Here is a 112,623-nt window from a genome sequence, read left to right as displayed (position 1 = left end):
TTGGACGCGGGCGGTGTTGTCACGGTCGGACCGGTAGCAGCTGACCATTTGTTGTCGGTAGCGGGTTTCAGTTGTGCATCAGGTCCATCAATCGCAAGGCATCGCTCGTCGCGGCGGCGCTGGCGGTGTTGTCGAAGATGCACCAGGTCGGCGTGTCGGGGTCAGCTTTCAATGCTCGGGCGAGGCGCTCCAGCCAGACGTCTTCGTAAGCTGAGTAGTAAATCCGTGGAGAACCGTGCAAGCGGTAGTAGCGAATGCCAGGCCAGCCAGCGGGTTGATCGCCGCCGGGCAAGGGGGACGGATCGGCGGCGACACGGCCGATGCATTCGTCTTGCAGCATCGCTGCGGCCTGGGGCTCGAGCCAGCTCGGGTGTCGCGGCTCAAGCACCGCGTAACCCTGATAACGGTCTCGCACGGCCTTGAAGAACGCCCCAGCCGCCGCGGCATCGAACGCCAGCGACGGGGGCAACTGAATCAAGAGGCAGCCAAGCTGATCTCCCAGTTGCGAGCATTGCCCGAGGAATTCATCCACAGGCCCTTCGCAGTCGATCAGTCGCCGTTCATGGGTGATCTGCTTGGGCACTTTGACCGAGAAACGAAAATCCCGGGCCACGCTGGCTGCCCACTTTGCATACGTGGCGGGACGGTGAGGGCGGTAGAACGAGCTGTTGATTTCCACGGCCGGGAATCGGCTGCTATAGCGTTGCAAATGAGTCCCGTCGACAGCAAAGGCCGGCCAGTGCTCCCGGGGCAGCGACCAGCCGGCGCAGCCCAGGTAAAGGCGTGGGAAGGAGGGGGATCGAATCGGCAAGGGTGAAAGCCTGATTGCTAGGGATACAGCCTATGACCGTTGCCAGCGCCTCATATCTGCATTCTTTTTTACCTTCGGGCCTGGGCCCGGTTCATTCACAAATCACATTCTTGCCCGACATCTTGGAGCGATACAGCGCCTGATCCGCCCGGTGCAGCAACGTCGCGTGCTGTTCATTCTCGAGTCGCTGCACCACGCCAAAACTCATGGTGATCTGGAAGTCGCCCACCGGCAGCAGGTCGGACAGACCCCGGCGAATGCTTTCCGCCAGCAGGCGGGCGTCGGCCAGGGTGGTATTGGGCAAGATCATGATGAATTCGTCACCGCCCCAGCGCACCAGCAAATCGCCGTCGCGCTGGCAACGCTTGACGCTCTGCACCACTTGCACCAGCGCTGCGTCGCCAAAGGCGTGGCCGTAGCGGTCGTTGATGTCCTTGAAATCATCCACGTCCATGGCGATCAGCGACAACGGCTCGCGGAAACGCTGTGCGCGCTCACAGGCCAGCGGCAGTGCCTGGTCCAGGCGATAACGGTTGGCGACCCGCGTCAGCGCATCGGTTTCGGCAAGCCGGCGATTCTCGTCGAGCTGGATCTGCAACTGATGGTTGACCCGGGACAGTTCGCGGGTGCGTTCTTCAATGATGACTTCCAGGGATTGGTTACGCTGTTCCAGTTGTTCGAACAGACGCTTTTTGTCGTCGATACTGCGATGGGCGCCGATCATGCGCGCCACCGTGCCGTCCGGATTACGGGCGATCACGTAGCCGCGATCCTCGATCCAGATGTAGGCCCCATCGCGCTTGCGGCAGCGGTATTCGGCCTGGTAACCGTGGGAGCGTTGTTCCAGGTAGTCGTCGAACAACGCCATGACCCGTGGATAGTCATCCGGGTGGATCACGCTCTCCCAGGTCAGCACGTTGTTGTCCAGTGAATGAGGCAGGTAGCCTAGCATCGTGTACCAGCCGGGGTTGCGGTAGACGAAGCCGGTGTTGGCATTCCAGTCCCAGATGCCATCGCTGACCAGTTCCAGGATGGTGTGCAGTACGCCTTCGTCCAGATCGGACAGGTCGAACCGCAGCATATCGATGTTCGAGGCATCTCCCATCATCGTTTCCTCATCAACCTTGATATCAAAATGCTCGTCCAAGGAGGAAGAGTAGCTGATGGGGGGAGTGGGGAACTAGCGGCGGATGTTCAGACGGGGTTTGCTTTGGTGGCGAGGGGATTTATCCCCGCAGGGGCGCGTAGCGGCCCCCCAAAAATCATCAAACCCGACATCACCTGCGATGTGAACCGACAGTCTTGGGGTTGCTGCGCAACCCAGCGGGGATAAATTCCCTCGCCACAGCATCATTGGGTTGGGGTTTGCCCCATTTCTCCAGTGCGAACTCGACAAAACTGCGCAGTTTCGGCAAACGGTAGCGGTCCTGCGCGTACATCAGGCTCATTGGGCGATGGGGCAACTGATAGTCCTGCAACAACGCCACCAGGTGACCATCCTTCAGGTCCTGGGCCACCAGCGCATCGGGCAGCATCACCACGCCCATCCCGGCCAAGGCGGCGCGATGCAGGCCCGAGGAGCTGTTGATCAGCATCGGTCCGTTTACCGGGACCTTGATCTCGCCGTCCGGGCCGTTGATGGGCCAGTGTTCCTGGGCGAAGCGCCATTCGTCTGCTGCCGAATAGGCGAACGACAGGCAGTCGTGTCGTTGCAGGTCCGCCGGTTGTTCCGGTGTGCCGCGCCGGGCCAGGTAGGCAGGGGAGGCGCAGATGGTCAGGGTGTAGTCCACCAACGGACGGGCAATCAGTTTCGGGTCGGGATGGCCGAGGCGAATGGCGACATCGAATCCATGTTCGAGCAGGTCCAGCCGCTGATTGGTCAGCATCACGTCGAGCTTGACCTGGGGGAAGCGCTGGCTGAATTCGGCCAGCGCCGGCGATAGGCGTTCGGTACCAAAGGTCAGCGGCGCGGTGATGCGCAGGGTGCCGCTGGGCTCGCCTTGGGTCTGTTCGGCCAGGCGCTCGGAATCGGCCACCAGCCCCAGCACTTCCAGGCAACGTTGGTAGTAGGTCGAGCCAAACTCAGTCAGGCGCTGGCGCCGCGTCGTACGGTTGATCAGGCGTACGCCGAGACGTTGCTCCAGTGCACGAAGATGATTACCCACCATGGTGGTGGACATTTCGCACGCCTGGGCCGCCGCCGTCAGGCTTCCGGTTTCTACTACCTTCACGTAAACGGTCATTGCTTGGAACAAGTCCATTATCAAGCTCGGCTTTTAAATGATTGAAGTAAAGCAGCGTTTATCCAGTCTTGGTGGCTAACCATACTGGAAAAAACCAACCCAATGGAGCTTGATGCCATGACCGCTGCCTGCCTGATGACCACTTACCAACCCCTGGCGCTGAGTTTCACCCATGGTTTGGGTACGCGCCTGTGGGACCAGGATGGCCGCGAGTACCTCGATGCGGTGGCGGGCGTGGCGGTGACCAATGTCGGCCATTCCCACCCACGGTTGGTGGCCGCCATCAGCGAGCAGGCCGGCCTGCTGTTGCACACGTCGAACCTGTACAGCATCGATTGGCAACAACGCCTGGCGCAAAAGCTCACCCAGCTGTCTGGGCTGGAGCGGGCGTTTTTCAACAACTCAGGCGCCGAGGCCAACGAAACCGCATTGAAACTGGCGCGCCTCTATGGTTGGCATAAAGGCATTGAGCAGCCGTTGGTAGTGGTCATGGACAATGCGTTCCATGGGCGCACCTTGGGCACGATGTGCGCCAGTGACGGCCCCTCCGTGCGGCTGGGTTTCAATCGGTTGCCGGGGGATTTCATCAAGGTGCCGTTCGGCGATCTGGCGGCGTTTGAAGCGATCCAGCAAGCTCATGCCGAGCGCATCGTCGCAGTACTGGTAGAACCGATCCAGGGCGAAAGCGGTGTGCAACTCGCACCGCCGGGCTATCTCAAGGCCTTGCGTGAACTGTGCAGCCGGCGCGCCTGGTTGTTGATGCTCGACGAGATCCAGACCGGCATCGGTCGCACTGGCCAATGGTTCGCGTTCCAGCACGAGGGCATCGTGCCGGACGTCATGACCCTCGCCAAAGGCCTGGGCAATGGCGTACCCATTGGTGCCTGCCTGGCGCGGGGCAAGGCGGCCGAGCTGTTTACCCCTGGCAGCCATGGCAGCACCTTTGGCGGTAATCCGCTGGCCTGTCGGGTCGGCTGCACGGTGCTGGAGATCATTGAGCAACAAGCGCTGGTGGACAACGCCAGGCACCAGGGCGACCTATTGCTGAGCCGGTTGCGCATCGAGTTGGCGGACACCCCGAATGTATTGGCGATCCGCGGCCAGGGGTTGATGATCGGCATCGAACTCAAGCAACCGGTCCGCGACCTGGCCCTTCGCGCCGCCCGGGACCACGGCCTGCTGATCAATATCACGCGGGGCCAGACCATCCGCCTGCTGCCGCCGTTGACGATCGATGGGCGAGAAGTGGAGATGATTGTCAGGGGGGTGAGCCGCTGCCTGGCGCAGGGGTGAGGGGCATTCGCCCGGACGCCGGTTTTTTATCGGTCAGCCGGGCGAAGCGCAACGCAGCGCGACGGAATTTTTAACGATTGCCGCGTTCCAACGCCTGCCAGAGTCGATTGCCTACACTTTGGCATTCAGACTGAAAACCCAGGAGCATCTTCATGTTCACCTCGCGTCGCTTGATCGTTGTCGCTACTGCTGTGGCCTTGTTGTCCGGCTGTGCGTCGCCTAACCCCTATGACAATCAGGGCCAGGCCTCTACCGAATCTTCGGGCATGAGCAAAACCGCCAAGTATGGCGGCCTCGGTGCATTGGCGGGGGCGTTGGCCGGTGCGGCCATCGGTCACGATAACCGTGGCAAGGGCGCGTTGATCGGTGCAGCGGTGGTGGGGGCTTCTGCGGCCGGTTACGGCTACTACGCCGACCAGCAGGAAAAGAAGCTGCGCGCCAGCATGGCCAATACCGGCGTTGAAGTGCAGCGCCAGGGCGACCAGATCAAGCTGATCATGCCGGGCAACATCACCTTCGCCACCGACTCGGCGAACATCGCGTCCAGTTTCTACCAGCCGCTGAATAACCTGGCCAACTCCCTCAAGGAGTTCAACCAGAACCAGATCGAAATCGTCGGCTACACCGACAGCACCGGCAGCCGCCAGCACAACATGGACCTGTCCCAGCGTCGTGCGCAGAGCGTGGCGACCTACCTGACGTCCCAGGGCGTGAGCGGTGCCAACCTGTCGGCCCGTGGCGCCGGCCCGGACAACCCGGTAGCCAGCAACGCCGACGTCAATGGCCGTGCGCAGAACCGTCGTGTCGAGGTCAACCTCAAGGCGATTCCGGGCCAGCAGTATCAGACTCCGCCGGCACAGCAGGGGCAGACTTACCAGCAATACCCTTGATCGCTGGAAGGTAAATGAAACGGGGGCCATGCAGACATGGTCCCCGTTTTTTTATGGCTGCCATTTCCCTTCAGGCTGATACCAAACCCTGTGGCGAGGGGATTTATCCCCGCTGGGCTGCGAAGCAGCCCCCAAACTGTCCGCTCAATCGGACTGACACACCGAGGTGTTTGAGCTCAGGACTGCTTCGCAGCCCAACGGGGATAAATCCCCTCGCCACAATAAGGTGTACTCAGCTCATTTGATGGGATCAATTGGCCTCTTTCACCGCACTCAAAAACGCGCACGTCCGTTCTTGTTGCGGATGTTCGAAGATCTGCGCCGGAGTGCCCTGTTCGTGAATCTGCCCTTTATAGAAAAAGCACACCCGGTCGGCGAACTCCCGGGCGAAGCCCATCTGGTGGGTCACCATCAGCATCGTCAGGTTATGTTCGGCCCCCAGTTTGCGGATCACATTCAGCACTTCGCCGCACAACTCCGGGTCAAGCGCCGAGGTCACTTCGTCGAACAGCATCACCTTGGGCCGCATTGCCAGCGCCCGGGCAATCGCCACCCGCTGTTGCTGGCCGCCGGACAACTGCGACGGATAATGGTCGAGCTTGTTGCCCAGCCCCACCAGTTTCAACAGGTCGGCGGCGCGCTCCCGGGCTTCTTTCGGGTTCATGCCCAGCACCTGCACCGGCGCCTCGATCACGTTTTGCAGCGCCGTCATGTGGGGGAACAGGTTGAAACTCTGGAACACCATGCCGATCTTGCCGCGCACCCGGCGGATGTGTCGGTCGTTGGCCGGCACCAGCACGCCGTTGCGGTTGGGCATGTGGGTCAGGGAGTCATCCTCTACGCGGATCTGGCCCTGATTGATGCCTTCCAGGGTCATCAACACCCGCAGCAGCGTGGACTTGCCCGAGCCGCTGGGGCCGATGATCGCGACCTTTTCACCGGGGGCGACATCCAGGTTCAGATGGTCGAGCACGGTGAAGCTGCCATAGCTTTTGGTCACGTCCTGGAAACTCACGATCGGCCGGGACGGTGTGGGATCTTGCATGGCCGGGGCCTCCTGCTGCGACGCCAGCGTGCTGCGCCGGGACAAATCGGTGGGCGTGGACAGAGGTAAAGTCATTAGCGTAGCTCCATGCGCGTTTCAAGGCGCCGTACCAGATAGGCCAAGGCAAGGCTCAGGGCGAGGAAGAACAGGCCTACCATGGTGATCGGTTCCAGGTAACGGAAATTCTCGGAACCGATATTCTTGGCCTGCTGCATGATTTCCACCACGGTGATCGCCGACAGCACCGGCGTGTCCTTGAGCATCGCCACCAGGTAGTTGCCCAGCGGCGGCACGATCGGTCGCAGCGCCTGGGGCAGGATGATGTTGCGGTAGGCGTCGTACGGCGCGATGTTCAATGCCGTCACCGCCTCCCACTGCGCCCGTGGCACCGCGTCGAGACCACTGCGATAGACCTCGGCGATGTAGCAGGCGTAGTGCAGGCCGATGCCGAGGATGCCGACCTGCATGGCCGTCAGGCTCAAGCCGTAGTTGGGCAGTACGTAGTAGAGGAAATACACCTGGATCAACAGCGGTGTGCTGCGGATGAACTCGATCACCGCAGTGGCCGGCCACGACAACCAGAATGTGCGACTGCGCCGGCCAATCGCCAGGAACAGCCCCAGGACAATCGCGATCAGGAAACCGACCAGGGTGATACCCACGGTGTTGAGAGAGGCGCGCAGCAGGTCCGGCAGGATTTGTGCGGCGTAGGACCAATCGAACAGCGTCATGACAGACCTCCACGCATCCGGCCCCGGCTCAGTCGCCGTTCGACGTGGCGCATGCCGAAATTGATGGCCTGGGCGAGGATGAAATACATCACCAAGGCCAGGCTGAAGATCTCCAGGGTCTGGAAGGTCGCCTGGTCCAGTTGCCGGGCACGGAAGCTCAGGTCGGACAAGGTGATCAGCGACACCAGCGAGGTGTTTTTCAGCAGCTCGATGAGCAGGTTGGTGCCCGGCGGAATCGCTGCCAACAAGGCCTGGGGCAAGATGATCCGTTTGAAGCGCGTGAAACTACTGAAATTCAGCGCCGTGCAAGCTTCGTATTGCCCCTTGGCCACCGAGCTGATGGCACCGCGCATGACCTCGGCCCCATAAGCGCCGATGTGCAGGCCCAGGCCGACGATCGCCACCGCGTAGGGGCTCAGTTCGACGTTGAACGGCGGCAGCGGCAACACGAAGAACAGCCAGAACAGCTGGACCAACAGCGAGGTGCCACGGAAGACTTCGATGTAGGTGATGCTGAACCAGCGCAGCGCGCGCCACGGCGACAGCCGCCCGAGGGCCGCCAAGACCGCGGCGACAATCGCCAGCAGCGAGCCGAAGAAGGTCACCTGCAGCGTGACCCAGGCCCCTTGAATCAATAACGGAAGTAATTCGCCCATGGTTCGACCCGATATCCGATGAAGCAGGGGAACAGGCATCACGCAGCGTGCGTCACGCCTGTTTCGGCACGTCAGTTTCGACTATGGCTGAGCGCAGAGCTCGGCCGCGGTTTTGCTGGTCACGTTGGATTTGTCGAAACCGAACGGCGCAACCGTCTTGAGGTGTTCTTCGGAGCCCAGCCATTTCTTCAGCTCGGCGTTGACCGCGTCGCGCAGGTCTTTGTCTTCGGGGCGGAAGGCGAGGGCGCCGTAACCGATGTGGGACGGATCGTCCTTGAATTCGGTCATCGCCTCGACCTTCTCGCCGCCTTTGCCGGCGAGGCCTTTCATGGTCAGTTGCGTGCCGACGGCGGCGTCCGCGCGACCGGCGCGCACCGCTTGCAACTGTGCGGTGGTGTCGGGAACCTGGAGGATCTGCTCGTCCTTGACCCCGGAATCTCGAGCGTACGCCAGGTTCACCGTGCCGGCCATGATCGCCAGCTTCACGTCCGGTTGCTTGGCGATGTCTTCATAACTGTGGAGGTTTTTCGGGTTGCCCTTGGCCACGAGCAAGGCATCGGGCAACTGGTATTGCGGGTCGGTGAACAACACCTGCTTGCAACGCGCCGGGGTGATGTACATGCCGGCGGCAATCACGTCGAAACGGCCGGCGCGCAAGCCGGGAATCAGCGAGCCCCATTCAGTCAGCACGCCGTTGACCTGCTTGATGCCCATCTTGGCAAAGATGATCTTGGCGATTTCCGGCGATTCACCGGTCACGGTGCCGTCGGTTTCGGTGAAGGCGAACGGGGTTTCGTTGGCGTAGCCGATCCGGATGCTGCTGTTGCTTTTGACGGTATCCAAGGTCGCCGCCTGGACGCCGCCGGCCAGGCCAAGCACGGCACAGGTCAGCAAAAGCCGACGCAAGGGCGCGCCTGTGCGGGGAAGAAAATTGCTCATCGATAAAATCTCCTGTTTCTTGTGGATCCGTCGTTTGACGGCTCTGTGGTAGGAGGCAGTGTTACAAGAGCAAAGCGTACTGCGGCTGATCCAGGCTGGGCCATGGATCGGGAGCGGCGCCGGTACAGGTCGATCCGGCTTTTTGTCAGGGTGATGAACCCGCCTGGATGACGACCTTGGACCGAGCATACAAAAGCCCCGGCATCGATTGTATTGCACTAGGACAATTGCTTTGCCGCGATGGCCGCGCAATGCTGTGCGCACCCCTAAACACGCCGGTTGCAGCTGTCATGGATAAGTGGAAGTCAGCCTTGGACCTCGCCCGCAGCGGTGAATCCAAATACAAGATTCTGGTGCAGGCCATTGCCGACGATATCGAACAGGGCACCCTGGCCAATGACCAGCGCCTGCCGCCGCAACGGCAGGTGGCCGACGCCATGGGCATCAGCGTGCAGACCGTCACCAACGCCTACAAGGAACTGGAGCGCCAGGGCCTGGTGCGCTGTGAAGTCGGGCGTGGCAGCTTCGTCTCGCGGCGCATGAGCGACCGGGTGGCGACGTACATTCTCGACAGTCCCGAGCGAGCGCTGGTGGATTTTTCCATCACCCGCATCCTGCACACCCGCGAGCATGACCAGGCCTGGCGTGATACCTGCGCGGCGCTGAGTACTGAAGAGGATCAGCCGTGGATTCATGCGTTTCGCCCCATCGCCGGTTTCGAATCCCATCGCGAAGCGGCGGCGCAGTGGATCGGTCGGCAAGGGCTGAAAGTCGACCGTAACGATGTGCTGATCACCAATGGTGCGGCCCACGGGATTTTCCTGGCTCTCGCTTCGCTGGCGGGCCCTGATGATGTGGTGCTTTGCGAAGGCTTGACCGACCACGGCGTGATCGGCAACTCCCAGGTGCTGGGTTTCACCCTCAAGGGCCTGGAGATGGACCGCTATGGCATCGACCCCGAGCATTTCGAAGACATGTGCAGCAACGAGCGCATCACCGCGCTGGTGTGCACGCCAAACCTGAACAACCCCACCACCAGCCTGATGCCCGACGCCCGCCGCCGGGAAATCGCCGAGATTGCCCGGCGCTTCGGTGTGCACATTATCGAAGACGATGTGTACGGCCCGCTGCTGGACGAACGCCGGGCGCCGCCCATCAGCCATTACCTGCCGGAGCTGTCGTTCTATTGCACGAGCATGACCAAGTCGGTGCTCACGGGGCTGCGCATCGGCTACCTGGTGGTGCCCAAGCGCCTGGCGTTGCGCACCGAGAGCATCCTGCGGGTCAACAGTTGGATGGCCACGCCCATGGTCTCGGAGATCGCCACCCGCTGGATTCGCGATGGACGCGCCGAATCGTTGGTGCATCTGCAGCGCCGCTTGCTGTCCGGGCGCCAGGCGATGGTCACCGAGTACATGGGCGAGCACGTGTTGGGCCAGCACCCGCATGCCTTGAATGCGTGGGTTGGCATCCCGTCCCATTGGGAAGTGGACAGCTTGGTGCGGGCCCTGCGGCACAAGCACATCGCTGTGACTTCCCCCGATCCGTTCACCGTCCGCGGCACCCCCAGGCCCCGCGCGGTGCGGGTCTGCGTCGGTGCCGAATGCAGCGATGAAGAAATGCGCCATGCGCTGATCGGCATGCGGCAGATCTTCAACCAGTACCCGCAGATTCATGATTTCTGATGCCCCACATCGCCCGCTGCACAAGCGAATGTGTGAGCGCTTTTGTGGCGAGGGAGCTTGCTCCCGCTGGGCTGCGCAGCAGCCCCTTCTCAACGGTCACTCAGTTGACATGGTCCACCATGTCGCCGGTTATAGGGCCGCTGCGCGCCCCAGCGGGAGCAAGCTCCCTCGCCACAGGGGTAGGGGGCGCCTGATGGATTTTGTTCATCGCTTCTGGTGGCAATGAATGCAAATTAAATTGCCCTAGTACATTCATCACCACAATCCAGCCCTCTTAGACTGCGCGCAACACATCAGCTCGGGACGCGGTCATGGCAGTGTTGCAGCTTCAGGATATCTACCGTGCTCGCCAGCGCATCGAGTCGCTGGTGCGGCGTACACCCATGGAGCATTCCCCGAGTTTGTCGCGGTTGATGGGCGTAGCGGTGTATCTCAAGCTTGAGGCCCTGCAAATCACCGGCAGCTTCAAGCTGCGCGGGGCGAGCAATGCAGTGGCGCAGCTCAGCGCCGAGCAAAAGGCCCAAGGCGTGGTCACGGCTTCGACCGGCAATCATGGGCGGGCACTGGCCCATGCCGCTTCGCAACAAGGCGTCAAGGCGATTGTCTGCCTGTCGAACCTGGTGCCGGCCAACAAGGTGCAGGCGATTCGCGACCTGGGCGCCGAGGTGTGCATCGTCGGCCAGTCCCAGGACGATGCCCAGCGCGACGCCGAGCGCATCGCCCGGGAGCAGGGCGCGACCTTTTTGCCGCCCTTCGATCATCCGGCGATCATCGCCGGGCAGGGCACCCTCGGCCTGGAGATCCTCGAGCAGCAACCGGAGGTGGCCCAGGTCCTGGTGCCGTTGTCCGGTGGCGGCTTGTTCGCCGGTGTTGCCCTGGCCCTCAAAAGTGCGAACCCAGCGATTCAAGTCCACGGCATCAGCATGGCCCGTGGCGCCGCGATGCACGCCAGCCTCGCCGCGGGGCAGCCCGTGGACATCGAAGAACTGCCGACGCTGGCCGACTCCCTCGGTGGCGGCATCGGCCTGGACAACCGCTACACCTTCGCCATGACCCGGCAACTGAGCGATGACGTACACCTGCTCTCGGAAGCCTCTATCGCCAATGCCATCCGCCACGCCTATCACCACGAACGCCTGGTGCTCGAAGGGGCTGCCGTGGTGGGCATCGCGGCGCTGCTCGACGGCCTGGTCGAGCCGCGCGGCCCCATTGTCCTGGTGGTCAGCGGGCGCAACGTCGACACCGAACACCATGCCCGCGTGATCGCTGGCGCCAACGCCTGATAACCCCTAACGGAGCCTGTCATGAGTGAAGTCACCCTATTGAGCGAAGCCGACCTGCGCAGCTGCGTGGCCCTCGACCTGGCCAGCATCGACGCCATCGAACAGGCCTTCGTGCTGTTGGCGACGGCGGCTGTGGCGATGCCGCCGATCCTGCGGCTGGACATCCCCGAACATAACGGTGAAGTGGACGTGAAGACTGCTTACCTGCCGGGCCTGGAACGCTTCGCCATCAAGGTCAGTCCGGGTTTTTTCGATAACCCCAAGCTCGGCCTGCCCAGCCTCAACGGCATGATGATGTTGCTGTCGGCGCGCACTGGTCTGCTGGAGGCGCTGTTGCTGGATAACGGTTATCTCACTGCCGTACGCACGGCGGCGGCGGGTGCGGTGGCGGCGCGCTGCCTGTCTCGCGAGGAGAGCCGCAGCGTCGCGCTGATCGGTGCCGGCGAGCAGGCGGCGTTGCAACTTCAGGCGCTGCGCCTGGTGCGGCCCGTCGAAGAAGTGCGGGTCTGGGCGCGCGATGCGCAAAAGGCCCGGGCGTTCAGCGCCGAACTGGCCCGCGACACAGGGCTGGCGGTCACGCCATGCGCCAGTGTCGACGCCGCGCTGGAAGGCGTGGACATCGCCATCACCTGCACCCCCAGCCGCGAGCCGCTGATCGAAGCTCGGCACCTGCACCCGGGCCTGCACATCACCGCGATGGGCTCGGACGCGGAACACAAGAACGAGATTTCCCCGCAAGCCCTGGCGGCTGTCGATTGTTATGTCGCCGATCGCCTGAGCCAGACCCGCGTGCTCGGCGAACTGCATCACGCCCTGTTGGCCGGCACAGTTGGCGATGAGGTCGCGTTGCACGAGCTGGGCCAGGTGCTGACAGGGCAGCGGGCCGGGCGTACCGACGAGGCGCAGGTCACCCTGTGCGACCTCACTGGCACCGGTGCCCAGGACACCTCCATCGCCAACCTGGCGTTCGAGCGGGCACGGGCGGCGGGCAAGGGTTTCCCATTCGGTCGCTAACCATTTTCCATTCGTGCGTCATTGATCAGAGGGCAGAGGGATGTCAGAGAGAGTCGTCAATCTTCCGTTCCAACGGGAGGAATACACCCAACGCCTGGCGAAGGTTCGCGCGGCCATGCAGGCCCAGGGCCTGGAGCTGCTGTTGGTCACCGATCCGTCGAACATGGCGTGGCTCACCGGCTATGACGGTTGGTCGTTCTATGTGCACCAGTGCGTGCTGGTGGCACTGGAGGGCGAGCCTGTGTGGTTCGGTCGTGGCCAGGATGCCAACGGTGCAAAACGCACGGTGTTCATGCAGGCCGATAACATCGTCGGCTACCCGGACATCTATGTGCAGTCCCGCGAGCGCCACCCCATGGACTACCTGTCCCGCGAGGTGATCATCGCCCGTGGCTGGGGCGCGCTGAGCATCGGCGTGGAGATGGACAACTATTACTTCAGCGCCGCCGCGTACCTGTCGCTGCAAAAGCATTTGCCCCAGGCAAAACTGGTGGATGCGGTGGGCCTGGTGAACTGGCAGCGGGCCGTCAAGTCGCCCCAGGAAATCGCCTACATGCGCATCGCCGCACGCATCGTCGAAAACATGCACAGCCGGATCCTGGAACGCATCGAACCGGGTATGCGCAAGAACGAATTGGTGGCCGAGATCTACAGCAGCGGCATCCTCGGCGCCGACGGTCATGGCGGCGACTACCCGGCCATCGTGCCGCTGTTGCCTACCGGGGCCGACGCCAGTGCGCCGCACCTGACCTGGGACGATTCACCCTTCGAAAAGGGCGCCGGCACCTTCTTTGAAATCGCCGGTTGCTACAAGCGTTACCACTGCCCGCTGTCGCGCACCATTTACCTGGGCAAGCCGCCGCAACATTTCCTCGACGGCGAAAAAGCCGTGGTCGAGGGCATCGCCGCCGGCCTGGACGCGGCCAAGCCAGGGAACACCACGGGCGACATCGCCGTGGCGTTTTTCAAGGTGCTGGAGAAATTCGGCATCCACAAGGACAGTCGTTGCGGCTACCCCATCGGGATCAGTTATCCGCCGGATTGGGGCGAGCGCACCATGAGCCTGCGCCCCGGCGACAACAGCGTGTTGCAGCCGGGCATGACCTTCCATTTCATGCCGGGGCTGTGGATGGACGATTGGGGCCTGGAAATCACCGAAAGCATCCTGATCACCGAGACTGGCGTCGAGACGCTGTGCAACGTGCCCCGTCAATTGTTCGTGAAGGATTGAGCCATGCCCGATCAGCCTAATAATCCCATCAGCGCCACGATCGACTTCACCCGCGAAGGCGTGCAGCACGGCTTTCTCAAGCTGCCGTATTCACGGGACGATTCGGCCTGGGGCGCGGTGATGATTCCCATCACGGTCATCCAGCGCGGCAGCGGTCCGACGGCGCTGCTCAGCGGTGGCAACCATGGCGATGAATACGAAGGCCCGGTGGCCCTGAGCAAGCTGGCGCAGCAACTGACGGCTGAAGACGTGTGTGGGCGGGTGATCATCGTGCCGTTCATGAACACCCCGGCCTTCCACGCCGGACGCCGGACTTCGCCCATCGACAAGGGCAACCTGAACCGCAGTTTTCCCGGTAGGCCGGACGGCACCGTCACCGAGAAAATCGCCGACTATTTCAATCGCACGCTGCTGCCCTTGGCCGACATTGTCCTGGACATTCACTCCGGCGGGCGGACCTTGGATTTCCTGCCATTTGCCGCCTGCCACGTCTTGCCGGACAAACAGCAGCAAGCGCGCTGCGAGGCCGGGATGCTGGCGTTCAACGCGCCGTATTGCATGCGCATGCTGGAGCTGGACGCCGGGGCGATGTACGACACGGCGGCCGAGTCCCAGGGCAAGGTGTTCGTCACCACTGAGCTGGGCGGCGGCGGTTCGTCGACGGCCCGCAGCGTGGCGATTGCCGAGCGTGGGGTGCGCAACCTGTTGATTCACGCCGGCATCCTGCGGGGTACGATCGAGTTGCAGCCGTCGCTGGTGCTCGACATGCCGGATGCCAGCTGTTTCATCGCCAGCGAGCACGATGGTTTGCTGGAAATGTGCCGCGACCTGGGGGACCACGTGACCCTGGGCGAGGTGGTGGCGCGCATCTACGACGCCACCCGCAGCGGCATCCCCCCAGTCGAATACCGCGCCGCCCGCAGCGGCCTGCTGGCGGCCCGGCATTTTCCGGGGCTGGTGCAGTGTGGCGATACGTTGGTGGTGATTGCCGATGTGTTGGCTTGATACACCTCAACTGACACACCCCCTGTGGCGAGGGAGCTTGCTCCCGCTCGGCTGCGAAGCAGTCGTCGCTTTTCGGCCTGGGGCAGACGGAACCGAGATCGGGGCCGCTGCGCGCCCCAGCGGGAGCAAGCTCCCTCGCCACAGTAATCGGTGTGATGCCTGAACTGACTGGAGAGCCCCGCCCATGCACAAACTCGATCGCTACGACCTCAAGATCCTGCAGATCCTCGCCGAAGATGGACGGATCACCAAGTCGAGCCTGGCCGAAGCCATCAACCTGTCGGTGACGCCGGCCTGGGAACGGGTGCGCAAGCTGGAGGTGGCCGGGTTGATCAACGGCTACCGGGCGCAGATCGACTGGGGCGCGGTGTTCAAGCGCCAACAGGTGCTGGTGGAGATCACCCTGGCCCGCCACACCGCCCAGGACATGCGCCGGTTCGAGCAACGCATGATCGCCGCGCCAGAAGTGGCGTTCTGTTACGCCACCGGGGGCGGGGTCGATTACCTGGCGATGATCCAGGCACCGGACGTCGACTATTACCAGCGTTTCGTCGATCAACTGCTGCTGGAAGACCTCGGCATCGAACGCTACTTCACCTACATCGTCACCAAGACCATCAAGACCAGCGGCGCCTTGCCGGCGGAGTTGGCCGAGCCGTCCTGAGCACCGCAGAAAACCTGTTTTTGCCGCCCTCGATTCAGAAAAAAACCAGGGTTTGCCCCACGGCAAACAGCCGATTACCCAAGCGCCGCTGCCCTAGCATGGCTTCACGCACACGCTCTGGAGTGAACGTCATGACTTACCAACATCCGCTACTGTTCAAGGCGCTTTGCTACATCGACGGCCATTGGGTCCACAGCGACAGCGGCCACAGTATCGCTGTGCACAACCCCGCCACCCGCACGGTCATCGGCCATGTGCCGATGCTCGATCAGCCGCAGATTGTCGCGGCGGTGGACGCGGCGCATCGCGCATTCCCGGCGTGGCGTGAGCAGAGCCTGGAGAGCCGGGGCGCACTGCTGCGGCGCTGGGCGGCATTGATCGTCGAACACAGCGAAGACCTCGCGCACATTCTCAGCCTGGAGCAGGGCAAGCCATTGGCCGAGTCCCGTGGCGAAATCGCCTACGCTGCCAGCTTCATCCCGTGGTTCGCCGAGGAAGCCCGGCGCCTGTACGGGCAGAACATCCCCAGCCATATCCCGAGTGCGCACCTGGGTACGATCAAGGAGCCAGTAGGCGTCTGTGCGCTGCTGACGCCGTGGAATTTTCCGTCGGCGATGATCACCCGCAAGGCCGCCGCCGCCCTGGCCGCCGGTTGCACCGTGGTGATCAAGCCGGCCCACGAAACCCCTTACTCGGCACTGGCCCTGGCGCAACTGGCCGAGGAGGCAGGCTTTCCTGCCGGGGTTTTCAACGTGGTATTGGGCGAGCCGCAAATGGCCATGGAAACCCTGGTCAAGGATCGTCGCGTACGCTCGGTGAGCTTCACCGGCTCGACCCGGGTGGGCAAGCTGGTGTTGCAGGCGGCAGCCCATGACGTGAAGAAAGTCGCGCTGGAACTGGGCGGCAACGCGCCATTTATCGTCTGCGCCGATGCCGACCTGGCCTTGGCGGTGAAAGTCGCCGTGGAGGCGAAATTCCAGACCTCCGGCCAGGACTGCTGTGCGGCTAACCGGATCATGGTGCAGCGCCCGGTATACCAGGCATTCCTCAGTCGTTTCGCCGCAGCGGTGCGCGCCTTGCGCGTCGGGCCGGCCATGGTCGATCAACAGGAGCAGGACGTGGAGGTCGGGCCGTTGATGCACCAGGCGGCGCTCGATGCGACCGCTGACCGCGTCGCCGATGCGCTGGCCCTTGGCGCTCAACGCCTGGTGGGCGGTGAGGCCCATGCCTTGGGCGGGTTGTTCTACCAACCGACTGTGCTGGCCGATGTCACGCCACAGATGCGCATCTACCGTGAAGAAAACTTCGCGCCCATTGCCGGGGTGATGCCGTTCGACACCCTGGACGAAGCCATCGAAATGGCCAACGACACCGAGTACGGGCTGGCGGCCTATATTTGTTCCAACCGCCTGGACGTCATTTATCCGCTGATCCGCCGTCTCGACCATGCCATGGTCGCGGTCAACGGCGTCAAGTTCACCGGCCACCCGATTCCCTTCGGTGGCATGAAAGCCTCGGGCCTCGGCCGCGAGGGTGGCAGCGAGGGCTTCGAGCCCTTTGTCGAAACCAAATATTTCTGCCTGCACCATCAAGGCCAGTTCCCAGGAGAGCCCGCATGAGCCAAGAACTCAATACGCTGTTCGAACAAGACCGTGCGCATTTCATGCACCCCTCGACCCACGCTCACGACCACGCCAGCGGCGCGCTCAAGGGGCGGATCATCAAGAGTGCGTCAGGCGTTCGCATTCGCGACCATGAAGGCCGGGAGTTCATCGACGCCTTTGCCGGCCTCTACTGCGTGAACATCGGCTATGGCCGCACCGAGGTGGCCGACGCCATCTATAAGCAGGCCAAGGAACTGGCCTACTACCACACCTACGTCGGCCATTCGAGCGAGGCGATCATCGAGCTGTCCAGCCGCATCATGGACTGGGCGCCGGAGGGCATGAAGAAGGTCTATTACGGCTTGTCCGGCTCCGATGCCAATGAAACCCAGGTCAAGCTGGTGCGCTACTACAACAACGTGCTGGGCCGACCGCAGAAGAAGAAAATCATCTCCCGCGACCGTGGCTACCATGGCTCGGGCATCATGACCGGCAGCCTGACCGGCCTGGCGACCTTCCACCAACATTTCGACCTGCCGGTGGAAGGGGTCAAGCACACCGTGTGCCCCCACTGGTATCGCAAGGCCCCGGCGGGCATGGACGAAGCGACGTTCGTGCGTTACTGCGCCGATGAGCTGGAAAAAATGATCCTCGCCGAAGGCCCGGACACCGTGGCGGCGTTCATCGGCGAACCGCTGATGGGCACCGGCGGCATCATCGTTCCCCCGGCCGGTTATTGGGATGCGATCCAGGCCGTGCTGAAAAAATATGACGTGCTGTTGATCGCCGATGAAGTGGTCTGCGCCTTCGGCCGCCTCGGTTCGAAGATGGGCAGCCAGCGTTACGGCATGAAGCCGGACCTGATCACCACCGCCAAAGGCCTGACCAGTGCCTATGCGCCCTTGTCGGCGGTGATCATCGGGGAAAAGGTCTGGAGCGTGATTGAAAAAGCCTCCCAGGCCGAAGGGGCCATGGGCCATGGCTGGACCTATTCCGGGCACCCGATTTGCGCGGCGGCGGCACTGGCGAACCTCGACATTCTTGAACGGGAAAACCTCACGGCCAACGCCGAGGATGTTGGCGGCTACCTGAATCGTCGCCTGCGTGAAACCCTTGAAGGTCATCCGCTGGTGGGCGAGGTGCGTGGTGACGGCATGCTGGCGGCGGTGGAATTCATGGCCGACCGTGAACAGCGCACGGCGTTCGACCCGGCACTCAAGGTCGGCCCGAAAGTCTCGGCGGCTTGCCTGGAACGCGGCATGATCGCCCGCGCCATGCCCCACGGTGACATCCTGGGCTTCGCCCCGCCACTGATCCTGACCCGCGAGGATGCAGACCTGATCGTCGACATCACCAAAGGTGCTGTCGATCAAGTGGCGGGTGAGGTGTTGGCTTAAGCTGAGAAAAATACTTCAGGCAAAAACACCCCGTGGCGAGGGAGCTTGCTCCCGCTGGGCCGCGAAGCGGTCCCTTTTTTGCGATTGCTGTGCAATCGAGCGGGAGCAAGCTCCCTCGCCACAACGGATCTGAAACCCATAAAAAAGCCCGCCCGATCATGTGATCGGGCGGGCTTTTGGTTGTTGCGTGGCGATTACTTCTTCAAACCGTAATGCTCATCGAGCATGCCGGGCGAATTCGGGGCCTTGGGGGCGTAGTCCCGGGGCGGTTCCTGATCCTTTGGCGGGGTCAGGCGTTCCCGTGGAGCCTGCGCCGAATCGGCGTGCAGGGCAGCCAGCAGGCGTTGGCGAGTCTGCTCGTCCAGGGCCAGGCGATTGGCACCCTCGGACAAGTGATCCTGGACTTCCTGGTAGCTCTGGGTGAGTTTTTTCACCAGGGACGCGGTGCTGTTGAAGTGAGTGACCACTTCATTCTGATAACTGTCGAAGCGTTCCTGGATGTCGTCCAGCTGACGTTGCGTGCTGTTGGGCACCGCGTTGGGCAGCAGTCGGGCAAGCAGGAATCCAATGGCGACACCGGCAACCAGGGCAAGAGTCGGCAACAACCAAACTAAGAGCGAGTGTTCCACGAGTCCTTCCTCTATAAACGGCTTTGCTTTACGTTAACGGCTCGGACCTGCGCTGTATACCGCGAAGAACATCGCAATCATGCCAGGCACAGACTTTAGCTAGACGAGTCGATCCTATTCGAGGTCACGGAGTTCTTTCCCTTGCTTATGCGCGAAACCCCTGTAGTCATCGATGGCCCGGTGGGCCAACTGGAAGCCTTGTACCTGGACAGCGAGGCTCCCCGTGGCCTGGCGCTGATCTGCCACCCGAACCCGGTGCAGGGTGGGACCATGCTCAACAAAGTGGTCTCGACCCTGCAACGCACTGCCCGCGATGCTGGCCTGGTTACGTTGCGTTTCAATTATCGTGGCGTAGGTGCCAGTGCCGGCAATCATGACATGGGCACCGGAGAAGTGGACGACGCCCAGGCTGTCGCGCAATGGCTGCGGGAGAAATACCCGCAATTGCCCCTGACACTGTTCGGCTTTTCCTTCGGTGGCTTCGTCGCCGCCAGCCTGGGCGGGCGCCTGGAAGCCCAGGGGCAGCCGGTCAAGCACCTGTTCATGGTGGCCCCGGCGGTGATGCGCCTGGACGAGCAGTCGCCCTTGCCGATGAGCGGCCAGTTGACCGTGATCCAGCCGGAAACCGACGAAGTGGTCGATCCGCAATTGGTTTACGAATGGTCCGACACGCTCCAACGTCCCCATGAGCTGCTGAAAGTGGCAGAATGCGGACACTTTTTTCATGGCAAGCTGACCGATCTCAAGGATCTGATCCTGCCGCGCCTCTCGAATTGACAGCAGTCTGACAAGCGATAACCCATGACGACGCGTACCCGTATCCTGACCGGCATCACCACCACCGGCACCCCGCACCTGGGCAACTATGCCGGCGCCATCCGTCCGGCGATCCTCGCCAGCCGCGACAGCAACGCCGATTCGTTCTACTTCCTGGCTGACTACCACGCCCTGATCAAGTGCGATGATCCGCTGCGTATCCAGCGTTCGCGCCTGGAAATCGCCGCTACGTGGCTGGCCGGTGGCCTGGATGTGGACCGCGTGACGTTCTATCGCCAGTCCGATATTCCCGAGATCCCGGAGCTGACCTGGCTGCTGACCTGCGTCGCCGCCAAGGGCCTGCTCAACCGTGCCCACGCCTACAAGGCGTCGGTGGACAAGAACGTCGAGGCCGGCGAAGACCCGGACGCTGGCATCACCATGGGGCTGTACAGCTACCCGGTGTTGATGGCCGCCGACATCCTGATGTTCAACGCCCACAAGGTGCCGGTCGGTCGCGACCAGATCCAGCACGTGGAAATGGCCCGCGACATCGGCCAGCGCTTCAACCACCTGTTCGGCCAGGGCAAGGAGTTCTTCACCATGCCCGAGGCGCTGATCGAAGAAAGCGTCGCCACGCTGCCGGGCCTCGATGGCCGCAAGATGTCCAAGAGCTACGACAACACCATCCCGTTGTTCAGCAGCGCCAAGGACATGAAGGACGCGATCTCGCGGATCGTCACCGACTCGCGTGCCCCGGGCGAAGCCAAGGATCCGGACAATTCGCATCTGTTCACCCTGTTCCAGGCCTTCGCCACTGCCGAACAGTCTGCCGAGTTCCGCAACGAACTGCTGCAGGGCCTTGGTTGGGGCGAAGCCAAGAACCGCCTGTTCCAGTTGCTCGACAGTGAGCTGGGTGAAGCGCGCGAGCGCTATCACCAGTTCATCGAGCGTCCATCGGACCTTGAAGACATCCTGCAACTGGGCGCGAAAAAAGCCCGGGCCGTGGCAACGCCGTTCCTCAACGAACTGCGCGAGGCTGTTGGCCTGCGTTCGTTTGTCAGCCAGGTCCAGGTGGCCGCCAGCACCAAGAAGAAAGCCGCCAAGACAGCACGCTTCGTCAGTTTTCGCGAAGACGACGGCAGTTTCCGCTTCCGACTGCTGTCCGCCGACGGCGAGCAACTGTTGCTGTCGAACCATTTTGCCGACGGCAAGACCGCGGGGCAGGTGACCAAGCAATTGCAGTCCGGCCAGCCCTTGGATGTACGCAGCGACGACCTGGGTTTCAGCGTCTGGCTCGACGGCGAGTGCGTGGCGAATAGCCCGGCTTTTGCTGACAGCGCCGCGCGGGATGCCGCCGTCGATGCGCTGCGTGTTGCCTTGACGCCTGCCCAGGACTGATCCGGCACGTCATCCGACCATCGGCCCGAGTAAGGGCCGATTGCCATTCCTCTGGGCCGTCGCTACAGTGACGGCCCGTTTTTGTTGCCTTGCTAACGAATATGACGCCCCTAGAACGATATCAAGCTGATCTGAAACGCCCGGAGTTCTTCCACGACGCAGCCCAGGAAACGGCGGTGCGGCATTTGCAGCGCCTGTACGACGACCTGGTCGCGGCCTCGAACAACAAGCCGGGTCTGTTGGGCAAACTGTTCGGCAAAAAAGACCAGGCACCGGTCAAGGGCCTGTATTTCTGGGGCGGCGTGGGCCGTGGCAAGACCTACCTGGTGGACACCTTCTTCGAAGCGTTGCCATTCAAGGAGAAAACGCGGACGCACTTCCACCGCTTCATGAAGCGCGTGCACGAGGAAATGAAGACCCTGGGCGGCGAGAAGAACCCGCTGACCATCATCGCCAGGCGTTTTGCCAACGAGACCCGGGTGATCTGCTTCGATGAGTTCTTCGTGTCCGACATCACCGACGCCATGATCCTGGGCACCTTGATGGAAGAGCTGTTCAAGAACGGCGTGACCCTGGTCGCCACCTCGAACATCGTGCCGGACGGCCTGTACAAGGACGGCCTGCAGCGGGCGCGCTTCCTGCCGGCCATCGCGCTGATCAAGGAACACACTGAAATCGTCAACGTCGACAGCGGCGTCGACTACCGCCTGCGTCACCTCGAACAAGCGGAGCTGTTCCACTTTCCGCTGGATGCCGCTGCCCAAGAGAGCCTGCGCAAGAGCTTCCGCGCCCTGACGCCGGAATGCACCCAGGCCGTGGAAAATGATGTATTGGTCATCGAAAATCGCGAAATCCGTGCCGTGCGTACGTGCGATGACGTGGCCTGGTTCGACTTCCGCGAACTGTGCGACGGGCCCCGCAGCCAGAACGATTACATCGAACTGGGCAAGATCTTCCATGCCGTGCTGCTGAGCAATGTCGAGCAGATGAGCGTCACCACCGACGACATCGCCCGCCGTTTCATCAACATGGTCGACGAGTTCTACGACCGTAACGTGAAGCTGATCATTTCGGCCGAAGTCGAACTCAAGGACCTCTACACCGGCGGCCGCTTGACCTTCGAATTCCAGCGGACCCTGAGTCGCCTGCTGGAAATGCAGTCCCACGAATTCCTGGCGCGGGCGCATAAGCCGTAGGGCAATTCGGAAAAAAGAAGGGCCTGCGATTGCAGGCCTTTTTTGTGCCCGTGGAATCAGCCGTTCACGGCATAACCCTGTGGGAGGGAGCTTGCCAGCCCTCGGGCTACGCCGCCTGCTGAAACTGCTGCCGATACTGGTTCGGCGATAGGTCGGTATGTTGCCGGAACAGCCGGGCGAAAAAGCTCGCGTCGTCATAGCCAACTTCATAGCTGATGGTCTTGATGCTCTTGCGGCTGCCGGAGAGCAGGCCCTTGGCGGTTTCGATCCGCAGCCGTTGCAGGTAATGCAGCGGTTTGTCGCCCGTGGCGGTCTGGAAGCGGCGCATGAAATTGCGGATGCTCATGCCATGTTCCCGGGCAACATCCTCGAAGCGGAATTTATCGGCGAAGTGCTCTTCGAGCCATTGCTGGATCTGGAGGATGATCACGTCCTGGTGCAGTTTCTGCCCGCCGAAGCCGATCCGTCCTGGCGAATAGCTGCGTTGCACCTCATACAAGATGTCCCGCGCCACGGCCTGGGCGACGTTGGCGCCACAGAAGCGTTCAATGAGGTAAATGTAGAGGTCGCAGGCTGAGGTCGTGCCGCCGGCGCAGAACAGGTTGTCGGCGTCGGTCAGGTGCTTGTCCTGGTTCAGGTGTACCTGGGGGAAGCGTTCCTTGAAGGCATTGAAGAAGCGCCAGTAGGTGGTGGCTTCCTTGCCGTCGAGCAACCCGGCCTCCGCCAGCCAGAACACCCCGGTGGCTTCGCCGCAGAGTACCGCGCCGCGCGCGTGTTGTTCTCGCAGCCAAGGCAGGACCTGGGGATAACGTTGGCAGAGGGTGGCGAAATCATCCCAGAAGGCCGGCAGGATGATGACATCGGTGTTTTCCAGGCCACCGTCCACCGGCATGATTACATCGCTGAAGCTGTTCACCGGTTTGCCATCGGGGCTGACCAGTCGGGTTTCAAAAGCCGGCGTCAGGCCGTGGCCCAGTTGTTTGCCATAGCGCAGGCTGGCCAGGTGGAAAAAATCCTTGGCTTGCATGAGGGTCGAGGCGAAGACCCGGTCGATTGCCAGGATGCTGACGCGCCGCAAGGGCGTGGAGGCGTGCATAGACATAATTCATCTTTATTTTTATAGGGGAAAGTGGTCACCAGACGGCTGGATCGTCTTATTTTTTGTCGGATGTGTCCAGTGTCCTGTCGTACCCCGCAGGCTTAGGCTCTGTCGGATAACCACGCCCAACAAAAACCAAAGGTGCGCCATGATCCCCAGAACACTGTTCAGTCCCGAACACGAATTGTTTCGCGAAAGCGTACGAACCTTCCTCGAAAAAGAAGCCGTGCCGTACCACAGCCAGTGGGAAAAACAGGGACATGTCGATCGCCAGCTCTGGAACAAGGCAGGGGAGGCGGGCATGTTGTGCTCGCACCTTCCTGAAGCCTATGGGGGGCTGGACGCCGATTTTCTCTACAGCACGGTGGTGATCGAGGAAATCGGCCGCCTGGGGCTGACGGGGATCGGGTTCTCGCTGCATTCCGACATCGTCGCGCCGTACATTCTGCATTACGGCAGTGAGGCGCTGAAACACAAGTACCTGCCGAAACTGGTGTCTGGCGAAATGGTCACGGCCATCGCCATGACCGAGCCGGGCGCCGGTTCCGACCTGCAAGGGGTGAAGACCACGGCGGTGCTGGACGGCGACGAATACGTCATCAACGGCTCGAAGACGTTCATCACCAATGGTTTCCTGGCGGACCTGGTGATCGTGGTCGCCAAGACCGATCCGAAGGCCGGCGCCAAGGGCACCAGCCTGTTCCTGGTGGAGGCGGGCACGCTGGGTTTTGAAAAGGGCAAACGCCTGGAAAAAGTCGGCATGAAGGCCCAGGACACGTCGGAATTGTTCTTCCAGGATGTCCGCGTGCCGAAGGAGAACCTGCTGGGGCAGGCCGGCATGGGCTTCGCCTACTTGATGCAGGAGCTACCCCAGGAGCGCCTGACCGTCGCCATTGGCGGCCTGGCATCGGCTGAAGCGGCGCTGCAATGGACTCTGGACTACACCCGCGAGCGCAAGGCATTCGGCAAATCCATCGCGGACTTCCAGAACACCCGTTTCAAGCTCGCGGAAATGGCCACCGAAATCCAGATCGGCCGGGTCTTCGTCGACCGCTGCCTGGAGTTGCACCTGCAAGGCAAGCTGGACGTGCCGACGGCGGCGATGGCCAAGTACTGGGGCACCGACCTGCAATGCAAGGTGCTCGACGAGTGCGTGCAGTTGCATGGCGGCTACGGCTTCATGTGGGAATACCCGATTGCCCGGGCGTGGGCGGATGCGCGGGTGCAGCGGATCTATGCCGGGACCAATGAGATCATGAAGGAGATCATTGCGCGGTCGCTTTGATGCGGTGGTGAACTTGGGGCCGCTATCGCGAGCAAGCTCGCACACAGGCGATTTGTGTCTGATCACTGTGTTGTAACCAGCACAGAACCCTTGTGGGAGCGAGCTTGCTCGCGATGGGGCCTATGAATCGATCAAGGGGCCGGGTTGGGCTGATCCTTGTGGATCGCCTCGATCCCCGCCAGCACTGCGTCCGACAGCTTCAGGTCGAAGCTGGCAATGTTGCTGTCCAGTTGCTCCAGCGTGGTGGCGCCAATGATGTTGCTCGTCACGAACGGCTGCCGGGTGACGAACGCCAGGGCCATCTGCGCCGGGTCCAGGCCATGTTCGCGGGCCAGGGCCACATAACGGCTGCACGCCGCTTCCGATTGCGGGTTGAAGTAACGCATGAAGCGGCTGTACAGCGTCAGGCGGCCCTTGGCTGGCCGTGCGCCGTTTTCGTATTTGCCCGACAGGAAGCCGAACGCCAGTGGCGAATAAGCCAGCAAGCCGCATTGCTCGCGAATGGCGATTTCCGACAGGCCGATCTCGAAGCTGCGGTTGAGCAGGTTGTACGGGTTCTGGATCGACACCGCTCGCGGCCAGCCACGGGCCTCGGCCAGGGCAAGGAACTTCATGGTGCCCCACGGCGTTTCGTTGGACAGGCCGATATGGCGGATCTTGCCGGCGCGAACCTGTTCGTCCAGGGCTTCGAGGGTTTCCTCCAGCGGGGTGAACGTTTCGTCGGCCTTGTGCTGGTAGCCCAGTTGACCGAAGAAGTTGGTGCTGCGCTCCGGCCAGTGCAACTGATAGAGGTCGATGTAGTCGGTTTGCAGGCGCTTGAGGCTGGCGTCCACGGCTTCGACGATGTGGCGGCGGTTGTGCTTGAGGTTCTTGTCGCGGATGTAGTCGATAGTGTTGCCGGGGCCGGCGATCTTGCTCGCCAGGATCCAGTCGGCACGATCGCCGCGACTCTTGAAGTAATTGCCGATGTAGCGCTCGGTGGTGGCGTAGGTTTCGGCCTTGGGCGGCACCGGGTACATCTCGGCGGTGTCGATGAAATTGATGCCGGCACCCTTGGCGCGTTCGATCTGGGCGAAGGCCTCGGCCTCGCTGTTCTGCTCACCCCAGGTCATGGTTCCGAGGCACAGGGCACTCACGTTCAGATCGGTACGGCCTAGCGGGCGATAGTCCATCGGGAACTCCTTGGGCAAAACAATCATAAAAGCAGGTTGAAATATTTTTCGCAATCTGCATAATTGCGCACCTCTTTCTGCAGTGGAAGTGATGCGCCGCCGCCGAAGAATCTTGCCGTTGAACGGACGCGCCGACCCGAGCCCCCGAAAGCGTCTGTATCCGGCTGCCTTTGACTTGTCAAAGTACGCACTATTCAGTAAGATCCGCCGTCTAATTTACAGGGCGGCCCCTGAGGCTATAAAGAATGAAAACTTTTACTGCTAAACCGGAAACAGTAAAGCGCGACTGGTTTGTCGTCGACGCTGCTGGTCAGACCCTGGGTCGTCTGGCCACCGAAATCGCGAGCCGTCTGCGTGGCAAGCACAAGCCTGAGTACACCCCTCACGTTGACACCGGTGACTACATCGTCGTGATCAACGCTGAGCAAGTACGTGTTACTGGCGCTAAAACCACTGACAAAATGTACTACTCCCACTCCGGTTTTCCTGGCGGCATCAAGTCGATCAACTTTGAAAAGCTGATCGCCAAAGCCCCTGAGCGCGTGATCGAGACCGCGGTTAAAGGCATGCTGCCTAAAAACCCACTGGGTCGCGACATGTATCGTAAGCTGAAGGTTTATGCGGGCGCTGCTCACCCTCATACTGCTCAGCAGCCCCAAGAACTGAAGTTTTAACGGAATAGTTCATTATGTCGGCGACTCAAAATTACGGCACTGGCCGTCGCAAGACTGCAACCGCACGCGTTTTCCTGCGTCCGGGCACTGGTAATATCTCCATCAACAACCGCTCCCTGGATAACTTCTTCGGCCGCGAAACTGCCCGCATGGTAGTTCGTCAGCCGCTGGAACTGACCGAGACCGTCGAAAAATTCGACATCTACGTCACCGTTATCGGTGGTGGTGTAAGTGGTCAAGCTGGCGCAATCCGCCACGGCATCACTCGCGCCCTGATGGATTACGACGAGACTCTGCGTGGTGCTCTGCGCAAAGCCGGCTTCGTAACTCGCGATGCTCGCGAAGTTGAACGTAAGAAAGTCGGTCTGCGTAAAGCGCGTAAGCGTCCGCAGTACTCGAAGCGTTAATTTCGCTTCCGCTTTCAAAAGGCGCCCAGTTCCTCACGGAGCTGGGCGTTTTTTTATGGGCAAAAGAATTGCTCTGTGACAACTTGCCACATTCGTAGAGCCCCTATACTACAAGGCTTGGCGGTTTGGCCGCTTGGTAATTACCTTGTCAGAATTGGGGCTTTTCATTACCATTCGGCAAAATTTTTATAAGTTCAGATTTTTACTTAGTAGACGCCTGATCTAACAGGCCACAAAGCTGATGGGAGAGGACTGAATGAGCAATGACGGCGTGAATGCAGGCCGGCGTCGCTTCCTGGTAGCAGCCACATCCGTGGTGGGTGCTGCAGGAGCGGTGGGGGCTGCGGTCCCGTTCGTGGGGTCATGGTTTCCCAGTGCCAAGGCGAAAGCCGCAGGTGCACCGGTGAAAGTGAATGTCAGCAAGATCGAGCCAGGCCAGCAGATGATTGCTGAGTGGCGCGGCCAGCCGGTATTCATCGTCCGCCGTACAGAGGAAATCCTGGGGAATCTGAAAAAGATCGAGGGTCAGTTGTCCGACCCGTCCTCCAAGAACTCTACGCAACCGACCTATGTCGACCCGCAGACGCGTTCGATCAAGCCAGAGGTCCTGCTGCTGATCGGGATCTGTACGCACCTGGGTTGCTCGCCAACGTTCCGCCCTGAAGTGGCGCCTGCCGACCTGGGCAAGGACTGGGTCGGTGGTTATTTCTGCCCTTGCCACGGCTCCCACTACGACCTGGCCGGTCGCGTCTACAAGTCGCAGCCTGCACCTCTGAACCTGCCAGTTCCCCCGCATTCCTATGAGACCGATGACATCATTGTCGTTGGCGTCGATACGGAGAAAGCGTGATGAGCAAATTCATGGATTGGGTTGATGCGCGCTTTCCCGCGACCAAAATGTGGGAAGACCATCTCAGCAAGTATTACGCTCCGAAGAACTTCAACTTCTTCTACTTCTTTGGCTCCCTGGCGCTGCTCGTTCTGGTCAACCAGATCGTCACCGGTGTCTGGCTGACCATGAGCTACACCCCGTCGGCGGAAGAAGCGTTTGCCTCCGTCGAATACATCATGCGCGACGTCGAGTACGGCTCGATCCTGCGTCTGCTGCACTCCACCGGCGCTTCGGCGTTCTTCATCGTGGTCTACCTGCACATGTTCCGTGGCTTGCTCTACGGTTCGTACCAGAAGCCTCGCGAGCTGGTGTGGGTCTTCGGCATGCTGATCTACCTGGCGCTGATGGCCGAGGCCTTCATGGGCTACCTGCTGCCGTGGGGCCAGATGTCCTACTGGGGTGCCCAGGTGATCATCTCGCTGTTCGGTGCGATCCCGGTCATCGGTGACGACCTGACCCAGTGGATTCGCGGTGACTACCTGATCTCGGGCATTACCCTGAACCGCTTCTTTGCCCTGCACGTGGTCGCCCTGCCGATCGTGATCCTTGGCCTGGTGGTTCTGCACATCCTGGCCTTGCACGAAGTCGGCTCGAACAACCCCGATGGCGTGGACATCAAGAAGCACAAGGACGAGAACGGCGTACCGCTGGATGGCATCGCCTTCCACCCGTACTACACCGTGAAAGATATCGTCGGCGTGGTGGTCTTCCTGTTCATCTTCTGTTCCATCGTGTTCTTCTTCCCGGAAATGGGTGGTTACTTCCTCGAGAAGCCGAACTTCGAGCAGGCGAACGCGTTCAAGACCCCTGAGCACATTGCCCCGGTCTGGTACTTCACGCCGTTCTACGCGATTTTGCGGGCGATCCCGGACAAGCTGATGGGCGTTATCGCCATGGGCGCGGCCATCGCAGTGCTGTTCGTCCTGCCGTGGCTGGACCGCAGCCCCGTCAAGTCGATGCGCTACAAAGGCTGGCTGAGCAAGATCTGGCTCGTGGTGTTCTGCATCTCGTTCGTGATCCTGGGTGTGTTGGGTGTGCTGGCGCCAACGCCGGGTCGGACGCTGCTGTCGCAGGTCTGCACCTTCCTGTACTTCGCCTACTTCATTCTGATGCCGTTCTACACAAGGCTCGAGAAGACCAAACCGGTTCCGGAAAGGGTGACTGGCTGATGAAAAAGCTATTTGCTGTACTGATTCTTGCTGCCATGCCTGTATTGTCCTTCGCGGCTGAACACGGTGGTCCAGAGCTGGAAAAGGTCGACATCGACGTTTCCGACAAAGCTGCCATGCAGGACGGCGCACGTACGTTCGCCAACTACTGCATGGGTTGCCACAGTGCCAAGTTCCAGCGCTACGAGCGTGTTGCCGATGACCTGGGCATTCCTCATGAAGTGATGCTCGAGAAACTGGTGTTCACCGGTGCCAAGCTGGGCGATCACATGACCATCGGCATGCAGCCTACGGATGCCAAGACCTGGTTCGGTGCCGCGCCGCCGGACCTGACCCTTGTCGCCCGTGTACGTGGGACTGACTGGCTTTATGGTTACCTGCGTTCGTTCTACGAAGATCCTGCGCGTCCATGGGGCGTGAACAACAAGGTCTTCCCGAACGTCGGCATGCCTAACGTACTGGTCGGCCTCCAGGGGCGCCAGGTGGTAGGCTGCAAACAGGTTCAGATCGTTGAGGGCGGTAAAAAGCAATTCGACCCGCTGACCGGCACTGCTTTGACTCATGAAGCCTGCGACCAGCTGACTGTATTGCCGAACACCGGCAGCCTGACGCCGGAGCAGTTCGACGAGAAGGTCAAGAACCTGGTGACCTTCCTGGCCTACTCGGCCAATCCGGTGAAGCTGGAGCATCAGCGCATCGGTACCTATGTATTGCTGTACCTGGCGTTCTTCTTCGTATTCGCGTACCTGCTCAAGCGTGAGTACTGGAAAGACGTGCATTGATAAAGCTGTAAGCCGTTGCTGTTAATCGTGCGCGCCCAAGGGCGTCTCTAATGTAACGAGCCTGGCCAGCCAGGTGTTACGGGAGACGCCCTCTGGGCGCGCTCGTTTTTCCGTTTTTCGATAATTTCAACAAGCGAGGAGGATCGCCATGGGCGTGACCAATCGGTTGGCCTGTTACTCCGACCCCGCCGACCACTATTCCCACCGGGTACGCATCGTACTGGCAGAGAAGGGTGTCAGCGCCGAGATCATTTACGTCGAAGCGGGCCGTCAGCCGCCGAAGCTGATCGAGGTGAACCCTTACGGCAGCCTGCCTACGCTGGTCGATCGTGACCTGGCATTGTGGGAGTCGACCGTGGTGATGGAATATCTGGATGAGCGTTATCCGCATCCGCCTTTGCTGCCGGTGTACCCTGTCGCGCGTGCCAATAGCCGTTTGCTGATCCATCGCATCCAGCGTGACTGGTGCGGGTTGGTGGATCTGATCCTGGATTCCCGGACCAAGGAGCCGGCGCGGGTCGTGGCACGCAAGGAATTGCGTGAAAGCCTGACGGGCGTATCGCCGCTATTCGTCGATAAGCCGTTTTTCCTCAGTGAGGAACAAAGTCTGGTGGATTGCTGCCTATTGCCCATACTCTGGCGTTTGCCGATTCTGGGTATCGAACTGCCGCGGCCTGCCAAGCCGCTGCTTGATTATATGGAGCGCCAATTCGCGCGTGAGGCTTTCCAGGCGAGTCTGTCTGGTGTCGAACGTGACATGCGCTAAGGCTTAGGGAGCCGCTATGAACTCCAGTCGACCTTATCTGGTCCGCGCGCTCTACGAGTGGATTGTGGACAATGATTGCACCCCGCACATGTTGGTCAATGCCGAATTTCCGTCGGTGCAGGTGCCGCAGGGTTTTGCCAATGATGGGCAGATTGTCCTGAACGTGTCGCCAGCCGCTGTGCGTCACCTGCACATGGATAATGACGCCGTCAGCTTTGAAGGGCGCTTCGGTGGTGTGCCGCACACCCTGTACGTGCCAGTTGCTGCGATTCTAGGGATTTATGCCCGGGAGAATGGCCAGGGCATGGTGTTTGAGCTGGAAGCGCCGTTGGACGGTGAAGAAGAGTTCGAGCCGGATGATGACCTGCCACCACCGGATGACGAGCCGCCGCGGCCTAGCGGTAGGCCTAGTCTTAAGGTGGTGAAGTAGCGGAGCGGGTGATCTGTTCGCTGTTCGCTGAGGAAAATGCCTGTGTCGTGAGATGTGGGCATTTTTTTTGGCTGCATTTATTGGTGGATTGGTGTGAATATCCGTTGCTGCGGTAACGGCTACTTATGGTTCCGCTCTTACAGCGGCTCACTTTTGAAAAGCGCAAAAGTAACCCGCCGTCAGGGCGGAACCCTAAGTGGCCGTTACCGCAGCAACGGATATACACCCAAAACCCGAAAATCCCGCCCATAAAAAAACGGCGCCTTCCCACCCTGGAAGAAGCGCCGTTTTCTTAAATGATCAACATGACCAACAAGCTGCGTCTCACAAAGCCCGCAACCGAACCACCCCTTAGTCGATGTATTCAAACAACTTGACGATCTTCTGCACCCCGGACACACCCTGCACCAGGTTGGTCGCCTGGGCGGCCTCTTTCTTGGTCAGCAAACCCAGCAGATAAACGATGCCATTCTCGGTCACAACCTTGATGCGCGAGCCAGGAATGCTGGCGTCGGTGAGCATCTGGGTCTTGATCTTGGTGGTCAGCCACGCATCGTTCTGGCGCGCCAGCAGCGAGGAGGGCTGCAGGACTTGCAACTCGTTATGCACGGTCTTGACCCGCTGTACGGCGCTGGCTTCCTGTTCGGCCTTGGCCTTGAGGTCGGCGCGCGGGGTTTGGCCGGCGAGTAGCACGACACCGTTGAAGCTGGTGACGACGATGTGCGAGTTGTTGTCCAGGTCCGGGTCGGCCTTGGCGATGTTCACTCCCACTTTGGTTTCGATCAGGGAGTCGTCGATCTTGCTGCCGAAGGTGCGGGTGCCGCGGTCATCTTCAATCGGCTTTTCCCGGCTGGCGTTAACTACCGATGTGCAGCCGCTGATGCCGAGGCACAGGGTCAGGGCCAGAAGGCCTAGGCGATTAGGGGTCATTCTTCACTCCCGAACAGTTGGCTGTCGATCAAGTCGCAAAGGCAGTGGATCGCCAGCAGGTGGACTTCCTGGATACGTGCGGTGACATTGGCCGGTACGCGGATCTCGACGTCTTCTGGCAATAGCAGGGACGCCATGCCGCCGCCGTCACGACCGGTCAATGCTACGACAATCATTTCGCGATCATGTGCGGCCTGGATCGCTTGAATAATATTGGCCGAGTTGCCGCTGGTGGAAATCGCCAGCAGCACATCGCCGGGTTGGCCCAGGGCGCGGATCTGTTTGGAGAATACCTCGTTGTAGCTGTAGTCGTTGGCGATCGAGGTGATCGTCGAGCTGTCGGTGGTCAGGGCGATCGCCGGCAGGCTCGGGCGTTCGCGTTCGAAGCGGTTGAGCAGTTCCGAAGAGAAGTGCTGGGCGTCGCCGGCCGAGCCGCCATTGCCGCACGAAAGCATCTTGCCCTCGTTGAGCAGGGCGTTGACCATCACTTGGCTGGCTTGCTCGATGTGCGGTGCAAGTACGTCCATCGCCTGTTGCTTGGTGTCGATACTGGCCTGAAAAAGCTGGCGAATTCGCGATTGCATGTCCATCTGTGTGACCTTAAGTAGCGCGGCTTATCGGCACAAACATGTGCGGCGCGCAAAGCAAAGAGCAAAAAAGTTAGGTGAAGGTGTCCGGCTCGGCATGGGCGCTCAACTGTCGAAGGCGTTCTGCAGCCAGTTCAGCTGGGCGGCGTTGCTGTCGATGGCAACCACGTCGAAGCGGCAGGGATGATCGGCCCAGCGAGGCTCGCTTTGCAGAAAATACTGTGCGGCCAAAACCAGCTTCTGGCGCTTGCGCTCGTCAATGCTGTCGAGCGCGCCACCCCATTGAGTATTTTTTCTGTAGCGGACTTCGACGAATACTACTGTATCGCCGTCAAGCATGACCAGATCAAGCTCGCCGCGTTTGCACAACCAGTTCTGCGCCACCAGCCGCAGGCCGTGTTGCTGGAGATGCGCGAGGGCCTGGCCCTCGGCATCCCGTCCGCTTTGCTGGCGTGATCGGTCGGGCATCAGCGCTGGGTATCCGGCAGGCGCTGCACCTGGCCGTTGAGGAACTCGGCCCAAGGCAGTTGACGCTGTACGCGCTGGGTTGGAGACACTGCCAGGCTGCCCGACAGGCCTTCGATGCGGCTGTCCGGCAGCGTCTTGAGCTGGCCCAGGCGCGGTGCCAGGCGATAGGCATCCGCGCCCATCGCGTACAGCCGCCCCAGGCTGCCGCCTGCCTGGGGCCACTGGGCGGTGACCTGCTTGCGCAGCGGGTCATTGGCGTCGAGCAGCCACGGGGTTTCGCAGAAGCGGATGCCGCTCATGTCGTTGTACTGGTTCTGGTCGCCGCTGGCGCTGAACACTGAAGAAGTGGCGTAGACCGGCACATCACCTGCGTACTGGAAGTTCAGGGTGGGCTTGATCTGCTGGGCCTGTTGCGGCGTCGAGGCCAGGAAGATGAACTCGATGTCCTGGCGACGGGACGGCTGGGCTGCGACCGTGGTGCCAACGGTGCTTTGCAGGCTCTTGGCGCGACCTTCGCTCTGGCGCAGCTGGAACATGTCGGCGATCTGCTGGGCCAGTTGGACCGGCTGGTCGACCCGTTCGATTGCGATGATGGTGCCGCCATTGGCCTGCCAGTCCTGGCTGAAGGCTTTCAGGACGCGATCGCCCCATTCACCCTTCGGTACCATGGCGGCGGCACGATGCAGGCCGTCGGCGCGGGCGCGACGGGAGACTTCGCGGGCTTCATCCTCGGGTGCCAGGCCGAACTGGAACAGTTGCGGCGGCCCTTGTTCTCCTTCGCTGTAGTTCAGCGCCAGGGTGGTGATCGGCAGTTGCGGGCGGGTGCTGATCTGCTTGACCAGTGGTTTTTCCAGCGGTCCGACTACCAGTTGCACGCCGTCGGCCTGGGCCTTGCGATAGAACTCGTCCATGGAGGTCAGGCTGGAACTGTCATAGAACTGGATGCTTGGCGGCTTCTGGCCGGCCTGTTGGGCCTGGTAGTGCGCGGCCATGAAGCCCTCACGCAAGGCCTTGGCAACCGCAGCCAGCGGGCCATTTTGTGGCAGCAGCAGGGCAATCTTGCTCAACGGCTGGCTCGCCAGTTCCTTGAGCTTGACCAGTGGTGTCGGCAGTTGCAGGGCGGCGGGGTGTTTCGGGTTCTGTTCGCGCCAGTGGTCGATCGCCGCCTGCTGTTGTTCCAGGGTGCCGGCGGTCTTGACGGCCTGGGCCAGGCTCAGCCAGCCGCCAAGGTCGTCGTTGGAGCTTGGCTGCAACTGGTCGGTGGGCAGCGAGGCGATCAACGACCAGATGGATTCGTGGTTTTTTGCCGCAGCGTCGTTTTCCAGCAGGGGTGCGATGAAAATGCGCTCCTTGGCGGCGGCCAGGGTCTGGCCATCGGCCTCCAGGGCACGGGCGCGGACGGTACCGGTACGGACCTGCTGCTCCACCGGCATTTCGCTCAGGTGTTGCAGGCTTGGGTGGGCCAGGGCGGTCAGTGCCGCCTTGGGCTGGTTGCGGGTCATCGCCAGTTCAGCCGACAGCGTGCTGGCGAAAATCTGCTGGCCGGGCTTGAGTTGTTCCATCGGCACTTGTTGCAGGATCTGTGCGGACTGGCCGGCATTGCCCTGGCGGTAGGCCAGGTCGGCAGCGCTCAGGCGCAGCAGGGCGGCTTTTTCCGGATTTTTGCTTTGGGTGGCCTGTTCGAGCAACTGCTCGATACTGGCATCCGGGGTGCGTGGAAGTTCGCCAAGGCTGGACGAGGGCGAGCTGGCGCAGGCCGCCAGGAGGGCAGCGAGGCAGAGGGCGGAGAGCAGCCGCAGGCAAGCGATCATGTAAGTGTTCCTGATACGAGATCAAATTAGCGTCGAATTGTACCCAAGCGCTGGCCGGGGCGCGATGTTAGTGGTGTGAATCGATCAATTTAGGTATTGCAGAGAGTGCGGCACAGCACAAAGGCACTGCCCTCCGTGGCGAGGGAGCTTGCTCCCGCTGGGCTGCGCAGCAGCCCCAAACCCATTCAACACGGTATATCCGGGGGGGCGGCTGGCAGATTTTACGGCTGCTGCGCAGCCGAGCGGGAGCAAGCTCCCTCGCCACAATGGCTGATGTGAACAGCCGAGACGGCCTGCACACGCTACAATGGCGGTTTTTACCGATCATGAGGTGTGTGTCTTGACTGCTCCAGGTGCTTTGAATTCCGCTGCCGGCGCGCTTTATGTGGTGGCGACGCCCATCGGCAACCTGGACGATATCAGTGCCCGTGCGCTGAAAATCCTGCAAGAGGTTGCCCTTATCGCAGCCGAAGACACCCGTCATTCCCAGCGCCTGCTGCAGCATTTCGGCATTTCCACGCCGTTGGCGGCCTGTCATGAACACAATGAGCGGGATGAGGGCAGTCGTTTCATTACCCGGCTGTTGGCGGGCGATAACGTCGCGCTGATTTCCGATGCCGGTACGCCGCTGATTTCCGACCCCGGCTATCATCTGGTGCGTCAGGCTCGGGCGGCGGGCATCCGCGTGGTGCCGGTGCCGGGCGCTTGTGCATTGATCGCGGCGCTGTCGGCGGCGGGCCTGCCCTCGGACCGTTTCATCTTCGAAGGTTTCCTGCCGGCCAAGGCGGTGGGGCGTCGGGCGCGCCTGGAGGCTATAAAGGAAGAACCGCGCACGCTGATCTTTTATGAGGCGCCGCACCGCATTCTGGAATGCCTGCAAGACATGGAACTGGTGTTCGGCGCCGAGCGCCCGGCGCTGCTGGCTCGCGAGTTGACCAAGACCTTCGAAACCCTCAAGGGGTTGCCGTTGGCGCAGTTGCGAGCCTTCGTCGAAAGCGACAGCAACCAGCAGCGCGGCGAGTGTGTCGTGCTGGTGGCCGGGTGGACAGCCCCGGAAAGTGAAGACGCTGTCAGCAGCGAAGCGATGCGCGTCCTGAACCTGCTACTCGAGGAAATGCCGCTCAAGCGTGCCGCGGCCCTTGCGGCGCAAATCACTGGCGAGCGCAAGAATGTGCTGTACCAGGTCGCACTGGAAAAACAGAAAGGCCAGTGAAACCAAGGCGTGGGTCTGGCCCAAGGCTTTTAGCGCTTGTTCTTCAAGCGCTCTACCGTTAACCTTCGCGGCGGAGAGTCGATCGGACAGTCGCTGCCCTCTATGAGAATTAGGGGGGGGAGGAAAGTCCGGGCTCCATAGGGCGAAGTGCCAGGTAATGCCTGGGAGGCGTGAGCCTACGGAAAGTGCCACAGAAAATAACCGCCTAAGCGCTTCGGCGCCGGTAAGGGTGAAAAGGTGCGGTAAGAGCGCACCGCACGGCTGGCAACAGTTCGTGGCTAGGTAAACCCCACTTGGAGCAAGACCAAATAGGGTCCCAAGGCGTGGCCCGCGCTGGGACCGGGTAGGTTGCTAAAGATGTCCAGTGATGGCCATCGTAGACGAATGACTGTTCAAGACAGAACCCGGCTTACAGATCGACTCTCCACCTTTTCCCTTCCTGCTGGAATCACTGGCAGACGCAGTTCCTAATACCAAAAAAATCTTACTCTTAACAAATCACTTTAACTTGTGCGCGCAGCCTCCTGTGCTTCCTCGGGTTGAGGTGAAATTTCCTACGTCAGATTCTTGTTACCCCTCCTGAAACGCTCCTAAATCTCCGATCTATAAGGCTTTTCCTTCAATCCGCGCCTTGACGGTGCGGTGGGCGCATTCCTATAGTGTGCGCAAGTGGCGGAAAGTGGCATGAAGTGGGTTTTTCTGAAGGTAAAACGCCAAAAAGTGGAGAAACGCAGACGTGTTTCGCGGAGCTAACGCTATCAGTCTCGATGCAAAAGGCCGTCTCGCCATGCCGAGCCGGTATCGTGACGAGCTCGTTTCGCGAAGTTCGGGGCAGTTAATCGTCACGATCGACGCCGTTGATCCATGTTTGTGTGTTTACCCTCTTGATGAGTGGGAAATCATCGAAACCAAACTGCGCGCACTGCCTTCGTTGCGTGAAGAAAACCGCCGTTTGCAACGTTTGCTGATCGGCAATGCCGTCGACCTCGAACTCGATGGCAGCGGTCGTTTCCTGGTTCCGCCGCGCCTGCGCGAATACGCCAAGCTGGACAAGCGCGCGATGCTGGTAGGCCAACTGAACAAGTTCCAGCTGTGGGACGAAGATGCCTGGAATGCGGTTTCTGCCGCCGACCTCGCTGCTATTCAACAACCGGGCGCCATGCCTGATGAACTGCGTGATTTGATCCTGTGACTATTGATAGCGGCTTTAACCACATCACCGTACTGCTTGACGAAGCCGTCGAGGCTCTCGCCGTACGTCCTGATGGCTGCTATCTGGACGGCACATTCGGGCGTGGCGGACACAGCCGGTTGATTCTCAGCAAGCTCGGTCCGGGTGGCCGGTTGCTGGGGTTCGACAAGGATCCTCAAGCGATTGCCACCGGGCAAGCGCTGGCGGCCGAAGACGGCCGCTTTGTCATTGTGCAACGCAGTTTTGCCGAGCTGGCTTCGGAAGTCGCCGAGCGTGGCCTGGCCGGCAAGGTCAGTGGCGTGCTGCTCGACCTGGGCGTGTCTTCGCCCCAACTGGACGACCCGGAGCGCGGTTTCAGTTTCCTCAATGACGGCCCGCTGGACATGCGCATGGATCCGTCCCGTGGCATCAGTGCCGCCGAATTCGTCAATACCGCCCCGGTGGAAGAAATCGCCCGTGTCTTCAAGGAATACGGCGAAGAGCGTTTCTCCGGCCGCATGGCCCGCGCCGTGGTCGAACGCCGCGACATCAAGCCATTCGAGCGCACCGGCGACCTGGCCGAGGTGCTGAAAGTGGCCAATCCGGCCTGGGAAAAGGGCAAGAACCCGGCGACTCGTGCGTTCCAGGGCTTGCGCATCCACGTCAATAACGAGTTGGGCGATCTGGAAGTCGGTCTCGAAGCGGCGCTTGAAGCGCTGGAGATCGGCGGTCGGCTGGTGGTGATCAGCTTCCATTCCCTGGAAGACCGTATCGTCAAGCTGTTCATGCGCAAACTCACCAAGGGTGAAGCCGATAACCTGCCGCGCAACCTGCCGGTGCGTTTCGAAGCCTTCGTGCCAAAAATCAAGATCCATGGCAAAGCGCAGTTCGCCTCCGAGGCTGAACTCAAGGCCAACCCACGTGCCCGTAGCGCCGTCATGCGCGTCGCGGAGAAGTTGCGGTGAGCAAGCTCTTCGCCAAGCCCCTGCCCGGCGGCAGCTTTTTCATGCTGCTGCTGTTTATCGGCGTGCTCGTGTCGGCCATCGCCGTGTCCTATAGTGCGCACTGGAACCGCCAGCTTCTCAATTCCCTTTACAACGAGCTGAGCGTGCGTGACAAGGCGCAGGCCGAGTGGGGCCGGTTGATCCTGGAGCAGAGCACCTGGACTGCCCATAGCCGTATCGAAGTGTTGGCCACCGAACAGCTGAAAATGCGCATTCCCGGCGCTGCCGAAGTGCAGATGGTGGCGCCATGATGAAACTCGAAGGGGCGCTGTTCCCGTGGCGGTTTCGTCTGGTCCTGGGCTTGCTCGGGATCATGGTGGCGGCGATTTCGTGGCGCATCATCGACCTGCAAGTCGTCGACCGTGATTTCCTCAAGGGGCAGGGCGATGCGCGCAGCGTGCGGCATATTCCGATCCCGGCTCACCGTGGCTTGATCACCGACCGCAATGGCGAACCCCTGGCCGTGAGCACCCCGGTGACCACCTTGTGGGCCAACGCCAAGGAAATGCAGCTGGCCAAGGAAAAATGGCCGGCACTGGCCGCTGCCCTCGGGCAGGATCCCAAGGCCCTGGCCGAGCGCCTCGAAGCCCAGGCCAACAAGGAATTCATTTATCTGGTGCGCGGCTTGACCCCCGAACAGGGCCAGAGCGTGCTCGATCTGAAAGTACCTGGTGTCTACGGCATCGAAGAGTTCCGGCGTTTCTATCCGGCCGGTGAAGTCACGGCCCATATGGTCGGGTTTACCGACATTGATGACCGAGGGCGCGAAGGTGTCGAACTGGCCTATGACGAATGGCTCGCCGGGGTCGCCGGCAAGCGCCAAGTCATCAAGGATCGGCGCGGTAGGCTGATCAAGGATGTCCAAGTCACCAAAAACGCCAAGGCCGGCAAGCCCTTGGCGTTGTCCATTGACCTGCGCCTGCAATACCTGGCCAACCGTGAACTGCGCAATGCCATCGTCGAGAACGGTGCCAAGGCCGGCAGCCTGGTGATCATGGACGTGAAGACCGGCGAGATCCTGGCGATGGTCAACCAGCCGACCTACAACCCGAACAACCGTCGCAACCTGCAACCGGCGATGATGCGCAACCGCGCGATGATCGACGTGTTCGAGCCCGGTTCGACCATGAAAGCCGTGTCCATGGCCGCCGCCCTGGAAACCGGGCGCTGGAAACCAAGCGACACCGTCGAGGTGTACCCGGGCACCCTGCAGATCGGCAAGTACACCATTCGTGACGTGTCCAAGACCGAAGGCCCGGTGCTCGACCTGACCGGCATCCTGATCAACTCCAGTAACGTGGGCATGAGCAAGATCGCCTTCGATATCGGCGGCGAGACGATTTATCGCCTGGCCCAGAAAATCGGCCTCGGCCAGGACACCGGCCTGGGCTTCCCGGGCGAGCGTGTCGGCAACCTGCCGAACTACCGGGACTGGCGCAAGGCTGAAACCGCTACGTTGTCCTACGGCTACGGCGTTTCCGTGACCGCGATCCAACTGGTCCACGCGTTCTCCGCGTTGGCGAACAACGGGCGTATCGCCCCGCTGACCCTGATCAAGACCGACAAGGCGCCGCAGACCACCCAGGTGATCCCGGAGAACGTCGCCAAGACCATGCAGGGCATGCTGCAACAGGTGATCGAGGCCCCGCGCGGTGTCTATCGCGCCCAGGTGCCGGCCTATCACGTGGCAGGTAAATCGGGTACCGCCCGTAAAACCTCCGTGGGCACTAAAGGCTACGCCGAGAATTCCTACCGTTCGCTGTTTGCCGGCTTCGGCCCGATGAGCGACCCGCGCTACGCCATCGTTGTGGTCATCGATGAGCCGAGCAAGGCGGGCTACTTCGGTGGCCTGGTCTCGGCACCGGTGTTCAGCAAAGTGATGTCCGGCACCCTGCGCCTGATGAACATTACCCCGGATAACCTGCCGCCGACCCAGCAAGCCAATACCGCACCGGTCGTGCCCTTGAAAGCCGAAGGAGGGCGTGGCTGATGTCCCTGAGCCTGAACAAGATTTTCGCCCACGCCGGTCACGATCTGCTGATTCGCGAACTGGCCCTGGACAGCCGCAATGTCCGCGCCGGGGACTTGTTCCTGGCGGTGCCGGGTGCCCGTTTCGATGGCCGTGCCCATATCGCCGATGCCTTGAAGCGTGGCGCGGCTGCCGTGGCGTATGAAGTGCAAGGCGCGACCGTGCTGCCGATCACCGACGTTCCGCTGATTCCGGTCAAGGGCCTGGCGGCCCAGTTGTCGGACATCGCTGGGCGTTTCTATGGCGACCCGAGCCGTCACCTGAACCTGGTGGGTGTGACCGGTACCAACGGCAAGACCAGCGTGACCCAACTGGTGGCCCAGGCCCTGGACCTGCTCGGCCAGCATTGCGGCATCGTCGGGACCCTGGGCAACGGCTTTCACGGCGCGCTGGAAAGTGGCCTGCACACCACGCCGAACCCGATTGCCGTGCAAGCGACCCTGGCGGACCTGAAGAAAGCCGGTGCCAAGGCCGTTGCGATGGAAGTCTCTTCCCATGGCTTGGACCAGGGCCGTGTGACCGCGCTGGCGTTCGATGTCGCGGTGTTGACCAACCTGTCCCGGGATCACCTGGATTACCACGGCACCATGCAGGCCTACGGTGAGGCCAAGGCCAAGCTGTTTGCCTGGAATGACCTGAAGTGCCGGGTCATCAACCTCGATGACGAATTCGGTCGGCAACTGGCTGCCGAAAAGCGCGAGTCGCGATTGATTACCTACAGCCTGGAAGATGCCAGCGCCTACCTTTATGTACGCCAGGCGCAATTCAATGACGAAGGCGTGCGCGCCACGCTGGTCACGCCCCAGGGCGAGCACCACTTGCGCAGCACTTTGCTTGGCCGCTTCAACCTGAGCAACGTATTGGCGGCCATCGGCGCCTTGCTCGGCCTGGACTACGCGCTGGACGAAATTCTCAAGGTCTTGCCGAAGCTCGAGGGCCCGGCCGGTCGCATGCAGCGTTTGGGCGGTGGGACTCAACCACTGGTTGTGGTCGATTACGCCCATACGCCTGACGCGTTGGAAAAAGTTCTCACGGCCCTGCGTCCTCACGCCAAGGGCAGGTTGCTGTGCCTGTTTGGCTGCGGTGGCGATCGTGACCGCGGCAAACGCCCACTGATGGCTGAAGTCGTGGAGCGGTTGGCAGACGGCGTGCTGGTCACCGACGACAACCCTCGTACCGAAGATCCGCAGCGGATTTTCGACGACATCCGCGCCGGTTTTACGGCTGTGGATAACGTCACCTTCGTCGCCGGCCGCGGTCAGGCCATTGCCCAGTTGATCGCCAGCGCCTCGGCGGACGATGTCATCGTCCTGGCCGGCAAGGGCCATGAGGATTATCAGGAAATCAACGGCGAACGCCATGCGTTCTCCGACCTGGTGGAAGCCGATCATGCCCTGACCGCGTGGGAGGTGGCTCATGCTTAAGGCCCTGAAGCTCAGCGAACTGACCAACGCCCTGAACGGGCGCCTCATCGCGGCGGACGCCAGCTTCGACGGCGTCAGCATCGACAGCCGGGCCATTGCTCCGGGGCAGCTGTTCGTCGCCCTGGCCGGACCGCGTTTCGACGGCCACGATTACTTGAACGAAGTCGCCGCCAAAGGCGCGGTCGCGGCACTGGTCGAGCGGGAAGTGACCAACAGTACGCTGCCGCAGTTGCTGGTCGCTGACACCCGTCAGGCCCTGGGCCAACTGGGCGCGTTGAACCGCGCCGGGTTTGACAAGCCGGTGGCGGCCATCACCGGCTCCAGCGGCAAGACCACCGTCAAGGAAATGCTCGCCAGCATCCTGCGCACGCGCGGTCTGGTGCTGGCGACCCGTGGCAACCTGAACAATGACCTCGGCGTGCCACTGACCTTGCTGGAACTGGCGCCGGAACACAGCGCCGCTGTCATCGAGCTGGGGGCTTCGCGGCTCGGCGAGATTGCCTACACCGTGGCCATGACCAAGCCTCATGTGGCGGTGCTCAACAACGCCGGGACTGCTCACGTCGGCGAGTTCGGCGGCCCGGAAAAAATCGTCGAGGCCAAGGGCGAGATCATCGAAGGGCTGGATGCCGATGGCGTCGCTGTGCTGAATCTCGACGACAAGGCCTTCGAAATCTGGAAGACCCGGGCGGGCGAGCGCAAGGTGCTGACTTTTGCCCTGAGCAACCTCGCCGCGAATTTCTACGCCAGCGACCTGGACCGCGATGCCCGCGGTTGCCCGGCCTTCAACCTGCACAGCCCGGATGGCGCCGAGCGGGTGCAATTGAACCTGCTCGGCACGCATAACGTTGCCAACGCCCTGGCCGCGGCGGCTGCCGCCCATGCGCTGGGCGTGTCGCTGCCGGGCATTGTCGCCGGGCTGAACGCCGTGCAGCCGGTCAAGGGGCGCTCTGTTGCGCAACTGGCCAGTAATGGCATGCGCGTGATCGACGACACCTATAACGCCAACCCGTCGTCCATGTGCGCAGCCGTGGATATCCTCGCCGGTTTCTCCGGCCGTACCGTATTGGTGCTGGGGGATATCGGTGAGCTGGGCGAGTGGGCGCAACAGGGGCATCACGATGTCGGTGCCTATGCGCGCGGCAAGGTCGACGCGCTGTATGCGGTCGGTCCGATGATGGCCCATGCGGTCGCCGCGTTTGGCGAGCATGCACGGCATTTCACCACTCAGGCCGAGCTGATCCAGGCCCTGGGCGCCGAGCAGGATCCGAACACCACCTTATTGATCAAGGGCTCACGCAGCGCAGCGATGGAAAACATCGTCGCGGCGCTGTGCGGCGCCTCCACGGAGAAACATTAATGCTGCTGCTGCTAGCGGAGTACCTGCAACAGTTCCACAAAGGCTTCGCGGTCTTCCAGTACCTGACCCTGCGCGGGATCCTGGGTGTGCTGACCGCGCTGTCGTTGTCGCTGTTCCTGGGCCCGTGGATGATCCGCACTCTGCAGAACCTGCAAATCGGCCAGTCGGTTCGTAACGATGGCCCGCAATCGCACCTGTCCAAATCCGGCACCCCGACCATGGGCGGCGCGCTGATCCTGTCGTCCATCGGCATCAGCACCCTGCTCTGGGCCGACCTGGCGAACCGGTATGTCTGGGTCGTGCTGTTGGTGACCTTGTTCTTCGGGGCCATCGGCTGGGTTGACGACTACCGCAAGGTCATCGAGAAGAACTCCCGTGGGCTGCCAAGCCGCTGGAAGTATTTCTGGCAGTCGGTGTTCGGCCTCGGCGCGGCGATCTTCCTTTATATGACCGCTGCTTCGCCGGTGGAGACCACCCTGATCCTGCCGATGCTCAAGGACTACAGCATTCCGCTGGGCGCAGGTTTCATCGTGCTGACCTACTTGGTGATTGTCGGTTCGAGCAACGCGGTCAACCTCACCGACGGCCTCGATGGCCTGGCGATCATGCCTACGGTCATGGTCGGCGGCGCCCTGGGGATCTTCTGCTACCTGTCGGGTAACGTGAAATTCGCTGAATACCTGCTGATCCCTTATGTACCGGGGGCGGGTGAACTGATCGTGTTCTGCGGCGCGCTGATCGGTGCCGGCCTGGGCTTCCTGTGGTTCAACACCTACCCGGCACAAGTCTTCATGGGAGACGTCGGCGCGCTGGCGCTGGGCGCGGCCCTGGGCACCATCGCGGTCATCGTTCGCCAGGAAATCGTCCTGTTCATCATGGGCGGTGTGTTCGTGATGGAGACCCTGTCAGTCGTCATTCAGGTTGCTTCCTTTAAATTGACCGGCCGCCGCGTATTCCGCATGGCGCCGATCCACCACCACTTTGAACTCAAGGGCTGGCCCGAGCCGCGTGTGATCGTCCGTTTCTGGATCATCACCGTGATTCTGGTACTGGTCGGCCTTGCCACCCTGAAGCTGAGGTAGAACGAGTGTCCCTGATCGCTTCTGACCACTTCCGCATCGTTGTCGGCCTCGGCAAGAGCGGCATGTCCCTGGTTCGCTTCCTGGCGAGCCGGGGCGTGTCGTTTGCCGTCGCCGATACGCGGGAAAATCCACCTGAGCTGGCCACGCTGCGCCGTGACTATCCCCAGGTGGACGTGCGTTGTGGCGAGCTGGACGTCGAGTTCCTGTGCCGCGCCGATGAGCTCTACGTGAGCCCCGGCCTGGCCCTGGCGACCCCGGCCCTGCAGGCGGCCGCTGCCCGTGGCGTGAAATTGTCCGGCGACATCGAGCTGTTCGCGCGCAACGCCAAGGCGCCGATCGTTGCCATCAGCGGCTCCAACGCCAAGAGCACCGTCACCACCCTGGTGGGCGAGATGGCTGCGGCGGCCGGCAAGCGCGTCGCCGTGGGCGGCAACCTGGGTACCCCGGCGCTGGACCTGCTCAGCGACGACGTCGAGCTGTACGTGATGGAGTTGTCGAGCTTCCAGCTGGAAACCACCGACCACCTGGGCGCCGAAGTGGCGACCGTGCTCAACATCAGCGAAGACCACATGGACCGCTACAGCGGCCTGCCGGCTTATCACCTGGCCAAGCACCGGATCTTCCGTGGTGCCCGGCAAGTGGTGTTCAACCGCCAGGATGCCCTGACTCGTCCATTGTTGGGCGAGGGCATGCCGTGCTGGTCCTTCGGCCTGGGTGTGCCGGACTTCAAAGGCTTCGGGCTGCGCGAAGAGAATGGCGAAAAATACCTGGCCTTCGAATTCCAGAACCTGATGCCGGTGCGCGAACTGAAGATTCGTGGCGCCCACAACCAGGCCAATGCCTTGGCCGCGTTGGCCCTGGGACATGCGGTCGGCCTGCCGTTCGATGCCATGCTCTCGGCCCTGCGCACGTTTGCCGGTCTCGAACACCGCTGCCAGTGGGTGCGCGACCTCGATGGCGTGGCCTGGTACAACGACTCCAAGGCCACCAATGTCGGTGCCGCGCTGGCGGCCATCGAAGGGCTGGGGGCGGACATCGCAGGCAAGCTCGTGCTGATCGCCGGCGGCGACGGCAAGGGCGCCGACTTCAAGGACCTGCGCGACCCGGTGGCGGCCAACTGCCGTGCCGTGGTGCTGATGGGCCGCGACCGTGAATTGATCGCCCAGGCGCTCGGCGATGCCGTGCCGCTGGTTCGGGTCGGTTCGCTGGACGAGGCGGTGCAACAGTGCCGCGCCCTTGCGCAACCAGGCGATGCGGTGCTGTTGTCGCCGGCCTGTGCCAGTTTCGACATGTTCAAGAACTATGAAGAGCGCGGGCAGCTGTTCGCCCGGGCCGCGGAGGACTTGGCATGAGCCTGATGAACATCATCAAGCCGTACCCGTCGCCGCTGATCACCGGGCGCGGCATCGACCTGGATTTCCCGATGCTTGCCGGTTGCCTGGCACTGCTGGGCCTGGGCCTGGTGATGATCACGTCCGCCTCGTCGGAAGTGGCCGCCGTGCAGTCGGGCAACACGCTTTATCACATGATCCGCCACCTGATTTACCTGGTGATCGGCCTGGGCGCATGCATCGTCACCATGATGGTGCCAATCGCTACCTGGCAGCGCCTGGGCTGGATGATGCTGCTCGGTGCCTTCGGCCTGTTGGTGATGGTGCTGGTGCCGGGTATCGGCCGCGAGGTCAACGGCTCGATGCGCTGGATTGGCTTCAGTTTCTTCAACGTGCAGCCTTCGGAGATCGCCAAGGTCTTCGTGGTGATTTTCCTGGCCGGTTACCTGGTGCGTCGCCAGAAAGAAGTGCGCGAGAGCTGGATGGGGTTCTTCAAGCCGTTCATCGTCTTGCTGCCGATGGCGGGCCTGCTGCTGATGGAGCCGGACTTCGGCGCCACGGTGGTGATGATGGGCGCCGCGGCGGCGATGCTGTTCCTCGGTGGGGTCGGGCTGTTTCGTTTCATCCTGATGGTGGCGTTGGCGGTGGCGGCCGTGACCGTGCTGGTCCAGGCGCAACCGTACCGGATGGCGCGCCTGATCACCTTTACCGACCCGTGGGCCGACCAGTTCGGCTCCGGCTATCAATTGACCCAGGCCTTGATTGCCTTCGGTCGCGGCGAATGGCTGGGCGTGGGCCTGGGCAACAGTGTGCAGAAGCAGTTCTACCTGCCGGAAGCCCACACCGACTTCGTGTTCTCGGTCCTGGCCGAAGAGCTGGGCGTGGTCGGCTCCCTGTGCACCGTCGCCCTGTTCGTGTTCGTCTGCGTACGCGGCATGTACATCGGCTTGTGGGCCGAAAAGGCCAAGCAGTTTTTTGCCGCTTACGTGGCGTATGGCTTGTCGTTCCTGTGGATCGGCCAGTTCCTGATCAACATCGGCGTGAACGTTGGCCTGTTGCCGACCAAGGGCCTGACGCTGCCGTTCCTCAGTTATGGCGGCAGTTCCCTGGTGATCTGCTGTGCCTGTCTCGGCCTGTTGCTGCGCATCGAATGGGAGAGCCGAACCCACCTGGGCAGCGAAGAGATGGAGTTTCAAGAGAGCGACTTCGCCGAGGAGCCGATTCATGGGCGCTAACGTGCTGATCATGGCGGGTGGTACCGGCGGGCACGTATTCCCGGCGCTGGCCTGTGCCCGGGAGTTCCAGGCGCGCGGCTACACCGTGCACTGGCTGGGCACGCCACGGGGCATCGAGAACGAACTGGTGCCAGCTGCCGGCCTTGAGCTGCACCGGATCGACGCCAGCGGCCTGCGGGGCAAGGGCAAGTTGTCGTTGCTCAAGGCGCCGCTGATGCTGCTCAAGTCGATCAGGCAGGCGCGGGCGATCATCCGTCGGTTGCGCCCGGTGTGCGTGGTCGGGTTTGGCGGTTATGTGACCGGTCCTGGTGGTGTTGCGGCGAAATTGGCCGGTGTGCCGGTGATCGTTCACGAACAGAACGCCGTGGCCGGTACCGCCAATCGGTTACTGGTGCCGTTGGCCGCCCGGGTCTGTGAAGCCTTTCCCGACACCTTTACCCTGTCGGGCAGCCGCCGCACCACCGGTAATCCGGTGCGTACCGAGCTGTTTTTTGATGCGCCGCGCCCGGCCCTGGCTGGACGCAAGGCACGTCTGCTGGTCCTGGGCGGAAGCCTGGGGGCCGAACCGTTGAACAAATTGCTGCCCGAAGCCCTGTCGCAGGTTGCCCCCGAGCTGCGGCCGGAAGTGTTTCACCAGGCTGGCAAAAACCACGATGAAGTGACCGCCGAGCGCTATCGCGCGGCCGGCGTCGAGGCGCAAGTACAGCCTTTCATCAACGACATGGCCCAAGCCTATGGCTGGGCCGACCTGGTGGTCTGCCGCGCAGGCGCGCTGACCATCAGTGAACTGGCTGCCGCCGGTCTGCCCTCGATGCTGGTGCCTTTGCCCCACGCCATCGACGATCACCAGACCCGTAACGCCGATTATTTGGCCCGTGAAGGCGCTGCCTTCCTGATGCCGCAAAGAACGACTGGCGCCGCGGATCTTGCCGCCCGCCTGACAGAGGTTTTGATGCAGCCGCAACGACTTGAAGACATGGCCCGCGCCGCACGCCGCCTGGCCAAACCCGATGCCACGAGCCAAGTGGTCGATACCTGCCTGGAGGTGGCCCATGGTTGAGAATCGCAAAGCCATGCCGCAACCGGAAATGCGCCGTATCCGTCGCATCCACTTCGTCGGTATCGGCGGCGTGGGCATGTGCGGGATTGCCGAAGTGCTGCTGAACCTGGGTTATCAGGTTTCCGGTTCCGACCTGAAAGCCTCCCCGGTCACCGAGCGCCTGGAATCCTTCGGCGCCCAGATATTTATCGGCCACCGTGCCGAGAACGCCGCCAATGCCGACGTGCTGGTGGTTTCCAGTGCCGTGAACACGTCCAACCCGGAAGTCGCCACCGCCCTGGAGCGCCGTATCCCCGTGGTACCACGGGCCGAGATGCTGGCCGAGCTGATGCGCTATCGCCACGGCATCGCCGTCGCCGGTACCCACGGCAAGACCACCACTACCAGCCTGATCGCTTCGGTGTTCGCGGCCGGTGGCCTGGACCCGACCTTTGTGATCGGCGGTCGCCTGAACGCCGCGGGCACCAATGCCCAGCTGGGCACCAGCCGCTACCTGATCGCCGAAGCCGACGAGAGCGATGCGAGCTTCCTGCACCTGCAACCGCTGGTGGCCGTGGTCACCAACATTGACGCCGACCACATGGCGACCTACGACGGCGACTTCAACAAGCTGAAGAAAACCTTCGTCGAATTCCTGCACAACCTGCCGTTCTACGGTTTGGCGGTGGTGTGCCTGGACGACCCGGTGGTGCGTGAAATCCTGCCGCTGATCAAGCGTCCGACCGTGACCTACGGTTTCGGCGAAGACGTCGACGTGCGCGCCATCAACGTGCGCCAGCAGGGCATGCAGACGTTCTTCACCGTACTGCGCCCCGATCGCGAGCCGTTGGATGTGTCGGTGAACATGCCCGGCAACCACAACGTACTCAATGCCTTGGCCACCATCTGCATCGCCACCGACGAAGGCGTCAGCGATGAAGCCATCGTCCAGGGCCTGTCCGGGTTCCAGGGCGTGGGCCGACGTTTCCAGGTCTACGGCGAACTGCCGGTGGACGGCGGCAACGTGATGCTGGTGGACGACTACGGCCACCATCCGACCGAAGTCGCGGCGGTGATCAAGGCCGTGCGCGGTGGCTGGCCGGAGCGGCGCCTGGTGATGGTCTACCAGCCCCACCGCTACAGCCGCACCCGCGACCTGTACGACGATTTCGTCCAGGTGCTGGCCGACGCCAACGTGCTGCTGTTGATGGAAGTCTATCCGGCCGGTGAAGAGCCGATCCCGGGGGCCGACAGCCGCCAGCTGTGCCACAGCATTCGCCAGCGCGGTCAGTTGGACCCGATCTACATCGAGCGTGGCGTGGAGTTGGCGCCGCTGGTCAAGCCGCTGCTGCGCGCCGGCGACATCCTGCTGTGCCAGGGTGCCGGTGACATTGGTGGCCTGGCCCCGAAACTGTTGAAAAGTCCGTTATTCGCCGGAGCAATCGTGGCCTCCAGCGAGGGGAAACTGAAATGACTGCTGCCTACGCCAACCTGGTCTCGACCCTTGACCCGAAAGCCTTCGGCCGCGTTGCCGTGCTGTTCGGTGGCAAGAGCGCCGAGCGCGAGGTATCCCTCAAGTCCGGTAACGCCGTACTGCAAGCCCTGCAAAGTGCCGGTGTCGATGCATTCGGCATCGACGTGGGCGACGACTTCCTGCAGCGCCTGCTGAGCGAGAAGATCGACCGCGCGTTCATCATTCTCCACGGCCGCGGCGGTGAAGACGGCAGCATGCAGGGCCTGCTTGAATGCCTGGGTATTCCCTACACCGGCAGCGGCATCCTGGCTTCCGCCCTGGCGATGGACAAGCTGCGCACCAAGCAGGTCTGGCACAGCCTCGGCATTCCGACGCCCCGTCACGCCGTGCTGGCATCCGAGGCCGATTGTATTTCGGCGGCCACGGAACTGGGCTTCCCTTTGATCGTCAAACCGGCCCATGAAGGTTCAAGTATCGGCATGGCGAAAGTGAATTCGCTGCCTGAGTTGACCGCGGCATGGAAAGACGCCAGTTCCTACGATTCGCAAGTGTTGGTCGAACAATGGATCTCCGGTCCCGAGTTCACCATCGCCACCCTGCGTGACCAGGTGTTGCCCCCGATTGCGCTGGGCACGCCTCACACGTTCTACGACTACGACGCCAAGTACATCGCCAACGATACCCAGTACCGCATTCCCTGTGGGCTGGACGCTGCCAAGGAAAAAGAACTGATGGACCTCACGGCCAAGGCCTGTGAGGCGCTGGGTATCGCCGGTTGGGGCAGGGCAGACGTGATGCAAGACGCCGATGGGCAGTTCTGGTTCCTGGAAGTCAACACCGCGCCTGGCATGACCGACCACAGCCTGGTGCCGATGGCGGCTCGCGCCGCCGGTCTGGATTTCCAGCAACTGGTGGTGTCGATCCTGGCCGCCAGTGTCGGCCATCAAGAGCCAAGAGGTTAAGCCATGCAAGGCGCATCGCTTCGTCATCAGCCATCCGCACCCGGTCGCAAGCCGGTGCCGCGGGGTGCCAGCCGAATGGTGGCCAAAGAGCCGATGTCGGCGCGCTTGCCGAAAGCCAATTTTGGTTTTCTCAAGAGCTTGTTCTGGCCGGTGCTGCTGGTGGCGTTGGGGTTCGGTACGTATGAAGGCGCGCAACGGTTGCTGCCTTATGCCGACCGGCCGATCGCCCGGATCAACGTCCAGGGCGACCTGAGCTACATCAGTCAGCAGGCCGTGCAGCAGCGGATCGCTCCGTACGTCGCGTCGAGTTTCTTCACCATCGACCTGGCGGGCATGCGCAAAGAACTGGAGCAGATGCCTTGGATCGCCCACGCCGAAGTCCGCCGGGTGTGGCCCGACCAGGTGTCGATCCGCCTGGAAGAGCAATTGCCGGTGGCCCGTTGGGGCGACGAGTCGTTGTTGAACAACCAGGGCCAGGCGTTTACGCCGCGGGAACTGGCCAACTATGAACATTTGCCACAACTGTTCGGTCCACAGCGGGCCCAGCAGCAAGTGATGCAGCAGTACCAGGTGTTGAGCCAGATGTTGCGGCCATTGGGCTTCTCCATCGCGCGCCTGGAATTGCGTGAGCGCGGCAGTTGGTTCCTGACCACTGGCGCGGGTAGCTCGGGGCCGGGCATCGAGCTGTTGCTCGGACGCGGCAACCTGGTGGAAAAGATGCGCCGCTTCATCGCCATCTATGACAAGACGCTTAAAGAACAGATTACGAACATTGCGCGCATCGATCTGCGCTATGCCAACGGCCTGGCCGTTGGCTGGCGGGAACCTGTAGCGCCGACGACGGCCGAACCCGCCGTCGCGAAGAATTAAGAAGAGGCAGGACCCATGGCAAACGTGCAAAGCGGGAAAATGATCGTCGGTCTTGATATCGGCACTTCCAAGGTGGTGGCGCTGGTAGGCGAAGTCGCGGACGACGGCACGCTGGTCATCGTCGGGATCGGTACACACCCGTCCCGTGGCTTGAAAAAAGGCGTGGTGGTGAACATCGAGTCCACCGTGCAATCGATCCAGCGCGCCATCGAAGAGGCGCAGCTGATGGCCGGTTGCCGGATCCACTCGGCGTTCGTCGGCGTGGCGGGCAATCACATCCGCAGCCTGAACTCCCACGGCATCGTGGCGATTCGTGATCGCGAAGTCAGCTCCGCCGACCTTGAGCGCGTGCTCGACGCGGCCCAGGCCGTGGCGATCCCGGCGGACCAGCGTGTGTTGCACACCCTGCCGCAGGATTACGTGATCGATAACCAGGAAGGCGTGCGTGAGCCCCTGGGCATGTCCGGCGTGCGCCTGGAAGCCAAGGTCCACGTGGTGACCTGTGCAGTGAACGCGGCGCAGAACATCGAGAAATGCGTGCGCCGCTGCGGCCTGGAAATCGACGACATCATCCTCGAGCAACTGGCCTCGGCCTACTCGGTGCTGACCGACGACGAGAAAGAACTGGGCGTGTGCCTGGTGGACATCGGCGGCGGCACCACCGACATCGCGATCTTCACCGAAGGCGCCATTCGCCACACGGCGGTGATCCCGATTGCCGGTGACCAGGTGACCAACGACATCGCCATGGCGTTGCGTACCCCGACCCAATACGCCGAGGAAATCAAGATCCGTTACGCCTGTGCCCTGGCGAAGCTGGCCGGTGCCGGCGAAACCATCAAGGTGCCAAGCGTCGGCGACCGTCCACCGCGCGAGCTGTCGCGCCAGGCCCTGGCCGAAGTGGTCGAGCCGCGCTACGACGAGCTGTTCACGCTGATCCAGGCCGAACTGCGCCGCAGTGGCTACGAAGACCTGATCCCGGCCGGCATCGTGCTGACCGGCGGTACGTCGAAGATGGAAGGCGCGGTCGAGCTGGCCGAAGAGATTTTCCACATGCCGGTGCGCCTGGGCGTGCCCCATGGCGTCAAGGGCCTGGATGACGTGGTCCGCAACCCGATCTATTCCACTGGCGTGGGCCTGTTGATGTACGGCCTGCAGAAGCAGTCCGACGGGATTTCGTTCTCAGGCATCGGCAGCCGCGACAGCTATAGCAGCGACGAGCCGAAGGCTCCGCTGTTCGAGCGGCTCCAGGCTTGGGTCAAAGGCAACTTTTAAACAGTTTCAAAGCTTCAAGCGGCAGGTTTCAGGCTTGGCGCTGGAAGACGCAGCAAACGCAGTAGGCGAAAAAACTAGAGAATGAAAGGAGAGGGAAAATGTTCGAACTCGTAGACAACATCCCCGCTAGCCCGGTTATCAAAGTAATCGGTGTCGGCGGTGGCGGCGGCAACGCTGTCAACCACATGGTCAAGAGCAACATTGAAGGCGTTGAATTCATCTGCGCCAACACTGATGCCCAGGCGCTGAAATCCATCGGCGCGCGGACCATCCTGCAACTGGGCACTGGCGTGACCAAAGGCCTGGGCGCCGGCGCCAACCCTGAAGTCGGTCGTCAGGCCGCTCTCGAAGACCGTGAGCGTATCGCTGAAGTCCTGCAAGGCACCAACATGGTGTTCATCACCACGGGCATGGGTGGCGGTACCGGTACCGGTGCGGCGCCAATCATTGCCGAAGTGGCCAAGGAAATGGGGATCCTCACCGTTGCGGTGGTGACTCGTCCGTTCCCGTTCGAAGGCCGCAAGCGCATGCAGATCGCCGACGAAGGTATCCGTCTGCTGTCTGAAAGCGTCGACTCGTTGATCACCATCCCCAACGAGAAGCTGCTGACCATCCTCGGTAAAGACGCCAGCCTGCTGTCGGCTTTCGCCAAGGCTGACGATGTACTGGCCGGTGCCGTTCGCGGTATCTCCGACATCATCAAGCGTCCGGGCATGATCAACGTCGACTTTGCCGACGTACGGACGGTCATGAGCGAAATGGGCATGGCGATGATGGGCACTGGCTGCGCCAGCGGTCCGAACCGTGCACGCGAGGCCACCGAAGCGGCCATTCGCAACCCGTTGCTCGAAGACGTGAACCTGCAAGGTGCGCGTGGCATCCTGGTGAACATCACCGCCGGTCCTGACCTGTCCCTGGGTGAGTACTCCGACGTGGGTAGCATCATCGAAGCCTTCGCTTCCGAGCACGCGATGGTCAAGGTCGGTACCGTTATCGATCCGGACATGCGCGACGAGCTGCACGTCACCGTGGTTGCCACCGGTCTGGGCGCCAAAATCGAGAAGCCTGTGAAGGTCATCGACAACACCGTTCACACTTCCATGGCTTCGCAACCGCAACAACAAGTGTCTGCCCGTCAGGAAGCGCCTGCGGTGAACTACCGTGACCTGGACCGTCCGACCGTCATGCGCAACCAGGCCCAGGCCGGTACTGCGACTGCCGCGAAGATGAATCCGCAAGACGATCTGGATTACCTGGACATCCCGGCTTTCCTGCGTCGTCAGGCCGATTGATGAAATGTATCAGGGGGATACGGGTGATTGGTGTTCAGCAAAGGTCTGGTCTGCTATCATCGCCAGCCTTTGTTGATACCAGTTCGCAATTTGCGCTGAAGCGGCCCATGCCATGATTAAACAACGCACCCTGAAGAATATTATCCGTGCCACAGGTGTCGGCTTGCACTCCGGCGAGAAGGTCTACCTGACCCTCAAGCCCGCGCCTGTCGATACCGGCATTGTGTTTTGTCGTGCCGACCTCGACCCTGTGGTGCAGATTCCTGCTCGCGCGGAAAACGTTGGTGAAACCACTATGTCGACCACTCTGGTCAACGGTGACACCAAAGTGGATACGGTGGAGCATTTGCTCTCGGCCATGGCTGGCCTGGGCATCGATAACGCCTACGTCGAGCTCTCCGCGTCCGAAGTCCCGATCATGGATGGCAGTGCCGGACCCTTCGTATTCCTGATTCAATCGGCTGGCCTGGAAGAGCAGGACGCAGCCAAGAAGTTCATCCGCATCCTGCGGGAAGTGACCGTGGAAGACGGCGACAAGCGCGCTACTTTCGTCCCTTTCGAAGGTTTCAAGGTGAGCTTCGAGATCGATTTCGATCACCCGGTTTTCCGTGACCGCACCCAGAGTGCAAGCGTGGATTTTTCCAGCACTTCGTTCGTAAAAGAAGTCAGCCGCGCCCGTACCTTCGGTTTCATGAGTGACATCGAGTACCTGCGCAAGCACAACCTCGCACTCGGCGGCAGTGTTGAAAACGCGATCGTGGTCGATTCCGATGGTGTATTGAACGAAGACGGTCTTCGTTATGAAGACGAATTCGTCAAGCACAAGATCCTCGATGCAATCGGCGACCTCTACCTGCTGGGCAATAGCCTGATTGGTGAGTTCAAGGGCTTCAAGTCCGGCCATGCACTGAACAACCAGCTGCTGCGCAAGTTGATTGAGCAGAAAGATGCTTGGGAAGTCGTGACGTTCGAAGACGCCAGCACCGCACCAATCTCCTACATGCGCCCTGTTGCGGCCGTGTAGGCAAAAAAACCTCTCTAGTTTTTGAAGGCTGCCTTTGGGTGGCCTTTTTTTATGGTCGGGTGTTTCTTCGGGAGCGATGCGGGAACCTGTGGCGAGGGAGCTTGCTCCCGTTGGGGCGCGCAGCGGCCCCAGAACCTGACAACCCGGTGTGTCAGGTAAATTGAGTTGACTGCCTTGGGGGCTGCTGCGCAGCCCAGCGGGAGCAAGCTCCCTCGCCACAGAGAGCACCATGTTCATGCACAGAGGGCGTCATGCCCATCGCCTTTGGGTGCTCCGGTGTCACATCGCGCAAACCACACGATTACGCCCACTGGCCTTGGCCTGGTAAAGCGCCTTGTCCGCGGCGAACAAGAGTTGTTTGAGTTCGCTGTACGGTCCCTGAGTCCAAGTGGCGATGCCGATACTGACCGTCATGGGCGCTCCTCCCTCGGACACAGATGGCAGTTGTTCGACCGCGTCGCGAATATGCTGGGCCATGGTGAAGGCGCCAGCGGTGGTGGTCTCCGGCAGCACCACCGAGAACTCCTCACCGCCATAGCGCGCCGCCAGGTCGGCGGGGCGTCGGACATGCTGGCCGATCAATTGCGCCAAGGTACGCAGGGCCTCGTCACCCTTTTGATGACCATGGCGATCATTGAACGCCTTGAAATGATCGGCATCGATCATCAGCACAGACAACGGTTGGCCCGAACGTTGGGCGCGCAGCCATTCCTGTTGCAACGTCTCGTCCAGTGTTCGTCGATTGGCCAGTCCTGTGAGGGCGTCGATGGACGCCAGTTGGGCCAATTCCCGTTCAGCTCTGTAGCGGCGTCGCAATTCGCGGCGTAGCAGCCAGGTAAGCCAGAGCAAACCGATGCACAGCGCGCCGGTGGCACCGCTGACCAACAACGCCGTGCGTTGCCATGAGGCGAAGACCTCTTGGTAGGAGAGCGCTACCACGACAATCAATGGCAGGTCGCCCACCTGGGAAAAGGTGTAGAGCCGCTGTGTCTGATCAACACTGGAGATGCCGGTAAAACTGCCGTTACCTTCTCGCAGGATGCGTACGAAGTTCGGTCGGTTGCTGAAGTCCTTGCCGATCATGTCGTCGGCCAGGGGCGGTTCCTGGGCCAACAGAATCCCATCGCGGCTGATCAGGTTGACCGTCCCGTGGCCGATGTTCAGGCTTTTGAACAACTGGCTGAAGTAGTTCAGGCGCATTGCGGCCTCGGCCACGCCCATGAACTCACCCCGCTCGTCGCTCAGTCGATAGCTGAAACTGATGCGCCAATCGTGGGCGGCACTCCTGGAGCGGAACGGGCGACTGATCATCATGCCCAGACTCGGGTCCTGGACATGGGACTGGAAATATTCCCGGTCGGCGTAATTGCCTTTGCGCGGTTCGAGCGAGGCGGAGTCGGCGATTACATCGCCACGCTTGTCGAGCAGCAGGATGTCGCCTTTGTAGGGGGCGGCGGTGGCGCGGTCGAACAGCGCCAGATGGCGAATCGCCGGCGAAACGTCTTTCAGGTCGTCGCGTTTGGCGGCGGCGGCCAAACCTTGCAGCGACAGATCGTAGAGCTCCACGTTACGCAGCACATCGGCGTCAATCAATTGCACGATATTGGTCGCCGCACGGGTCGCCGCCTCTTGTGCGGCGGCATGTTCGCGGATCAACAGAAACGTCACGATGCTCAGGATGGCAATGACAACCAGTGAGCTGGCCAGTACGAATACCCGTTCCGAACGTCTCGAAAGCGGGGTGTTGCCGGGTGTCGCACTGCGCGCGCTCATGGTTCCGATGTCTGCATTGTCATGTGGCTGGGGTCCGTCCCAAAGGGTTGCAAACCGGCAATGAACCAAATGCTGGCCTTTTGCTGATTGTGCTTGGATCAATGAGAGCGGGCAATCAGTGTTTGCGCAATAGCTGGGTAGGAGCTGCCGAAGGCTGCGATCTGTCGATTTTGATCGAGTTGGCTTTCGCCCAGCATTCAATGCTGGAAAGATCGAACCTTGTGAAGGCCTCAGGCTGGCAAGCGGATCCCGAACGTGTTGGCACCCTGGTCGCTGCGCACGAACACATCGCCACCGTGCATCAGTGCAATGGCCTTGACGATGGCCAGCCCCAGTCCATGGTTGGCGCCACTGTTGCTGCGCGAGGCATCGACGCGATAGAAACGTTCGAACAGGCGTGGCAAGTGCTCGCCGGCGATCGGTTCGCCGGGGTTGGTGACCGCGAGGGTGATCTGGTCGCCAAGGGCTTCGATGTGCACGTCGATCACTTGCCCGGGCGCGGTGTGTTGTACGGCGTTGCTCAGCAGGTTGATCAGCGCCCGTCGCAAGTGGGCGATCTCGATGTTGGCCTGGGCATCGCCGCTGACCCGGACCTGGACCTGGGCATCTTCCAGTATGAAGTCCAGGTAATCGAGGGTGGTCGCCACTTCGCCGGCCAGGGATGCGCTGGTCAACTTGGTGGCCTTGCTGCCTTGGTCGGCGCTGGCCAGGAACAGCATGTCGTTGATGATCGAACGCAGCCGCTCCAACTCCTCAAGATTCGATTGCAGCACTTCGAAGTAGTGTTCGGCCGAGCGTCCACGGGTCAGCGCAACCTGGGTCTGGCCGATCAGGTTGGTCAGGGGCGAGCGCAATTCATGGGCGACGTCGGCGTTGAACGATTCCAGCCGCGAGTAAGCCTGTTCGACCCGGTCGAGGGTGGCGTTGAAGGAACTGACGAACTGGCTCAGCTCCGGCGGCAAGGGCGACAGTTGCAAGCGCCCGGACAGGCGGGGCGGGGCCAGGCGTCGGGCTTCATCGGACAGCTTGATCAGCGGTTTGAGGCCGATGCGCGCGACCCAGTAGCCCAGCAACGAAGCGAGGAGCACACCGACAATCGCCAGGCTCACCAGCGCCACCAGCAGGCGATGCTGGGTCTGGTAGAAGGTCTGGGTGTCGATGCCGATCATGAAGCGCAGCGGCGGGCGTTGGTCCTTGGCCGGGAATTGGCTCACCAATACTTTCATCGGGTAGTCCCGATGGGGCAAGGTCAGGTCGCGCTTCCCCAGGGCGCCTTGGGCAAAGGCACGGATCTGTGCATCGGGAGCGCCGTATTCAAAGCGCGGATCGTCGCTGACGATCCAGAAATGGATGCGTTTGTCTTCTTCACCGAGCAGTCGCAGCTTGTTGTTGATCTTCACCCAGTGTTCAGGCGTGCCGTAGCGGCCAACGGTGGACTCCAGGACACTGTAGCGGGCATCGAGCTCGGCTTCGGGCAACAGGCCCAGGCCCTTGCCGACCTGCTGGTATAAAGCGCCACCGATCAACAGGAACACCAGCGCCGCCACCAGCGTGAACATGCCGCTCAGGCGCAGGGCGATGCTGTCAGGGACGCTCATCGCTGCGACTCTCCAGCACATAACCCATGCCGCGAATGGTGTGCAGCAACTTCTGTTCGAATGGCCCGTCGAGTTTGGCCCGCAAGCGTTTGATCGCCACTTCCACCACGTTGGCGTCACTGTCGAAGTTGATGTCCCAGACCATTTCGGCAATGGCGGTTTTCGAGAGGATTTCACCCTGGCGGCGGGCCAGGACGCTGAGCAGGGAGAACTCCTTGGCCGTCAGGTCCAGGCGCTGGCCGGCCCGTGTGGCCTTGCGGCTGATCAGGTCGATCCACAGGTCGGCGATGCTCACCTGCACCGGTTCATGGCCGCCGCTGCGGCGGGTCAGGGCTTGCAGGCGGGCCACCAGTTCGAGGAAGGAGAAGGGCTTGCCCAGGTAGTCATCGGCGCCGTCGCGCAGGCCCTTGATGCGGTCCTCGACCCGTTCCCGGGCGGTGAGCATGATCACCGGTGTCTGCTTGCGGGCGCGCAGGGCCCGCAGTACGCCGAAGCCGTCCAGGCCCGGCAGCATCACGTCGAGCACGATCACCGCATAGTCGGTTTCCAGGGCCAGGTGCAGCCCCTCGATGCCGTCCGGCGCCACGTCCACGGTATAGCCCTGTTCGGTCAGGCCGCGGTGCAGGTAGTCCGCGGTTTTTTCTTCGTCTTCGATAATCAGAACGCGCATGGCCCTGCCTCAGTGGTCTGTGCTCGCCAGCGCCGCCGTCGGCGCCGACCCTGGCTGATGGGCGGGCCGATGGAACAGTCGCTCCAGCCACAAGTATATGACCGGTGTGGTGAACAGCGTCAGCGCCTGGCTCACCAGCAGGCCGCCCACCACCGCGATGCCCAGGGGCTGGCGCAGCTCCGCGCCGGGGCCATAGCCGAGCATCAGCGGCAAGGCGCCGAGCAGGGCGGCCAGGGTGGTCATGATGATCGGCCGGAAGCGTGTCAGGCACGCCTGGAAAATCGCCTCCTGGGGCGCCAACCCTTTGTTGCGCTGGGCGTCGAGGGCGAAGTCGATCATCAGGATGCCGTTCTTCTTGACGATCCCGATCAGCAGCACCAGCCCGATCAGCGCCATGATCGAAAAATCCTGGCCCAGCAGCCAGAGCATGATCAGCGCGCCGAGGCCGGCCGAGGGCAGGGTGGAGATGATCGTCAACGGGTGCACGAAGCTCTCGTAGAGCACGCCGAGGATGATGTACACGGCCACCAGCGCGGCGAGGATCAGCCATGGCTGGCTCGCCAGCGAGCTCTGGAAGGCCTGGGCCGCGCCCTGGAAATTACCGGTGATGGCGGCGGGCATGCCGATTTCGTTCTTCGCCTGGTCGAGCAGGCGCACCGCGTCTCCCAGGGCGACGCCGGGCGCCAGGTTGAACGACAGGTTGGCGGCGGGGAACATGCCGTCGTGGGCAATCGACAGCGGGCCGTTGCTCGGCGCATCGAAGCGGGCCAGGGCCGAGAGCGGCACCATTTCCCCACTCAGGGGGGAACGCAGGTAGAAATACGCCAGGCTTTCGGCCTTGCCCCGCTGCGCGGTATCGAGTTCCAGGATCACGTTGTACTGGTTGGTCTCGGTCTGGAATTCATTGATCTGCCGTTGGCCGAAGGCGTCGTACAGGGCTTGGTCGACATCGGTGGCGGTGAGGCCGAAGCGCGCTGCCGCGCTGCGGTCGATGTTGATGTGGGTGATGCTGCCGCCCAGTTGCAGGTCGTTGGAGATGTCACGGAACGCCGGGTTGCCGCGCAGCTTGTCGGTGAGTTTTTGCGTCCAGGCGTTGAGGTTCGGCCCGTCGTTGCTCTTGAGCACGTATTGATATTGGGCGCGACTGGGGCCGGAGCTGAGGTTGATGTCCTGACCGGCCCTGAGGTACAGCACTACACCGGGGATTTTCAGCAATTGCGGGCGGATTCGGTCGATGAAGCCGCTGGCCGACACGTCACGCTCGCTCCGGGGCTTGAGGGCGATCCAGAAACGGCCGTTGGCGATGGTCTGGTTATTGCCCGAAACACCGACGGAATGGGAGAAGGTCTGCACCGCCGGGTCGGCGGCGACGATGTCGGCCAGGGCCTTGTGTTTGGCGACCATGTCCGGGAACGACACATCGGCGGCGGCTTCGCTGGTGCCCAGTACCAGGCCGGTGTCCTGTACCGGAAAGAACCCCTTGGGGATGAACACGTAGCCCACCACCGCCAGCGCCAGGGTCAGGCCGAACACGCCTATCATCAGTTTTTGATGGGCCAGGGCCCGACGCAGGCCGTGCTCGTACCAGCCCAGCAGACGCTCGCCGAATCCCATCTTGCTGTGGGCATGATGTACCGGGGCACGCATGAACAGCGCGGCCAGGGTCGGTGCCAGGGTGAGCGACACCACCACCGAAATCAGAATGGTCGAGGTGGCGGTCAGGGCAAATTCCTTGAACAGGCGCCCGACCACTCCGCCCATGAACAGCAGTGGAATGAACGCCGCGACCAGCGAGAAGCTGATGGAGACCACGGTGAAGCCGATCTCACCCGCTCCCTTGATCGCCGCTTCGCGCATGCCGTCGCCGGCTTCCAGATGCCGGTGGATGTTCTCCACCACCACAATCGCGTCGTCCACCACGAACCCGACCGAGATGACGATTGCCACCAGGGTCAGGTTGTTCAGGCTGAAGCCCATCACGTACATCAGGGCGAAACTGGCGATCAGCGACACCCCCAGCACCGCCGAGACAATCAGGGTTGCCGAGAGCTGGCGCAGGAACAGCGCCATCACCGCGACAACCAGCAGCACCGCGATCAGCAAGGTGATCTCCACTTCGTGCAACGAGGCGCGGATAGTCTGGGTGCGGTCGATCAGTACCTTGACCTGTATGGCAGCGGGCAGCATGGCTTGCAGGGTGGGCAGGGCCGCCTGGATGCGGTCGACGGTCTCGACGATGTTCGCCCCTGGTTGCCGGAAGATCACCAGGTTGACCCCTGGTTCGCTGTCGGACCAGGCCTGGACGTAGGCGTTTTCCGAGCCGTTGACGACCTTGGCGATGTCCTTGAGGTGAACCGGTGCGCCGTCCTTGTAGGACACGATCAGCTCACCGTACTCCTCAGGCTGGAACAGCTGGTCGTTGGTGGACAGGGTGGAAATGCTCGAATCGCCGTACAGGGCGCCCTTGGCCAGGTTGAGGCTGGCCTGCTGGAGCGCCAGGCGGATGTCCGCCAGGGTCAGGCCGATGGCGGCGAGCCGGTCGGCCGAGGCCTGGACCCGGATCGCCGGACGCTGCTGGCCGGTGATGTAGATTTGTCCTACGCCGTCGATCTGGCTGATCTGGCGCGAGAGCAGGGTTTCGACGTAGTCGCTCAGCTCGGTGCCGGGCATCAGGGAGGAGCTGATGCTGAGGATCAACACCGGGCTGTCGGCGGGGTTGACCTTGCGCCAGGTCGGCAGGTTCGGCATGTCGTTGGGCAGTTTGCCGGCGGCGGTGTTGATCGCCGCCTGCACTTCCTGGGCGGCGGTGTCGATGCTTTTATCGAGGCTGAATTGCAGGATCAGGTTGGTCGAGCCCAGGGCGCTGCTGGAGGTCATCTGGGTGATGCCGGGGATGGCACTGAATTGCACTTCCAGCGGCGTCGCCACTGACGAGGCCATGGTTTCGGGGCTGGCCCCGGGCAACTGGGCGTTGACCTGGATGGTCGGGAATTCGGCTTCCGGCAACGGCGCGACGGGCAGGCGAGGAAACGCGATCACGCCCAGCAGTACCAGGGCAAACGTCAGCAGCACCGTGGCGATGGGGTGGTCGATGCACCACGCTGAAACCGAGCCGCGGCCCTTCACGGTTGCGGCTCCGCGGTCTTGGCCAGGGCGGGCGGGTCACTGAGCACCTGGATGTGGCTGCCTGGCTTGAGCCGTGACTGACCATCGCTCACCAGTTGATCGCCAGCGTTCACCCCTTTGATGATGTGTATGTCGCTGTCCTGGTAAACCATGACCACCGGCACGCTCTCGACCTTGTCGCCCTTGATCCGGTACACGAAGTGTTGCTCCAGCCCGCGCTGGACCACGGAGGGAGGCACCACCAGGGCGTCCTTGTCGAGGGCGGTCTGGATCTTCAGCGTCACCAGTTGCCCGGGCCACAGCCGTTGCGCGGCGTTGTCGAATTCAGCCTTGGCCCGCAGGGTTCCGGTGTTGGCGTTGATCTGGTTGTCGATGAGGCTCAGGCGCCCCTCGCCGAGCAGTTCCCCGCTAGCGCCATCGGCACCGAGATAGGCCTTGACCAAGGCTTGCTCGGGCGCCGCGATCAAGCGTTGCAAGGTGGGCAGCATTTGCTGGGGCAGGGAGAACTCCACGGCGATCGGGTCGATCTGGGTCACCGTGAACAGGCCTTCGGCGTCGCTGGTGCGCAGGAAGTTGCCTTCATCCACATTGCGAATGCCGACGCGACCGCTCACCGGGGAGCGGATCTGGGTGTAGGACAGTTGCACCTGCGCCGAGTCGATGGCCGCCTGGTTACCCTGGGCGGTGGCCTTGAGCTGGTTGACCAGCGCCTGCTGCTGGTCGTAGGTCTGCTTCGAGACGCCGTCATCGACGCTCAGCAATTTGTAGCGCTTGAGATTGACCTGGGCCACCGCCAGCTGCGCCTGGCTCTCGCCGAGTTGGGCCCGGGCCTGGTCGAGGCTGGCGCGGATCGAACGATCGTCGATGGTCGCCAGCAGGTCACCTTTCTTGACCAGTTGCCCTTCCTTGACCAGCAGCCGGGTGAGGATGCCGTCGATCTGCGGCCGGATGACCACGCTGTGCAGCGACAGGACCGTACCGATGCCGCTGGCAAAGCGCGGCACATCCTTTTGCACCACGCTGACGACCCGCACCGGAACGGCGGCGGGAGCGCTGGGCTTGGCGGTCACGGGCCTGAGCACAAACCAGAGGACAAGGGCCGCCAGGGCGACCAACAGCACGACGAGCAGGACGGTTTTCTTCTGGGTGTGCATGAATATGAAGGGCCGGTTCGGGACACAGGAGTTTGAGCTTTCTTATATAGCGTTACGAGCCGGTCAGGAAGGTGACGGCTAACTGACAGGCTTGTCAGTTTTGTCCTGGCTTGCCGTCAGATGAATGTCGTGCCAATGAAACTGCCCTGCGCGCGGTGATATCGGGCAGGTATACTGCCGCCTTTCGCGGCTCGCCCTTCGGGCCCGACTTGCATGCATGACCCGGAGCCTCACATGACTTCCCCGACACCTTCGCCTGCGGATGAACTCCCCGGCGGCGAACAGGCCGATTTGTCCGACAGCGATGTTTCCTGCGCCGAGGACGCCAAAGCGGCGATCCCTGCCTTCAAATTCCCGTTCAAACCCGGTGAACTGGCTGCGGCCAAGGGCGCCGGCCAGCAGCCGTGGTACAAGAACGGCGCGAAGAATGGCCATACCAAGACCCCGGGCGCCGCGCCTCCCGGCACGCGTCGTTCGATGGGCAAGCGCTGACATCATCCTTCACGCACGGGGGCGACTTCAGTTCGCGACCCGTGCGCCTGCCAGGCTTCCACTCAATTCGTAAGCCGCCAGCTCAGACTGGTGCGCCGCGAGGATTTCAGGCAACGAGCCTCGCAGGTACTCGACCCAGGTCTTGATCTTCGCATCCAGGTATTGGCGCGACGGGTAGATGGCATAGAGGTTCAGTTCCTGGGAGCGGTAGTTGGGCATGACCCGCACCAGCGTGCCGTTGCGCAGGCCTTCGATGGCGGCGTACACCGGCAACACCCCCACGCCCATGCCGCTGGTGATCGCGGTTTTCATCGCATCGGCGGAATTCACCAGGAACGGTGAGCTATTGATGGTGACCATCTCCTGGCCTTCCGGGCCGTCGAACACCCATTTTTCCAGCGGAATGACCGGGCTGACCAGGCGCAGGCAGGCGTGGTTGAGCAGGTCGCCGGGTTTTTGCGGGCAGCCGCTGGCTTTCACATAGGCGGGCGATGCGCAGACGATGCTGTAGGTGATCCCCAGGCGCTGGGAGACGAAGCCCGAATCCGGCAACTCGCTGGCGAGCACGATGGAGACGTCGTAGCCCTCGTCAAGGATGTCCGGCACGCGGTTGGCCAGGGTCAGGTCGAAGGTCACATCCGGATGGGTCTTGCGATAACGGGCGATGGCGTCGATCACGAAATGCTGGCCGATGCCGGTCATCGTGTGGACCTTCAACTGCCCGGCCGGTCGGGCATGGGCGTCGCTGGCCTCGGCTTCCGCTTCTTCGACATAAGCCAGGATCTGCTCGCAACGCAACAAGTAGCGTTTACCTGCCTCGGTCAGGGCAATGCGGCGAGTGGTGCGGTTGAGCAGGCGGGTTTGCAGATGGGCTTCCAGGTTGGAAACCGCGCGCGAGATGTTGGCCGTCGTGGTGTCCAGTTGCGCGGCGGCAGCGGTGAAACTGCCAGCTTCGGCAACACAACTGAACGCGCGCATGTTTTGCAAGGTGTCCATGGAGGGCTCTCTTGGGAGGTGGCAAATTGTGACACGAAGTTACAGAGCAGCGGGACCCGACTAATGGATTATCGCGTTAACGGTAACAAAGATTCACAGAAAGGTTGGCTTATCGGCGGGGAGGGGGATGCCTAGAATTGCCGGCACTGTGGCGCTGGTCTGGCCCTGCTGTCTGATGCAGTACCTGTGGGAGCGGGTTTGCTCGCGAAAGCGGTGGGTCAGTTGGCGGTGATGTTGCCAGGGTAACCGCCTTCGCGGGCAAGCCCGCTTCCACAGGGTGCTCCTACAGGTTTTCGTCTCTCTCTCCTAGGAATTTTGCGCAAGTGCCGCGTTGCATCAGCAGAGAGCTGAAGACTCTCAGTGTTTGGGTTCTGACATTAACCATCAGCGGGTGCATCGGGACAGGCGGGATTGGGCCGCAAAGCCAGGTACTGCCGGCCAATCAACTGGTCACCGATGCCGCCATCCGCGAGGCGGCTCGCGACGCCCGCTGGCCCACCCGTCAGTGGTGGCAAGCCTATGGTGATCGGCAGTTGGATCGCTGGGTCGACCTGGCCATGCAGGACAGCCCGAGCCTGGCCATGGCCGCCGCGCGGGTGCGCCAGGCGAAGGCCATGGCCGGTGTTGCCGAGGCTGCCGAGTCGCTGCAGATCAATGGCGAGGTGACCCTCAAGCGCCATAACTGGCCCACCGATCAGTTCTATGGCCCGGGCGAGCTGGCCGACACCACGACCTGGGACAACAATGCCGCCCTGGGCTTGAGCTACGCCCTGGACCTGTGGGGCCGCGAGCGCAATGCCAGCGAACGGGCGGTTGACCTGGCCCATGTCAGTGTCGCTGAGGCGCGCCAGGCGCAACTGGAACTGCAAAGCAACATCGTGCGTGCCTACATCCAGTTTTCGCTGCACTACGCCCAGCGCGATATCGTCGCCGCGACTCTCCACCAACAAGAGCAGATTCTCGACCTTGCGCAGAAACGCCTGGACGGCGGCATCGGCACCCATTTCGAAGTCAGCCAGGCCCAGGCACCAGTGCCCGAGAGCCATCGCCAACTCGACGCGCTGGACGAAGCCATCGCCTTGAGCCGTAATCAGTTGGCGGCCCTGGCCGGCAAGGGGCCGGGAGAGGGCGCGCAATTGCAACGTCCGACCCTGGCCCTCGGCGCGCCCTTGAAGCTGCCGTCGGCCTTGCCCGCCGAACTGCTCGGCCAGCGTCCGGATGTGGTTGCCGGGCGTTGGCAAGTAGCGGCCCAGGCCCGGGGTATCGATGTGGCCCGGGCCGGCTTCTATCCCAATGTCGACCTGGTGGGTAGCCTCGGCTACATGGCCACTGGCGGTGGGGCGCTGGAGTTTTTGACGGGCAAGAAGCTCACCTACAACGTCGGGCCGGCGATCACGTTGCCGATCTTCGACGGCGGACGCTTGTGTTCACAGCTGGGTGAGGCGGCGGCCGGTTATGACATCGCCGTGGCGCACTACAACCAGACACTGGTGAACGCCCTCAAGGGCATTTCCGACCAACTGATCCGCCGCCAATCCATGGACAAGCAGCAGGCTTTCGCTGCCGAATCGGTGGCCGCAGCCCAGCGCACCTACGACATCGCAATGGTGGCGTTCCAGCGCGGGCTCACCGACTACCTCAACGTGCTCAACGCCCAAAGCCTGTTGTTCAAGCAGCAACAGGTGCAACAGCAAGTGCAGGCGGCGCGCTTGAGTGCCCATGCCGACCTGGTGACGGCGCTGGGCGGCGGGCTTGAGGCCGGCAACGACAGCCCTGGCTTGAGCCATGCCCTGTGGCAAGGGAGCTTGCTCCCGCTGGACTGCGCGGCAGTCCCCTCAAGTGGGTGCTGCGCGCCCAAGCGGGAGCAAGCTCCCTCGCCACGATGCTGAGTCCTTTTCCTGTGACGTCTTTACTTGCCCCCGCACGCTGGTTGTACCGTCTTGAATGGCGCCGGGGTTTCTTCGACTGGGCCCGCAGCGACGGGGTGACCTGGGTCTATATCTTCAAGGTCCTGTTTGCCGCGTTCCTGACCTTGTGGTTGGCGATGCGCCTGGAGTTGCCGCAACCGCGCACGGCCATGATCACCGTGTTCATTGTCATGCAGCCCCAGAGCGGGCAGGTGTTCGCCAAGAGTTTCTACCGCTTCCTTGGCACCCTGGCCGGCTCGGCGGTGATGGTGGCGCTGATCGCCTTGTTTGCCCAGAACACCGAGCCGTTCCTCGCTTGCCTGGCGGCCTGGGTTGGCCTCTGTTCGGCAGGGGCGGCGCGATATCGCAATTTCCGGGCCTATGGTTTTGTGCTGGCCGGCTACACCGCGGCGATGATCGGCCTGCCGGCCCTGGCCCATCCGGAAGGCGCGTTCATGGCCGCGGTCTGGCGGGTGCTGGAGATTTCCCTGGGCATTCTCTGCTCCACCCTGGTCAGCGCCGCGATCCTGCCGCAAACCGCCAGTGCCGCCATGCGCAATGCCTTGTACCAGCGTTTTGGGGTATTTGCCCTGTTTGTCACCGATGGCCTGCGTGGGCGCAGCAAGCGCGAGACCTTCGAAGCGCGCAACGTGGGCTTCATTGCCGAGGCGGTGGGCCTGGAAAGCCTGCGCAGCGTGACCGTGTTCGAAGACCCGCACATGCGTCGGCGCAACGGCCGGCTCAGTCGCTTGAACAGCGAATTCATGGGCATCACCACCCGCTTCAACGCCTTGCACCAATTGCTGGAGCGCTTGCGCGGCAGCGCCGCGGATCATGTGGTAGACGCCATCAAGCCGGGCTTGCAAACGTTGGCCGAACTGCTCGACGGTTTCAGTGGCCGCGCCCTGACCGATGCCGATGCGGCCCGTCTGGCGGCGGCGCTGGCCGAGTACAAGGCCGAGCTGCCTGCCCAGGTGCGAAGGCTGCGGGCGTTGTTCCAGGAAACGGCGCCCAGTGATGGGCAGCAACTGGATTTCCATACCGCCTACGAGCTGCTTTATCGCTTCGTCGACGACTTGCACGGCTATGCCCTGACCCACGCCTCGCTGGCCGATCATCGCCACGAACGTGAACGCTGGGACGAACCGTTCGTGCCGCAGACCAACTGGCTGGCCGCCACGGCATCGGGTGTTCGCGCCGCCTTCATCCTGTTGGTGCTGGGCAGTTACTGGGTCGCCACGGCCTGGCCGAGCGGCGCGACCATGACGATGATCGCCGCCGCCACCGTGGGCTTGTCGGCCGCGACGCCGAACCCCAAGCGCATGGCTTTCCAGATGGCCTGCGGCACGTTGTTCGGGGCGTTGATCGGCTTTGTCGAGATGTTCTTCATCTTCCCGCTGATCGACGGCTTCCCTTTGCTCTGCGTGATGCTGGCGCCAGTGATCATGCTCGGTTCGTTCCTCAGCTCGCGGCCGAAATACGCCGGGGTCGGGCTGGGGCTGCTGATCTTTTTCAGCACCGGTTCGGTGCCGGACAACCTGACGGTCTACAACCCCTACGCCTTCATCAACGATTACATCGCGATGATCCTCGGCATGCTGGTGTGTGCCGCGGCCGGGGCAATCATCCTGCCGCCCAACAGTCGCTGGTTGTGGCGCCGGCTCGAGCAGGATTTGCGCGAGCAAGTGGTGTTTGCCATCAGTGGCAAGCTCAAGGGCCTGGCATCGAGCTTCGAAAGTGGTACCCGCGACTTGCTGCATCAGGCCTACGGGCTGGCGGCGGGGCAACCTCGAGTGCAACGGGACTTGCTGCGCTGGATGTTCGTGGTGCTGGAGGTCGGCCACGCGATTATCGAGTTGCGCAAGGAACAGGCGATTTTACCGGTGCATCCGGCGTATGCCGAAAGCCAACCGTGGCGCCAGGCGATTCGTGTGATGGGGCGGGCGCTGGTGCGGCTGTTCCGCCAACCGAGCCAGAGCAATCTGGAACGTGCCCTGGTGGCGGTGGACCATGCCATCGGCCGCGTGCAGGCCACCGACGAACCCTTCGCCCCGCATTTCGACACCTCGGCCCTGCGCCGCGTGAAAAGCTACCTGCATTTCATCCGCACCTCGTTGCTGGACCCGCAATCGCCATTGGCCGGCTATGCCATGCCGCATGCCATGCCGCCTGCCACACCGCTTCCCCAGGAACCTGAACATGCCCCGTGAGATCGCCTTCCATGGTGTGTACATGCCCACCATGACCTTGATGTTTTTCATCGCCGCCGGCCTGGCCTGGGCCTTGGACCGCTTCCTGTCGGGGCTGGACCTGTACCGCTTCTTCTGGCACCCGGCGTTGTTGCGCCTGAGTCTGTTTACCTGTCTGTTCGGCGCGCTGGCGCTGACGGTCTACCGTTGAGATCGATGCGATGAGAAAGTTTTTCAGCCTGCTGGCGACGCTGTTGGTTCTGGCCCTGGCGTTGTGGATCGGCCGTACGTTATGGGTCCATTACATGAACGAACCCTGGACCCGCGATGGGCGGGTGCGGGCCGACATCATCAATGTGGCCGCCGATGTCAGTGGCGAGGTGGTCGAAGTGCCGGTGCGCGACAACCAATCGGTGAAAAAGGGCGACCTGTTGATGCGCATCGATCCTGAGCATTACCGCATCGCCGTGAAGCAGGCTCGCTCCCTGGTGGCGTCGCGCAAAGCCACTTGGGAGATGCGCAAGGTCAACGCCCATCGGCGTGCCGACCTGGACAGCCTGGTGATCTCCCGGGAAAACCGTGACGACGCCAGCAACATCGCCGACTCGGCCCTGGCCGATTACCAGCAGGCCCAGGCGCAATTGGAAGCCGCCGAGCTGAACCTGTCGCGCACCGAAGTCCGTGCGGCGGTGGACGGCTACGTCACCAACCTCAATGTGCACCGTGGCGACTACGCCCGCATCGGCGAGGCGAAGATGGCCGTGGTGGACATGAATTCGTTCTGGGTCTATGGCTTCTTCGAAGAGACCAAATTGCCCAAGGTGCGGGTCGGCGATTCAGCGCAGTTGCAGTTGATGAGCGGTGAGATGCTCAAGGGGCATGTGGAAAGCATCTCCCGCGGCATCTACGATCGGGACAACCCCGAAAGCCGCGAACTGATCGCCGACGTGAACCCGACCTTCAACTGGGTTCGCCTGGCCCAGCGGGTGCCGGTGCGCATTCATCTCGATGAAGTACCCGACGGGGTGTTGCTGGCGGCGGGGATGACTTGCACGGTGGTGGTCGAGCCCCAAACCGAGCGCTGAGGCGACGCTGGCCGGGGTGACAAAGAGGCTTGTCACCCCTATTCCTGTGGAAGCTGTGGGCATGAGTTCCATGTGCACCCAAATCCCTGTGGCGAGGGGATTTATCCCCGTTCGGCTGCGCAGCAGTCGTCATCTGACTGATGCGGTTTCGACTCGTACACCGTGTTGCCTGGTTTGGGGCTGCTTCGCAGCCCAGCGGGGATAAATCCCCTCGCCACAGGTGTTAACCATGTCCTCGGGACAAAGGTTTAAGCCTGTTATCCCTCCATCCCTTACAACGATCCACCCAACCCAAACCGCTTCATCAACCCCTTCTCCAGCACCCCCTTGGGCAGCCAGCTCGCCATCAACGGCAATGCCCGGCTGCCATTGCCCAGGCGCAGCAGGCGGGGCGGCCGGGGTTGTTGCACGGCCTTGAGCAGCCCGGCGGCGAACTCGCTGGCCGGGGTTGGTTTGTCCTGGGACGCCTTGGCCCGGGCGCGGATGCTGTCGCGCAGCGGCCACCAGGGCGATTGTTCGCTGATCAGCTGTTCGGCTTCGTGGCCGGCATTCTTGGCGAAGCTGGAGGCGATGGCGCCGGGTTGGACTTCCATCACGCGGATGCCGAACGGCGCCAGTTCCATGCGCAAGGCATCGCTCAAGGCATGCACCGCGGCCTTCGAGGCGCAGTAGGCCCCGGCAAACGGCGTGACCAGCACCCCGGAAACGCTGCCGATGTTCACCACCAGCCCCTTGGCCCGACGCAACACCGGGAACAGCGCGCGGGTGACCCCGACGATGGCGAACACGTTGGTTTCGAACTGACGCTGCATGGCCGGCACGCCACCGTCCAGGAGAGGGCCCATGGCGCCGTAGCCGGCATTGTTGACCAGCACATCCAGGCCGCCATGCTGCTGGTTGATCCGTTCGTTGAGTTGTTCCAGGGCCTGGCCGTCGTTGACGTCCAGTTGCACCGCGGTGAACCCGGCAGCGCTGAGCGTCGCTACGTCTTCAACCTTGCGCGCCGTGGCCCAGACTTGATAACCCGCAGTCTTGAAGGCGTCGGCGAGGGCGCGGCCAATGCCGCTGGAACATCCGGTAATCAGCGCAACAGGCATGGCGCATTCCTTGTGCAAAAAGTGGGGGGAGCAATCAGTTGGAAAAGCTGCCGTGCAATCGCTCGGCGCGAAACTCCAGGGTCTGCGGGCGATAACCCGGACGCAAGGGTGGCAGGGGCAGGCAGTCTTGCCAGTCAGCGCCGGCCTGCAATTGGCCGGGGCCCCGGTAGCGCGGTGCGTCGTAGGGGGTGTCGGCCAGGTTGATGGTGTCGCCAGGCGCATAGGCCGCGACCTGCCAGCGCAGTTCGATCAGCGGCACGTCATTGGTGTTTTTCAGGTTCAGCGACAGCGGACGGTCGGCGGGGCATTGTCCGGGGGTATAGGTAATGCGCATTTCCAGGCGCTCCAATTGCCGGGTCTCGCGGTTTTCCTGCCAGAGCACCCACGCAGCGACCAGCCCGAGACCGATGAACGCCGCCAGGGAGACCGGCAAGGCCTTGGCCGGGTAGCGCAACAGCAGGATGAGCCAGGTGATGACCAGCAAGACGCCGATAAGCATGGTGGAAGCCTCCGTTACCGTAGGCACATCCTACCGAAGGGGGCGGGCAATGTTGAAGCAATGATGCCTGCCCATCACCGACTGCAAAAAAAGCCCCCACCCAACTCACTGCGGATAGGGACGCAGTGGGCTGGATGGGGGCTTCTTGTACAGTTGATCGTTGTAGCTGGTTACTGTGCGATGGTCTTCACCGAGACGCCACGTTCGATCGGGGTGGAGCGACCGTAGATGTCTTCGAAACGCTCGATGTCGTCTTCGCCCAGGTAGCTGCCGGACTGCACTTCGATGATTTCCAGTGGGATCTTGCCCGGGTTGCGCAGGCGGTGGACCGACGCGATCGGGATGTAGGTCGACTGGTTTTCGCAGAGCAGGAACACGTTCTCGTCGCAGGTCACTTCGGCGGTGCCGCTGACCACGATCCAGTGTTCGGCACGGTGGTGGTGCATCTGCAGGGACAGGCACGCGCCCGGCTTGACCGAGATGTGCTTGACCTGGAAGCGACCGCCCATGTCCACCGAGTCATAGGAACCCCACGGACGATAGACCTCGCAGTGGTTCTGGGTCTCGGTGCGGCCCTGGGCGTTGAGGGTGTTGACCATCTGCTTGACGCCTTGGACCTTGTCCTTGTGGGCAATCATCATGGCGTCCTTGGTTTCGACCACCACGATGTTTTCCAGGCCGATCACCGACACCAGCTTGCCGTTGCCGTGGATCATGCAGTTGCGGCTGTCCTGGATCACCACGTCGCCCTTGGTGACGTTGCCGTTGGTGTCCTTTTCGTTGACTTCCCACAGCGACGCCCAGCAACCGACATCACTCCAGCCGGCGGCCAGGGGAACCACGCAGGCGCGCTGGGTTTTTTCCATCACGGCGTAGTCGATGGAGTTGTCCGGGCAGCAGGCGAAGGTGGCTTCGTCGAAGGTAATGGTGTCGGCCGTCTGCTCACTGCGCTCCAGGGTCAGCAGGCAGGTGTCGTAGATGTCCGGATCGTGTTTTTTCAGCTCTTCGAGGAAGCGGCTGGCGCGGAACAGGAACATGCCGCTGTTCCAGAAATAACCGCCGGCCTCAAGGAACTCGGTGGCGCGCTTGGCGTCGGGTTTTTCGACGAAGTGCGAAACCCGGCTCACACCTTCAGGCAGCAGCGCATCGTTGGTCGACTTGATGTAGCCATAGCCGGTTTCCGGCTTGGTTGGCGGAACGCCGAACAGCACCATCTCGCCACGCTCGGCAGCCACGGTAGCGAGGGCCAGGGCGCGTTGCAGGGCCTTCTGGTCTTCGATCACGTGGTCGGCCGGCAGCACCAGCATCAGCTCGTCGCGACCTTCGTTGACCAGCATCATCGCGGTCAGCGCCACGGCCGGTGCGGTGTTACGCCCGAACGGTTCCATCAGGATGCGCTGGGCTTCAAGCTTACGGTTGCTCAACTGTTCGTTGACGATGAAGCGGTGGTCTTTGTTGCAGACCACGATCGGCGTGTCCATGCCTTCGAACACCAGGCGCTCGAGGGTCTGCTGGAACAGGGTGTGTTCACCGGTCAGGGCCAGGAACTGTTTAGGGAATTGCTTGCGCGAAAGCGGCCAAAGACGTGAGCCACTACCACCTGACAAGATCACCGGAATCATGTTTGTTACTCCTTGAAGCGAAATGGTTGTTAGAGCTACTGCGTTCTGTCGTTTCACTCTCTTGTTGTTGTTCCTGCGGCAGTGGCGAGCCTCAAGCTGCAAGTAAAAGCTTGCCGCTTGAAGCTAGAAGCTCGCCGCTGCTCTTATCGTGTCGACACCGGGCGTTTCACCCACACTGGCGACAGGCTGCTGCCTGAGCCTGTGACGTACAGCACGGCCGCTTCGCCGCGCTCCAGGGCCACGGGCTTGAGGTCGCCGACTTTCTTGTCGCCTTCGAACAGTGCCAGGGTCACTTTCACCGGGTTGATTTCACGCTCGCCACGGCCTTTGGCCGCGACGTTCGGCACCACTTCGGTCTTGCCATCGGCGGTCTTGAGGGTCAGGGCCTTGTCGGTGAGGTTCTGCACGCGGACCAGGGACTTCTGCTTGTTCTTGAACGGCGGTTCTTCGATCAACTGAGGCTGGCCGGTGGCGTTGTTGACCAGGGTGTAGTAGTGATCGGGGGCCAGTTTGACCGGGACGGTCTGGCTGCCGACCTTGGCGTTGTAGTCACCGCCCGGCATGAAGCTGAAGTCGCTGCTGGCCAGTGGGGCCACTTCGTTGAGGTTGGTGCTGCCGACGGTGGCGCTGACTTCGGCGTTGCTGGCGTTGTAGATACGTACGAAGCTCGAGCCTTTTGGCGCGACCGGACCGTACAGGGCCGAGTCACCGGCAAAGGCGGACAGTGAGAGGGCGCTCATGCTGGCGACGAGGGCAACAGCCTTGAAGGAGCGAGCAGCGAGACGGCGAGGAGTAGTGTTGAAAGTCATGGTGGACCTCTCTTTCAGTTTTGCGCCCGGTCGGGCGTCTCGGATGGGGTGTTGGCGGCTACGTTCTGTTGGCGCGCGCCGGCTTGCTTGAGCTCTGCGACCCACTGTGGGTCGGCGTCGCCGATTTCGTTGTTCACGGGCAGATAACGTTCAGGGAACTCCCAGATCAGCACCTGTGGCGGGCTGTTCTTGAAGGCATCACTCTTGAGGTAGCTGAGCATCGGCAGGATCGGGCCATGGCCGTCCTCGGCGTAGTTGATGACGTCGCTGTGCAGGGCTTGCTTGAGTGCACCGACGAAGTTCCAGTTGGGGTTGGCGCTGTAGCTCGTGCCGATCAGGGCCACGGGCACCTGGGCGTCGGCGAACAGCGCGTCGTCGCCGGCTGGCTGGTCGTCGGCTTCGCGGGTGTTGCGCTTGACCAGCGGCTCCTGGGCGGGCATCAGGTTTTCGAACAGCGGGTCCAGGGGCAGGAACTGGCGCAGGTCACCCTTGTGGGTGATTTTTTCCGCAGGCTCAGTGACGAAGCGCTGTGGTTCGCCATTGAGCGGCGCCTTTTCCGCGATGGCCTTGGCCAGGTTCTCGGCAGCGACCTGGGCACCTTCCGGGGTCCAGTGGGTGTCGGTGCGCAGGAACACTTGCTGGCCGCCTTGCTTGGCCTGTTGCAGCGGGCCGAGCAGGTCAGGCGCGAGGATCTTGTCGGCCGCCACGCGAGCATGGAAATCCTGGTAGAGATTGGCGTGAATGCTCGATGGCTTCACGTCACCCAGGTGCTCGGGGTACAGCCGCGCCTTGGCCGGCAGGATCGCCATGACCAGGGTGATGCCTTGTTCCTTGAGCTTCTGGCGCACGCCTTCGACCAGCGCGTAGTTGCCTTGCAGGTTCAGCTCTTCGTTGACGATCGGGTTGAACTCTTCGTCGCTGTACAGCCACTGGTCACGGCCCAGGACCACGCCCTTGCGGCCTTCGTTGAACAGCTTGTAGTCCAGCGCCGCCCAGATGTTGGTGCCCAGGCGCTTGATCGGGAACTCGTCGTCGTAGTGCGTTTCCACGGCCTTGGCCCAGCGCCCGTTGAGCACGGTGGCGTCGGGGTTGGTGCTGAAGCCGAAGAAGCTGCGCATCGACCACAGGCCCAGCGCTGTCAGGATCAGCATGAACAGTGCGATGTAAAAGATGCGTAATGAGCGGGTCATGTTCAGATCCCTCAGAACTGGAAGTAAAGGAACGGCGAGAAGCTTTGCGCCGAGAGTTTGAGAATCGAAGCGATGAACAGCAGCAGCACCAGGGCGCGCATCACGTAGCGCGACCAGTCCACGGTCCAGTAGGCCGGTTGCACCTGGGCTTCGACACCCACGGTGTAGCCCGGCTCATGGATCGTCGATGGGTTGTCACCCGGTACGGCCTTGATCATCCCCGGTTGTGCGGTGGCCGGGCCGTTGGCCTCGGTATTGACCTCAGGCTTGGTCTTGACCGGCGGACGGTTGGTGTAGAAGTCCCGCAGGCCGAAGAAGGCGAGGGTGATGTAGGCCACCACCAGCGTGGCGATCTGCAGGCCGGTGAGGTTGGCGCGGGTCAGTTCCGACAGCGACCAGTCGCCGAAGCTGAACATGGCAGCGTACATGCGACCGGCCACGTGCAGGTTCTCGGCCCGGAAGATCACCCAGCCCATCACCACCAGCAGGAAGGTCAGCGCCCAGCGGATCGGGTTGATGCTGCGTGGCGTGGTGTTGATGCCCACCGCTTTCTCGATGGCCAGCCACATGCCGTGCCAGGCACCCCAGATCACGTAGGTGATGTTCGCGCCGTGCCACAGACCACCGAGCAGCATGGTCAGGAACAGGTTGCGATAGGTCATCAGCGTGCCTTTGCGGTTACCGCCCAGGGTGATGTAGAGGTAGTCGCGCAGCCAGGTGGACAGGCTGATGTGCCAGCGGCGCCAGAACTCGGTGATCGACTGGCTGATGTAGGGCTGCTTGAAGTTTTCCATGAAACGGAAACCCATCATCAGGCCCAGGCCGATGGCCATGTCGCTGTAGCCGGAGAAGTCGAAGTACAGCTGCGCGGTGTAGGCCAGGGCGCCGAGCCAGGCATCGCCCGTGGTCGGGTTCTGCAAGGCGAAGCAATGGTCGGCCACCACCGCCAGGGTGTCGGCGATGAACACTTTCTTGATGAAGCCCTGCATGAAGCGGGTGCAGCCTTCGGAGAACTTGTCCAGCGTGTGGGTACGGTTGTTGAACTGGTCGGCCAGGTCGCGGAAACGCAACACAGGGCCGGCGATCAGGTGCGGGAAAATCGCCACGAACGCTGCGAAGTCGATCAGGTTGCGGGTCGCCGGCGTGTCACCGCGATAGACGTCGATGATGTAGCTGATGGACTCGAAGATGTAGAACGAGATCCCGATCGGCAACAGCACATGGGTCAGGATGAACGGGTTGAGGCCAAAGCTGGTGATGATTGCGTTGAGGCTGTCCACGCCGAAGTTGGCGTACTTGAAGTAGCCCAGGATGGCCAAATCCACGCCCACGCCGAGCAACAGCCAGCGTTGGGCCGGTTTGGTCCGCACACCGGCGGCACCGACTTTCAGGCCGATCCAGTAGTTCCACAAGGTGACGCCGGCGAACAGCGCCAGGAAGTCCACCCGCCACCAGGCATAGAACACGTAGCTGGCGATCAGCAGCAGCAGGTTGCGATAGCGTTGCCCGCTCAAGTAGTACAAGCCGAGAAAGATCGGCAAGAACAGAAACAGGAACACATTGGATGAAAATACCATCCCGATCTCTCCATGTTGAATCAACAGTCAAGGGCCAGAGCCCCCCCAAACCCCCCCATGAAAACCGGGTGGTTGATTACATTTCCGACACTTACCTGTGGCGAGGGAGCTTGCTCCCGCTCGGCTGCGAAGCAGTCGCATCGTCAGGCTTGGGGGCGCTACGCACCCCAGCGGGAGCAAGCTCCCTCGCCACAGGAAATGTGTTGTGAATCAGCTTCCTTTTTCACCTTTCTCCCGCGAAGGGTCGTACACCCGGGTCAAGTCACCGCCGAGGCGGAAGGTCTTGAACGGTTGCATCTCATGCTTGCGTTCCAGCACATCCTCGCTGCAGGTGTAGAGGCTGCAGAACGGTTCGAGCCAGGCGAATTTCGAATCGACCTTCAGGTCCTTCATGTCCTGTTTGTCGCCGTTCTTCTCTTCGAAGATGTCCGGGTCTTCCACCCCGGCCAGCACCCGGTCACCCAGTCGCTTGAGGGCGCCGTTGTTTTCCTGGCGCAGGTCCACACCGTTGACCTGGGCGAAACTGGCGATCATCGCCAACGGCGGCAGGGCATAGTTGTGGTAGGACAGGGCGCGTTGCTTGCGCTTGAGTTCGTTGGGCAGGAAACCGTCGGCGTCGATCTGGTTGACGCCGACCTTGTATTCCTTGACGGCCCAATCGAACAGGTCGCGGCGGTTGATTGCCACGGAGGTGGCCATCACCGACCAGGCGGCCCAGTAGGAGTGGTTGTTGGTCTTGTCCAGCGGCAGGTTGTCCCAGTCGCTGACGACCTGGTCGGCCATCCGGCTGAACCAGCTTTCGATCAGTTGCGCCTGCTCCTGGTGATTGGCCAGTGGGCGGGACTCGGAGAACTTCAGGCGCACATAGGCCGAAGCCATGCTGCCCAGCGCCCATTTGCGCATGGACTTGCCAGTGTGGTTGAAGTCCTTGGACATCAGCGCATCGGCCTGGGCCCACGCGGTCAGCCAGTTGAGGGTGCATTCCAATTGTTCGGGACGGCCGTCACGCATGAATTGCATCACTTGTTTGCTGACGCCACGCTCGATCTTGGTGATGTCGGCGGTGCTGTCGCGGAAGGCTTTTTCCGACTGCACGTTCAGGGTCGCACGGGCCTTGTCGGAGCCCTCGTACTTGCTGCGAAATTGCAGGGAGCCAGTGTAGGGCGTCGGCGTGGCGTCGCAGCCTTGGGCCGCTTCGCCGGCCTTGACCTTTTCGATCGGTGCGAAGTAACCCTGTGGCGGGCGCAGCGGGGCCGCGGCCTGCGTGGCCCCGGCGAACATTGCCAGGGTCAGCAGGGAGGGCGCCAGCAGCGTTTTCAACGTTCGGGTGCGCGTGGTACTGGTCATGAGACGAGACCTCATTGTCCGATTTGAGCCGTTTGTTCGGCTTGCGGAGATGCGTTGCGTTTACAGATTTTCGCTTCGATCTGCTGCGGCTCTTTACCGGCTTCAGGTCCCTGGACTTCGACAGCCAGAAGGTTTTGCGAAGCCCAGTCCTCGTCGGTGCGCAGCTGGAAGGCGAAACGTCCGTCGGTTTCGGAGGTATCCGGTTTTTCGATCTTGATATCCTCGTGGCGCCCATTCATGTACCAGAGGGTGGCTTGCAAGGTTTTCACCGAGGTGTCGGCGAAGCGGATGTCGACCTGGTGGCTGCCGTTACGCAGATCCATGTTCTTGCTATTGACCATCAATTCGTTCTTGCCCGGCTTGAGCGCGGTCTTGCTGCTCATCAATGCCGGCTTGCCTTCGCAACCGTTGTTGTCCAGCAGCGCCATCATCTGGCGATAGATGGTTTCCTGGTCCAGGCGATACAGCGGCGAGAATTCCCAGATGAGGATTTTCGGCGGGTTCTTCTGGAACTCTTCGCTGCCCAGGTACTGGATCATCGCGCCCTCGAAACCGCCGCCGGGGAAGGCTACGTTGAGGATGTCGGCGCCGATGGCTTCTTCAAGGAAGCCGGCGAAGTTGTAGTTCTTGCCGCTGTGACTGGTGCCCACCAGGGTGATCTGCGGGTTCCCGGAATCGCCGAACAGATCGCCGTCACCCGCCTCGCCCTTGGGCTCGGTGGTGAATTGGTCCATGTACTGGATCGCATAGCTGGTGCCGCACAGCTGCCCGGCCATGTTGTGCAGGGTGCCGGTCTTGCCCATGCGGCCGGACTTCTTGGTCTCGAACTCACGCTTGGGGATGTCGGCGAAGGCCGGGAGCTGCTTGACCTTCTCGGCGACGATCTTGGCGGTGCGCTGGGCGCCGTAAGGTGTCCAGTGTTGGTCGCCACGGAAATAGAAATCGTGGGCCGGCAGGGTTTCGGGCAGGTTTTCGTTGGTCAGCGGCGACAGGTCCGGCACCACGTAACCCATCTGGGCGAAACGCCCGAGCATGGATTTGTAGTTGGTCAGGGCTTTCTCATAGTCGAAAGCGGCCTTTTCCTGTGGGTTGAGCTTGTTGCGGTTCACCAGGCCCCGGGTCGGCTGGTAGACGAGCACCAACTCGACGCCTTTTGCCTTGAACGCATCGTGCAACTGCTGCAGGCGCTTGTAGCCGGCCGGGGTGGTGTTGAATTCGGTACGCAGGTCTTCCTGGGTCCGGAACAGCCAGTCACCCTGGGCTTGTACCAGCGTGGTGAAGTTCTGCTGGTAGCGCGTGGTGTAGTTCTTCGCATCATGGGCCGCCGGGCACAGGTTGCAGCAGGGCTCGGCAGTGAAGCTCGGGGCCTTGATTTCATCGGCGCGGGCGCCGCTTGCAGCGGCGAGAATGCCGGCAGTCAGGGCAGACAGGCCCAGGAGTTTGATCATCTGTGGGTTCATAAAGGTCATCCTCAGTCCCGCATTTCGGTCTGGCGTTCGACAGGGTCGATCAGCACGGCTTTCTGCTGGCGCACCAGCAGGTCGAGAATTTCATCCTGGCGCTCGCCAAGGATTCCCGTGAAGCTGATGCCGCTGGATTTGGTCGGCGCGAGCATGGACACGCGGTACAGCTCGACGCTCAACGGCGAGTCGATGGACAGCGGACCGCTGCCGTTGGCAGCCAGTTCGCCGCCGACCACGATCAGCGAGACCTCGGCGTCGAACGGGTCGAGCTTGATGTCCCGGTCGGTGTCGGACAGGTCCTTGATGTGACCGTAGAGACCGGTCAGGCCGTTGGCCATGGATACGTTTTCGTAGAGGCGAATGTTCACGCTGTTACGAACCCGGATGCCGTGGCGGCGGTTGCTGATCACTTTGTTGCCCCACAGCAGGTTGTCACCACTCTCGTAAAGCGTGATGCCGTCTGTGTGGTTCTTGTAGATCTCGTTGTAGGCGATCAGGTTGTTGACGCTGTTACGGTCGATCACCAGGCCCGAGAGTTTGTTGTCGTAGCTGCGATTGTTGAAAATGAAGCTGTCGTTGACCTCACGGGAAATAATGATCCCGTGCTTCTTCTTGGTCCCGTAGACGGTGTTGTCGGCGATGATCAGCCGATGGGAACGGTCGTGGGGGTCGATGCCGTAGACGATGTTGTCTTTGTAGGTATTGCCCTTGATGACAAAGTCGCGGGTCTCGTAGCAGTAGAAGCCGTACCACATGTCCGAGAACTCGGAACCGATGATCCAGCCGGTCGGTTCCGGGCGCTTGAGGACCTTGGCCATGTTCGGCGTGTACTGGGAAATACTCACCCCGTACGACTTACTGTTGGCGTAGCCGAAGCTGGCCATCTTGGTGTTGACGATGTAGGTCTCGGTACCGCCCCACGACAGCAGGAACGGACGGAATTCCTTGGGCGAGCGAAACGTGGCGGGGCCATTGTCCTTTTCGCGCCAGCCGGTGACCTTGGTGTCGCGGATGAACATCTGGCCATCGTTGACCAGGAATGAGCCGCCCTCTTGGGACAGGCGCAGTTCCTGGGTCTGTTTGTCGATTTCCAGGATGCCTTTCTGGCCAACCACGATCGGAATCTTCGCCAGGTAGACACCTGGCGAAGTTTCGATGAGGTACTTGGGCTGTTTCTTGGCCAGGTCCTTGAGGTTCATGTAGCCATCGTCGAGGAAGATGGCCTGTGGGATACCGTGCTGACGCACGACCCACTCGGCCATCTTGTTGTCGCCGCCGATGAAGTCCTTCAAGGCGTTTTCCTGCATCATCCGGCGCACGCTGACCTTGCCGGGCTTGGTGCGCACGATCTTGGCCGCGACCGCTTCGGCGGTATAGCCTTTGAGGTCGGGCAAGGTCGGCTTGGCCAGTTCCAGCGGTGCGGTCGGCGCGCTGCTGACGGTATAGGTCTTGGCTCGTTGCAGTTCCTTGGCCACGTTGCCCGGCTTGACCACCGGTTCAACGTTGGCGAACGCCGGCGAGCCGGCCAGCAGCATCGCTGCGACCAACAGGCTGATCGAACCTTTCATCGCCTGGCTGTTCCTGAGGTAGCGGTTCATTTCGGGCACTCCCATGGCCATTCGCATCAGAAGCGCCAGATCACGTCGACAAAGGCGCGATGCATGTACGAATCGACCTCTTTGCCGTAGGCGTCGCCTGGCTTGAACACGCCGCCACGAAAGCGCACCAGCGCCGACGGCTCATCAATTGACTGACTCAGCGCGGCCGGCAGCAGGCCTTGCTTGAAGTACTTGGTGACGACCAGATCGACTTCCTGGCCCAGGTCCTTGTCGCCATCACGCAGCGGCAGGGTCGAGGTGGACAGGATTGCGCCGGTCACGTCGTCGGTGTTGTTTTCCACGGCATTGATACCGTTGCTGCCCACTGGCTTGTTGCCGTCCACGCGCCAGAACTTGTGATACACAAGGCTGGCGTCGTATTCGTCACGCAGTTGCCAGGAACCGAACAGGCTGGCGCTCTGGGTGTTGGCCATTTCGCCACGGAATGCTTCGCCGAAACGGTGGACGCGCGAACGGGTGCCGGTGAAGTTCGAACGGTTGCTTTGCAGGCCGTTCTGTTCGTAGTCCTCGCTGGCGCGAGCATAGGCCGCACCGACTTGCCATTGCGGGTCAAGGCGCAGGCGGATACCCAGGTCAGTGGCCCAGCCGTCCACATCATCGCTGTGCTTGGCTTCTGTCGGGCGGGTGCCGTCGGCATTGAGCGGGTTGACGGTGTCGCGGTCACCGGTCATGCCCGTGAGGCTCGCCCAGTAGTTGACGGTGTTGGTGTTGCGCCAGTTGTAGGCGTCGCTGTTGGCTTCCAGGCCGAGCCAGGTCAAGTCACCATTCTCGGTCTTGTCCAGGGTATCGGTGGGCTCGCCCGGGGTAGGGTAGTCGAGGCTGCCGTTGTCATGGGAGTGGTGGGCACGGATACCGGCCCATTGGCCTGGCATCCACTGGTAACCCACGTCGCCGTAGACGTGCATGCGGTCCTTGTCCTTGGGGGACAATTCCTTGAGGTCGGTGCGGTATTCGCTGAACCGTTCGGCCACGCCGAGGTTGGCCCGTAGCAAGGTGGTGTCGAAGGTCCAGTTCAGGGCTTCGATGTTGGTGTCGCGCCATTGGCCGTCGTCGTTGCGCAGGCGCTGGCGACCGAACTTCAACTGCTCGCCCGGGTAGGGGGTCAGGCCACGGTAGCCAATCCAGAACTCGCGCATGGCCAGGTAGCTTTTCTTGGCTTCGCGGTCACCGCTGTCGGTTTGCTGGGTGCTGCCATCGGACTGTTGCAGGGTGTCGGTCTCGATGATGTCGCTGGACGTCACGGCCTGGGCCATGGCGTAGGCGCTCCAGGCGCCGCTTTCACTTTCACCGTAGACCCATGGACGCAGGTCCAGGCCGACACCGTTGACGTCGCCACCGCTCTGGGTGCCGAGATCACGGTCATCTTCGGACTGCCCGGTGATCTTCACTTCCAGGCCGAAATTCTTGCTATCGGTCAGTGCCGCCAGGGTCGGACAGGACCACAGCAGGGCAAACGACAGGCCAATACCAGCCTGCACAAAAGGGTTGAGCTTCAAAAGCTTCATAGAGGTTCCTCGCCGTCATCTTCTTTTAGGGCTTGCAGTTCCAGCGTATCGGGGCTCATTGCGCCGCGAATGGCCTGCTCTTGTTGTAGCAGGCGTTGGGCTTGTGCAAGTTGTTCCGGCGGTAATTGTGCTTCGAGGGTTTGGGCAAGCTCGATGGCTTGCGGGGTGTTCTGCGCCTTGGCCAACTGGCTGAACACATACGCGTTGACCGGGTTGGGCTTGGTGCCCTTGCCCTGGGAGAACAGCTGGGCAATGGCGAAGTCGGCGCTGTTCTGGCCGTTGCGGGCGGCCTTGAGCAGGTGGTCCAGGGCTTTTTGCGAGTACACCTGGCCCAGGTAACCGCGGCGATAGATCTGGCCGAGGTAGTAGTCGGCGGCCACTTCGCGGCCAACGGCGTTCTGGAAATGCGCCTCGGCGACCTTGGCATCGGCCGGGACCCACTTGCCTTCGTAGTACAGCTTGCCCAGCAACAGCTCGGCACGAGGCTGGTCGGCGGCGCGGCCGTTTTCCAGGTATTGCATCATCTTGTCGACGTCACCCAGTTCCGGGAAGTCGTAGAGCAGTTGCGCCAGGCTGACCCAGGCAGCGGGGTAGCCAGGGGCGATGCCTTCGAGCAACGACTGGGCGGTCTTTTCATCGGTCTTGCCCAGGCTGGCGTCGGCCAGGACACGGGCGACGCTGTCCACGCGCTGGGCGGATACGACGCCACGGGCGTGACCGTCCTGCATCTGCTTGAGCAATGCGGCCTGCTGTTCCGGCTGGCCGCGTTTCTGATAGACCGTGGCGAGTTCGACGTAGCAGATGTCCGTGGTCGCCAGCGCGGCCTTGCAGACCTTCTCGACTTCATCCAGGTGCTGGTCGTAGGTGCCCTGGGTGCGGTAGAGCAGAATCTGCGCCAGGCCCGCTTCCGGGTAGCCGGCGCTGCGCCATTGGCTGATCTGCTGCTGGGCGTTGACGTTCGGGAAGCTGTGGGGATATTGCAGGTACAGCATCGCCAGCGGGATCAGGGTGTTGCCTTCCCCGTTGGCGAAAGCTTTCTTCAACAGGCCTTCGGCTTCGTGTTTTTCCGCTTCAGTGGAACCGGGCTTGGCCACCAGCAGGCGACCCAGGCGAGCCTGGGCCCGTGGCGAGATATCGGCGGCGGCGCGGTAAGTCGCCTCGGCTTTTCTCATCTGCTCGGGGTCGCGGCTGTCCACCTGGATATCGGCCAGGCCGACCTGGGCTTCGCTGTAGCCCAGGTCTGCCAGTTGCTGATAGTTCTGCTGCGCCAGCGCCGTGTCGCCGCGCTTGAGGGCTTCGTTGGCCAGGCGCTGGTCGGGCAGGCCGGCACAACCGGCCAGGCTGACGGCCAGTGCCAGGGCACACAGTGTTCCCATGTGGGAACGAGTTTGCGGCATAGCATCCTGACCGCGTTGATCCTTTCGCGAGCAAGCTCGCTCCCACAGAGTCTGTGGGGTGTTCAGGATTTTTATAATGGTCACGGGCATATCCTCGACTTAAATACCGACGGCCATGGCTTTGTCGATCAGCCAGTTCAGGTTCGGACCACGGTCGCTGGTGACTTCTACCGGCCGGCCGGCCAGCGAGCTGTCCAGGGGTTCGTCAGGTTGGATCAGCACACGGATATCGGAGGACAGGTCGGCACTTTTCAGGCTGGTGCTGCTGACGATCTTGCCGGTACGGGTGGTGTCTTCGCCGGCGACCTGGAAGTTGACTGGCGTACCTGGGCGCACGTCGCCGAACTGGCGATAGGAGAAACGGGCTTCGACGTTGGCTTCGGTGCCCCGTGGGACCAGTTGGAAGATCACGTCACCCTTGCTGGCGTACTGGCCGTTGGCGACCAGTTGCTGGGACACGATGCAGTCGCACGGCGACGTCAGGGTGCCAGTCATTTGCTTGCCGAACAGCTCCTCGACCTTGGCCGGCTGCAATTGGTTGTCGTCCAGGTGACCTTTGAGCACGTCGAGCATGCTGGTGCTGAAGGTCGCCAGCGGGGCGCCTTTGGCAGCCACGCCGTCGGCCTTGACCAGGCTCTGCACGGTGCCGTCGCGCGGCATGGTAATGGCCATGCCCGGCACGTTCACCAGGCCGGCCTGGGCGTGGCTGACAAAGTACATGCCGTACACCGACTTGAAGATGAAACCGAACGCCGCCAGGCCAACGGCGAAGACCCCCAGGCTGAAGGTCACGGCGCGTAGGCGCCCCATGGCACTCATGCCGCCGTTTTCGTCTTTCTGTTTGCGGGCCTTGGTGAAGTTGTCGCGCTGCAGGGTCGCCAGCACGTCACCGACACCGACGATGTCGCCGGCCAGGTGCGAGGTGATGATGTGACGCAGTGTCGAGATGTCCCGCGGCTCCAGGTTCTGGAACTGGCAACCGGTGCGGCCGGTCTGGCGGTCGTAGGAACGGATCTGCAACTCCACGTCCATGGCCAGGCCAAGGTTGTCGATGACGAACTGCAGGCGACCTTTGTAGGACTCCCCGGTCTTGAGGGGCATCTGGCCGGCGTTGAAGCTCAGGCCGCCGGCGGACAAGTCCAGGACCTTGACTTCCATCGGCGTACGGTCAGGGCCGAAGAAGCGCAGCTTGGCCGGGATTTTGACCCGGGCGTGTTGGCGCTGGGCTTCGGATTCATGCACTACGTTGACATTCACGGCGGTGTTCATAGGGGCGATTTCCTAGTTAATTCATTCAAGTCCGGTCAGACCATCGTCAGCAGCACGGCGACAAAGATGCTGCCGGCGGAGAAGGTCATGGTCCGAGACGACCAAGTGTTGAACCAACGTTGAAAGCTGGCGAGATCACGGGTCAGTGAGGTGGGCTGGCGGGTCCAGGACTGCTGGTCGAGGCGGAAGAACACATAGATCTTCACCAGGGCACCGACGATCTGGTTGTAATAGAGAATCGCCGGGTAGGCAGGGCCGATCTTGTGTCCGGAGCACGACAGCAACAGGGTCAGCAGCAACCGGGTGATGCCGATCCACAGCAGGTACACCAGGATGAACGCGGTGCCGTACTTGAAGCTGGCGATCAGTGCCACGGTCAGGCCCAGCAGCGACGTCCACATCGACACACGCTGGTCGAGCAGCACCACCGAGGTGAACAGGCCCAGACGGCGCAGACCCAGGCCCAGTGCCCGGGAGTTCTGCCGCAGGTTGTTGCCGTACCAGCGGAACATCAATTTGCGGCTGGCCTTGATGAAGCTCTTCTCCGGCGGGTGTTCAACGGTGTTGATCGCCGCATCGGGCACATAGAACGTGTCGTAGCCCAGGCGCATCAGGCTGAACCAGCTCGACTTGTCATCGCCGGTCAGGAACTTGAAGCGACCCAGGCGCCAGTGTTGCAGCGAGTCGCTTTCCACGTCGGCGATGAAGTCCGGGTTGGTGACCACGGTGGCGCGGAACACCGACATGCGGCCGGTCATGGTCAGCACGCGCTTGGACAAGGCCATGGAACACATGTTGATGTGCCGCTGGGCGAAACGCAGCTTGTGCCATTCGCTCATGATGTAGCCGCCGCGCACTTCGCAGAACTCGTTGGTGGTCAGGCCGCCGACGTTGCCGAACAGCTGGAACCACGGCACGGTCTTGCGCACGACGCCTTCGGCGAGCACGGTGTCGCCATCGATCACCGCTACGACGGCGCGGTCATCCGGCAAGTGGCGGGAGATGGCGCGGAAACCGTAGGCCAGGCCGTCGCGCTTGCCGGTGCCAGGGATACGCACGAAGTCCAGCTTGACCCGCGCTGGCGGGTTCATGCGGGCCCAGAGGCTCTTGACCAGCAGTTCGTCGGACATTTCCACGATGGAGCAGACCACGGTGGTGGGCAGCCCGCATTCGATGGCCTCGCGAATCACCGAGCCGTACACCTGGGCGGTGGTCAGCGCATCGATCCGGAAGCTGGTGACCATCAGGTACACATGGGACGGATCCGCCGCCTTGCCCAGCTTGCGTACCTTGCGGCGCAGGTGCGGGTAGACGATGTACAGGAAGATCATGCCGCGCACGAAATGCGTTGCTCCCATGGAGTAACGCCAGATGCCCACGGCGCCGATCAGGAAGATGAAGTCCTTGGATTCGGAGTCGAACGTGGACGTGGGCAGCGCCATGGCGATGCCCATCAATAAACTCAAGTAAAACAGCCAACCGGCGGCCTGAAGCAGGCCGTGCTTTAGCCTGTGCATAATCTGCATCCGTCTCTATCTCGGGCGGGCCTTGTGGGCGGCCCGATGGGTTAAGGCAGGCGAAAGGCCGGCCGGAGCATGCCCCGGCCGGCAAACAGACTTACCAGCAGATGCCTTCGGTCCGGCCACTCGGGTTGGTGGCCTTGGACATGAAGCCGACCAGGTCGATGACCTGCTTGCCTTCCGGTACGTTCTCGGTCAGCGCGCGGAACTTCTCGTCGCGGTTGCCCAGGATGATGATGTCGGAGCTGTCGATCACCGAGTCGAAGTCGGAGTTGAGCAAGGACGAGACGTGAGGGATCTTCGACTCGATGTAATCCTTGTTCGCACCGTGGACGCGGGCGTATTCGACGTTGCTGTCGTAGATCTTCAGGTCGAAGCCCTTGCCGATCAGCATTTCCGCCAGTTCTACCAGTGGGCTTTCTCGCAGGTCGTCGGTACCGGCCTTGAAGCTCAGGCCCAGCAGGGCGACTTTGCGCTTGTCGTGGCTGGAAACGATGTCGAAGGCGTTCTGCACCTGGGATTCGTTGCTGCGCATCAGCGAGTTGAGCAGCGGCGCTTCCACGTCCAGGGAGCCGGCGCGGTAGGTCAGGGCGCGAACGTCCTTGGGCAGGCAGGAGCCGCCGAAGGCGAAGCCTGGGCGCATGTAGTACTGGGACAGGTTCAGGGTCTTGTCCTGGCAGACCACATCCATCACTTCACGGCCATCGACGCCGACGGCCTTGGCGATGTTGCCGATTTCGTTGGCGAAGGTCACCTTGGTGGCGTGCCACACGTTGCAGGTGTACTTGATCATCTCGGCGACGGCGATGTCCTTGCGGATGATCGGCGCATCGAGCTCTTCGTACAGCGACTGCAGAACGTCACCGGAGGCGGTGTCGAACTCACCGATAACGGTCATCGGCGGCTGGTCGTAGTCCTTGATCGCGGTGCTTTCACGCAGGAATTCAGGGTTGACCGCGACACCGAAATCGACACCGGCTTTCTTGCCGGAGCAGTCTTCCAGGATTGGGATCACAACGTTTGCCACTGTGCCCGGCAATACGGTGCTGCGAACTACGATAGTGTGGCGGGTGGTCTTGTCACGCAGGACAAAACCAATCTCGCGGCACACCGCTTCGATGTAGTTCAGTTCCAGGTCGCCGTTCTTTTTGCTCGGTGTACCGACGCAGATCATCGACAGGTCAGTATCGCGAATCGCTTCGGCGAAGTTGGTCGTGCCGCGCAGTCGACCAGTTTGAATGCCTTGCGCCAATAGCTCACCAAGACCAGGTTCAACGATCGGCGATTTACCGGCGTTGATCATGTCGATTTTGTCTTTGGCGACATCCACGCCAACTACATCATGGCCCCGTGCAGACAGGCAACCGGCACATACTGCACCGACGTAACCCAAACCAAATATGCTAATGCGCATCGCATTTCCCTCTGTTTTTCACGCCATTAAATGGCCGGAGTTAATAGTGTTCAGCGGTCATAGTGCACTCGGAAGTGTGGAATGCAGGCGCCACAATGCCGTGTGCAGGCATACTAAGTTCCGAGTGTCTAAATAAATGCACTCAAGTTGTGCGCAATGTGGCCTAGTTGTTATGACCTGCCCTGTTATGCAGCCAGTCCTCGTTATCGGGAACGCTCGTGCAAAGGTCCTTCACTTCCGATCCCTGGCAAAAAGCCCACAAAATCAAAAGTTTGTGTGCTCGGGTGAGCACGTTATAGGGGCGCAGCCTTGGCCTTGTAGGGGATAGTAATGGTGCTTTATCTCCCATCCTTTAAGGGTGGATCCAATTAGACGACCGTTTCGCTAAGTTGTCGTGACAACTTGGTTAATCCGTTCGACGTCCTTTGTAAGTTATCTCGTACACGCTCGCCGAGAATCGTTACGGATGGTATGAGCCATGCAATTTGACATAGTTCCGATCCGCTCATCGCGATTTTCGAAATTTTTCGAAATATTATCGAAGATGGCACTGGCCTCAATATGATGGCACTTGCCGTTTTGCCCTTTATTAATGGGGAGTTAGGAGGGGTAGATAGTTTTGTGCCACTACCGATGAAAAAAATCGGTGCCACTACGCAAAAAACTGACGAGTGTCGAGTGAAAGAAAAGTTAGCGCAGGAGTGGGGCGATTTATTGGCGCCATGAAACTGGCGAAGTGGGCGATGAACTAAGATGACAAATAGGCAGATGATCGAAGCCCCCGATCAGGGGGCGGTATAGGGTCATGCCTTATTCGGGGGCGTGATCGCGCAGGAAAACCAGTTTGTCCCGGCTCGATTGTTGGGCGTTGAAGCGGTAGCCCTGTACATCGAACTGGCTGAGTGCCGCAGGGTCGCTGATCCGTTCCTGAATCACGAAACGACTCATCAGGCCCCGGGCTTTCTTGGCGTAGAAGCTGATGATTTTGTACTGGCCATTTTTCAGGTCGCGGAATTCGGTATCGATGACGCGCGCTTTCAGTGCGCTGCGCTTGACCGCCGAGAAGTATTCATTGGAAGCCAGGTTCAGCAGAACGTCGTCGCCCTGGTCGGCGAGGGCTTCGTTCAGCCATTCACTGATGCGTGTGCCCCAGAAAGCATAAAGATCCTTGCCCCGGGCATTGGCCAGCTTCGTGCCCATTTCCAGGCGATAGGGTTGCATCAGGTCCAGTGGCCGCAGCAGGCCATAGAGGCCAGAGAGCATGCGCAGGTGTTGCTGGGCGTAGTCGAAGTCGGCGTCACCAAAGCTTGGCGCATCGAGGCCCGTATACACGTCGCCCTTGAAGGCCAGCAGCGCCTGCTTGGCATTGGCCGGAGTGAACGCCGGTGTCCAACTGCCGAATCGCGCGGCATTGAGGCCGCCGATCTTGTCGGAGACATGCATCAGCTCGCTGATCTGTGCCGGGGAGAGTTCGCGCAGTTGCTCGATCAGTTCCTGGGAATGATCCAGGTACTGTGGCTGGGTAAAACGCTCGGTGGCCGGCGGTGTTTCGTAATCGAGGGTCTTGGCGGGGGAAATCACCATCAGCATGAAATCGTCTCCTTGAGGGTGCGGCGATTCTAGGGGGTTGTCCGGGTGGACTCCAGCTATTGGGGTGATAGGTGATCGGTGGTGATGCTTTTGTGGCGAGGGAGCTTGCTCCTGCTCGGTTGCGCAGCGACCGCAAAATTTTGGGGGCCGCTTCGCAGCCCAGCGGGAGCAAGCTCCCTCGCCACAAAAAGCACTTCCACCACAAAATCCTCCAACCGCAGAAGCCGCTTTGCCATGAGGCGTTCGCCGGCGGGTATTGCATCAGGATCGGCTATGATGCCGCGCGGGTTTCGTTATGGAGACATCCCTTTTGCGTATCGCTCTTGTGTTATCGGCTTGGCTGTTGAGCCTGGGTGCCATTGCCGCGCCCGCGCCCAATGATGTCGCGACCCTGGACCGCAGCACCTGGCCGGAACAACTCACCAGCCCGACGCTGTTCGACGTGGCCTCGCGGGCCGAGATCCTGATGTTCGCCCGGGTCCTGCTGGACGTCGATGCCATGGACGAGATCGCACTCAAGCAGTACTTGGGGCTGCGCTCGGTCAACATGGTTGCGATCGATGCGCTTCGCGCCCGGCTGTGGCAGCGGTTGTTGGCCAGCTACAACTTTGCCCAACGCAGTTGCGATCAGGACGCTTCCTTCTGTTACTTGGTCGAGGACATGGCGACCCTGCGCGAAGAAGCGCGCAGGTATCATCTGGATGACGATTCCTACTACATCAAGTGGGCCGCGCCGAGTCAGATCTTTCATACCCAATACCGCGACGAACTGCTGCGTAAAGCCGCGCTTTTTCCGCAAACCAGCAGCGAAATCGAACGTTTCGGCGATTACGAACGCAACGGCGAAGACATGAACGACCGCCTGTTCCTGCTGACCTTCGACAGCGCCGCCAACGTGGTGCCGGACAACACTGCGTGGCTAACCGAATACCTGCGCAAGGCGAACGTCAATGGCACCTTCTTCGTGCTGGGCAAGGACATCCAGGCGCGGTTGCAAGAGGGCTCGGTCAACCATCTCCAGGCGTTGTATTCGAGACAATGCGTGGGCGTGCAGGGCTGGGAGTTCCGCTCCCACAGTTATTGGCAGGACTGGCAAGACTCGGTCCGGCGCAGTGTCGAGCTGGTCAAGGGCAAGCTGCCCGAAAATTATGTGCCGCTGTTTCGTCCACCCCAGGGCCAGCGTCGTGGCGATGCACAAGCGTTCTTTGAGCAGCAGGGCTTGCAAGTGGCGCTGTGGGACATCGATCCCCAGGACAGCAACAATCGACTCAAGCCAGAGCAAAGCGCCCAGCGTGTGCTGACCCTGATGCTGCTGTGGCGCCACGGGGTGATCACTTTCAATGCCAAGCAGGATGGGGTGAAAACGGCGATGCCCTGGTTGATGACGCAGACGGCGCAAAGCGGGATCGGTTGGGCGGATTGCCAGGAAGCGTTTCGCTGAAACCTGAAAAGGCCCGGAAACATTGGGGGAAGAGGAAAAACCGGCGCACATTCATGACAACCGGACTTCCGACTTTAACGGCGCAATGGCGGTACGCCAAGGGTTATTCGTCACTCTGAAAAATAAACTTCAAAAAAGCGTCAAAGTGCTTTTTCCTGTCATGGTTTTTGGAGTATCAAGAAGACAGACCGCCGAAACCTGCAACACAGGTGGCGTCTTCCAAGACCCAGATTGTGTGCAGTTCACCTGAATCGTCGCGGGTGAATTCGGTGGCTACCTCGAGGCGCAGCACTGTCACGGTATTGCGTCGAATGGCCCCCACATAGGTGACCGAGTATGGATGACCACGGACGTAGCCCTTCCTCCAACCAGCCAATCCTCTATGTACTCGATACCAACGTATTGATCCACGATCCAAACGCCCTGCTGAACTTCGAAGAACACCACGTTGCCATCCCGATGACCGTGCTTGAGGAGCTGGACAAACTCAAGAGCGGACACCACAGCGTTGCGGCCGAATGCCGGCAGGCGATCCGCCTGATCGACAAGACCCTGGGTGACGCCTCTCCGGAGGACGTTGAGCTCGGCGTGCCGATCCAGCGTGGTAAAAGTGGTCCCAAGGGCCTGCTTTCGATCCTGATGAGCAAGCGCACCGAACCCAACCTGGTGCTGCCAGAACACCTGAACGACAACATCATCATCAACCAGTTGATCGACCTGCACGCGCGCACCAAGGACCAGGCCGTGGTGCTGGTGACCAAAGACATCAACATGCGCCTCAAGGCCCGCGCCTGCGGGATTGCGGCGGAGGACTACAGCACCGACCAGTTGGTCGACGACGTCTCGCTGTTGCCCAATGGCTACCACACCATGACCGGCTCCTTCTGGGACCGTGTGAGCAAGGTCGAGACCCGCCAGGACCACGGCCGCACCTGGCACCAGGTGCAACTGATCGACAACCTGCCGGCCGTGCACATCAACGAGTTCATCATCGACGAACAAGGCTTCGTCGGCTGGATCAAGGAAATCCAGGTCGACAAGCTGCTGATCCTCGACCTGCACCAAGAGCCTTTGCTGCACCAGGAAGCCTGGGGCCTCAAGCCCCGAGACATCTACCAGAGCCTGGCGCTGTTCGCCTTGCTCGACCCGGATATCCACCTGGTCAACCTGTCCGGCGCCGCCGGTTCCGGCAAGACCATCCTGGCCCTGGCCGCTGCCATCGAGCAGACCATGGTCAGCAAACGCTACCGGCGCATCATCGCCACCCGCAGCGTGCAGGGCCTGGACCAGGAAATCGGCTTCCTGCCCGGTACCGAAGCGGAAAAAATGGAACCTTGGCTCGGCGCCATCACCGACAACCTCGAAGCCTTGCACATGGATGACGAAAGCACCCATGGCAGCGTCGACTACATCCTCAGCAAAGTGCCGTTGCAGTTCAAATCCCTCAACTACATTCGAGGCCGCAGCTTCCAGCAGAGCCTGATCCTGATCGACGAATGCCAGAACCTGACCCCGCACCAGATGAAAACCATCATCACCCGTGCCGGTGCCGGTTCCAAAGTGGTGTGCCTGGGTAACCTGGCGCAGATCGATACCCCTTATCTGTCCGCGACCAGCTCCGGGCTGACCTACCTGACGGAACGCTTCAAGGACTTCCCCAACGGGGTGCACATCACCCTGCAGGGCGTACCGCGCTCGATCCTGGCCGAATACGCCGAATCCCACCTGTAACCCCAGCCAAACCGGGCGGCCTTCTAGCCGCCCGGTTTTTATGCTGTACAAAAAAAACTGTGGTAGCGCTGACTTTCGACTCCAAGACCCAAGTGGGGTGCGACAATCGACCCTGCCGGTTTCTGACTTACGGGTTTACAATCGACACTCCCGATCAGGAGTAACCCTGTGCTGACTCATCTCGATTCCCAAGGTCGCGCCAACATGGTCGACGTGACCGACAAGGCCGTGACGTTCCGTGAAGCCACGGCCGAAGCCTTTGTGCGCATGTTGCCCGACACGCTGCAGATGATCGTCAGCGGCGGTCACCCCAAAGGCGATGTGTTCGCCGTCGCACGCATTGCCGGCATCCAGGCGGCCAAGAAAACCAGTGACCTGATTCCGCTCTGCCACCCGCTGTTGCTCTCCAGCGTCAAGGTCGAGCTCAATGCCGAAGGCGAGGACCAGGTACGCATCGTCGCCCGTTGCAAACTGTCGGGGCAGACCGGCGTGGAAATGGAGGCCCTCACCGCCGCCAGCGTCGCTGCACTGACCATCTACGACATGTGCAAGGCCGTCGACCGTGGCATGACCATCGAAGGCGTGCGGGTGCTGGAAAAACTCGGCGGCAAGAGCGGCCATTTCCAGGCGGATGCGTCATGAAAATCAACGTGAAGTTCTTTGCCCGTTACCGTGAAGCGCTGGGTGTGGACTCGGTAAAGGTGGAAGGCGATTTTGCCACGGTCGACGATGTGCGCGTGCTGCTTGCCCAGCGTGACGGGGCCGAGGTGCTGAAGGAACAAAACCTGATGTGCGCGCGCAATGAAGACCTGTGCCAGCTCGACGAACCGCTGGCGGACGGCGACGAAGTGGCGTTTTTCCCCACCGTGACCGGAGGCTGAACCATGGCGATTCGTGTGCAGGTCGCACCGTTCGACGCAGGGGGCGAAGTCAACGCGATGCACGCGGCCAATGTCGGCGTGGGGGCGGTGGTGAGTTTTGTCGGCTACGTGCGCGACTTCAATGACGGCCTCGATGTGTCCGGGATGTTCCTGGAGCATTATCCAGGCATGACCGAAAAAGCCCTGGGCAAGATCGCCAGCGAGGCCGAGCAGCGCTGGCCGTTGCTCAAGCTGGAGGTGCTGCACCGTATCGGCGCCCTGGAACCGGGCGAGCCGATCGTCTTCGTCGGGGCCGCCAGTGCCCATCGCCAGGCGGCATTCGACGCCTGCGCCTTTGTCATGGACTACCTCAAGACCCGAGCGCCGTTCTGGAAGAAGGAAAACACTGTCGACGGCCCGCGCTGGGTTGAAGGGCGGGACAGTGATCATGCGGCAGCGGATCGCTGGAAGCAGTAAACCCCCCGTCTTTTTTTCGCAAGCCACGAGCCCGCCATCGCGAGCAAGCTCGCTCCAACACTGGATCTTCGTTGTACACAGGTCCTTTGTGGGCGCGAGCTTGCTCGCGATGAGGCCGGCAGCCTCCCATCACTTTCCCCTGTTTCCCCAATTGACGCTTTGTACATAAAAGTCCAGTATGGATTTATAAGTACATAAAAGTCATCGCCCCACCTTTCTCTGCCAAACCAACAACAACCCGCGAGAGATCGATCATGAAGAAACTCCCCCTCATCACTGGCCTGGCCTTGAGCCTGTTGGCCTCCAGCAGCCTGTTCGCCGCTGAGAAAACCTTGCGCATCGGCATCGAGGCGGCGTACCCGCCTTTTGCTTCCAAGACCTCGGAAGGGAAGATCGTGGGGTTCGACTACGACATCGGCAATGCCCTGTGCGCGCAGATGCAGGTCAAGTGCGAGTGGATCGAAGGTGAGTTCGACGGGCTGATTCCGGCGCTCAAGGTGAAGAAGATCGACCTGGCGCTGTCGTCCATGACCATCACCGAAGAGCGCAAGAAGTCGGTGGATTTCACCCACAAGTACTACTTCACCTCGTCGCGCCTGGTCATGAAGGAAGGGGTGGTGGTCGATGACCAGTTCGTCAGCCTCAAGGGCAAGACCGTCGGTGTGCAGCGGGCCACCACCACTGACCGCTACGCCACTGAAGTCCTCGAGCCCAAGGGTGTGGTCGTCAAGCGCTATAGCAACAACGAAGAAATCTACATGGACCTGGCGTCCGGTCGCCTCGACGCGATTTTTGCCGACACCATCCCCCTGGAAGACTTCCTGTCGATGCCCCGTGGCAAGGGCTACGCCTTTGTCGGCCCCGAGCTCAAGGACCCGAAATACGTCGGCGAAGGTGCCGGTATCGCGGTGCGCAAGGGCAATACCCAACTGGTGGCGGATTTGAACAAGGCCATCGATGGGATTCGCGCCAATGGGGAGTATCAGAAGATCCAGGGCAAGTATTTCAAGTCGGATATCTACGGCGACTGATTGACCGCCATCGCGAGCAAGCTCGCTCCCACAGGGTACCTGGGTACAAAGATCCAGTGTGGGAGCGAGCTTGCTCGCGATGGCGGCAGTCCTGGCAACGCAGATTTCAGCCCTTCAACTCCTTCAAATGCTTGTACACCGTCGCCCGCCCCATATTCAGCACATTGGCCACGTAGTTGGACGCGCTCTTGCCCTTGAACGCGCCTTCGGCATGCAGCGCCAGCACCAGCTCGCGTTTGTGGTCGCGAGTCAGCAGGTTCAGGCTCAATTGACGCTCGCGCATCCAGGCATGCAGGAAGGTGTTGATCCGCTCCTGCCAGTCATCGCGAAACAGTGAGTCTGGCTGGGGGATCAACTTGCTTGGCGACAGGAACAGATCCAGCGCGGCCTTGGCGTTCTCGAACAGCGAAATATTCAGGTTGATGCACAGCACCGCCAGCGGATGTCCGTCGGCGTCACGCAGTACGCTGCTGAGGCTGCGAATCTTCTGTCCGTCCCAGTTCAGCTTCTCGTAGGGCCCGATATTACGTTCGCTAACGTCCTCACTGAGCATGTCTTCCAGGGACGAGTCATCGCCAATTTCACGCTTGGACAGGTTATTGGCGATGTAATCGACTTTTTGGGTGCGCAGGTCGTGCAGCACCACTTCTGCGTGGGGGTAGAACAGCGTGGCGATAGCGTCGGCGATGGTGCGGAAGTTTTCCAGCGCCGGATCGGGTGGCGAAGCAGTCATGACAGGGCTCCAGGCAGCGTCAGCGCCCCGTGAAACAGGGGCGCGGGGGAGTGTGCCGCAATCGCGGCGATGCGTCACCTCAAGGTGGTTCAGCCCAGTCGTTCGGGTGACAGCATGGCGATGCTCAGGCCGAAACGGGCCAGGGCCTCGGGCAGCGGTTCGCCACGCACCAGCGCCGCGCTGGCCTGGCCCATGGCCGGCGACGTCTGGATGCCGTAGCCACCCTGGGCCGCGACCCAGTACAGTCCGGGCACCTGTGGATCGAAGCCGGACAGCAGGTCCCCATCGTGTACGAAACTGCGCAAGCCGGCCCAGGTGCGGGTCGGGCGGCGGATGGTCAGGGTGGTGGCTTCTTCGATCTGGTAGATGCCCATGGCGATGTCCAGCTCTTCGGGCTGTACATCGTGAGGTTCCACCGGGTCGGCGTTGGCCGGCGAGCCGAGGAACATGCCGGCGTCGGGCTTCATATAGAAGGATTCGTCCAGGCTCACCAGCATCGGCCAGTCATGAATGTCCACGCCCTCGGGCCCGGCAAAAATGAATGCTGCACGCCGCTTGGGCTGCAACCCCAGCTTCCGGGCGCCGGACATCTGGGCAATGTGATCGGCCCATGCGCCGGCGGCATTGATCAGGACCGGGGCTGTGAACGTCTGGTTGGCGGTTTTCACTTGCCACAGCCCCTGATCATCGCGGCTCAATTGCTGCACTTCGCTGTCGGTGTGCACTTCACCGCCATTGCGACGAATACCGCGCAAGTAGCCCTGGTGCAGCGCATCGGTGTCGATGTCGCAGGCCGTGGGGTCGTAGATCGCTCCGTGGACCTTGTCCCGTCGCAGGATCGGCAGCCTTGCACAGGCCTCGTCGGCGCTGAGCAGTTGCATCTGCGGCACCGTGGCCTTGGCACTGAGGTACTGGTTGTTCAACTCGGCCGGGTCACCGGTGAAATCCACCGTCATTTCGCCCCGTGGGGTCAGCAAGGGGTGTTCGCAGAAACCGGCCGGCGGGGCGTCGAAAAAATCCCGGCTGGCCTGGGTCAGCGCTCGCACCTGAGGGGTGCCGTAGGCGGCGGTATACAGCGCCGCCGAGCGTCCGGTGGAGTGATAGGCCGGATGGGATTCGCGCTCGAGCACAATTACACGGCCGTGGGGGGCGAGCCAGTAACCGGTGGATGCACCGGCAATGCCGCCGCCGATGATGATGAAGTCTGCTGAGGTCATGAAGCTCTCCTGTGGAGCACATTGCCGGGCGTTCGCGGAACCTGTGGGAATCGAGTTGTGTCAGTGGTGGTGCAATCGGTAAAGGGCATTCGCCAGTGCAACATCCTCCAGCCCCAGGCCGATGGAGCGGAAGAACACGTGGCGTTGGTAGTCGGGACGCGCCACCTGTTCGCTGAGCAATTCAGGCAAATCGCCGATGATCCTCGACGCCTGCCAGCCATGCTGTTCACCGGCGATCAGCATTTCACCGGCCGAGCCTGGGGTGGTCTGACGATAGTCGCAGAACACGTCCATGTCGTTGAGCCTTTGAGGGGGGACTTCATGGGCCTGCGGAGCGTTGGTACTGATCGAGGTGATCAGCGCCGGTTTGCCCAGGGTCTGCGGGTCGAGTACCGCTTTGGCGGACGAGGTGCAGAGCATCACCACGTCGGCGTCGTGCAGCGCCGCTTCAAGGCTGTCGGCGATGTGCAGGCGAGGGTCCAGGTCGGTGACGGAGGCAAGTTCTTGTGCCGATTTGGTCTTCAGGCCTGGCGAATAGAGGCTGATCGCTTGCCAGTCCCGCAGGCCCTTGACGTATTGCACGTGTGCCCGCGCCACGGGGCCGCTGCCAATGACCACCAGGCGCCGGGCGTTGTGCGGGGCGAGGGCATCGACGGCAACAGCCGTGGTGGCAGCGGTGCGAGCGGTGGTCAGCTCGGCGGCATCGCACAGCAGCAGCGGCTGGCCGGTCTGCATCGACATCAACAAGGTCCAGGCAGTCACCAGCGGGCCTTGCTCGCGCACGATGTAGGGCGAGGTCTTGATCCCGTAGACCTGGTCTTCAGCCAGCACCCCCAGGTAGTTGATGAAGTCCCCGGCGCCCTGGGGAAACACCACCAGTTGCTGGGGTGGCTGCACCGCCTGTCCGGCGGCAAGATCGCGGAACAGCTCGCGCAGGATGTGCGGCACGTCGATTTGCCCGAGCAGTTCTCGTGCCTGGGCTTGGGTCATCACATAGGGCGTGCTGGGCATGGGGGCTCCGGATGCTCGGGTAAACTATTTTGTCCATTATGGACTTTTAGTTTATTTGGGCAATATCCCGAGGCAAAAAAAAGCGCAGCCTGTCTTGGCTGCGCTGATCGTTCCTACGCTCTGCGTCCGTCTCGATGCTAAGGGCGCTTGCGCTCGACCGGACGTAACAGGTGGGTCGGGGGCATTTCGCAACTGATCTTGCGGCCCAGCAACGCTTCGATCGACGGCAACTGGTAGGAGTCATCTTCGCCAGCGAAGCTGATCGAAACCCCGGCCGCCCCGGCACGACCGGTACGGCCGATGCGGTGCACGTAGTCGTCCGGCACTTCCGGCAGGGTGAAGTTGATCACGTGGCTGATGCCGTCGATGTGGATGCCGCGACCGGCCACGTCAGTGGCGACCAGTACGCGGATCTTGCCTTCGCGGAAGCCTTCGAGGGTCTTGATGCGCTTGTGCTGGGGCACGTCGCCCGAGAGCTGGGCCGCGTTGACGCCATCGCGCACCAGGCGTTCTTCGATGCGTCGCACTTCGTCCTTGCGGTTGGCGAACACCATCACGCGCTCCCAACCGTTGTCGTTGACCAGGTTGTAGAGCAGCTTGTACTTGTCGGCACCGGCGACTGCGTAGATATGTTGTTCGACGTTTTCGCTGGCAACGTTCTCGGCTTCGATCTCGACGATGGCCGGGTCGGTGGTCCACTGCTTGGCCAGGTTCATCACGTCCTCGGTGAAGGTGGCGGAGAACAGCAGGGTCTGGCGTTCGCTTTTCGGTGGAGTCTGGCGAATGATCTGCCGCACTTGCGGGATGAAGCCCATGTCGAGCATGCGGTCGGCTTCGTCCAGCACCATCACTTCGACCATGTCCAGGTGCACGTCGCCGCGCTGGTTGAAGTCCAGCAGGCGGCCCGGCGTGGCGACCAGGATGTCGCAGTGACGGGCTTCGAGGTGCTTGAGCTGCTTGTCGAAATCCATGCCGCCCACGAACGTCATGACGTTCAGGCCGGTGTACTTGGTCAGGTCGGCGGCGTCCTTGGCGATCTGCACCACCAGCTCGCGGGTCGGCGCGATGATCAGTGCCCGCGGTTCGCCCATGTAGCGTTCCTTGGGCGGTGGGGTCTGGAGCAGCTGGGTGATGATGGAAATCAGGAACGCGGCCGTCTTGCCGGTGCCGGTCTGGGCGCGACCGATGGCGTCTTTGCCGGCGAGGGTGTAACCGAGCACTTGCGCCTGGATCGGCGTGCAATAGGGGAAACCCAGGTCCTGGATGGCATGCATCAGTTCCGGGGCGAGCTTGAAATCGTGGAAGCGGGTCTTGCCTTCCTGGGGTTCTACGACGAAGTCCTCGAGCTTCCAGGCGACGACCGGCGGTTTCGGTGCGCGTTCGCGGCGTGGCTTGGGGGCTTCGTTGCGTGGTTTTTCCGCTGCCGGGGCGGTGACAGGCTGTGCGGTTGGCGGTGTCATCGGCTCTTTTGTCACGCCTGCAACAGGTGCGGTGCGGTGCGGTTGTTGCGCATCGGTGCGGCTCGGGCCGTGGGTCGGCGCAGTGGAGCCAGGCGCGAGTTGCTCGGCCTCGCTTTTACCGAACATCTTCTTGAGTGCTTTGAGCACGGTCATCTCATCGATTGGTTAAGGAATGTACGCCGGCCAGTGTAATGCAAGAAACGGGCGCGGCGTAGTGTGATCGTCAAAGGACGGAGTGGCGATCGGCCTCTTAGCGCAACCGCTCGGCCAGCCAGGTACCGATGTCGCGAATCTCCTCGGGTAACACTTCGTGGCCCATTGGGTATTCTTGCCATGTCACGGTGACACCATGCTGCTTTAAATACTCTTTCGCGGTCCGCCCCATGGGGTTGAGTACCACTTCGTCGTATTGCCCGTGCAGCGCCAGGACCGGAATGCGTTGCTGGCTGGCCGACAATTGCAGCTCATCGCTGAAAGTCGGGGCATAAGTAGACAGCGCGACCACGCCGCCCAGCGGGCCCTGCCATTTCACGAATGCCGTGTGATAGACCACCGCGCCGCCTTGGGAGAAACCCGCCAGGAAAATCCGCGAGGCGTCTATTCCGCTGGCTCGCTGGGTTTCGATCAGGTCGATGACCCGTTGTGCCGAAGCTTCGAGCTGCTGTTCGTCAATGGCCCGCGCCGGGCTCAAGGCGCGGATGTCGTACCAACTGGGCATCTCATAGCCGCCGTTGATCGTTACTGGCTGGGTCGGTGCCTGGGGTAGAACGAAACGTGTGGTGAGCAAACTTTGCTGCAACATTTCGGCGACTGGTAGGAAATCAAAACGATCGGCGCCCAGGCCGTGAAGCCAGATAACGCACGCGTCGGCAGTGCTGCTGGGCTCGAGAATCAGGGGGTCGGTCATGGTTGTGCTCCAAATCTGTGCGGGCGCGCCCAATCAGTGCGTGATTACAGTGCGTGTCCGGTGTCTCAGTTAATTAGATGTCGCAAAGTTGAAAGTTTTTGTCTTGACGTGTTTTACAAGGGCTAAGCGCAGCGGTCTGGTACGGGCTTTGCTATGGGTGTACCTGAGTGATGATTCTTACGCTGTGCGGTAACACTATCAGTTCACCGCTACGCATGGGATATCAGAAATCCGGTGATGAATGTTCGCCAGCAGCCGCTACGGGCTTCGCGAACGTGAAGGGCTACAGCCCGTTCGGCCGATTGGTGAGAGATGGGCATGACCGCTGTTTACGGACATCCTCATTATTAGACTCATAGCGAAGGTCCAGACGTCGGTTGACCCTAAAAAAAGCCAACAAGGGTCGGCAATGCCCCAAAAGGGTGCGACAGGACTCGAGCTCCGACACAACAAGAGCAAAACTGGAGGTTTGAATGAAGTTACTGAAATCCACCCTGGCCGTCATGACTGCAGCAGCGGTCCTTGGTGTCAGCGGGTTCGCTCAGGCGGGTGCAACTCTGGATGCCGTGCAGAAAAAAGGTTTTGTGCAATGTGGTGTGAGTGATGGCCTGCCGGGTTTCTCGGTGCCTGATTCGACCGGCAAGATCGTCGGTATCGACGCTGACTTCTGCCGTGCCGTGGCCGCTGCTGTATTTGGCGATGCGACCAAGGTCAAATTCAGCCAGTTGAACGCCAAGGAGCGCTTCACCGCGCTGCAATCGGGCGAAATCGACATGCTCTCGCGCAACTCCACCATGACCAGCTCCCGTGACGCGGGCATGGGCTTGAAATTCCCAGGCTTCATCACCTACTACGACGGCATCGGCTTCCTGGCGAACAACAAGCTGGGCGTCAAGAGCGCCAAGGAACTGGACGGTGCAACCATCTGCATCCAGGCCGGTACCACCACCGAGCTGAACGTTTCCGACTACTTCCGCGCCAACGGCCTGAAGTACACCCCGATCACTTTCGACACCTCCGATGAAAGCGCCAAGTCGCTGGAATCCGGTCGTTGCGACGTGCTGACCTCGGACAAATCCCAGCTGTTCGCCCAGCGCAGCAAGCTGGCTTCGCCAAAGGACTACGTGGTTCTGCCGGAAACCATTTCCAAGGAGCCCCTGGGCCCAGTCGTGCGTAACGGCGACGACGAGTGGCTGGCCATTGTCCGTTGGACTGGCTACGCCTTGCTCAACGCTGAAGAAGCGGGTGTGACCTCGAAGAACGTCGAGGCCGAAGCCAAGTCCACCAAGAACCCTGACGTCGCTCGTATGCTGGGCGCTGACGGTGAATACGGCAAAGACCTGAAACTGCCGAAAGACTGGGTTGTGCAGATCGTCAAGCAGGTCGGCAACTACGGTGAAATGTTCGAGCGCAACCTCGGCAAGGGCACTCCGCTGGAAATCGATCGCGGCTTGAACGCTCTGTGGAACGCTGGCGGCATTCAATACGCACCACCAGTGCGCTGATGGTTCTATCACCCGGTGGGCCAACCACCGGGTGATGTTCTGTTCCATTCTTTGCGGGGCACTTCATGCAAAATTCAATCGGCGCACCTAAGCAGAGGCTCAGCCTCAGCGATCCACGAGTGCGTGCGTGGGTATTTCAAGTCGTCACTGTCGTGGCGGTTATCGCGCTGGGCTGGTTTCTGTTCGATAACACACAAACCAATCTTCAGCACCGAGGCATCACCTCCGGTTTCGGCTTCCTGGAGCGCAGTGCCGGTTTCGGCATCGCCCAACACCTGATCGACTACACCGAAGCGGACAGCTATGCCCGGGTCTTTCTCATCGGGTTGCTCAACACGCTGCTGGTCACGTTCATCGGCGTGATCCTGGCAACCATCCTGGGGTTCATCATCGGCGTGGCACGGCTGTCGCAGAACTGGATCATTTCCAAGCTGGCAACCGTTTATGTCGAGGTTTTCCGTAATATCCCGCCACTGCTGCAAATCCTGTTCTGGTACTTCGCGGTATTCCTGAGCATGCCAGGACCGCGGGCCGCCCATAACTTCGGCGACACCTTCTTTGTCAGCAGCCGGGGTCTGAACATGCCTGCCGCGCTGGTGGCCGAAGGGTTCTGGCCATTCGTGATCAGCGTAGTGCTGGCGATCGTCGCCATCGTGCTGATGACGCGCTGGGCCAACAAGCGTTTCGAAGCGACAGGCGAGCCGTTTCATAAGTTCTGGGTCGGCCTGGCGTTGTTCCTGGTGATCCCTGCGTTGAGCGCGCTGCTTTTTGGTGCGCCGGTGCATTGGGAAATGCCGGAGCTCAAGGGCTTCAACTTCGTCGGTGGCTGGGTGCTGATCCCGGAACTGCTGGCCTTGACCCTGGCCTTGACCGTGTACACCGCGGCGTTCATCGCCGAGATCGTGCGCTCGGGCATCAAGTCGGTCAGCCACGGTCAGACTGAAGCCGCCCGTTCCCTGGGACTGCGCAACGGTCCGACCCTGCGCAAAGTGATCATCCCGCAGGCCCTGCGTGTGATCATTCCGCCGTTGACCAGCCAATACCTGAACCTGGCGAAAAACTCCTCCCTGGCGGCCGGTATCGGCTACCCGGAAATGGTTTCGCTGTTTGCCGGCACAGTGTTGAACCAGACGGGCCAGGCCATCGAGGTGATTGCGATCACCATGAGTGTGTACCTGGCGATCAGTATCAGCATTTCGTTGCTGATGAACTGGTACAACAAGCGCATTGCGCTGATCGAGCGGTGAGGAAACGCGCATGACGACTCATACTTTCAAACCAGACATGCCCCCGCCGGGCAGCAGCATCGGCGTGGTGGCGTGGATGCGCGCCAACATGTTCTCCAGCTGGATCAACACGCTGCTGACCCTGTTCGCGTTCTACCTGATCTACCTGATCGTGCCGCCCCTGGTGCAATGGGCGATCCTCGATGCCAACTGGGTCGGTACCACCCGTGCCGACTGCACCAAGGAAGGCGCCTGCTGGGTCTTCATCCAGCAGCGCTTCGGGCAGTTCATGTACGGCTACTACCCGGCAGACCTGCGCTGGCGCGTCGACCTGACCGTGTGGCTGGCAGTGATCGGTGTGGCGCCGTTGTTCATCTCGCGCTTCCCGCGCAAGGCAATCTACGGCCTGAGTTTCCTGGTGCTGTATCCGATCAGCGCCTGGTGCCTGCTGCACGGCGGCGTGTTCGGCCTGGACGCCGTGGCGACCAGCCAATGGGGGGGGCTGATGCTGACCCTGGTGATCGCGACCGTGGGTATTGTCGGCGCCTTGCCACTGGGCATCGTCCTGGCGCTGGGGCGACGTTCGAACATGCCGGCGATCCGCGTGGTCTGCGTGACCTTCATCGAGTTCTGGCGCGGCGTGCCGTTGATCACAGTGCTGTTCATGTCCTCGGTGATGCTGCCGCTGTTCCTGCCTGAAGGCATGAACTTCGACAAGCTGCTGCGGGCGCTGATCGGGGTGATCCTGTTCCAGTCGGCCTACATTGCCGAAGTGGTGCGTGGTGGCCTGCAAGCCATTCCCAAGGGGCAATACGAGGCGGCCGCAGCGATGGGCCTGGGTTACTGGCGCAGCATGGGCCTGGTGATTCTGCCGCAAGCCCTGAAGCTGGTGATCCCGGGTATCGTCAACACCTTCATTGCGTTGTTCAAGGACACGAGCCTGGTGATCATCATCGGCCTGTTCGACCTGCTCAACAGCGTGAAACAAGCTGCCGCCGACCCGAAATGGCTGGGCATGGCCACCGAAGGCTATGTGTTCGCCGCCCTGGTGTTCTGGATTTTCTGTTTTGGTATGTCCCGCTATTCCATGCATTTGGAACGCAAGCTGGACACTGGCCACAAGCGTTAGGAGCGTAGTTTATGAGTGAAGCGATCAAACAGCCTGTGAGCCCTGAAGGCATTATTCAGATGCAGGGCGTCAATAAGTGGTACGGCCAGTTCCATGTGTTGAAAGACATCAACCTGAACGTCAAGCAGGGCGAGCGTATCGTGCTGTGCGGCCCGTCGGGCTCCGGCAAGTCCACCACCATCCGCTGCCTCAACCGCCTGGAAGAGCACCAGCAGGGTCGCATCGTGGTCGACGGTGTGGAACTGACCAACGACCTCAAGCAGATCGAAGCGATCCGCCGTGAAGTCGGCATGGTGTTCCAGCACTTCAACCTGTTCCCGCACCTGACCATCCTGCAGAACTGCACCCTGGCGCCGATGTGGGTACGCAAGATGCCCAAGCGCAAGGCCGAGGAAATCGCCATGCATTACCTGGAGCGCGTACGCATTCCAGAGCAGGCGCACAAGTACCCGGGCCAGCTCTCCGGCGGTCAGCAGCAACGTGTGGCTATCGCCCGTGCCCTGTGCATGAAGCCGAAAATCATGCTGTTCGACGAGCCGACCTCGGCTCTCGACCCGGAAATGGTGAAGGAAGTACTCGACACCATGATCGGCTTGGCCGAAGACGGCATGACCATGCTCTGCGTGACCCACGAAATGGGCTTTGCCCGCACCGTGGCCAACCGCGTGATCTTCATGGACAAGGGTGAAATCGTCGAACAGGCCGCGCCGAACGACTTCTTCGACAACCCACAGAACGACCGCACCAAGCTGTTCCTGAGCCAGATCCTGCATTGATCCGGCCTTAGGCAGTGAAATAAACCCGGACTTGTCCGGGTTTGTTTTTAATGGGCCGCTCAGCAAGCCGTGAGGGTCTCGTGTTCCTTGTGCACCGTCGTTTTGAATTGCCGCAAGTCTGCGTCTTCAGCGAAGGCATGGACATCGGCAAGCAAATGCGGATAGCGATCAAGCAGGCGCATCAGCAAGATCAACGCCTTGGGTGGCACTACCTCGCCGCGCTCGTAGCGGGAAAACGCATTGTGTCCACCGCCCGATAGCAGCAGTACCGCTTCCTTTTGCGATAGATGCAGTTTGCGCCGGACACGTTTGATCTCTTCGCCGATCATTCGCCTGGCCGCGTTGACCAGCTCATCACCTGCATGGTCGTAGCGATCCGAGCAGCTTGAATCGAGCTCGACTTCGCCGCACATCTGACATTCCCAGCCAGACAAGTCATCGACCCGGCGTTCCAGTCCCTTGACGCTCATGGTTTCGCCGCGACCTTCGAAATGCAACATGCCTTCCGGGGCACCACAGCTGAAGCATTGCTGGTGTTTCATGAGTTTCTCTCCTTGAAGGAAATTACCGGTGGGCCTCCGCTGGGGCGGTACGTCACCTTCAGGTAAATCTGCAGACCGTGTGAATTGGCGTGGTAGGCGTCATGCCAGACTCGATGATCGTCATAGGTGGTCATCGATGTGTAGAACTGTTTTCGCTCAAGCCCATGAATGACCTGCTGCATGTCCGAGACGTTTAAACCGAGCGTCCGGGCAGTGTTCTTCGCAGTGCTGGTGAACGCTTTCCCTTTAAGTCGCCTGACATCTGCCTGTATCGCCGCCAAGGCGTAGTGGGGTGTGTTCTTTTCCATGGAACGGCGTGCCTTGTCCTTAAAATTACCCTCAAAGGGTAATTTTGACTCATTGAAAATCTCGTTTCTTTACCTCCCGTTGACCCTAGGCGGTTGCCGTCCTACGCGAAGCTGACTAACATGTCAGAAAATTCATCCTATGATTGGATGAAAGGGCGAATTCTATGTCAGCTATTTCTCCATTGATGAAACGCTCCCTGGTCGACCAGGCCTTGGAACAATTGCGTCGGCGTATCAGCGATGGTGTGTGGGGCGTCGGCCAGCGCTTGCCCACCGAGCCGGAGTTGGTGGCGGAGCTGGGTATCAGCCGCAACACCGTGCGGGAAGCCATGCGCGTGCTGGCGTTTTCCGGGTTGATCGAGATCCGCCAGGGCGATGGCAGCTACGTGCGGGCGGTGGTTGATCCGCTGGATACGCTCAAGGTGCTATCCCGTTGTTCGCTGGAACAGGCCCGGGAAACCCGGCATATCCTGGAGGTGGAGGCCATTGGCCTGGCGGCGGTGCGGCGCACCGATGAGGATCTACTTGCCTTGCGCCGGGCGCTGCAAGACAGCGGTGAGCATTATCACGGCGACCTGGAGCAGTACATCGCCTGCGACCTGGTGTTCCACCGCCTCTTGGTAGATGCCGCGCACAACCCTGCGCTCAGTGAACTCTATCGCTACTTCTCCAGCGTCATCGGCGCACAGTTGCGCCAGAGCCTCAATATCGCCCCGCGTCATCAACATGTCTTCGACCTGCACGTCGAAATCCTGGACGCCGTCGAGCAACAGGACCCGCAACGGGCCAAGTCCCTGTGTCGCCAGTTGATCAATGAACCCTGAGCGCTTGAAACCCTGAGCCCCGAACCCCGAACCCGAGCTTTCCATGTCCCGCGACCAGCTTGACCCTGCCACTTCGACGGCGCCCAAACGCGCCGCCGAACTTGAAGAACTGTTGATCGACGCCGAGGCCGACGATGAGCAGGCCCAGCAGCGCCCTCCGTTGGTGCGCCGGCCCTGGCTGTTGCTGCTCGGGCTGATCCTGGTGGCGCTGAACCTGCGTCCGGCATTGTCGAGCATGGCGCCGTTGCTCAGCGAAGTGTCAAGAAGCCTCGACCTGTCGGCTGCCCAGGCCGGTTTGCTGACCACATTGCCTGTGCTTTGCCTGGGCCTGTTCGCGCCGCTGGCGCCGGTGCTGGCGCGGCGCTTCGGTGCCGAGCGCGTGGTGCTGGGGATCTTGTTGACGCTGGCGGGCGGGATTGTCTTGCGCAGCGCCTTCGGCCAGGTCGGGCTGTTTGTCGGCAGTATCCTGGCCGGCGCGAGTATTGGTGTGATCGGCGTGCTGTTGCCGGGCATCGTCAAGCGCGACTTCGCCAAGCAGGCCGGCACCATGACCGGCGTCTACACCATGGCTTTGTGCCTGGGCGCGGCGATGGCGGCCGGGGCGACCGTGCCGCTGAGCGAGCAGCTTGGCCACAGCTGGGCCTTGGGCCTGGGTTTCTGGGTGGTCCCGGCGCTGCTGGCCTCGGTGTCCTGGTTACCGCAAGTGGGCGAGAAACACGGTGCCCACCAAGTGGCTTATCGAGTCCGCGGCTTGCTGCGTGATCCCCTGGCCTGGCAAGTGACGTTGTACATGGGGCTGCAATCGTCCCTGGCCTACATCGTCTTTGGCTGGCTGCCGTCGATCCTGATTGGACGTGGCCTGACGCCGACCCAGGCCGGGCTCGTGCTATCCGGTTCGGTCATCGTGCAGTTGATCAGTTCCCTCGCGGCGCCCTGGTTGGCAACACGTGGCAAGGACCAGCGCCTGGCCATCGTGATCGTCATGCTCATGGTCCTGGGCGGGTTGTTCGGTAGCCTCTACGCTCCGCTCGATGGCTTGTGGGGCTGGGCGATCCTGCTGGGCTTGGGACAGGGCGGATCATTCAGCCTGGCGCTCACACTGATCGTGCTGCGTTCGCGGGACGCCCACGTGGCCGCCAACCTTTCCGGCATGGCCCAGGGTTTCGGTTATACGCTGGCGTCGCTGGGGCCGTTCGCGGTGGGTGTGGTCCACGACTTGACCGGCGGCTGGAACGCCCTGGGCTGGATCTTCGGCCTGGTTGGCCTGGGGGCGATCATCGCCGGCATCGGCGCAGGCCGGGCGTTGTACGTCGGGGTCAGCAGCGAAAGGGTCGCTGATCTTCGTTGATATCATTTTCATGGCGAATGACGATAGTCTTCCCGGCGGCGGCAGATTATCGTGCTGGCCTACTGAAACGTTTTTCGGAGCCTGTCCATGAGTGATGCCCATAACGCCTTGATCAGCCGTTTTTACCAGGCCTTCCAACGCCTGGACGCCGAAGCCATGAGCGCTTGCTACACCGACGACGTGCTGTTCAGCGATCCGGCGTTCGGTGAGCTGCGCGGGCGCGATGCCGGCGACATGTGGCGCATGCTGACGACCCGGGCCAAGGACTTTTCCCTGACCTTCGATAACGTGCGCAGTGATGAGCGTACCGGTGGTGCTCATTGGGTGGCGACGTACTTGTTCAGCCAGACCGGCAACGTGGTGATCAATGACATTCAGGCACGCTTCGTTTTTCGCGACGGCAAGATCTGCGAGCACCACGACAGCTTCGATCTGTGGCGCTGGTCTCGCCAGGCATTGGGTGCCAAGGGCCTGTTGCTGGGCTGGACACCACTGGTACGTAACGCTGTCAGGGCCCAGGCGCTCAAGGGGCTGCGGGCGTTCCAGGCCAGTCGCTGATAAGATCGCGGCTTGTCTTTGCCGACCTGTTGAACATCTAGTGACGATCGCCACCCCCTCTCCCGATCTGCCAGCACAAGGCCCCGCCGAACCGGACAAACCCTGGTTCGTCTACCTGGTGCGGGCGGCCAACGGTTCGCTGTACTGCGGCATCAGCGATGACCCGGTGCGGCGTTTCGCCAAGCATCAAAGTGGCAAGGGTGCACGTTTCTTCCTTTCCAGCCCGGCAGTGGCTTTGGTGTACACCGAGGCCTGTCGCGACAAGGGCGAGGCCCTGCGCCAGGAGCGGCTGATCAAAAAACTCAAGAAAAGCGCCAAGGAATGCCTGGTGGCCAGTGCGCTGTCGCTCGATCAGCCGGGCTGATAGGCCTTTATCAGGCCGGTAGGCTGTCCCGATCAGGCGCGCTAAGCTGTAGGACTTCATTCCTGCAGTGGCTAATCTCATGTCAGAGCTGATCCTTCATCATTACCCTACGTCTCCTTTCGCGGAAAAAGCCCGGCTGCTGCTGGGCTTCAAGGGGCTGTCCTGGCGTTCGGTGAGCATCCCGCCGATGATGCCCAAGCCTGACCTGACGGCGCTGACGGGTGGCTACCGCAAGACGCCGGTGTTGCAGGTCGGCGCGGATATCTATTGCGATACGTCGCTGATGGCCCGCCGCCTGGAGCAGGAAAAAGCCTCGCCGGCGCTGTTCCCCGAAGGCCGGGAAATGCTTGCCGCATCCTTTGCTGCGTGGGCCGATTCGGTGGTGTTCCAGCATGCGGTGAGCCTGGTGTTCCAGCCGGAATCGGTGGCGGTGCGGTTCGCCAAGCTATCGCCCGAAGCGATCAAGGCGTTCATCAGCGACCGCGCCGGGCTGTTCAGTGGCGGCACGACGACACGCTTGGCCGCCGAGCAGGCCAAGCACCAATGGCCGACGATCATGGCGCGTCTCGAGCAACAGTTGCAGCGCGAGGAGGGCGATTTCCTGTTGGGTGATCCGTCGATTGCCGACTTCGCCATGGCCCATCCACTGTGGTTCCTCAAGGGCACTCCGGTCACCTCGTCGCTGGTGGATGCCTATCCGGCTGTCTCGGCCTGGTTGGCGCGGGTGTTGGGTTTCGGCCATGGTGCCTCGAGCCAGATGAGTGCCGAAGAAGCCTTGGACGTTGCCCGCAACGCGACGCCGCAAGCGCTGCCGGATGAGTCGTTCGAAGAGCCGAACGGGTTCACCGCAGGGCAGCAGGTAAGCATAGCCGCGACGGACTATGGCGTTGATCCGGTGGTTGGGGAGTTACTGTTTGCTGGCCGCGAAGAATTGATCCTGCGTCGCGAAGATGAGCGTGGCGGGGTGGTGCATGTGCACTTTCCGCGGTTCGGGTTTCGGATCGAGGCGCGCTGAGCAACGAATGACCTGTGGGAGCGAGCTTGCTCGCGATGGCGGCGACACATCCAGCATTGATGCAAGCTGACCCACCGCTATCGCGAGCAAGCTCGCTCCCACAGGGGATTTGCGGCGATGACTAGATGGCAGATAACGCCTTGAGAATATGCTCCGGCTCATACCCACGCATCAACGTGCCATTCACATCGAGGATCGGAATCCCCCGGCCGCCCAGCGCCTCGTAGGCCTTGCGCGCTTCGGCATCTTTCTCGATATCGAACTCGCGAAACGGCACGCCTTTCTCATCCAGGAACCGCCGGGTGGCCTTGCAGTAGCCGCACCAGTCGGTGGCATACAGCACGACGCGGGCGTTGCTGCGAATCTGCTCGGAAACCATCTGTGACGGGTTGAATACCCGCTCGATCTTGCCCCAGTTCTGGTAGGCCACCACCACCAGCAGAATCAGCAGGAATTTCTTCAGCACCCTACTGAGCATCAATTACGCCGCTTGAGCTGGTCGGTCAGCGACGTGGGCAGGCCCTTGATGATCAGCGTGCCAGCCTCTTCGTCGTACTCGATCTTGGAGCCCAGCAAGTGCGCTTCGAAGCTGATGGACAAGCCCTCGGCGCGACCAGTGAAGCGGCGGAACTGGTTGAGGGTGCGTTTATCCGCCGGGATTTCCGGCGACAACCCGTAGTCCTTGTTGCGGATGTGGTCGTAGAAGGCTTTCGGTCGATCTTCGTCGATCAGCTCGGACAGTTCTTCCAGGCCCATCGGCTCGCCGAGCTTGGCCTGGCTGCTGGCGTAGTCGACCAGGGTCTTGGTCTTTTCCCGGGCATCGTCTTCCGGCAGGTCTTCACTTTCGACGAAGTCACTGAAGGCCTTGAGCAGGGTGCGGGTCTCACCGGGGCCGTCGACACCTTCCTGGCAGCCGATGAAATCACGGAAATATTCCGAGACCTTCTTGCCGTTCTTGCCCTTGATGAACGAGATGTATTGCTTCGATTGCTTGTTGTTCTGCCACTCCGACACATTGATCCGTGCCGCCAGGTGCAACTGGCCCAGGTCCAGGTGGCGGGACGGGGTCACGTCCAGCTCATCGGTCACTGCCACACCTTCGCTGTGGTGCAGCAGGGCGATGGCCAGGTAGTCGGTCATGCCTTGTTGGTAATGCGCGAACAGCACGTGGCCGCCCACCGACAGGTTGGACTCTTCCATCAGTTTCTGCAGGTGTTCCACCGCCACGCGACTGAAGGCGGTGAAGTCCTTGCCGCCGTCCAGGTACTCCTTCAGCCAGCCGCTGAACGGATGCGCCCCGGACTCGGCATGGAAAAAACCCCAGGCCTTGCCTTGCTTGGCGTTATAGCTCTCGTTGAGGTCGGCGAGCATGTTCTCGATGGCCGTGGACTCTGCCAGTTCGGAGTCGCGGGCATGGAGCACAGCAGGGGTGCCGTCGGGTTTTTTGTCGATCAGGTGGACGATGCAATGACGGATCGGCATGGATTTCTCGGCTGTTGAAAGAGAGGAGGGCGCGCTCCCCGAAAAGGGGCCCAGTGTACCGCAATCACTGGTTTTGGAACCCGGCAAAGGCCCTTTCAGACCCGTCCGACATCCTATATGCATTTTTTTAACGTTTTAGCGCAAGAAAGCTGACCAAATGGGTAGCTAGAGGCGGATATTTCAGAGGCGTTGTGCTAGTTTTGCCCGGTCTTACGCGAAGTCACTGCGTTAAGCGTGCATTCAGCATCTGTCAGGTCGAACCAATCCCGGTTTTCGGCATCTATTACCCCGATCCGTCGTGGTGATTGCCGAGGGTGCCTGATCAAGAGAGATCGGGCTCGATGGCTGACACTGCACTCTGCAATCCATATGAATTTGATAGGGAAGGAACACTACATGGCTCTTACTAAAGACCAACTGATCGCTGATTTGGCTGAATCTGTAGACGCACCAAAAGCTACCGTGCGTTCGCTGCTGGACCAACTGGGCCAAGTCGTTGCCGATCAGCTGGAAAATGGCGGCGAAATCACTCTGCCAGGTGTTGGCAAGCTGAAAGTCACCGAGCGTCCTGCCCGTACCGGCCGCAACCCTTCGACTGGCGCTGCCATCGAAATCGCTGCCAAGAAAGTGATCAAGCTGGTTGTGGCCAAAGGCCTGACCGACGCGGTCAACAAGTAAGACCGCAGTAAAAAAACCGTGCCTCGGAGCGATCCGGGCACGGTTTTTTGTTGCCTCGAAAAAAGTGACCTGTGGCGAGGGAGCTTGCTCCCGCTGGGCTGCGCAGCAGCCCCCTCTCAAGCTCACTCAATCGACCTGATCCACCGCGTCGCCGGGCTCCAGGGCCGCTGCGCGCCCCAGCGGGAGCAAGCTCCCTCGCCACGGGAATTGGGCATGGCGCGGGTTAGGGGAATGCCTCGAATCAGTGTCAGTTTCACGAGCAAATCGGTTGGTCGACCGGGATGCTTTTGAGCTTTTGAGCTTTTGAGCTTTTGAGCTTTTGAGCTTTTGAGCTTTTGAGCTTTTGAGCTTTTGAGCTTTTG

General features: G+C 61.5%; 104 protein-coding genes, 1 other RNA gene and 1 pseudogene. 61 read left to right on the top strand and 45 right to left on the bottom strand.

Annotation, left to right across the window (positions count from 1 at the left end; translation table 11 throughout):
* Positions 1-67 precede the first annotated feature (67 nt).
* The 3 genes and pseudogenes from BLU76_RS18045 to BLU76_RS18035 all read right to left on the bottom strand — a co-directional run.
* A complete protein-coding gene (locus BLU76_RS18045) occupies positions 68-811 on the bottom strand; it encodes a DUF72 domain-containing protein (protein ID WP_092223717.1) in 744 nt (247 codons plus the stop codon).
* A 91-nt stretch (positions 812-902) separates the two neighbouring features.
* A complete protein-coding gene (locus BLU76_RS18040) occupies positions 903-1,916 on the bottom strand; it encodes a sensor domain-containing diguanylate cyclase (RefSeq protein ID WP_092223715.1) in 1,014 nt (337 codons plus the stop codon).
* A 259-nt stretch (positions 1,917-2,175) separates the two neighbouring features.
* Positions 2,176-3,072 (bottom strand): annotated as a pseudogene (locus BLU76_RS18035) (LysR family transcriptional regulator); the annotation flags it as partial.
* A gap of 99 nt (positions 3,073-3,171) precedes the next feature.
* Between BLU76_RS18035 and BLU76_RS18030 the strand changes: the two are divergent.
* Complete coding sequence (locus tag BLU76_RS18030; protein ID WP_092149456.1) at positions 3,172-4,347, top strand: aspartate aminotransferase family protein; 1,176 nt, start codon at positions 3,172-3,174, stop codon at positions 4,345-4,347.
* 152 nt (positions 4,348-4,499) lie between these two features.
* Positions 4,500-5,237: a YiaD family glycine zipper/OmpA-like lipoprotein gene (locus BLU76_RS18025; protein ID WP_072348629.1), complete on the top strand. Its 738-nt coding sequence runs from the start codon at positions 4,500-4,502 to the stop codon at positions 5,235-5,237.
* A gap of 250 nt (positions 5,238-5,487) precedes the next feature.
* Here BLU76_RS18025 and ehuA read toward each other — a convergent pair whose 3' ends face one another.
* The 4 genes from ehuA to ehuB form a co-directional block, all read right to left on the bottom strand.
* Positions 5,488-6,357 carry an ectoine/hydroxyectoine ABC transporter ATP-binding protein EhuA gene (ehuA, locus tag BLU76_RS18020; RefSeq protein ID WP_371915041.1) on the bottom strand — a complete coding sequence of 290 codons (870 nt, stop codon included), beginning with the start codon at positions 6,355-6,357 and terminating at the stop codon, positions 5,488-5,490.
* Positions 6,357-7,013 (bottom strand): ectoine/hydroxyectoine ABC transporter permease subunit EhuD, encoded by a 657-nt coding sequence (ehuD, locus tag BLU76_RS18015; RefSeq protein WP_092149459.1) that lies wholly within the window; start codon positions 7,011-7,013, stop codon positions 6,357-6,359. The genes ehuA and ehuD overlap by 1 nt, the downstream gene beginning before the upstream one ends.
* Positions 7,010-7,669: an ectoine/hydroxyectoine ABC transporter permease subunit EhuC gene (gene ehuC / locus BLU76_RS18010; protein ID WP_092149462.1), complete on the bottom strand. Its 660-nt coding sequence runs from the start codon at positions 7,667-7,669 to the stop codon at positions 7,010-7,012. The genes ehuD and ehuC overlap by 4 nt, the downstream gene beginning before the upstream one ends.
* Before the next feature lie 81 nt (positions 7,670-7,750).
* Positions 7,751-8,608 (bottom strand): ectoine/hydroxyectoine ABC transporter substrate-binding protein EhuB, encoded by an 858-nt coding sequence (ehuB, locus tag BLU76_RS18005; protein WP_092223713.1) that lies wholly within the window; start codon positions 8,606-8,608, stop codon positions 7,751-7,753.
* Between the two features lie 290 nt (positions 8,609-8,898).
* Between ehuB and BLU76_RS18000 the strand changes: the two genes are divergently transcribed.
* The 8 genes from BLU76_RS18000 to BLU76_RS17965 all read left to right on the top strand — a co-directional run bounded on the left by BLU76_RS18000 (position 8,899) and on the right by BLU76_RS17965 (position 18,491).
* Positions 8,899-10,293, top strand: a complete 1,395-nt coding sequence (locus BLU76_RS18000; RefSeq protein WP_092149468.1) for a MocR-like ectoine utilization transcription factor EhuR — start codon at positions 8,899-8,901, stop codon at positions 10,291-10,293.
* A 311-nt stretch (positions 10,294-10,604) separates the two neighbouring features.
* Positions 10,605-11,576 carry a hydroxyectoine utilization dehydratase EutB gene (eutB, locus tag BLU76_RS17995; protein WP_092223711.1) on the top strand — a complete coding sequence of 324 codons (972 nt, stop codon included), beginning with the start codon at positions 10,605-10,607 and terminating at the stop codon, positions 11,574-11,576.
* Between the two features lie 21 nt (positions 11,577-11,597).
* A complete protein-coding gene (locus BLU76_RS17990; RefSeq protein ID WP_092223709.1) occupies positions 11,598-12,590 on the top strand; it encodes a cyclodeaminase in 993 nt (330 codons plus the stop codon).
* 40 nt (positions 12,591-12,630) lie between these two features.
* Complete coding sequence (doeA, locus tag BLU76_RS17985) at positions 12,631-13,821, top strand: ectoine hydrolase DoeA (RefSeq protein ID WP_092223707.1); 1,191 nt, start codon at positions 12,631-12,633, stop codon at positions 13,819-13,821.
* A gap of 3 nt (positions 13,822-13,824) precedes the next feature.
* Positions 13,825-14,826: a N(2)-acetyl-L-2,4-diaminobutanoate deacetylase DoeB gene (gene doeB / locus BLU76_RS17980; RefSeq protein ID WP_092223705.1), complete on the top strand. Its 1,002-nt coding sequence runs from the start codon at positions 13,825-13,827 to the stop codon at positions 14,824-14,826.
* Positions 14,827-15,010: 184 nt separating this feature from the next.
* Complete coding sequence (locus BLU76_RS17975) at positions 15,011-15,490, top strand: Lrp/AsnC family transcriptional regulator (protein ID WP_092149483.1); 480 nt, start codon at positions 15,011-15,013, stop codon at positions 15,488-15,490.
* A gap of 131 nt (positions 15,491-15,621) precedes the next feature.
* The gene (locus tag BLU76_RS17970) at positions 15,622-17,109 is read left to right on the top strand and encodes an NAD-dependent succinate-semialdehyde dehydrogenase (protein WP_092149486.1); all 1,488 of its coding nucleotides are present in this window, start codon (positions 15,622-15,624) and stop codon (positions 17,107-17,109) included.
* Positions 17,106-18,491 (top strand): aspartate aminotransferase family protein, encoded by a 1,386-nt coding sequence (locus BLU76_RS17965; RefSeq protein ID WP_092223703.1) that lies wholly within the window; start codon positions 17,106-17,108, stop codon positions 18,489-18,491. The genes BLU76_RS17970 and BLU76_RS17965 overlap by 4 nt, the downstream gene beginning before the upstream one ends.
* A gap of 194 nt (positions 18,492-18,685) precedes the next feature.
* Here the strand turns inward: BLU76_RS17965 and BLU76_RS17960 are convergent, their stop codons facing one another.
* Positions 18,686-19,120 carry a Z-ring associated ZapG family protein gene (locus tag BLU76_RS17960; protein ID WP_046063603.1) on the bottom strand — a complete coding sequence of 145 codons (435 nt, stop codon included), beginning with the start codon at positions 19,118-19,120 and terminating at the stop codon, positions 18,686-18,688.
* A gap of 147 nt (positions 19,121-19,267) precedes the next feature.
* Here BLU76_RS17960 and BLU76_RS17955 point away from each other — a divergent pair, with 147 nt between their 5' ends.
* The 3 genes from BLU76_RS17955 (at position 19,268) to zapE (ending at position 22,473) form a co-directional block, all read left to right on the top strand.
* Positions 19,268-19,897 (top strand): alpha/beta hydrolase, encoded by a 630-nt coding sequence (locus BLU76_RS17955; RefSeq protein WP_063324470.1) that lies wholly within the window; start codon positions 19,268-19,270, stop codon positions 19,895-19,897.
* Positions 19,898-19,921: 24 nt separating this feature from the next.
* Complete coding sequence (locus tag BLU76_RS17950) at positions 19,922-21,277, top strand: tryptophan--tRNA ligase (protein WP_063324471.1); 1,356 nt, start codon at positions 19,922-19,924, stop codon at positions 21,275-21,277.
* Between the two features lie 101 nt (positions 21,278-21,378).
* A complete protein-coding gene (zapE, locus tag BLU76_RS17945) occupies positions 21,379-22,473 on the top strand; it encodes a cell division protein ZapE (protein ID WP_092223702.1) in 1,095 nt (364 codons plus the stop codon).
* A gap of 106 nt (positions 22,474-22,579) precedes the next feature.
* On the opposite strand, the gene BLU76_RS17940 is transcribed toward zapE, so the two are convergent.
* Positions 22,580-23,476: a GlxA family transcriptional regulator gene (locus BLU76_RS17940; RefSeq protein WP_170862044.1), complete on the bottom strand. Its 897-nt coding sequence runs from the start codon at positions 23,474-23,476 to the stop codon at positions 22,580-22,582.
* A 244-nt stretch (positions 23,477-23,720) separates the two neighbouring features.
* Here BLU76_RS17940 and BLU76_RS17935 point away from each other — a divergent pair, with 244 nt between their 5' ends.
* Positions 23,721-24,857, top strand: coding sequence for an acyl-CoA dehydrogenase family protein (locus BLU76_RS17935; RefSeq protein ID WP_092223700.1), 1,137 nt, complete (start codon positions 23,721-23,723; stop codon positions 24,855-24,857).
* 131 nt (positions 24,858-24,988) lie between these two features.
* Here BLU76_RS17935 and BLU76_RS17930 read toward each other — a convergent pair whose 3' ends face one another.
* Positions 24,989-26,029: an NADP(H)-dependent aldo-keto reductase gene (locus tag BLU76_RS17930; RefSeq protein WP_092149508.1), complete on the bottom strand. Its 1,041-nt coding sequence runs from the start codon at positions 26,027-26,029 to the stop codon at positions 24,989-24,991.
* Positions 26,030-26,274: 245 nt separating this feature from the next.
* Between BLU76_RS17930 and rplM the strand changes: the two genes are divergently transcribed.
* From rplM to BLU76_RS17895, 7 genes are all read left to right on the top strand, one after another.
* Complete coding sequence (gene rplM / locus BLU76_RS17925; protein WP_003205365.1) at positions 26,275-26,703, top strand: 50S ribosomal protein L13; 429 nt, start codon at positions 26,275-26,277, stop codon at positions 26,701-26,703.
* A gap of 14 nt (positions 26,704-26,717) precedes the next feature.
* Positions 26,718-27,110 carry a 30S ribosomal protein S9 gene (gene rpsI, locus BLU76_RS17920; protein WP_003205364.1) on the top strand — a complete coding sequence of 131 codons (393 nt, stop codon included), beginning with the start codon at positions 26,718-26,720 and terminating at the stop codon, positions 27,108-27,110.
* Positions 27,111-27,366: 256 nt separating this feature from the next.
* Positions 27,367-27,960, top strand: coding sequence for a ubiquinol-cytochrome c reductase iron-sulfur subunit (petA, locus tag BLU76_RS17915; RefSeq protein WP_060740746.1), 594 nt, complete (start codon positions 27,367-27,369; stop codon positions 27,958-27,960).
* Entirely contained in the window at positions 27,960-29,171 is a 1,212-nt protein-coding gene (locus tag BLU76_RS17910) for a cytochrome b (protein WP_063324476.1), read from the top strand. Before petA ends, BLU76_RS17910 begins: the two co-directional genes overlap by 1 nt.
* Positions 29,171-29,953 carry a cytochrome c1 gene (locus BLU76_RS17905; protein ID WP_092223698.1) on the top strand — a complete coding sequence of 261 codons (783 nt, stop codon included), beginning with the start codon at positions 29,171-29,173 and terminating at the stop codon, positions 29,951-29,953. The genes BLU76_RS17910 and BLU76_RS17905 overlap by 1 nt, the downstream gene beginning before the upstream one ends.
* Before the next feature lie 148 nt (positions 29,954-30,101).
* Positions 30,102-30,719: a glutathione S-transferase N-terminal domain-containing protein gene (locus BLU76_RS17900; RefSeq protein ID WP_003178195.1), complete on the top strand. Its 618-nt coding sequence runs from the start codon at positions 30,102-30,104 to the stop codon at positions 30,717-30,719.
* Between the two features lie 16 nt (positions 30,720-30,735).
* A complete protein-coding gene (locus tag BLU76_RS17895; RefSeq protein WP_053124982.1) occupies positions 30,736-31,149 on the top strand; it encodes a ClpXP protease specificity-enhancing factor in 414 nt (137 codons plus the stop codon).
* Between the two features lie 351 nt (positions 31,150-31,500).
* Here BLU76_RS17895 and BLU76_RS17890 read toward each other — a convergent pair whose 3' ends face one another.
* From BLU76_RS17890 to BLU76_RS17875, 4 genes are all read right to left on the bottom strand, one after another.
* A complete protein-coding gene (locus tag BLU76_RS17890) occupies positions 31,501-32,079 on the bottom strand; it encodes a BON domain-containing protein (protein ID WP_003178201.1) in 579 nt (192 codons plus the stop codon).
* On the bottom strand, positions 32,076-32,669 hold the full coding sequence (locus BLU76_RS17885; RefSeq protein WP_007928463.1) for a phosphoheptose isomerase: 594 nt from the start codon (positions 32,667-32,669) through the stop codon (positions 32,076-32,078). Before BLU76_RS17885 ends, BLU76_RS17890 begins: the two co-directional genes overlap by 4 nt.
* A gap of 102 nt (positions 32,670-32,771) precedes the next feature.
* A complete protein-coding gene (locus BLU76_RS17880) occupies positions 32,772-33,134 on the bottom strand; it encodes a YraN family protein (protein ID WP_063324478.1) in 363 nt (120 codons plus the stop codon).
* A complete protein-coding gene (locus BLU76_RS17875) occupies positions 33,134-34,945 on the bottom strand; it encodes a penicillin-binding protein activator (protein WP_092223696.1) in 1,812 nt (603 codons plus the stop codon). The genes BLU76_RS17880 and BLU76_RS17875 overlap by 1 nt, the downstream gene beginning before the upstream one ends.
* Before the next feature lie 307 nt (positions 34,946-35,252).
* Between BLU76_RS17875 and rsmI the strand changes: the two genes are divergently transcribed.
* The 18 genes from rsmI to lpxC all read left to right on the top strand — a co-directional run bounded on the left by rsmI (position 35,253) and on the right by lpxC (position 54,730).
* Entirely contained in the window at positions 35,253-36,158 is a 906-nt protein-coding gene (gene rsmI / locus BLU76_RS17870) for a 16S rRNA (cytidine(1402)-2'-O)-methyltransferase (RefSeq protein WP_092223694.1), read from the top strand.
* 74 nt (positions 36,159-36,232) lie between these two features.
* An RNA gene (rnpB, locus tag BLU76_RS17865) (RNase P RNA component class A) lies at positions 36,233-36,586 on the top strand.
* Between the two features lie 308 nt (positions 36,587-36,894).
* Positions 36,895-37,350, top strand: coding sequence for a division/cell wall cluster transcriptional repressor MraZ (gene mraZ, locus BLU76_RS17860; protein ID WP_003205355.1), 456 nt, complete (start codon positions 36,895-36,897; stop codon positions 37,348-37,350).
* Positions 37,347-38,294: a 16S rRNA (cytosine(1402)-N(4))-methyltransferase RsmH gene (gene rsmH, locus BLU76_RS17855; protein WP_003205354.1), complete on the top strand. Its 948-nt coding sequence runs from the start codon at positions 37,347-37,349 to the stop codon at positions 38,292-38,294. Before mraZ ends, rsmH begins: the two co-directional genes overlap by 4 nt.
* The gene (gene ftsL, locus BLU76_RS17850; RefSeq protein ID WP_072348519.1) at positions 38,291-38,584 is read left to right on the top strand and encodes a cell division protein FtsL; all 294 of its coding nucleotides are present in this window, start codon (positions 38,291-38,293) and stop codon (positions 38,582-38,584) included. The genes rsmH and ftsL overlap by 4 nt, the downstream gene beginning before the upstream one ends.
* Positions 38,584-40,323 carry a peptidoglycan D,D-transpeptidase FtsI family protein gene (locus BLU76_RS17845; RefSeq protein WP_162893922.1) on the top strand — a complete coding sequence of 580 codons (1,740 nt, stop codon included), beginning with the start codon at positions 38,584-38,586 and terminating at the stop codon, positions 40,321-40,323. Before ftsL ends, BLU76_RS17845 begins: the two co-directional genes overlap by 1 nt.
* Positions 40,323-41,786 (top strand): UDP-N-acetylmuramoyl-L-alanyl-D-glutamate--2,6-diaminopimelate ligase, encoded by a 1,464-nt coding sequence (locus tag BLU76_RS17840; protein ID WP_092223692.1) that lies wholly within the window; start codon positions 40,323-40,325, stop codon positions 41,784-41,786. Before BLU76_RS17845 ends, BLU76_RS17840 begins: the two co-directional genes overlap by 1 nt.
* On the top strand, positions 41,779-43,146 hold the full coding sequence (gene murF, locus BLU76_RS17835) for a UDP-N-acetylmuramoyl-tripeptide--D-alanyl-D-alanine ligase (protein ID WP_092223690.1): 1,368 nt from the start codon (positions 41,779-41,781) through the stop codon (positions 43,144-43,146). Before BLU76_RS17840 ends, murF begins: the two co-directional genes overlap by 8 nt.
* Entirely contained in the window at positions 43,146-44,228 is a 1,083-nt protein-coding gene (mraY, locus tag BLU76_RS17830) for a phospho-N-acetylmuramoyl-pentapeptide-transferase (RefSeq protein ID WP_063324484.1), read from the top strand. Before murF ends, mraY begins: the two co-directional genes overlap by 1 nt.
* A 5-nt stretch (positions 44,229-44,233) precedes the next feature.
* Positions 44,234-45,580 carry a UDP-N-acetylmuramoyl-L-alanine--D-glutamate ligase gene (murD, locus tag BLU76_RS17825; RefSeq protein ID WP_092223688.1) on the top strand — a complete coding sequence of 449 codons (1,347 nt, stop codon included), beginning with the start codon at positions 44,234-44,236 and terminating at the stop codon, positions 45,578-45,580.
* Positions 45,577-46,794 carry a putative lipid II flippase FtsW gene (gene ftsW, locus BLU76_RS17820; protein ID WP_063324486.1) on the top strand — a complete coding sequence of 406 codons (1,218 nt, stop codon included), beginning with the start codon at positions 45,577-45,579 and terminating at the stop codon, positions 46,792-46,794. Before murD ends, ftsW begins: the two co-directional genes overlap by 4 nt.
* A complete protein-coding gene (gene murG, locus BLU76_RS17815) occupies positions 46,784-47,854 on the top strand; it encodes an undecaprenyldiphospho-muramoylpentapeptide beta-N-acetylglucosaminyltransferase (protein WP_063324487.1) in 1,071 nt (356 codons plus the stop codon). The genes ftsW and murG overlap by 11 nt, the downstream gene beginning before the upstream one ends.
* Positions 47,847-49,307: a UDP-N-acetylmuramate--L-alanine ligase gene (gene murC, locus BLU76_RS17810; protein WP_063324488.1), complete on the top strand. Its 1,461-nt coding sequence runs from the start codon at positions 47,847-47,849 to the stop codon at positions 49,305-49,307. Before murG ends, murC begins: the two co-directional genes overlap by 8 nt.
* Positions 49,304-50,269, top strand: coding sequence for a D-alanine--D-alanine ligase (locus BLU76_RS17805; RefSeq protein WP_092146829.1), 966 nt, complete (start codon positions 49,304-49,306; stop codon positions 50,267-50,269). Before murC ends, BLU76_RS17805 begins: the two co-directional genes overlap by 4 nt.
* Before the next feature lie 3 nt (positions 50,270-50,272).
* Positions 50,273-51,139 carry a cell division protein FtsQ/DivIB gene (locus BLU76_RS17800; RefSeq protein ID WP_092223686.1) on the top strand — a complete coding sequence of 289 codons (867 nt, stop codon included), beginning with the start codon at positions 50,273-50,275 and terminating at the stop codon, positions 51,137-51,139.
* A gap of 15 nt (positions 51,140-51,154) precedes the next feature.
* Positions 51,155-52,414: a cell division protein FtsA gene (ftsA, locus tag BLU76_RS17795; RefSeq protein WP_003205342.1), complete on the top strand. Its 1,260-nt coding sequence runs from the start codon at positions 51,155-51,157 to the stop codon at positions 52,412-52,414.
* 98 nt (positions 52,415-52,512) lie between these two features.
* The gene (gene ftsZ / locus BLU76_RS17790) at positions 52,513-53,706 is read left to right on the top strand and encodes a cell division protein FtsZ (protein WP_063324491.1); all 1,194 of its coding nucleotides are present in this window, start codon (positions 52,513-52,515) and stop codon (positions 53,704-53,706) included.
* A 112-nt stretch (positions 53,707-53,818) separates the two neighbouring features.
* Positions 53,819-54,730, top strand: coding sequence for a UDP-3-O-acyl-N-acetylglucosamine deacetylase (gene lpxC, locus BLU76_RS17785; RefSeq protein WP_030139673.1), 912 nt, complete (start codon positions 53,819-53,821; stop codon positions 54,728-54,730).
* Between the two features lie 279 nt (positions 54,731-55,009).
* Here the strand turns inward: lpxC and BLU76_RS17780 are convergent, their stop codons facing one another.
* The 5 genes from BLU76_RS17780 to BLU76_RS17760 all read right to left on the bottom strand — a co-directional run bounded on the left by BLU76_RS17780 (position 55,010) and on the right by BLU76_RS17760 (position 63,051).
* Positions 55,010-56,503 (bottom strand): sensor domain-containing diguanylate cyclase, encoded by a 1,494-nt coding sequence (locus tag BLU76_RS17780; RefSeq protein WP_092223684.1) that lies wholly within the window; start codon positions 56,501-56,503, stop codon positions 55,010-55,012.
* 230 nt (positions 56,504-56,733) lie between these two features.
* Complete coding sequence (locus BLU76_RS17775; RefSeq protein WP_063324493.1) at positions 56,734-58,101, bottom strand: heavy metal sensor histidine kinase; 1,368 nt, start codon at positions 58,099-58,101, stop codon at positions 56,734-56,736.
* Complete coding sequence (locus BLU76_RS17770; protein ID WP_060740762.1) at positions 58,088-58,771, bottom strand: heavy metal response regulator transcription factor; 684 nt, start codon at positions 58,769-58,771, stop codon at positions 58,088-58,090. The genes BLU76_RS17775 and BLU76_RS17770 overlap by 14 nt, the downstream gene beginning before the upstream one ends.
* 9 nt (positions 58,772-58,780) lie before the next feature.
* A complete protein-coding gene (locus BLU76_RS17765; RefSeq protein ID WP_092223682.1) occupies positions 58,781-61,897 on the bottom strand; it encodes a multidrug efflux RND transporter permease subunit in 3,117 nt (1,038 codons plus the stop codon).
* Positions 61,894-63,051, bottom strand: coding sequence for an efflux RND transporter periplasmic adaptor subunit (locus tag BLU76_RS17760; protein WP_092223680.1), 1,158 nt, complete (start codon positions 63,049-63,051; stop codon positions 61,894-61,896). Before BLU76_RS17760 ends, BLU76_RS17765 begins: the two co-directional genes overlap by 4 nt.
* Before the next feature lie 234 nt (positions 63,052-63,285).
* Between BLU76_RS17760 and BLU76_RS17755 the strand changes: the two genes are divergently transcribed.
* The gene (locus tag BLU76_RS17755) at positions 63,286-63,543 is read left to right on the top strand and encodes a hypothetical protein (protein ID WP_092146838.1); all 258 of its coding nucleotides are present in this window, start codon (positions 63,286-63,288) and stop codon (positions 63,541-63,543) included.
* Between the two features lie 27 nt (positions 63,544-63,570).
* Here the strand turns inward: BLU76_RS17755 and BLU76_RS17750 are convergent, their stop codons facing one another.
* Positions 63,571-64,539, bottom strand: a complete 969-nt coding sequence (locus BLU76_RS17750; RefSeq protein ID WP_003205334.1) for a LysR family transcriptional regulator — start codon at positions 64,537-64,539, stop codon at positions 63,571-63,573.
* A 323-nt stretch (positions 64,540-64,862) separates the two neighbouring features.
* Here BLU76_RS17750 and BLU76_RS17745 point away from each other — a divergent pair, with 323 nt between their 5' ends.
* From BLU76_RS17745 to BLU76_RS17730, 4 genes are read left to right on the top strand one after another with little or no spacing between them, the layout of a single operon-like run.
* Positions 64,863-66,428 carry an efflux transporter outer membrane subunit gene (locus tag BLU76_RS17745; protein WP_170867304.1) on the top strand — a complete coding sequence of 522 codons (1,566 nt, stop codon included), beginning with the start codon at positions 64,863-64,865 and terminating at the stop codon, positions 66,426-66,428.
* 11 nt (positions 66,429-66,439) lie between these two features.
* Entirely contained in the window at positions 66,440-68,656 is a 2,217-nt protein-coding gene (locus BLU76_RS17740; RefSeq protein ID WP_092146962.1) for an FUSC family protein, read from the top strand.
* A complete protein-coding gene (locus BLU76_RS17735) occupies positions 68,646-68,846 on the top strand; it encodes a DUF1656 domain-containing protein (RefSeq protein WP_003205331.1) in 201 nt (66 codons plus the stop codon). The genes BLU76_RS17740 and BLU76_RS17735 overlap by 11 nt, the downstream gene beginning before the upstream one ends.
* Before the next feature lie 10 nt (positions 68,847-68,856).
* Positions 68,857-69,720 (top strand): efflux RND transporter periplasmic adaptor subunit, encoded by an 864-nt coding sequence (locus tag BLU76_RS17730; RefSeq protein ID WP_092223678.1) that lies wholly within the window; start codon positions 68,857-68,859, stop codon positions 69,718-69,720.
* A gap of 272 nt (positions 69,721-69,992) precedes the next feature.
* On the opposite strand, the gene BLU76_RS17725 is transcribed toward BLU76_RS17730, so the two are convergent.
* The 14 genes from BLU76_RS17725 to BLU76_RS17660 all read right to left on the bottom strand — a co-directional run bounded on the left by BLU76_RS17725 (position 69,993) and on the right by BLU76_RS17660 (position 88,048).
* Positions 69,993-70,817 carry an SDR family oxidoreductase gene (locus tag BLU76_RS17725; RefSeq protein ID WP_092223676.1) on the bottom strand — a complete coding sequence of 275 codons (825 nt, stop codon included), beginning with the start codon at positions 70,815-70,817 and terminating at the stop codon, positions 69,993-69,995.
* A 34-nt stretch (positions 70,818-70,851) separates the two neighbouring features.
* A complete protein-coding gene (locus tag BLU76_RS17720) occupies positions 70,852-71,316 on the bottom strand; it encodes a hypothetical protein (protein ID WP_063324499.1) in 465 nt (154 codons plus the stop codon).
* Positions 71,317-71,486: 170 nt separating this feature from the next.
* Complete coding sequence (locus BLU76_RS17715; protein WP_092146842.1) at positions 71,487-72,938, bottom strand: mannose-1-phosphate guanylyltransferase/mannose-6-phosphate isomerase; 1,452 nt, start codon at positions 72,936-72,938, stop codon at positions 71,487-71,489.
* Between the two features lie 143 nt (positions 72,939-73,081).
* Complete coding sequence (locus BLU76_RS17710) at positions 73,082-73,747, bottom strand: alginate O-acetyltransferase AlgF (RefSeq protein WP_092146844.1); 666 nt, start codon at positions 73,745-73,747, stop codon at positions 73,082-73,084.
* A 14-nt stretch (positions 73,748-73,761) separates the two neighbouring features.
* On the bottom strand, positions 73,762-74,937 hold the full coding sequence (locus BLU76_RS17705) for an alginate O-acetyltransferase (protein WP_092223674.1): 1,176 nt from the start codon (positions 74,935-74,937) through the stop codon (positions 73,762-73,764).
* Between the two features lie 11 nt (positions 74,938-74,948).
* Entirely contained in the window at positions 74,949-76,514 is a 1,566-nt protein-coding gene (locus BLU76_RS17700; protein WP_063324503.1) for an MBOAT family O-acyltransferase, read from the bottom strand.
* A gap of 210 nt (positions 76,515-76,724) precedes the next feature.
* Complete coding sequence (locus BLU76_RS17695; RefSeq protein ID WP_092146848.1) at positions 76,725-77,861, bottom strand: mannuronate-specific alginate lyase; 1,137 nt, start codon at positions 77,859-77,861, stop codon at positions 76,725-76,727.
* A gap of 11 nt (positions 77,862-77,872) precedes the next feature.
* Positions 77,873-79,321, bottom strand: coding sequence for an alginate O-acetyltransferase (locus BLU76_RS17690; RefSeq protein ID WP_092146850.1), 1,449 nt, complete (start codon positions 79,319-79,321; stop codon positions 77,873-77,875).
* A gap of 11 nt (positions 79,322-79,332) precedes the next feature.
* Positions 79,333-80,922, bottom strand: coding sequence for a mannuronan 5-epimerase AlgG (gene algG / locus BLU76_RS17685; protein ID WP_092146964.1), 1,590 nt, complete (start codon positions 80,920-80,922; stop codon positions 79,333-79,335).
* A 26-nt stretch (positions 80,923-80,948) separates the two neighbouring features.
* A complete protein-coding gene (locus BLU76_RS17680) occupies positions 80,949-82,439 on the bottom strand; it encodes an alginate export family protein (RefSeq protein ID WP_063325227.1) in 1,491 nt (496 codons plus the stop codon).
* 5 nt (positions 82,440-82,444) lie between these two features.
* Positions 82,445-83,929, bottom strand: coding sequence for an alginate biosynthesis TPR repeat lipoprotein AlgK (algK, locus tag BLU76_RS17675; RefSeq protein ID WP_092223823.1), 1,485 nt, complete (start codon positions 83,927-83,929; stop codon positions 82,445-82,447).
* A 15-nt stretch (positions 83,930-83,944) separates the two neighbouring features.
* Positions 83,945-85,114 (bottom strand): alginate biosynthesis protein Alg44, encoded by a 1,170-nt coding sequence (locus BLU76_RS17670; RefSeq protein ID WP_063324507.1) that lies wholly within the window; start codon positions 85,112-85,114, stop codon positions 83,945-83,947.
* Positions 85,115-85,149: 35 nt separating this feature from the next.
* Complete coding sequence (gene alg8 / locus BLU76_RS17665; RefSeq protein ID WP_371856190.1) at positions 85,150-86,631, bottom strand: mannuronan synthase; 1,482 nt, start codon at positions 86,629-86,631, stop codon at positions 85,150-85,152.
* A 100-nt stretch (positions 86,632-86,731) separates the two neighbouring features.
* Positions 86,732-88,048 (bottom strand): nucleotide sugar dehydrogenase, encoded by a 1,317-nt coding sequence (locus tag BLU76_RS17660; RefSeq protein ID WP_063324509.1) that lies wholly within the window; start codon positions 88,046-88,048, stop codon positions 86,732-86,734.
* A 561-nt stretch (positions 88,049-88,609) separates the two neighbouring features.
* On the opposite strand from BLU76_RS17660, the gene BLU76_RS31705 reads away from it, so the two are divergent.
* Positions 88,610-88,774 carry a hypothetical protein gene (locus BLU76_RS31705; protein WP_170846000.1) on the top strand — a complete coding sequence of 55 codons (165 nt, stop codon included), beginning with the start codon at positions 88,610-88,612 and terminating at the stop codon, positions 88,772-88,774.
* Between the two features lie 84 nt (positions 88,775-88,858).
* Here the strand turns inward: BLU76_RS31705 and yaaA are convergent, their stop codons facing one another.
* Positions 88,859-89,638 carry a peroxide stress protein YaaA gene (gene yaaA, locus BLU76_RS17655; protein WP_092223672.1) on the bottom strand — a complete coding sequence of 260 codons (780 nt, stop codon included), beginning with the start codon at positions 89,636-89,638 and terminating at the stop codon, positions 88,859-88,861.
* A 310-nt stretch (positions 89,639-89,948) separates the two neighbouring features.
* Between yaaA and BLU76_RS17645 the strand changes: the two genes are divergently transcribed.
* The 6 genes from BLU76_RS17645 (at position 89,949) to BLU76_RS17620 (ending at position 95,178) form a co-directional block, all read left to right on the top strand.
* On the top strand, positions 89,949-91,079 hold the full coding sequence (locus BLU76_RS17645; RefSeq protein WP_092223668.1) for a polysaccharide deacetylase family protein: 1,131 nt from the start codon (positions 89,949-89,951) through the stop codon (positions 91,077-91,079).
* Positions 91,080-91,415: 336 nt separating this feature from the next.
* Positions 91,416-92,810: a PhoH family protein gene (locus BLU76_RS17640; RefSeq protein ID WP_063324511.1), complete on the top strand. Its 1,395-nt coding sequence runs from the start codon at positions 91,416-91,418 to the stop codon at positions 92,808-92,810.
* Between the two features lie 168 nt (positions 92,811-92,978).
* On the top strand, positions 92,979-93,452 hold the full coding sequence (moaC, locus tag BLU76_RS17635; RefSeq protein WP_092223666.1) for a cyclic pyranopterin monophosphate synthase MoaC: 474 nt from the start codon (positions 92,979-92,981) through the stop codon (positions 93,450-93,452).
* On the top strand, positions 93,449-93,691 hold the full coding sequence (gene moaD, locus BLU76_RS17630) for a molybdopterin converting factor subunit 1 (RefSeq protein ID WP_053189805.1): 243 nt from the start codon (positions 93,449-93,451) through the stop codon (positions 93,689-93,691). Before moaC ends, moaD begins: the two co-directional genes overlap by 4 nt.
* A gap of 3 nt (positions 93,692-93,694) precedes the next feature.
* Positions 93,695-94,147: a molybdopterin synthase catalytic subunit MoaE gene (moaE, locus tag BLU76_RS17625; RefSeq protein ID WP_063324513.1), complete on the top strand. Its 453-nt coding sequence runs from the start codon at positions 93,695-93,697 to the stop codon at positions 94,145-94,147.
* 254 nt (positions 94,148-94,401) lie between these two features.
* Positions 94,402-95,178 (top strand): ABC transporter substrate-binding protein, encoded by a 777-nt coding sequence (locus BLU76_RS17620; RefSeq protein WP_092223664.1) that lies wholly within the window; start codon positions 94,402-94,404, stop codon positions 95,176-95,178.
* A 106-nt stretch (positions 95,179-95,284) separates the two neighbouring features.
* On the opposite strand, the gene BLU76_RS17615 is transcribed toward BLU76_RS17620, so the two are convergent.
* The 5 genes from BLU76_RS17615 to BLU76_RS17595 all read right to left on the bottom strand — a co-directional run bounded on the left by BLU76_RS17615 (position 95,285) and on the right by BLU76_RS17595 (position 100,506).
* On the bottom strand, positions 95,285-95,911 hold the full coding sequence (locus BLU76_RS17615; protein ID WP_003205307.1) for a helix-turn-helix transcriptional regulator: 627 nt from the start codon (positions 95,909-95,911) through the stop codon (positions 95,285-95,287).
* An 89-nt stretch (positions 95,912-96,000) separates the two neighbouring features.
* Positions 96,001-97,128, bottom strand: coding sequence for an NAD(P)/FAD-dependent oxidoreductase (locus tag BLU76_RS17610; protein ID WP_092146862.1), 1,128 nt, complete (start codon positions 97,126-97,128; stop codon positions 96,001-96,003).
* 60 nt (positions 97,129-97,188) lie between these two features.
* Positions 97,189-98,139, bottom strand: coding sequence for an ornithine cyclodeaminase family protein (locus BLU76_RS17605; RefSeq protein WP_092223662.1), 951 nt, complete (start codon positions 98,137-98,139; stop codon positions 97,189-97,191).
* A 137-nt stretch (positions 98,140-98,276) separates the two neighbouring features.
* Positions 98,277-99,752, bottom strand: a complete 1,476-nt coding sequence (rhlB, locus tag BLU76_RS17600; RefSeq protein ID WP_063324516.1) for an ATP-dependent RNA helicase RhlB — start codon at positions 99,750-99,752, stop codon at positions 98,277-98,279.
* A gap of 97 nt (positions 99,753-99,849) precedes the next feature.
* Positions 99,850-100,506: an alpha/beta hydrolase gene (locus BLU76_RS17595; protein WP_063324517.1), complete on the bottom strand. Its 657-nt coding sequence runs from the start codon at positions 100,504-100,506 to the stop codon at positions 99,850-99,852.
* Positions 100,507-100,979: 473 nt separating this feature from the next.
* Here BLU76_RS17595 and BLU76_RS17590 point away from each other — a divergent pair, with 473 nt between their 5' ends.
* The 4 genes from BLU76_RS17590 to BLU76_RS17575 all read left to right on the top strand — a co-directional run bounded on the left by BLU76_RS17590 (position 100,980) and on the right by BLU76_RS17575 (position 105,142).
* Positions 100,980-102,011 (top strand): amino acid ABC transporter substrate-binding protein, encoded by a 1,032-nt coding sequence (locus BLU76_RS17590; protein ID WP_003205302.1) that lies wholly within the window; start codon positions 100,980-100,982, stop codon positions 102,009-102,011.
* Between the two features lie 65 nt (positions 102,012-102,076).
* Positions 102,077-103,258, top strand: coding sequence for an amino acid ABC transporter permease (locus BLU76_RS17585; RefSeq protein WP_063324518.1), 1,182 nt, complete (start codon positions 102,077-102,079; stop codon positions 103,256-103,258).
* 10 nt (positions 103,259-103,268) lie between these two features.
* On the top strand, positions 103,269-104,366 hold the full coding sequence (locus tag BLU76_RS17580) for an amino acid ABC transporter permease (protein WP_063324519.1): 1,098 nt from the start codon (positions 103,269-103,271) through the stop codon (positions 104,364-104,366).
* Positions 104,367-104,377: 11 nt separating this feature from the next.
* Positions 104,378-105,142, top strand: coding sequence for an amino acid ABC transporter ATP-binding protein (locus tag BLU76_RS17575; RefSeq protein ID WP_003178331.1), 765 nt, complete (start codon positions 104,378-104,380; stop codon positions 105,140-105,142).
* A 59-nt stretch (positions 105,143-105,201) separates the two neighbouring features.
* On the opposite strand, the gene BLU76_RS17570 is transcribed toward BLU76_RS17575, so the two are convergent.
* Positions 105,202-105,684, bottom strand: a complete 483-nt coding sequence (locus BLU76_RS17570; protein ID WP_003178333.1) for a type II toxin-antitoxin system MqsA family antitoxin — start codon at positions 105,682-105,684, stop codon at positions 105,202-105,204.
* Complete coding sequence (locus tag BLU76_RS17565; protein WP_092223660.1) at positions 105,681-105,992, bottom strand: type II toxin-antitoxin system MqsR family toxin; 312 nt, start codon at positions 105,990-105,992, stop codon at positions 105,681-105,683. Before BLU76_RS17565 ends, BLU76_RS17570 begins: the two co-directional genes overlap by 4 nt.
* A gap of 164 nt (positions 105,993-106,156) precedes the next feature.
* On the opposite strand from BLU76_RS17565, the gene BLU76_RS17560 reads away from it, so the two are divergent.
* From BLU76_RS17560 to BLU76_RS17540, 5 genes are all read left to right on the top strand, one after another.
* On the top strand, positions 106,157-106,816 hold the full coding sequence (locus tag BLU76_RS17560; protein WP_092146869.1) for a FadR/GntR family transcriptional regulator: 660 nt from the start codon (positions 106,157-106,159) through the stop codon (positions 106,814-106,816).
* 43 nt (positions 106,817-106,859) lie between these two features.
* A complete protein-coding gene (locus BLU76_RS17555) occupies positions 106,860-108,164 on the top strand; it encodes a CynX/NimT family MFS transporter (protein ID WP_092223658.1) in 1,305 nt (434 codons plus the stop codon).
* 87 nt (positions 108,165-108,251) lie between these two features.
* Positions 108,252-108,722, top strand: a complete 471-nt coding sequence (locus BLU76_RS17550; protein ID WP_063324522.1) for a nuclear transport factor 2 family protein — start codon at positions 108,252-108,254, stop codon at positions 108,720-108,722.
* A gap of 40 nt (positions 108,723-108,762) precedes the next feature.
* Positions 108,763-109,086, top strand: coding sequence for a GIY-YIG nuclease family protein (locus tag BLU76_RS17545; protein WP_063324523.1), 324 nt, complete (start codon positions 108,763-108,765; stop codon positions 109,084-109,086).
* A 79-nt stretch (positions 109,087-109,165) separates the two neighbouring features.
* Positions 109,166-110,101, top strand: coding sequence for a glutathione S-transferase family protein (locus tag BLU76_RS17540; RefSeq protein ID WP_063324524.1), 936 nt, complete (start codon positions 109,166-109,168; stop codon positions 110,099-110,101).
* Between the two features lie 121 nt (positions 110,102-110,222).
* Here BLU76_RS17540 and BLU76_RS17535 read toward each other — a convergent pair whose 3' ends face one another.
* Together BLU76_RS17535 and yejK are read right to left on the bottom strand one after the other, a co-directional pair.
* Positions 110,223-110,579: a glutaredoxin family protein gene (locus BLU76_RS17535; RefSeq protein ID WP_092223656.1), complete on the bottom strand. Its 357-nt coding sequence runs from the start codon at positions 110,577-110,579 to the stop codon at positions 110,223-110,225.
* Positions 110,579-111,583: a nucleoid-associated protein YejK gene (gene yejK / locus BLU76_RS17530; protein WP_014340016.1), complete on the bottom strand. Its 1,005-nt coding sequence runs from the start codon at positions 111,581-111,583 to the stop codon at positions 110,579-110,581. The genes BLU76_RS17535 and yejK overlap by 1 nt, the downstream gene beginning before the upstream one ends.
* A gap of 396 nt (positions 111,584-111,979) precedes the next feature.
* Here yejK and BLU76_RS17525 point away from each other — a divergent pair, with 396 nt between their 5' ends.
* On the top strand, positions 111,980-112,261 hold the full coding sequence (locus BLU76_RS17525; RefSeq protein WP_003205289.1) for an HU family DNA-binding protein: 282 nt from the start codon (positions 111,980-111,982) through the stop codon (positions 112,259-112,261).
* A 126-nt stretch (positions 112,262-112,387) separates the two neighbouring features.
* On the opposite strand, the gene BLU76_RS31700 is transcribed toward BLU76_RS17525, so the two are convergent.
* On the bottom strand, positions 112,388-112,623 hold a 236-nt coding region (locus tag BLU76_RS31700), incomplete at its 5' end, for a hypothetical protein (RefSeq protein ID WP_218190246.1).

Source organism: Pseudomonas sp. NFACC08-1 (assembly GCF_900106735.1).
Taxonomy (GTDB): domain Bacteria; phylum Pseudomonadota; class Gammaproteobacteria; order Pseudomonadales; family Pseudomonadaceae; genus Aquipseudomonas; species Aquipseudomonas fluorescens_Q.
The sequence above is the reverse complement of the archived record's forward strand: the minus strand, read 5'-3'. Positions and strand labels throughout refer to the sequence as shown.

Excerpts from the sequence above, each read along its gene's own strand:
- BLU76_RS17950 (WP_063324471.1), top strand. The coding sequence starts at position 19,922 with ATGACGACGCGTACCCGTATCCTGACCGGCATCACCACCACCGGCACC.
- BLU76_RS17730 (WP_092223678.1), top strand. The coding sequence starts at position 68,857 with ATGAGAAAGTTTTTCAGCCTGCTGGCGACGCTGTTGGTTCTGGCCCTG.
- BLU76_RS18040 (WP_092223715.1), bottom strand. The coding sequence starts at position 1,916 with ATGGGAGATGCCTCGAACATCGATATGCTGCGGTTCGACCTGTCCGAT.
- BLU76_RS17535 (WP_092223656.1), bottom strand. The coding sequence starts at position 110,579 with ATGCTCAGTAGGGTGCTGAAGAAATTCCTGCTGATTCTGCTGGTGGTG.
- BLU76_RS17640 (WP_063324511.1), top strand. The coding sequence starts at position 91,416 with ATGGATGACCACGGACGTAGCCCTTCCTCCAACCAGCCAATCCTCTAT.
- moaE (WP_063324513.1), top strand. The coding sequence starts at position 93,695 with ATGGCGATTCGTGTGCAGGTCGCACCGTTCGACGCAGGGGGCGAAGTC.
- BLU76_RS17620 (WP_092223664.1), top strand. The coding sequence starts at position 94,402 with ATGAAGAAACTCCCCCTCATCACTGGCCTGGCCTTGAGCCTGTTGGCC.
- mraY (WP_063324484.1), top strand. The coding sequence starts at position 43,146 with ATGCTGCTGCTGCTAGCGGAGTACCTGCAACAGTTCCACAAAGGCTTC.
- BLU76_RS17780 (WP_092223684.1), bottom strand. The coding sequence starts at position 56,503 with ATGAGCGCGCGCAGTGCGACACCCGGCAACACCCCGCTTTCGAGACGT.
- BLU76_RS17930 (WP_092149508.1), bottom strand. The coding sequence starts at position 26,029 with ATGGACTATCGCCCGCTAGGCCGTACCGATCTGAACGTGAGTGCCCTG.
- BLU76_RS17845 (WP_162893922.1), top strand. The coding sequence starts at position 38,584 with ATGAAACTCGAAGGGGCGCTGTTCCCGTGGCGGTTTCGTCTGGTCCTG.
- ftsA (WP_003205342.1), top strand. The coding sequence starts at position 51,155 with ATGGCAAACGTGCAAAGCGGGAAAATGATCGTCGGTCTTGATATCGGC.
- BLU76_RS17805 (WP_092146829.1), top strand. The coding sequence starts at position 49,304 with ATGACTGCTGCCTACGCCAACCTGGTCTCGACCCTTGACCCGAAAGCC.
- petA (WP_060740746.1), top strand. The coding sequence starts at position 27,367 with ATGAGCAATGACGGCGTGAATGCAGGCCGGCGTCGCTTCCTGGTAGCA.
- ehuD (WP_092149459.1), bottom strand. The coding sequence starts at position 7,013 with ATGACGCTGTTCGATTGGTCCTACGCCGCACAAATCCTGCCGGACCTG.
- BLU76_RS17735 (WP_003205331.1), top strand. The coding sequence starts at position 68,646 with ATGCCCCGTGAGATCGCCTTCCATGGTGTGTACATGCCCACCATGACC.
- ehuB (WP_092223713.1), bottom strand. The coding sequence starts at position 8,608 with ATGAGCAATTTTCTTCCCCGCACAGGCGCGCCCTTGCGTCGGCTTTTG.
- rhlB (WP_063324516.1), bottom strand. The coding sequence starts at position 99,752 with ATGACCGTGCTCAAAGCACTCAAGAAGATGTTCGGTAAAAGCGAGGCC.
- doeA (WP_092223707.1), top strand. The coding sequence starts at position 12,631 with ATGTCAGAGAGAGTCGTCAATCTTCCGTTCCAACGGGAGGAATACACC.
- BLU76_RS17955 (WP_063324470.1), top strand. The coding sequence starts at position 19,268 with ATGCGCGAAACCCCTGTAGTCATCGATGGCCCGGTGGGCCAACTGGAA.
- BLU76_RS31705 (WP_170846000.1), top strand. The coding sequence starts at position 88,610 with ATGATGGCACTTGCCGTTTTGCCCTTTATTAATGGGGAGTTAGGAGGG.
- BLU76_RS17580 (WP_063324519.1), top strand. The coding sequence starts at position 103,269 with ATGACGACTCATACTTTCAAACCAGACATGCCCCCGCCGGGCAGCAGC.
- BLU76_RS17965 (WP_092223703.1), top strand. The coding sequence starts at position 17,106 with ATGAGCCAAGAACTCAATACGCTGTTCGAACAAGACCGTGCGCATTTC.
- BLU76_RS17605 (WP_092223662.1), bottom strand. The coding sequence starts at position 98,139 with ATGCCCAGCACGCCCTATGTGATGACCCAAGCCCAGGCACGAGAACTG.
- ftsZ (WP_063324491.1), top strand. The coding sequence starts at position 52,513 with ATGTTCGAACTCGTAGACAACATCCCCGCTAGCCCGGTTATCAAAGTA.
- BLU76_RS17560 (WP_092146869.1), top strand. The coding sequence starts at position 106,157 with ATGTCAGCTATTTCTCCATTGATGAAACGCTCCCTGGTCGACCAGGCC.
- BLU76_RS18030 (WP_092149456.1), top strand. The coding sequence starts at position 3,172 with ATGACCGCTGCCTGCCTGATGACCACTTACCAACCCCTGGCGCTGAGT.
- murG (WP_063324487.1), top strand. The coding sequence starts at position 46,784 with ATGGGCGCTAACGTGCTGATCATGGCGGGTGGTACCGGCGGGCACGTA.
- BLU76_RS17565 (WP_092223660.1), bottom strand. The coding sequence starts at position 105,992 with ATGGAAAAGAACACACCCCACTACGCCTTGGCGGCGATACAGGCAGAT.
- BLU76_RS17885 (WP_007928463.1), bottom strand. The coding sequence starts at position 32,669 with ATGGACATGCAATCGCGAATTCGCCAGCTTTTTCAGGCCAGTATCGAC.
- murF (WP_092223690.1), top strand. The coding sequence starts at position 41,779 with ATGCTTAAGGCCCTGAAGCTCAGCGAACTGACCAACGCCCTGAACGGG.
- BLU76_RS17900 (WP_003178195.1), top strand. The coding sequence starts at position 30,102 with ATGGGCGTGACCAATCGGTTGGCCTGTTACTCCGACCCCGCCGACCAC.
- yejK (WP_014340016.1), bottom strand. The coding sequence starts at position 111,583 with ATGCCGATCCGTCATTGCATCGTCCACCTGATCGACAAAAAACCCGAC.
- BLU76_RS17575 (WP_003178331.1), top strand. The coding sequence starts at position 104,378 with ATGAGTGAAGCGATCAAACAGCCTGTGAGCCCTGAAGGCATTATTCAG.
- BLU76_RS17720 (WP_063324499.1), bottom strand. The coding sequence starts at position 71,316 with ATGCTTATCGGCGTCTTGCTGGTCATCACCTGGCTCATCCTGCTGTTG.
- BLU76_RS17880 (WP_063324478.1), bottom strand. The coding sequence starts at position 33,134 with ATGCCCGACCGATCACGCCAGCAAAGCGGACGGGATGCCGAGGGCCAG.
- BLU76_RS17890 (WP_003178201.1), bottom strand. The coding sequence starts at position 32,079 with ATGACCCCTAATCGCCTAGGCCTTCTGGCCCTGACCCTGTGCCTCGGC.
- BLU76_RS17670 (WP_063324507.1), bottom strand. The coding sequence starts at position 85,114 with ATGAACACCGCCGTGAATGTCAACGTAGTGCATGAATCCGAAGCCCAG.
- BLU76_RS17705 (WP_092223674.1), bottom strand. The coding sequence starts at position 74,937 with ATGACCCGCTCATTACGCATCTTTTACATCGCACTGTTCATGCTGATC.
- BLU76_RS17710 (WP_092146844.1), bottom strand. The coding sequence starts at position 73,747 with ATGACTTTCAACACTACTCCTCGCCGTCTCGCTGCTCGCTCCTTCAAG.
- BLU76_RS17525 (WP_003205289.1), top strand. The coding sequence starts at position 111,980 with ATGGCTCTTACTAAAGACCAACTGATCGCTGATTTGGCTGAATCTGTA.
- BLU76_RS17970 (WP_092149486.1), top strand. The coding sequence starts at position 15,622 with ATGACTTACCAACATCCGCTACTGTTCAAGGCGCTTTGCTACATCGAC.
- BLU76_RS17555 (WP_092223658.1), top strand. The coding sequence starts at position 106,860 with ATGTCCCGCGACCAGCTTGACCCTGCCACTTCGACGGCGCCCAAACGC.
- BLU76_RS17750 (WP_003205334.1), bottom strand. The coding sequence starts at position 64,539 with ATGGACACCTTGCAAAACATGCGCGCGTTCAGTTGTGTTGCCGAAGCT.
- BLU76_RS17975 (WP_092149483.1), top strand. The coding sequence starts at position 15,011 with ATGCACAAACTCGATCGCTACGACCTCAAGATCCTGCAGATCCTCGCC.
- BLU76_RS17775 (WP_063324493.1), bottom strand. The coding sequence starts at position 58,101 with ATGAGCGTCCCTGACAGCATCGCCCTGCGCCTGAGCGGCATGTTCACG.
- BLU76_RS17610 (WP_092146862.1), bottom strand. The coding sequence starts at position 97,128 with ATGACCTCAGCAGACTTCATCATCATCGGCGGCGGCATTGCCGGTGCA.
- BLU76_RS17550 (WP_063324522.1), top strand. The coding sequence starts at position 108,252 with ATGAGTGATGCCCATAACGCCTTGATCAGCCGTTTTTACCAGGCCTTC.
- BLU76_RS18025 (WP_072348629.1), top strand. The coding sequence starts at position 4,500 with ATGTTCACCTCGCGTCGCTTGATCGTTGTCGCTACTGCTGTGGCCTTG.
- BLU76_RS17700 (WP_063324503.1), bottom strand. The coding sequence starts at position 76,514 with ATGGTATTTTCATCCAATGTGTTCCTGTTTCTGTTCTTGCCGATCTTT.
- lpxC (WP_030139673.1), top strand. The coding sequence starts at position 53,819 with ATGATTAAACAACGCACCCTGAAGAATATTATCCGTGCCACAGGTGTC.
- BLU76_RS17875 (WP_092223696.1), bottom strand. The coding sequence starts at position 34,945 with ATGATCGCTTGCCTGCGGCTGCTCTCCGCCCTCTGCCTCGCTGCCCTC.
- algG (WP_092146964.1), bottom strand. The coding sequence starts at position 80,922 with ATGAACCGCTACCTCAGGAACAGCCAGGCGATGAAAGGTTCGATCAGC.
- rpsI (WP_003205364.1), top strand. The coding sequence starts at position 26,718 with ATGTCGGCGACTCAAAATTACGGCACTGGCCGTCGCAAGACTGCAACC.
- BLU76_RS17715 (WP_092146842.1), bottom strand. The coding sequence starts at position 72,938 with ATGATTCCGGTGATCTTGTCAGGTGGTAGTGGCTCACGTCTTTGGCCG.
- BLU76_RS17660 (WP_063324509.1), bottom strand. The coding sequence starts at position 88,048 with ATGCGCATTAGCATATTTGGTTTGGGTTACGTCGGTGCAGTATGTGCC.
- BLU76_RS17910 (WP_063324476.1), top strand. The coding sequence starts at position 27,960 with ATGAGCAAATTCATGGATTGGGTTGATGCGCGCTTTCCCGCGACCAAA.
- alg8 (WP_371856190.1), bottom strand. The coding sequence starts at position 86,631 with ATGCACAGGCTAAAGCACGGCCTGCTTCAGGCCGCCGGTTGGCTGTTT.
- BLU76_RS17595 (WP_063324517.1), bottom strand. The coding sequence starts at position 100,506 with ATGACCGACCCCCTGATTCTCGAGCCCAGCAGCACTGCCGACGCGTGC.
- BLU76_RS17935 (WP_092223700.1), top strand. The coding sequence starts at position 23,721 with ATGATCCCCAGAACACTGTTCAGTCCCGAACACGAATTGTTTCGCGAA.
- BLU76_RS17590 (WP_003205302.1), top strand. The coding sequence starts at position 100,980 with ATGAAGTTACTGAAATCCACCCTGGCCGTCATGACTGCAGCAGCGGTC.
- eutB (WP_092223711.1), top strand. The coding sequence starts at position 10,605 with ATGGCAGTGTTGCAGCTTCAGGATATCTACCGTGCTCGCCAGCGCATC.
- BLU76_RS17840 (WP_092223692.1), top strand. The coding sequence starts at position 40,323 with ATGTCCCTGAGCCTGAACAAGATTTTCGCCCACGCCGGTCACGATCTG.
- doeB (WP_092223705.1), top strand. The coding sequence starts at position 13,825 with ATGCCCGATCAGCCTAATAATCCCATCAGCGCCACGATCGACTTCACC.
- BLU76_RS17800 (WP_092223686.1), top strand. The coding sequence starts at position 50,273 with ATGCAAGGCGCATCGCTTCGTCATCAGCCATCCGCACCCGGTCGCAAG.
- BLU76_RS17615 (WP_003205307.1), bottom strand. The coding sequence starts at position 95,911 with ATGACTGCTTCGCCACCCGATCCGGCGCTGGAAAACTTCCGCACCATC.
- BLU76_RS17895 (WP_053124982.1), top strand. The coding sequence starts at position 30,736 with ATGAACTCCAGTCGACCTTATCTGGTCCGCGCGCTCTACGAGTGGATT.
- ehuC (WP_092149462.1), bottom strand. The coding sequence starts at position 7,669 with ATGGGCGAATTACTTCCGTTATTGATTCAAGGGGCCTGGGTCACGCTG.
- BLU76_RS17690 (WP_092146850.1), bottom strand. The coding sequence starts at position 79,321 with ATGAACCCACAGATGATCAAACTCCTGGGCCTGTCTGCCCTGACTGCC.
- rplM (WP_003205365.1), top strand. The coding sequence starts at position 26,275 with ATGAAAACTTTTACTGCTAAACCGGAAACAGTAAAGCGCGACTGGTTT.
- BLU76_RS17770 (WP_060740762.1), bottom strand. The coding sequence starts at position 58,771 with ATGCGCGTTCTGATTATCGAAGACGAAGAAAAAACCGCGGACTACCTG.
- BLU76_RS17760 (WP_092223680.1), bottom strand. The coding sequence starts at position 63,051 with ATGCACACCCAGAAGAAAACCGTCCTGCTCGTCGTGCTGTTGGTCGCC.
- rsmI (WP_092223694.1), top strand. The coding sequence starts at position 35,253 with ATGGCGGTTTTTACCGATCATGAGGTGTGTGTCTTGACTGCTCCAGGT.
- BLU76_RS17755 (WP_092146838.1), top strand. The coding sequence starts at position 63,286 with ATGACTTCCCCGACACCTTCGCCTGCGGATGAACTCCCCGGCGGCGAA.
- BLU76_RS17585 (WP_063324518.1), top strand. The coding sequence starts at position 102,077 with ATGCAAAATTCAATCGGCGCACCTAAGCAGAGGCTCAGCCTCAGCGAT.
- yaaA (WP_092223672.1), bottom strand. The coding sequence starts at position 89,638 with ATGCTGATGGTGATTTCCCCCGCCAAGACCCTCGATTACGAAACACCG.
- zapE (WP_092223702.1), top strand. The coding sequence starts at position 21,379 with ATGACGCCCCTAGAACGATATCAAGCTGATCTGAAACGCCCGGAGTTC.
- BLU76_RS17905 (WP_092223698.1), top strand. The coding sequence starts at position 29,171 with ATGAAAAAGCTATTTGCTGTACTGATTCTTGCTGCCATGCCTGTATTG.
- moaD (WP_053189805.1), top strand. The coding sequence starts at position 93,449 with ATGAAAATCAACGTGAAGTTCTTTGCCCGTTACCGTGAAGCGCTGGGT.
- BLU76_RS17570 (WP_003178333.1), bottom strand. The coding sequence starts at position 105,684 with ATGAAACACCAGCAATGCTTCAGCTGTGGTGCCCCGGAAGGCATGTTG.
- BLU76_RS17695 (WP_092146848.1), bottom strand. The coding sequence starts at position 77,861 with ATGACCAGTACCACGCGCACCCGAACGTTGAAAACGCTGCTGGCGCCC.
- murC (WP_063324488.1), top strand. The coding sequence starts at position 47,847 with ATGGTTGAGAATCGCAAAGCCATGCCGCAACCGGAAATGCGCCGTATC.
- BLU76_RS17990 (WP_092223709.1), top strand. The coding sequence starts at position 11,598 with ATGAGTGAAGTCACCCTATTGAGCGAAGCCGACCTGCGCAGCTGCGTG.
- BLU76_RS17540 (WP_063324524.1), top strand. The coding sequence starts at position 109,166 with ATGTCAGAGCTGATCCTTCATCATTACCCTACGTCTCCTTTCGCGGAA.
- BLU76_RS18000 (WP_092149468.1), top strand. The coding sequence starts at position 8,899 with ATGGATAAGTGGAAGTCAGCCTTGGACCTCGCCCGCAGCGGTGAATCC.
- BLU76_RS17725 (WP_092223676.1), bottom strand. The coding sequence starts at position 70,817 with ATGCCTGTTGCGCTGATTACCGGATGTTCCAGCGGCATTGGCCGCGCC.
- ftsW (WP_063324486.1), top strand. The coding sequence starts at position 45,577 with ATGAGCCTGATGAACATCATCAAGCCGTACCCGTCGCCGCTGATCACC.
- ehuA (WP_371915041.1), bottom strand. The coding sequence starts at position 6,357 with ATGACTTTACCTCTGTCCACGCCCACCGATTTGTCCCGGCGCAGCACG.